This is a genomic window from Hydrogenophaga pseudoflava, from assembly GCF_004353865.1.
Classification (GTDB): Bacteria; Pseudomonadota; Gammaproteobacteria; order Burkholderiales; family Burkholderiaceae_C; genus Hydrogenophaga; species Hydrogenophaga pseudoflava.
The window spans coordinates 1830046-1942702 of record NZ_CP037867.1; the positions used below are offsets into that span (position 1 = coordinate 1830046).

Below are 112657 nucleotides of genomic sequence, written 5' to 3' on the forward strand. Positions count from 1 at the left end.
ACCAGATCGCGCATGCCTTCAATGAGGTCGATGCCCTCGATGTCGACCACCAGGCGCGACGCCTGGTCGACCGTGGTCTTCTGTGCCTTGAGCTCGCCGTCGGACTCGATGGTCACGCGCGTGTAGTCCTGCGCCGGCCAGATGCGCACCGCCACCACACGCCCCGCGTGCGCCAGGTGCGGCGCGCCGATCAGCAGCACCAGCGCGCCGGCCTGCAGCAGGCGGCGGCGGTCGGGGTGGGGCGTCGGTCGGGTCATGTGTTCAGGGCTGCCAGCAGGCGCCGGCCGGTGTCGGTGAAGGCCTGCATCGTCACCTGGCGCGGGCCGTCGGTGAAGTCGGTATCGTCACCGGGCGCTTCCTCCGGCCCGATGGTCAGTGCCGCGTCCACCGCGCCCATGAGGCCGGCGGCGCGCTCGGGCCATTCCACCAGCTTGAGGCCGGGGCTCGCAAACAGTTCCCGAAAACCCGCGTCTTCCCACTCGCGCGGGTCGCCGAAGCGGTAGAAATCGAAGTGCCAGGCCGACAGCGCGCCGTGCGGCCCGGCCTCGGCGCGGTGCGGCTCGACCACGGCGTAGGTTGGGCTCTTGATGCGCCCCTGCACACCCAGCGCCCGCAGCAGGTGGCGCACGAAGGTGGTCTTGCCCGCGCCCAGGTCGCCGGCCAGCGTCAGCGTGGCGTTGGTGATCGCCGGGCTGGCGGCCAGCCGCTGCGCAAAGTGGGCGGTGCCCGTCTCGTCCAGCCAACGCCCGTCCCAGCGCGCGCCGTCGGAGGAGGGCGTTCCTACAATGGGCGGACGATGCGATCCGGATTCGATGCTGCTCAACTGATCACTCAGGTTCAGGCCTGGGGCCGGGAACTGGGATTCTCCCAAATCGGGGTGGCCGGCGTCGACCTCTCAAGCGCCGAACCGGGCCTTTCGGCCTGGTTGTCGGCCGGATTTCACGGTGGCATGGACTACATGGCGCGCCATGGCATGAAGCGCGCGCGGCCGGCCGAGCTGGTGCCCGGCACGGTGAGCGTGATCACCGCGCGCATGGACTACCTGCCACGGTATACGCCCGAAGACTGGACGGAACAGGAGCTGGCCCGCCTGCAGCGGCCCGGAGAAGCCATCGTCTCGGTCTATGCCCGGGGGCGCGATTACCACAAGGTGCTGCGCAGCCGCCTGCAGCAACTGGCCGAGCGCATCGGGGCCGCCGTTGGCCCGCTCGGTCACCGTGTGTTCACCGACTCGGCGCCCGTGCTCGAAGCCGAGCTTGCACGCCGCAGCGGCCAGGGCTGGCGCGGCAAGCACACGCTGATCCTCAGCCGAGAGGGTGGCTCGATGGCTTTTCTCGGCGAGATCTACCTCGACCTCGCCCTGCCACCCACCGCAGCGGTCAGCGACCACTGCGGCTCCTGCAGCGCCTGCATGGCCGTCTGTCCCACGCAGGCCATCGTCGCGCCGTACCGTCTCGACGCTCGGCGTTGCATCTCTTACCTCACCATCGAACACGACGGCCCGATTCCCGAGAGCCTGCGCCCGCTGATCGGCAACCGCATCTACGGCTGCGACGACTGCCAGCTCGTCTGTCCCTGGAACAAGTTCGCGCAGCGCAGCCCGCTGCCCGACTTCGACCCGCGCGAGGGCCTGACCGGCGCGACCCTGGTCGAACTGTTCGGCTGGAGCGAAGAAGAGTTCCTGCGCCGCACCGAAGGCAGCCCGATCCGCCGCATCGGCCACGCGCGCTGGCTGCGGAACATCGCGGTGGCGATGGGCAATGCGCTGCGGCAGGCCGACGAGCCGGTCACCCGCGCTGCGCTGGCCGCGCACACCGCGCACCCCGACCCGGTGGTGCGGGAGGCTGTGGCCTGGGCCTTGTCGGCGTAGGCTGCTCAGCGCTTTCTCCCTCTCTCAAGGAAACAGCCGCATGGCCCACGCCGAAACCGAACTCAAGCTGCTGCTGCCAGGGGCACAGCCCACGGTCATCGAGGAGCGGCTGCGCCGGCTCGGCGCGCTGGCGCGGCGCCGGCAGACCACCCACTGGCTGTGGAACATCTACTTCGACACGCCGGACCAGCAACTGCATCAGCAACGGCACGCGCTGCGCCTGCGCTGCATCTCGGACTCCCCTTGGCGCGCAAACGCCAACGCGGCGACGGTGCGTGGCGAATGGGTGCAGACCTTCAAGTCGGCGGGCATTTCGCGGGGCGGACTGAGCCGCCGCGGCGAGTGGGAGAGCCGCCAGCCCTCCGGCCGGCTCGACGCGGAGGCGCTGCGCGAGACGCCCTGGACCGATCTGGATCCCGACGGCCGCCTGTTCGGCCAGCTGGCCCCGTGCTTCGAGACCCGCTGCCGCCGCACCGTCTGGACCCTGCACCGCTACCAGGGCGCGACCATCGAGGCGGCGCTGGACGTGGGCGAGATCGTCGCCGGTGACCGGTCAGAGCCGCTGCTGGAGCTGGAGCTCGAACTGCTGCAGGGGCCGTCCGACGCCCTGTTCCATCTGGCGCAGCAGGTCGCGTCCGAGGTGGCCGTGCTGCCCTTCGACCAGAGCAAGGCCGAACGCGGCTACCGGCTGGCGCAAGGCCTGCCGCGCGAAGCGTCGCCGGCCCAGGCGGTGCACCTGGCGCCGGGCACCGGGCCGCAGCAGGCGGGTGCGCAGGCGCTGGCGGCCTGCTTCGACCACTTCAACTGCAACCTCGCGTGCACGCTGGTGTCGGACGACCCCGAGGTGGTGCACCAGGCCCGCGTCGGCTGGCGGCGCTGGCGCAGCGCGGTCCGGCTGTTCGCGCCCTGGCTGCCCGGCCGGTCCGATGCCGACGGCCTGCGGCCCCTGCTGGCCGAACTGGGCCGGATGCGCGACCTGGACGTGCTGCGCGTCGACACCCTGGGGCGCTGGTTGCCCGCCTTTGTTGACGAAGATGCTCAGCGCCAGCGCATCGCCGATGTCGCACTCGAACGCATCGACGAGGCGCGCCGGGCGCAGCGCAGGCGGCTGCGGGATGCCCTGGCCGCGCCGGGAACCGGCCAGACCCTCCTGGCACTGGCGCAGGGGCTCTTCCAGTTGGCCACAGCGCAGACCGCAGCGGGTGCATACGACACCCCCTGGGCGCGCAAGCGCATCCGCAAGCTGCGCCGCCGCCTGGACGCTGCACTGAAAGCCAGCCGGCGGGCGCCTGCGGACCTGGAAAAAGACCACCGCGTCCGCATCCAGGCCAAACGGGTGCGCTACGCGGCCGAGATACTGCGCGACCTGCTGCCCGCCCGGCGAACCAAGGGCCTCGCCAAGGCGGCCACCCAAGTCCAGACCCGGCTGGGGGCCGAGCGGGATCTGAGACAGGCCGTGCGGCTGCTGGACGAGCTGGGGACTGAAGCCGAGCTCAGCTCGTTTCTGCGTGGGGTGCTGGCGGCGTCAAAGGGCTGACGGCCTCGTTCAAGGTGCCACCGAAGGAACGGGAGTGTTTGTCAACGTTCGTCGCGTTCAAGCAGTGCCTGACAAAGCGTTCGAGGATACGTGTCTCCGCGCTTGCTGATGCCCGGCAGCTCAGGGAAGGTCTGCTCAACACCCGCCGCAGTGATGGGATGGACTCCCCCGTTTGTTTGCGCGAGAAACGCGCTCTGGTCTTCATTGGCGTGGGGATCAGGTCTTCAACAAACGAAAGGAGTCCGAGATGCATGCTACTACCGTGGCCGTCGACTTGGCCAAATCCGTTTTCCAGATCGCCGTTGCCAACGAGCACTGGCGCATCGTTGAAACTCAGCGCCTGACGCGCTCCCAGTTCGAACGCTGGTTCGCCAACCGTTCCGTGGGCCTGGTCGTCATGGAGGCCTGCGGCTCGGCCCACCACTGGGCGCGCTGGCTCAATGGTCTGGGCATCACCGTCCGCCTGCTGCCCGCCCAGTACGTTCGCGCCTACGTGCGGCGCAACAAGACCGATGCCACCGACGCCGCAGCCCTGCTTGAAGCGGCCCGCGCTGCCGACATCCGCCCCGTTCGCGTGAAGTCGGTCGAGCAACAAGCCTTGCAAGGTCTGCACCGCATCCGATCGCTCTGGATGGGTACGCGCACCTCGCGCATCAACGCCCTGCGCGGCTTCTGCCGCGAGTTCGGCATCACCATCCCACAAGGCGCACGTACCGGCGTCGAGACCATCGGCCGCGTGCTGGCCGATCCGCGCTCTGCCGTGCCCGAGCTGATCCGCCACACCGCCGGCATGCTGCTCGAAGAGATCCGTCTGCTCGAAGTCCGCATCGCCCAGGTCGAGCGCGAACTCGCCAGCGTGGCCCGTCACAGCCCGGCTTGCACGCTGCTGCTGTCGGTGCCTGGCATCGGGTTGCTCACCGCCACCGCCCTGGTGGCCGCCACATCGGGCGATGTGACGCACTTTGCGGACGCACGCCACTTCTCCAGCTGGTTCGGCCTGACGCCGCGCGAATACAGCTCGGGATCGAGCCGGTACCTGGGGCGTATCTCCAAGAAGGGCGACCGTTACCTGCGCATGCTGCTCACGCACGGCGCTCGCAGTGTGCTGCGGGCGGCCAAGGTCGCAGAGGGGGCTGGCAAAGACGTCTGCGGCATCCGCCGCTGGGCGCTGGAGGTGCAGGGCCGCTCTAACCACAACAAAGCCACCTGTGCCCTGGCCAACAAGCTCGCGCGCATCTGCTACGCCACGCTGCGCGACCACGCCCCGTTTGACGAAGCAGCCCGGCTGAACAAAAAACAAAGCCGGCAGAGCTTCGCCCTGCCGGCCTGATCTCGTCTCACCAGATCTCTTCACCCAACCCATCTCACCTTGCGACGGGTTTGATCGACCATCATGGCCAACCGGGTTCCTCCCACACCGCGCTACGCCGATAACTCTTCCGGCAGCTTGCCTGCCGCTTGCAGCGTGTGGCGATGCGGTGACGCAGATTCCATGTCGGCACGGACCGTCAACGAGTCCACTCCAGATGCCGGATATACGACTGCAGGTGCTTTACCCACTGGTCCCCAATCGGTCAGGCTCTTGCTGTTGAGGGGGAGTCCATATACGTGAGTTTATGTCCGTGATTTCAGATGACGGTGGTTTGCGCCTCGCAGGGCTCATTTACAGGTTGGACAGTGCAAACAGCGTGAACGTGTGTTCGACCTTGGCCCGGATGTGCGCCTTGACCTGCCCCAGCTGATCCTTGATCGCGCCCATCGGCGTGCTCTTGTCCAGTACCTTGCGCTTGCCCGGCCGCATGGCCACGTGCCAGTTGACATTGGCCGCCGTGCCCACCACCGTGTGCACCAGTCCCGATTCCGCATCCACACCCATGTGGGCCTTCATTCCGAAGTGCCACTGAGGTGGCGAAACCGAAGAATGGAGCTCTCGTCGGGCAGGTTGTCTTCACCGGCATCGAGTCCCACGAACTCGCGGAACAGCGCCGTGTCGTACAGCGCCTCTTCCATTGCGGGGTCAGAGAGGTTGGACCACTGCGGCAGGAAGTGAATGCGCAACATGGTCTCCACGGCAAACGGCGGGCGTCCGCCTTTGGCGCTGGGTTTGGGCGCGTGCGGCGCGATCAACGACACCAGCCCGGCCCACGGCACCACCAGGTTCATCTCGTCCAGGAACTCTCGCTTGTGCGTCCATCGGCGCCCCTGGCGCGGGGTTTTGCAGGCGATCCCTGGGCAGCCCGAGCACTGAGTGCCTCTCAGATTGTTTCCTGCCTCAGTGTTTATAGCCCCCGACATTTGGAGGAACCCAGGCGAGGGTTTTCTGCAACGCACGCCTTGACCGACTATGAAACAAAAAGTAAACTAAATCTGGTGAATGATGTCCGTACATGCATCGCATGATGCTGCATTTTTCGATCATGCAAATGACTTTTCAAGTCGTTTGCGCATTGTCTAACCATGGGCCATATCTCTGATATTGGGTGTAGGGAGTAGGGAACTTATGAATAAGAAACAAATCCTGTTGCATATTCTTGTATTGACATCTGCCGTTTTTTTTGCTCATGGGGCTTATGCGGGTGGCAAGGATGCGCAACCCCAGGTTGATCGTTCTGTTCAATCCAGACCGCTCAACCAGGGTGGCATCATCATCAAGTACAAAACGGGACAGTTGAGTGGTCAAAAACTGACTCTGCAACATGCAGGTCAAAATGCCGCAGGCTTGGGGTTCGGCAACGCCAGCGCGTCGGCCAACAAGTTTGGCATTACCCTGTACTTTGACAAGCCGTTGGCTACGGGTGCCTATCTGCTGAAGCAGAGTGCTCCGCTTTCCCAAAATAGGCTCAAAGAGTTGATTCAGGAAATCGCCAAAGATCCGGCGGTGGAGTATGTCGAGCCCGATGCCTGGATGCGCCGGCAGTTTGTACCGAATGACCCTGGTTATTCATCTTTCCAATGGCACTATGGAGCCGGGGTTGGAGGGGTCAATCTGCCCGCTGCCTGGGATATCAGCCAGGGGACTGGTGTGCGGGTCGCGGTGCTGGACACCGGCATCACCAGTCATCCCGATCTTGATGCCAACAGGGTCGGTGGCTATGATTTTGTTTCTCAGCCATTGGTGGGAAATGATGGAACGGGGCGCGACAGCGATCCGTCGGATCCTGGTGACTGGGTGACTGTCGATGATTATTTTGGTAATACGTACGGAGGATTTTTCTACGGGTGCTATCCAGAGAATTCCAGCTGGCATGGCTCCCACGTTGCAGGGACCATTGCGGCGGTGACCAACAACTCCACAGGCGGTGCTGGCGTTGCTTTTGGTGCCAAAGTGGTTCCCGTACGTGTGTTGGGTAAATGCGGTGGATATACGTCGGACATCGCTGATGGCATTGTCTGGGCGGCCGGCGGCAGCGTGGCGGGTGTTCCTGTCAACACCCATGCGGCGTCAGTGATCAATATGTCACTGGGTGGCGAGGGTGTCTGTTCCAATACATTCCAGGCGGCAATCAACAGCGCGCGCAGCCGGGGGGCGACGGTCGTGGTGTCAGCGGGCAATGACAGCGTCAGCACCGTGAATGCGCAGCCTGCCAATTGTGATGGTGTCATTGCTGTCTCTGCGACGACTTCCTCGGGGGGCATTGCCAGCTATTCCAATTTTGGTCCTCACGTCGGGTTGGCTGCCCCAGGCAGCGGTGTTTATTCCACGGTCAACAGTGGAACCACTTCACCTGCGGTACCGGCTTATGCTAATTACAACGGCACATCCATGGCGGCGCCTCACGTTGCGGGTGTCGCTGCCCTGCTTCTCGCTCAAAACCCTGCGTTGACGCCCAACCAGGTTGCTGCGCGGCTCAAACTGGGTTCAAAGCCGTTTCCTGCGCCATGCCCGCAGTGCGGTGCAGGTTTGCTCAATGCGTACACCGCTTTGGTGCCGCCTTCATTTTCTGATGGAACTGTTTTTAGATTCTACAATTTAATCACGGGCATTCATTTGTTTACTCGTGATCCTTCTGAGCGTGACTCTATATTGGGTGCTCTTCCGTCTTATCAATATGAGAGGGCTGTGTTTTCAGTAAGGCCTGCTGCCGAGCCTGGATTGATGCCTGTCTATCGATTTAGAAATAGGAACAATGGTGCTTATTTTTACTCTCTCGATCCGGCAGAGGTAAACACGGTCAATAACATTCCATATTTCACGCTTGAAGGAGTTGCTTGGTATGCCAGAAGCCCTTCCGCTCCAGGTGTGGGAACCATTCCATTGCATCGATTCATGTACAAGCCGACTGGCTCGCATTTTTACTCCTACTCTTCTGCTGAAGTGGCCTATATCCAGTCCTCGTTGTCTCATCTCTACCAATACGAAGGCATTGGGTTTTACGTCTGGCCTCTGTGAGGCTCACCTTGTGAACAGGGCAAGCGGCACGGTATCGACCTGTCATGGCTGATACCGCGATCGCAATTCCCGCTTCAACAGTTTCCCGCTCGGATTCTTCGGCAGCGCCTCAGCGAACACCACGCGCTTGGGGCATTTGAAATGCGCCATGTGTTCGCTGCAATGCGCCATCACCTCATCCTCGGTCAATGACTGTCCGGCCTTGACCACGATCACGGCGGTGACCGCTTCCACCCATTTCGGGTCGGGCAGGCCGATCACCGCCACCTCGCTGACGGCGGGCAGGCGGTAGATCATTTCTTCCACCTCGCGGCTGGCGACGTTTTCGCCGCCGGTCTTGATCATGTCCTTCTTGCGGTCGACGACGGTGATGTGGCCCTCGGCGTCGATGGTGGCCAGGTCGCCGCTGTGGAACCAGTCGCCGCTGAAGCTGGCGGCGGTCTTTTCGGGGTCGTTGAAGTAGCCGAGCATCAGGTGCGGCGAGCGGTGCACGATCTCGCCGACTTCGCCCACGGCCACGTCCTGCATGTCGTCGTTCACCACGCGGGTCTCGACGTTGATGACGGCCTTGCCGCACGAGCCCGGTTTGCGCAGCTGGTCTTCGGGTGGCAGCATGGTCGCCAGCGGCGCAATCTCGGTCTGGCCGTAGAGGTTCCACAGGCGAACATTCGGCAGCCGCGCCGCCAGTTCCTTCAAGACTTCCACCGGCATGATCGACGCGCCGTAGTAGCCCTTGGCCAGGTGCCTGAGCTTGTCTGCGTCGAACAGCGGTGAGCGCAGCAGCGCGATCCAGACCGTGGGCGGTGCGAAGAAGCTGGTGATCTGGTGCTGTTCCAGCAGCGCCAGCAGGTGGTCGGGCGTGGGCTTGCCGGTGATGACGTTGCGGCTGCCGATGTAGATGGCGGGGCCGAAGAACACGTCCAGCTGCGCGCAGTGGTACAGGGGCAGGGCGTGCAGCGTGCGGTCGGCTTCGGCCACCTCGGCGTTGATGACGCAGCTGACGTACTGCCAGAGCACCGCGTCGTGCGTGAGCATGGCTCCTTTGGGCATGGACTCGGTGCCGCTGGTGTAGACGATCTGCGCCAGGTCGTGGCTCTGGGTGCCCACGGCCGGCAGCGGGTCGGTGCAGGCGGTCAGCTCGTCGAAGCGGTGCATGCCCGGCGCCGGCTCGGTGGGGTCTTCGCTGGGCAGCCAGATGAACTGCTGCACCTGGGTCTCCAGCGCCGAGGCTTCGCGCGCCAGGCCGGCCAGGCCGCTGTCGGTGGCCAGGGTGCGGGCGCCGGCGTGGCGCAGGATGTAGGCGACTTCTTCCGCCTTGAGCATGAAGTTGATCGGCACCAGCACCGCGCCGCGGCGGGCCAGCGCGAAGCGCAGCGCCGCGAAGCCGTGCGAGTTGCGCGCCAGCACCGCCACCTTGTCGCCTTCGCCCACGCCGATCCGGTGCAGACCTGCCGCCAGCCGCGTGACCAGTGCGTCGAATTCGGCGTAGGTCCAGCTGGTGGCGCCGCAGGTGATCGCGGTCTTGGCCGGCAGGCGCCGGGCGGTGCGGTGCAGCGCGTCGGCGATGGTCTGGCGGCGAATGGCGGGGGCGAGCGGGGGCAGGGGCTTGGCGGACATGGGCGAAATCTCCTGTTGTCTCCAGTTACAGCGGCCCGTTTTATCATCGCCCGAATGTCCGGTCCACCGCTCGTTTCCACTGCCCTCGACCGCTCGCTCGGCGGCTGGGGCCGTCGTGTCCGGGCCTCCTGGGCTTCGTGGTGGCATGTGCTGCTGCTGGGCGCGCAGGTGATGGTGCTGGCCCTGGCGCCGTCGAGCTACGCGCAGGGCGCGCAGCGCAGCGCGGTGCTGCAGCAGATCTACCGCGCCTCGACACCGCTGATGCCCGGCTTCCTCACGCTGTCGGCGCTGCTGAGCCTGGTGCTGATCCGTATCGTGGTCGCGACCGCCTACAGCTATGGGCTGTCGCAGTACGCGCTGGAGGTGCTGGTGCGCACCCTGGTGCTGGAGATCATTCCGTTGTACGCCGCGATGTTCGTGGCGCTGCGCCACACCATGCCCGAGGCCCAGCGCATCCGCAGGCGGCTGTCGCAACAGCACCGCAGCGGCGTGCAGCACGAGCAGCAGACCCTGCTGCGCACCGAGCTGCTGCCGCGCGCGCTGGGGGGCATCTTCTCGGTGCTGCTGCTGGCGGCGGTGAGCTGCGTGATCGCCCTGGTGCTCACCTATTTCAATGTCTACGGCTTCTCGCACTGGGCGCTGCCGGCCTACACACTCGCGGTCGGGCAGGTGTTCAAGCCGGCCGTGGTGCTCATCTTCAGCCTCAAGACCCTGTTCTTCAGCCTGTCGGTGGCCATCGTGCCGCTGGCCGCCAGCGCGCGGCGCGACGAGGCCGGCGGTTTCGGCCGCCTGAGCGACATCTCCGAATTCGCGCGCCTGCTGTCGGTGCTGCTGCTGGTGGAGGTGACCTCGCTGCTGGGCAACTACTACTGATCCATGGACCGTTCAACGATGAACCCTGCCGACCATGTCCCGCCGCCGGAGCCCACGCCGCCTCCGGTGAAGAACCTGGAGTTCAAGGCGGCGCTGCTGCTCGCTTTCCTGCTGTTGCTGGTGGTGGGCTCGGCGCTGTACGTGGCCTACGCGCGCGGCGCCTTTGAGCGCACCCAGCGGCTGGTGCTGGTGGCGCCCGACTCGGAAGGGGTGTCGGTGGGCATGAACCTCACCTTCGCCGGTTTTCCCATCGGCCGCGTGGGGCGCATCGAACTGGCCGAGGACGGCAATGTGCAGATCTTGGTGGACGTGCCGGTGAAGGATGCGAAGTGGCTGCGCAGCTCCAGCATCTTCACCATGGAGAAGGCCCTGGTGGGCGGCACCAAGATCAAGGCCTTCAGCGGCGTGCTGACCGATCCACCGCTGGAAGACGGCGCGGTGCGCCAGGTGCTCAGCGGCGACGCGGCGGCCGAGATCCCGGGCATCGTGGCGTCCATCAAGGAGTTGATTGGCAACCTCAATGCCCTGACCAACGCCGACGCGCCGCTGCCACAGAGCCTGGTGCACCTGCAGGGCACGGCGGCGAAGCTCAACGGGCCGCAGGGGGCGATGGGCGCGCTGTTCGGCAACGAGGCGGATGCGAAGAAGGTGGTCGAGGCCATCGACCGGGCCAACACGCTGCTGGCGCGGGTGGACCAGCTCACCGGCCGGCTCGACAGCCTGGTGGCCAACGCCGACAAGCAGGTGTTCGGCCAGGGTGCCGGCCCCGGCGGCACCGCGCAGGGTGGCCTGGTGCAGGACGCGCGCGGCACGGTGAAGCAGCTCGACGGCCTGCTGGCGGACGCGCGCGTGAGCCTGCAGAAGGTGGACAAGCTGCTGGTGGACGCGCAGGCCATCACCGCCAACACCCGCGAGGCCACCACCGACCTGCACCTGCTGCGCGCCGAGGTCGACGCCAGCCTGCGCAAGGTGGAGTCGCTGATCAACGAGGTCAACCGCCTGTGGCCGCTCAAGCGCGACGCCGAAATCCAGCTCAAATGAACATGACACTTCGAAGCGCCCTCTGGCTCTGCTGTGCCTCGCTCCTGGTGGCCTGCAGCAGCGCGCCGCCGCCGCCCGACTGGCAGATGAACGCCAAAAGCAGCGCCGAGCGCGCGGCCGAGGCCTGGCTCAGCGGCAACACCAAGGTGGAAGAGGTGGAGTTCCTGCGCGCGCGCGGCGAGGTGGCGCGCACCGCGCAACCGGCGCTGCTGGCGCGGCTGGAGCTGACGCGCTGCGCCACCCGCGTGGCGGCGCTGGTGTTCGAGCCCTGCGCGGGTTACGAGGCGCTGGTTGCCGACGCCGCACCCGCCGAGCAGGCCTATGCGCGCTACCTGGCCGGCCAGGCGACGGCCGCCGATGCGGCGCTGCTGCCGCCCGCGCACCGCGGTCTGGTGGGCACCGCGCCGGCCAGCCTGGGCGACATCGAGGACCCGCTGTCGCGCCTGATCGCGGCCGGTGTGCTGCTGCAGCGCGGGGCCGCGTCACCGGCGGTGGTGGCGGACGCGGTGGAAACCGCTTCGCAGCGCGGCTGGCGCCGGCCGGTGCTGGCCTGGCTGGGCGTGCAGCTGCGACAGGCCCAGACCGCGGGCGCTGCGGACGAGGCGGCGCGCATCCAGCGGCGCATCCAGCTGCTGGCGCCCTGAACGCCTGTCAGCGCCGCGGTCTCACCACTCCGCGAAGCTGCCGTCCTTGTGGCGCCAGACCGGGTTGCGCCAGCGGTGGCCCTCGGCCGCGCGTTCGCGCACATAGGCCTCGTTGACCTCGATGCCCAGGCCCGGGCCGGTGGGAATCTTCACCATGCCGTCCTCGTAGGCGAACACCTCGCGGTTGTTCACGTAGTCCAGCAGGTCGTTGGCCTGGTTGTAGTGAATGCCCAGGCTCTGCTCCTGGATGAAGGCGTTGTAGCAGCCCGCGTCGATCTGCAGGTTGGCCGCCAGGGCGATGGGGCCGAGCGGGCAGTGCAGTGCCAGCGCGACGTCGTAGGCCTCGGCCATGGCCGCGATCTTGCGCGTTTCGGTGATGCCGCCGGCATGTGAAGGGTCGGGCTGGACGATGTCCACATAGCCTTCGGACAGGATGCGCTTGAAGTCCCAGCGCGAGTACAGCCGCTCGCCCAGCGCGATGGGCATGGTGGCCACATGGGCCAGTTCCTTGAGCGCCTCGTGTTGTTCGCTGAGCACCGGCTCCTCGACGAACATGAGGTTGTAGGGCGCCAGCTCGCGCAGCAGCACCTTGGCCATGGGCTTGTGCACCCGGCCGTGGAAGTCCACGCCGATGCCCACGTTCGGCCCCACGGCCTCGCGCACCGCGGCCACGTTGGCCAGGCAGCGCTCGACCTTGTCGTGGCTGTCGATGAACTGCAGCTCTTCGGTGCCGTTCATCTTGACCGCGGTGAAGCCGCGCGCCACGGCCGCCTGCGCGGCAGCGGCGGTGTCGGCCGGGCGGTCGCCGCCGATCCAGCTGTAGACGCGAATGCGGTCGCGCACCTGGCCGCCCAGCAGGTCCGAGACGCTCACGCCCAGCGCCTTGCCCTTGATGTCCCACAAGGCCTGGTCGATGCCGGCGAGCGCGCTCATGTGGATGCCGCCGCCGCGGTAGAAGCCGGCGCGGTACATCACGGTCCAGTGGTCCTCGATCTGGCGGGGGTCCTTGCCGATGAGGTAATCGGCCAGCTCATCGACCATGGCGAAGACGGTGTGGGCGCGGCCTTCGAGCACCGGCTCGCCCCAGCCGTCGATGCCCTCGTCGGTTTCGATTTTGAGGAAGCACCAGCGCGGCGGGACGATGAAGGTGGTGAGGCGGGTGATTTTCATGAGGGGCGATGAATCAGACGGCGGCGTTGGCCTGCTGCCAGGCGCGGACGAAGGCGGTGGCCCGCTGCGCCACGGTGGCGGCGTCGTCGCCGGCCCGGTAGAGCGCGCTGCCCAGACCGAAGCCGGAGGCGCCGGCCGCGAGGTAGGGTTGGATCGCGTCCGGTGTGATGCCGCCCACCGGCGCGATGGCCACCGGTGGCGTGAGCACCGCACGCCAGGCCTTCAGGCCCGTGGGGCCGAGGGTCTCGGCCGGGAACATCTTGAGCACGTCGGCGCCTGCGGCCAGCGCGGCGAAGGCTTCGGTGGGCGTGGCCACGCCGGGTGCGCAGGCCAGGTCCAGGGCCTTGGCCGCACGAATGACGGCTGGGTCGCTGTGCGGCATCACCACCAGCTGGCCACCGGCCGCGGCGATCTGCGCGCAGGCTTCGGGCTGCAGCACCGTGCCGGCGCCCACCAGGGTGTTGCCCGGCAGGGCCTCGCGCAGGATGCGGATGCTTTGCAGCGGATCGGGCGAGTTCAGCGGCACTTCGATCAGGCGGATGCCGGCGCCGTGCAGGGCCAGGCCGATGTCGCGCGCTTCCTCGGGCCGCAGGCCGCGCAGGATGGCGATCAATCCGTGGGTGGAGAGGGTCTGGCGGAACAGGGAAGAGGGGGTCATGCGGAACGGCGGACAGGGGTGGGGACGGCCAGACCGGCGGCCTGCGCGATGCGCCACAGGCCCAGCGGTGTGACGCCGGAGCGGATTTCGGGTGCCGGATGGCCCTGTGCTTCCAGCGCGGTGGCGTAGCGCACGCACAGCAGCGGCTCGCCGCACAGCACCACCGGGGTGCGGTCCTGCAGCGCGGGTGCCAGCGCCGCCACCTCGTGCCCGATCAGCAGGCCCGAGAGGTAGTCGGGCTGGGCGCGGCCGGTCAGCTGGCCGGTGAGGCCCAGGGTGCGCACGCTGAACACGGTGGACAGCACGCCCAGCGCGCCCAGGGGCGAGCGCGCCACGCGCAGGCCGCGCGCGAAGGCGGGTTCGTCGTGCGGCGCGCCCATCACCATGGTGCGGCCCAGGATGGTGTGCTGCGACAGCGCGGCGTACACCTCGCCGGTCATGAAAGTCTCGAAGCGCACGACGGCGCCGTCCTCGACCCAGGCCCACTTGGTGTGGGTGCCCGGCAGTCCGACCAGCAGGCGCTGCGGCGCGCGGCCCTCGTCGGCCAGGCTCTGGAGCACGCCGGCGATCTGGGTCTCTTCACCGCGCATCACATTGGGTAGTTCGCCGGATTGCAGCAGGCCCGGCACCACGTGCAGGGGTTCGCCGCCCGGGCGTGCGATGACGGTCATGGCCGTGGCCAGTTCGCTGGCGCGGGCCGGCAGGGGTTGGTAGCGCGCCTCGCGCCAGCCCTGGGCGCTGCCCACCATGCCGCAGGCGATCAGCGGCGTGTCTGCGTGGGCCGCCAGCCAGTCGCCGCACAACCCCTGCAGCGCCGCCTCGAAGGCCTCCGCGGGCGTGGCGATGCCGGCACCGGCCGGCAGGTTCATCACACCGTGTTCGCTGCGGCGGGTAGCCAGCACCTGGCCGCCTGGGCCCAGGGCGTAGGCGCGCAGCGAGCTGGTGCCCCAGTCGAGAGCGAACAGCGCAGGAGGGCTGGCCAGGGCGGCGTGCATCTCACCGTCCCCAGCGGAGCACGAGGGGATCAAGGCGGCGCGCGATGTCGATCAGGCCGCGCCGCACCTCGGGGTGCATGGGCGGGAAGGGGTGGCGCCCGGCCTCGCAGGCGATCACGCCGCCTTCCTTCATCAGCGCCTTGGCGGTCAGGATGCCGCCCTGGCGGTTCTCGTGGTTGATCAGCGGCAGCCAGCGCTGGTAGAGCGCGAAGGCCTGGTCCATGTCGCCGCTGCGGTGCGCCTCGATGATGGGGCGGATGCCGTCGGGAAAGGCGCCGCCGGTCATGGCGCCGGTGGCACCCGCGTCCAGGTCGGCCAGCAGGGTGATGGCTTCCTCGCCGTCCCACGGTCCTTCGATGGCGTCGCCGCCCAGGCGGATCAGCTCGCGCAGCTTGCTGGCCGCACCCGGCACCTCGATCTTGAAGTAGGCCAGGTGCTCGATCTGTTCCGCCATGCGCGCGAGGAACGGGGCCGAGAGCACCGTGCCGCTGGCCGGCGCGTCCTGCACCATGATCGGGATGCCGATGGCGTCGGACACGCGGTCGTAGAACTCGAAGATCTGAGCCTCGGGCACGCGGAAGGTGGCACCATGGTAGGGTGGCATGATCATCACCATGGCCGCGCCCATGTCCTGCGCGCGGCGGCTGCGGGCCGCGCAGACGCTGGTGCCGTAGTGGGTGGTGGTCACGATCACCGGCACGCGGCCGGCCACGTGTTCCAGGCAGGTGCGCGTGAGGACTTCGCGTTCGTCGTCCGAGAGGGAAAACTGCTCGGAGAAGTTGGCCAGGATGCACAGGCCGTCGACGCCGGCGTCGATCATGAAATCGAGGCAGCGCTTCTGGCTGTCCAGGTCGAGTTCGCCGGATTCGGTGAAGGTGGTGGGCACCACCGGGAAGATGCCGCGGTAGCGCGGCGCACGGGCGGAAGCGGTCATGGTCTCTCTCAATGCGAATGGCGGGGCACCGCGGAACCGCGGCAGCCGACGAGGAATTCGAAGTCGCAGCCCTGGTCGGCCTGCAGCACGTGGTTGACGTAGAGGCGCTGGTAGCCGCCCTTCATCGCGTGCTCCGGCGGCGTGACCTGGGCCAGGCGGGTGGCCAGTTCTTCGTCGCTGATGTCCAGGTGCAGGCGGCCGGTGGTGCAGTCGAGCTCGATGAAGTCGCCGTCGCGCACGGCGGCCAGCGGGCCGCCGGCCGCGGCCTCGGGCGCCACGTGCAGCACCACGGTGCCGTAGGCGGTGCCGCTCATGCGGGCGTCGGAGATGCGCACCATGTCCTTGATGCCCCGGCGCAGCAGCTTGGGCGGCAGGCCCATGTTGCCCACCTCGGCCATGCCGGGGTAGCCCATGGGGCCGCAGTTCTTGAGCACCATCACGCAGGTCTCGTCGATGTCCAGGTCTTCGTCGACGATGCGCTCCTTGTAGTGCTCCAGGTTCTCGAACACCACCGCGCGGCCGCGGTGTTGCAGCAGGTGGGGCGAGGCGGCCGAGGGCTTGAGCACGGCGCCGCGCGGCGCGAGGTTGCCGCGCAGCACGCAGATGCCACCGTCGGGCACCAGCGGCTTGTCCAGCGGGCGGATGACCTCGTCGTTGTACTGCGGCGCGTCGGCCACGTTCTCCCACAGGCTCTTGCCGTTCACGGTGAGCGCGTCCGGGTGCGGCAGCAGCTTGGCTTCACCCAGCCGACGCAGCACGGCCGGCAGGCCACCGGCGTAATAGAACTCCTCCATCAGGAAGCGGCCCGAGGGCTGCAGGTCGACCACGGTGGGCGTGCCCTTGCCGATGCGGGTCCAGTCGTCCAGCTCCAGCTCCACGCCGATGCGCCCGGCAATCGCCTTGAGGTGGATCACCGCGTTGGTCGAACCGCCGATGGCGGCGTTGGTGCGGATGGCGTTCTCGAACGCCTCGCGCGTGAGGATCTTGGACAGGCGCAGGTCTTCGTGCGCCATCTCGACGATGCGCCGGCCCGACATGTGGGCCAGCACGTAGCGGCGCGCGTCGACCGCCGGGATGGCGGCGTTGTGCGGCAGCGAGGTGCCCAGTGCCTCGGCCATGCAGGCCATGGTGGAGGCCGTTCCCATGGTGTTGCAGGTGCCGGCCGAGCGCGACATGCCGCCTTCGGCCGCGAGGAACTGGTGCATGTTGATCTCGCCGGCCTTGAGCGATTCGTGCAGCTGCCACACGGCCGTGCCCGAGCCGATGTTCTTGCCTTCGAGCTTGCCGTTGAGCATGGGGCCGCCGGTGACCACGATGGCCGGCACGTCGCAGCTGGCCGCGCCCATCAGCAGCGCGGGCGTGGTCTTGTCGCAGCCCACCAGCAGCACCACCGCGTCGATGGGGTTGCCGCGGATCGCTTCCTCCACGTCCATCGACGCCAGGTTGCGCGTGAGCATGGCGGTGGGGCGCAGGTTGGACTCGCCGTTGGAGAACACCGGGAACTCGACCGGGTAGCCGCCGGCTTCCAGCACGCCCTTCTTGACGTGTTCGGCCAGCTTGCGGAAGTGCGCGTTGCAGGGCGTCAGCTCGGACCAGGTGTTGCAGATGCCGATGATGGGGCGGCCGTCGAACGCGTGGTCGGGGATGCCCTGGTTCTTCATCCAGCTGCGGTACATGAAGCCGTTCTTGTCGGCGCTGCCGAACCATTCGGTGGAGCGCAGCTTGCGTGGTTTGTCGGACATGGTGGTGTGCGGTGGGGTGGGGGTTTAGTGGGAGCCTGCGCCGGGGCGGCGCACCATGAGGCGCTGCAGCAGGCAGAACAGGAACAGCAGCAGGCCGACGACGATGCGCGTCCACCAGGAGCTGAGCGTGCCGTCGAAGGTGATGAGGGTCTGGATCAGGCCCAGGGTGAGCACGCCGAACAGCGTGCCGAAGACGTAGCCCACGCCGCCGGTCAGCAGCGTGCCGCCGATGACCACGGCGGCGATCGCGTCCAGCTCCATGCCGACAGCGTGCAGGCCGTAGCCCGACAGCGTGTAGAAGGTGAAGACCACGCCGCCGAGAGCCGCGCACAGGCCCGAGACCGCGTAGACGCCGACCAGGGTGCGCCGCACCGGCAGGCCCATGAGGATGGCCGAGTGTTCGCTGCCGCCGATGGCGTAGACCGTGCGGCCGAAGGTGCTGCTGTGGGCCGCGAACAGGGCCAGCGCCAGGCAGGCAATCGCGATCAGCGCGCCCAGGCTGATCGAGGCGCCCTCGGCCAGTTCCAGCCGCCAGTAGGCGAGGTTCGAATAGGCCTCGTTGCCGATGCTGATCGAGTCGATGCTGATCAGGTAGCACAGGCCGCGCGCCAGGAACATGCCCGCCAGCGTGACGATGAAGGGCTGCAGCCGGAAGCGCTCGATCAGGAAGCCCATGAAGGCGCCGAAAGAGACGCCCATCACCAGCACCACGCCGATGGCGGGCAGCGGTGACCAGCCGTGGTGTTCGATCAGGGTGGCCAGCACCATGGTCGAGAGCGCGACCACCGAACCCACCGAGAGGTCGATGCCGCCACTGAGGATGACGAAGGTCATGCCCACCGCCACGATGAGCAGGAAGGCGTTGTCGATCAGCAGGTTGAGGAACACCTGCGCCGAGAAGAAGCCGGTGTAGCTCAGCGAACCGGCCAGCCCCATCAGCAGGAACAGGCCCACCGTCGCGGCCAGCGGCAGGAAGCGCAGGTCCAGGCGGCCCAGGGTGCTCGGCGTGGCGCTCATGCGGCACCTCCAGGCAGCGAGGGGCGGCGGGCCAGTGCCCACACCTGGGCACGGAACTCGGGCGACTGCAGCAGCATCACCACGAACACCACCGCGGCCTTGACCACCAGGTTGATCTCGGGCGGCACGCCCAGCGAGTAGATCGCGTAGGTGAGGGTCTGGATGATGAGCGCGCCGATCAGCGTGCCCAGCAGGCTGAAGCGGCCACCGGCCAGCGAGGTGCCGCCCAGGGTGACGGCCAGGATGGCGTCCAGCTCCATCAGCTGGCCGGCGTTGTTGCCGTCGGCGCTCTTGACGTTGGAGCTGATCAGCAGGCCGGCCACGCCGGCGCAGAAGCCGCAGAACACATAGGCGGCCAGGGTCAGCTGCCGCGCGCGGATGCCGGCCACGCGCGCCGCCGCCGGGTTGACGCCCACCGCCTGCACGAACACGCCCAGCGGCGTCTTGTAGAGCAGCCCGGCCAGCAAGGCCAGCACGCCAAGCCAGACGTAGAGCGAGAAGGGCAGGCCCAGCAGGTAACCACCCCCGATGAAGAAGTAGGGCTGGTAGTAGATGGTGATGATCTGGCCGTCGGTGATGAGCTGGGCGATGCCGCGGCCCGCCACCATCAGGATCAGCGTGGCGATGATGGGCTGCATGCCGATGCCGGCCACCAGCGCGCCGTTCCACAGCCCGCACAGCATGGCCACGGCCAGCGCGCCGGTGATGGCCACGCCCAGCGGCAGCCGCGTGGTGGCGCCGTCGACCGAGCCGCCGATCATCCAGGCGGCCACGGCGGCCGAGATCGCGACCACGGCGCCGACCGAGATGTCGATGCCGCGCATCGCGATCACCAGGGTCATGCCCAGCGAGACCAGGATCAGCGGCGCCGCGCGGTTGAGGATGTCGATGAGGCTGCCGTAGAGGTGGCCGTCGCGCCACTCGATGTGCAGGAAGCGCTCGTTCGCGACCACGTTGACCAGCAGCAGCAGGGCCAGCGTGACCAGCGGCCAGGTGAGGCGGTGGCCCAGCAGGGCATTTACACGAGAGGGGGTTTCAGACATGTTCGTCGGCAATCAGTTCGTACACGGCGTCTTCGCTGCTGCCCGCAGGCAGCTCGCCGATGGGGCGGCGGTCGCGAAGGACCAGGATGCGCTGCGACACCCGGACCACCTCGCTCATCTCGGACGAGATGAAGACCACCGCCATGCCCTGCGCGGCCAGGCGCAGGATCTGGTCCATGATTTCCTGCTTGGCCGCCACGTCGATGCCGCGTGTGGGCTCGTCCAGGATCAGCAGGCGCGGCGTTGTGGCCAGCCAGCGGGCGATCACCACCTTCTGCTGGTTGCCGCCCGAGAGCTGGCCCACCGGCGTCTCGGCGCCCGGCGTGCGGATGCCCAGCAGCGCGATGTAGCGATCGGCCATCTCGCGCTGCTCGGCCAGTGGCAGCGGGCGGCGCAGGCCGCGCATGGCCTGCAGCGCGATGGCGATGTTCTCGCGCACCGAGAGGTCGGCAAAGATGCCTTCGGTCTTGCGCTCTTCGGGGCACATGGCCAGGCCGCGCGCGATGGCGTCGACCGGGTTGGAAAAGCGCACCACCTCGCCGTCGATGCGCAGCATCCCGGCGTCGGGGCTGTCCAGGCCGAACAGCAGGCGCGCCAGCTCGGTGCGGCCCGCGCCCAGCAGGCCGGCGATGCCCAGCACCTCGCCGGGTCGGATGACCAGGTCGGTCGGCTGGATGCTGCCCGCGCGCGCCAGGCCCTCGGTCTGCAGCAGGGCCGGGGTGTCGCTGGCCGATGCTTCGCTGGCGGCGGCGGGCGCCGTGGCCGGGCCCATCTCGCGGCCCACCATGGCCTCGATCAGGGCCTGAGCCGGCAGTTCGCGGGTTGTCCATTCGCCGATCCAGCGGCCGTTGCGCAGCACGGTGATGCGGTCGGAGATGGCGTAGACCTGGTCCAGGAAGTGGGTGACGAACAGGATGGCCAGGCCTTCCTCGCGCAGGCGCCGCAGCACCTGGAACAGGCCCTTGACCTCGTCGTCGTCCAGGCTGGAGGTGGGTTCGTCCAGGATCAGCACGCGGGCGTCGATGCCCAGGGCGCGCGCAATCGCCACCAGCTGCTGGATGGCCACCGGGTAGTCCGAGAGCCGCCGGGTGACGTCGATGTCCAGGCCCACACGCGCCAGCAGGCGGCGGGCACCTTCGCGCGTGGCGGCCCAGTCGATGCGTCGGCCCTGCCACGCCGGGTGGCGCGGGTAGCGGCCGGCGAAGATGTTCTCGGCCACCGTGAGGTTGGGGCAGAGGTTGACCTCCTGGTAGACCGTGCTGATGCCCTGCTGCTGCGCGTGCAGCGGCGACGCGGGCCAGCCCGTGTCGTCGCCCAGGCGCATCTGGCCGGCCACGGGCGTGACCACGCCGGTCAGCACCTTGATCAGGGTCGACTTGCCGGCGCCGTTCTGGCCCATCAGCGCATGGACCTCGCCGGGGAACAGGCGCAGCTGGGCGTCCTGCAGCACGTGGACGCGCCCGAAGCGCATGCCCACGCCCGAGAGCTGCAGCACCGGAGAAGTGGTGGCGCTGCTCATGACTTGTTCTTGTTGTAGACGTCGACAAACACGGCGGCCAGCAGCACCAGGCCCTTGATGACCTGCTGGTAGTCGATGCCGATGCCCATGATGGACATGCCGTTGTTCATCACGCCCATGATGAAGGCGCCGATCACCGCGCCCATCACCTTGCCCACGCCGCCCGAGGCGGAGGCACCGCCGATGAAGCAGGCCGCGATCACGTCCAGCTCGAAACCCAGGCCGGCCTTGGGTGTGGCGGTGTTCAGGCGCGCGGCGAACACCAGGCCGGCCAGCGCGGCCAGCACGCCCATGGTGACGAAGGTGGCGAACGTCAGCCGCTCGGTCTTGATGCCCGAGAGCTTGGCCGCCTTCTCGTTGCCCCCCAGGGCGTAGATGCGGCGGCCCACGATGGTGCGCGCCGTGAGGAAGTCGAAGGCCACGATCAGCAGCGCCATCACCACCAGCACATTGGGCAGGCCCTTGTACGAGGCCAGCATGTAGCTGAAGAACACCAGCAGACCCGCGAACACGGCCAGCTTGAGCGCGAACAGGCCGAAGGGTTCGGTCTCGATGCCGTGCCGCAGTTGGTTGTTGCGCGCGCGCAGGCTGGACAGGGCCAGCAGCGCGGCGGCGGCCACGCCGATCAGCAGCGAGGTCAGGCGCAGGTTTTCGCCGCTGAACAGGTCCGGGATGAAGCCGGAGCTGAGCATCTGGAACTCCTCGGGGAAGGGTCCGATGGACTGGCCCTGCAGCAGCGCCAGCGCCAGGCCCTTGAACACCAGCATGCCGGCCAGGGTGACGATGAAGGAGGGGATGCGGAAGAAGGCCACGAACCAGCCCTGCGCACCGCCGATCACGCCGCCGACCAGCAGGCACACCAGCGAGGCGGGCACGAAGTGCCACTCGTAGCTGACCATCAGCACGGCGGCCAGCGCGCCGATGAAGCCGCAGACCGAGCCCACCGAGAGGTCGATGTGGCCGGCCACGATGACCAGCAGCATGCCCAGCGCCATGATGACGATGTAGCTGTTCTGCAGCACCAGGTTGGTCAGGTTCAGCGGCTGCATCAGCGTGCCGTCGGTCATGACCTGGAAGAAGGCCATGATCGCGACCAGCGAGATCAGCATGCCGTACTCGCGGAAGTTGTGCTTGAGGAAGTCCAGCACGGGGCGGCTGTCGGACGGCGCCGCAAGGGCTGCGGGGGAGTGTTGTTGTTCCATGGGGTTCAGTGGCTGGTCACGATGGCGCGCATGATCTTTTCCTGCGAGGCCTCGGCGACCGGCATCTCGGCGACGAAGCGGCCTTCGTTCATCACATAGATGCGGTCGGACAGGCCCAGCAGCTCGGGCATTTCGGAAGAGATCACGATCACGCACTTGCCCTCGGCCGCGAGCTGGGCGATGAGGGTGTAGATCTCGTACTTGGCGCCTACGTCGATGCCGCGCGTGGGCTCGTCGAGGATGAGCACCTCGGGTTCGGTGAAGAGCCATTTGCTCAGCACCACCTTCTGCTGGTTGCCGCCGGAGAGGTTGACCGTCTTCTGGCCCACGCCCGAGCAGCGGATGCGCAGCTTCTCGCGGTAGCCCTGGGCCACGCTGTACTCGCGTCCGTCGTCGATGACGCCGGCGCGCGAGACGGCCTCCAGGCGGGCCAGCGAGGTGTTGAACTGGATGTCTTCGGCCAGCACCAGGCCGTTGCCCTTGCGGTCTTCGGTCACGTAGGCCAGGCCGTGCGCGACCGCCTTGCCGACGGTGCTCACGTCGATGGGCTTGCCGTGCAGCCGCACCTCGCCGCTGATGCGCTGGCCCCAGGCGCGGCCGAACACGCTCATGGCGAACTCGGTGCGGCCGGCGCCCATGAGGCCGGCGATGCCGACGATCTCGCCGCGCCGCACCTGCAGGTCCACGCCCTTGATCACTTCACGGTCCGCGTGCTGCGGGTGGTGCACCCGCCAATCGCGCACCTCGAACACCGTCTCGCCGATGTCGGGCGTGCGGCGCGGGTAGCGGTCGGCCATCTCGCGGCCCACCATGCCGCGGATCACGCGGTCTTCGCTGACGGGCGCGCCCTGGCAGTCGATGGTCTCCACCGTGCTGCCATCGCGCAGGATGGTCACCGAGTCGGCCACGCGGGCGATCTCGTTGAGCTTGTGGGAAATCAGGATGCAGGTGATGCCCTGGGCCTTGAGTTCGAGCAGCAGGTCCAGCAGGGCCTGGCTGTCGTTTTCGTTCAGGCTGGCGGTGGGCTCGTCCAGGATCAGCAGCCTGACCTGCTTGGACAGCGCCTTGGCGATCTCCACCAGCTGCTGCTTGCCCACGCCCAGATCGGTGATGCGGGTCGAGGGCGACTCTCTCAGGCCCACCTTGCGCAGCAGCTCCTGCGTCTGGCGGTGCGCGGCCATCCAGTCGATCACGCCACGGTGCGCGATCTCGTTGCCCAGGAACACGTTCTCGGTGATCGACAGCAGCGGCACCAGGGCCAGCTCCTGGTGAATGATGATGATGCCCAGCTGCTCGCTGTCGTGGATGCCTCCGAAGTGGCGCTCCTGGCCGTCGAACAGGATCTGGCCGGTGTAGCTGCCCGAGGGGTAGACGCCCGAGAGCACTTTCATGAGCGTGGACTTGCCGGCGCCGTTTTCGCCCACCAGGGCATGGATTTCGCCGGCGCGCACGCGCAGATTGACATGGTTGAGCGCGACCACGCCGGGGAAGGTCTTGCGGATGGACCGCATTTCCAGAAGGGTTTGCAAGGCGGATTCCTCGGTACACAGGGGGCCGGGAGCCCTGTCGGTCAGGCTCCCGGCAGCAGACCACTCACTTGAGCTGCGATTCCTTGTAGTAGCCGCTGTCCACCAGCACCTTCTTCCAGTTGCTCGCGTCGACCGGCACCGGCTTGAGCAGGTAGCTGGGCACCACCTTCACGCCGTTGTTGTAGGTCTTGGTGTCGTTGATCTCGGGCTGCTTGCCCGTGAGCGTCGCGTCCACCATGTTGGCCGTGACCTTGGCCAGCTCGCGCGTGTCCTTGAAGATGGTCGAGTACTGCTCGCCCTTCAGGATGGACTTGACCGAGGGGATCTCGGCGTCCTGGCCGCTGACGACGGGGCAGGGCTGTTGCGCCGTGCAGTAGCCCACGCCCTTGAGCGAGGACAGGATGCCGATGGACAGGCCGTCGTACGGGCTCAGCACCGCGTGCACCTTGTCCTTGCCGTAGAAGGCCGAGAGCAGGTTGTCCATGCGGGCCTGGGCCACGGCGCCGTCCCAGCGCAGCGTGCCGACCTTGTCCATGCCCATTTGCTTGCTGCGCACCACCAGCTTGCCGCTGTCGATGTAGGGTTTGAGCACGCTCATGGCGCCGTCGTAGAAGAAGAAGGCGTTGTTGTCGTCGGGCGAACCGCCGAACAGCTCGATGTTGAACGGGCCCTTGCCCTGCTTGAGGCCGAGCTTGTCGACGATGGAGGTGGCCTGCTGCACGCCGACCTGGAAGTTGTCGAAGGTGGCGTAGTAGTCGACGTTCTTGCTGCCCTTGATCAGGCGGTCGTAGGCGATGACCTTGACGCCCTTGTCGGCCGCGTTCTGCAGCGCCTTGGACAGCGTGGTGCCGTCGATGGAGGCGATCACCAGCACCTTCACGCCCTTGGTGATCATGTTCTCGATCTGCGCCAGCTGGTTCGGGATGTCGTCCTCGGCGTACTGCAGGTCGGTCTTGTAGCCGCGGTCCTTGAGGACCTTGACCATGTTGTCACCGTCGGCGATCCAGCGCGCGGACGACTTGGTGGGCATGGAGATGCCGATGGTGCCTTTGTCCTGCGCGAAAGCGCCGGTGGTGAAGGCCGCAGCGGCCAGCGCGACGGTGCAAAGCACGTGGCGGCGGTTGGGGGTGTTCAAGTGGGTCTCCTCGGGGGTGGTGCCGCGCGGTGGTCCGCGCGGCGGTCTGGTTGTTGTGGGGGATCAGTACTTGCGCTTGGGGAACTCGGCGGCGGCGGTCTCCATCGGGAAGATGCCTTCTTCGGTCACGATGCGGCGCGGCAGCGTCTTGCCAGCCTTGAGGTCCTTGACGGCCTGCATCAGCTGCGGGCCGAGCAGCGGGCTGCATTCGACGCTGACGTTGAGCTTGCCGGCGATCATGGCTTCGAAGGCGCCCTTCACGGCGTCGATGGAGATGATCACGATGTCCTTGGCAGGTTTCATGCCGGCTTCTTCGATGGCCTGGATCGCGCCAATGGCCATGTCGTCGTTGTGCGCGTAGAGCACGTTGATCTTCTTGCCCTCGGCCTTCAGGAAGGCTTCCATCACTTCCTTGCCCTTGGCGCGGGTGAAGTCGCCGGTCTGGCTGCGGATGATCTTGAACTTCGGATCGGCCTTGATGATTTCCTCGAAGCCCTTCTTGCGGTCGATGGCCGGCGCCGAACCCACGGTGCCCTGCAGCTCGACGATGTTGACCTCGCCCTTCTGGTCCTTCATCTTCTCGACCAGCCAGCGACCGGCCTTGCGGCCTTCTTCCACGAAGTCCGAACCCATGAAGCTCACCCACAGCGACTCGTCCTTTTCGTTGACGGCGCGGTCGGTCAGGATGACCGGGATCTTGGCGGCCTTGGCCTCGCGCAGCACGGCGCCCCAGCCGCTTTCCACCACCGGCGAGAAGGCGATCACGTCGACCTTCTGGGCGATGAAGGAGCGGATGGCCTTGATCTGGTTCTCCTGCTTCTGCTGGGCGTCGGCGAACTTCAGTTCGATGCCGGCTTCCTTGGCCGAGGACTTGATCGACTCGGAGTTGGCGGTGCGCCACTCCGACTCGGCCCCGATCTGGCTGAAGCCCAGCACGATGGGCTTCTGCGCGAAGGCGCCACCCGGCAGCATCAGGGCCACGGGGGCGGCGGCCAGTGCGGTCACCAGGGTGCGGCGTTGCAGTTGTTTCATGTTGTCTGTCTCCTGTCTCTGGTTGGTTGAAGCGAAAGGTCAGGCCAGCATGTAACTGGTCTTGACGGTGGTGTAGAACTCCGCCGCGTAGCGGCCTTGTTCCCGGGATCCGTGGCTGGAGTCCTTGCGTCCGCCGAACGGAACATGGAAATCCACGCCGGCGGTCGGCAGGTTCACCATGGTCATGCCCACCTGCGCGTGGCGACGGAAGTGCATCGCGTGCTTGAGCGAGGTGGTACAGAGGCCGGCACACAGACCGAACGGCGTGTCGTTCGCCAGTTCGAGCGCGTGCCCGTAGTCGTCGGCCCGCAGAACGCAGGCGATGGGACCGAAGATTTCTTCGCGGGCGATGCGGTGCCCGGGTTCGGCCAGCCACAGCGCGGGGCTCATGTAGTGGCCGGGGGTCTCGCGGTCCAGGCGCTCGCCGCCGAAGACGTGCTGGGCGCCTTCGTCCGCGCCAATCGCCATGTAGGACAGGTTCTGCTCCAGCTGGGCGCCGTCGACCACCGGGCCCATCTCGGTGCCGCGGGTCAGCGCGTGGCCCACCTTCAGCGCGGTCAGGCGCTGGGTCAGCCGGGCCACGAAGGCGTCGTGCACCGGGGCTTCGACGATCAGGCGGCTGGACGCGGTGCAGCGCTGGCCGGTGGAGAAGTACGAACCCTGCAGCGCGCAGTCCACCGCCTGGTCCAGATCGGCGTCGGCCAGCACGATCAGCGGGTTCTTGCCGCCCATCTCCAGCTGCACCTTGGCCTGGCGCGCGGCGGTGGCCGTGAGGATGCGGCGCCCGGTGGACACCGAACCGGTGAAGCTGACCGCGTTCACCCGCGGGTGCTCCACCAGGGTCTGGCCGACCTCGCGGCCGCTGCCCATGATGAGGTTGAAGGTGCCGGCGGGCAGGCCGCAGCGGCTGAGGATTTCGGCCAGCGCCCAGCCACAGGTGGGCACCAGTTCGGCCGGCTTGAACACCACGGTGTTGCCATAGGCCAGGGCCGGCGCGATCTTCCAGGCGGGAATCGCGAAAGGGAAGTTCCAGGGCGCGATCACCGCGACCACACCGACCGGCTCGCGGGTGATGTCGACCTGCACCCCGGGGCGCACCGAGGCCAGGGTCTCGCCGCCGATGCGCAGCGCCTCGCCGGCGAAGAACTTGAAGATGTTGCCGGCCCGCGCCACCTCGGCGATGGCCTCGGGCAGGGTCTTGCCTTCTTCGCGCGCCAGCAGCTCGCCCAACTCCTCCTTGCGCGCCAGCAGTTCGCTGCCGGCCAGGTCCAGTGCGTCGGCGCGGCGCTGCGGGGTGCTCAGGCTCCACTGCGGCAGGGCGTCGGCCGCGGCGGCGATCGCCAGTTCGGTCTGGTTGCGGTCGGCGCGGGCGAACTCGGCCACCACCTCCCGCGTGTCCGAGGGGTTGACGCTGATGCCGGTGGTGGCACCGCTGACCCAGCGGCCATTGATCAGGTGCCGCGGCTGGTGCCGGATCTCGCCGAGTTTCATGTGCTTGCTGATGCCCAGTGGTGACGTTGGCCGGCAGTCTAGAAGCGTTTTTAATATCAATCCAATCGTTTTTCAGACAAAATTGATATCTTTCTTGGCATTCTCGAAAACCCCCGATGAGCAACTACAACCACTGGTTCATCCGTGCCCGGCTCAAGACCCGCCAGCTGCTGCTGCTGGTGGCCCTGGCCGAGGAGGGCAACATCCACCGCGCGGCCCAGGTGCTGAGCATGACCCAGCCGGCCGCGTCCAAGCTGCTCAAGGACCTGGAGGAGGTGCTGGGCGTGCCGCTGTTCGAGCGCCTGCCCCGGGGCATGAGCCCCACCTGGTGCGGCGAGACCATGATCCGCCACGCGCGCATGGCGCTGGCCAGCCTGAACCAGGCGCACGATGAGCTGTTGGCGCTCAAGAGCGGTCATTTCGGCCAGGTGGGCATCGGCGCCATCACCTCGCCCGGCCTGAGCCTGCTGCCGCCGGCGGTGGCCCTGGTCAAGCAGGAGCACCCCAATCTGCGGATTTCGCTGGAGATCGAGACCAGCCCGGTGCTGCTGGACCGGCTGGAACAGGGCAAGCTGGACATCGTGGTGGGGCGCCTGTTCGCCGAACACGACAAGGGCAACCTGGCCTACGAGCCGCTGACCGGGGAGCTGGTGTCCGCCGTGACGCGCCCGGGGCATCCGCTGATGGGGGTGAGCAACCTGGGCCTGCGCGACGTGCACGGCGCGGGCTGGATCGTGCCGCCGGCCGGCAGCGTGCTGCGCCACCGCTTCGACCTGATGTTCCAGCAGGAGGGCCTGAGCCCGCCGATCAACACCATCGAGACCTCGGCCCTGCTGTTCATGACGCGCATGCTGCAGCAGAGCGACATGGTGGGCGTGGTGGCGAGCGAGGTGGCGAACTACTACGCCTCGCACGGGCTGCTGAGCGTGCTGCCCATGGACATGCCCTGCCACATGGACGCCTTCGGCCTCATCACCCGCACCGACCGCCTGCTCTCGCCCGGCGCCAAGGTGATGATGAAGGCGCTCAAGCAGACCTGTCTGACGCAGTATGGCATCAGGCTGTCCGCCTGATGCACCCCCTGCGCCGCTTCGCGTCTTCCCCCTCTCTCGCCTTCGGCGGGAGGGGGACGGCACCAGAGGCCCGGCGGAGCCGGTTCCTCGGTGCCCCTGGAAGGGGGCATCGCTTCAGGTCCAGCCGCCGTCCACGACAAACTCCTGCGCGGTGCACATCGCCGAATCGTCGGCCGCCAGGAACAGCACCATGCTGGCCACGTGGTCCGGCCGCAGCTGGTCGGGCAGGCACTGGTTGCGCGCAATCTCCTGTTCGCCCGCGGCGTCCAGCCACAGCCGCACCTGCCGCTCGGTCATCACCCAGCCCGGGGTGATGGTGTTGACGCGGATGTGGTCCTTGCCCAGCGAGGCGGCCAGCCCGCGGGTGAGCCCGTTCACCGACGACTTGGCGATGGCGTAGCAGGGGTAGTCCGGGTTCTTGGTCTGCCAGCCGATGGAGCCGAAGTTGATCACCGAGCCGCCGCCCAGGCGGCGCATGCCGGGCACCACCGACTGCACCGCGAACAGGGCGGGGCGCTGGTTGATGGCCATGCGCTCGTCGAAGTAGGCGGGGGTGAGGTCTTCCAGGCGGTGGCGGTCGTCGCTGGCCACGTTGTTGACCAGCACGCCGAAGTCGCCCAGGGCGGCCGCCGCGTCCGCGATGGCGGCCTGCAGCGCGGCGATGTCCTTGACGTCGACCGCGCGCCACCAGGGGCGGGCGTGCCCCTCGTCGGCCAGTTGCTGCGAGAGTGCTTCGGCGGCGGACGCCGCCACATCGACGAAGGCGACCTGGGCGCCCTGGCGGGCCAGGGCCGCCACGACCGCGGCACCGATGCCGGTGGCGCCACCGGTGACGAACACCCGGCGGCCCTGCAGGCTGGGGTAGCGGGCGGCCTGCGGGTTGGCCGCGGGGACGTCGGGGTTGTTGGTGAGTGACATATATAAACAGATATCTGAAAAATCAAAATTGCAATCAAACAGATATCAATCTGAACGCATAATGCGCCCAACGTCAAGCCCCGCCCTCTGGAGACACCATGCCGCGCCTGCCTTCCGTACCCGCCCACCGCGAGCCCTTTCAGGTGACCGACGAGGTGCGCTGCCTCTGGCCGGCGTCGGCGGTGCTGGGCGAGGGCGGGCTCTGGTCGGTGAGCCGGCGGTGCCTGTTCTGGGTCGACATCCTCTCGCGCCACATCCACCGGCTCGACCCCGCCACCGGCGCGCAGCAGAGCTGGACCTTTGACGAGGAGGTGTCCGCACTGGCCGAGCGCCGCACCGGCGAGGGCCTGGCGATCGCGCTGCGCCGGGGGCCGGCGTTCTGGAACCCCGACCAGCCGGGCGTGCCGCCGCGCTACCTGTGCCAGCCCGAACCCGAACGCAGCGGCAACCGCTTCAACGACGCCCGCTGCGACGCCGCAGGGCGCTGGTGGATGGGCAGCATGGACTTCGGCTGCGCGCTGCCCACCGGCTCGCTCTACCGCGTCGGGGCCGACGGCGCCTGGGCGCGCATGGACGAAGGCTTCGCCGTCACCAATGGCCCGACCTGGATCGCCCAGGGCCGGACCATGCTGTTCAACGACACCGTCAACGGCCAGGTGCTGGCCTACGACAGCGATCCCGACACCGGCGAGATCGGCGGGCGCCGCCTCTGGCTGCAGTTCGCGCCCGAGGACGGCGTGCCCGACGGCATGACCACCGATGCGCTGGGGCGGGTGTGGATCTGCCACTGGGGCGGCGGCTGCGTCACCTGCCACGACCCCGACACCGCGCAGGAGCTGGCGCGGGTGCACCTGCCGGTGAGCCAGGTGACCTCATGCACCTTCGGCGGGCCGGACCTCTCGACCCTGTTCATCACCTCCGCGCGCTTCAGCCTGGACGAGGCGGCGCTGGCCCGCGAGCCGCTGGCCGGCGGCCTGTTCGCCGTGCGGCCGGGTGTGGCGGGCCTGCCCGCATCGCCCTTCGCGGGCTGATCTTCAACGCACCCACCACAGGAGCAGACCATGGGCGAACAGAGTTTTGGCGGTGTGCACTGGATCGAGCAGCACGCGCAGCGGCTGGCGGTGATGCCCGGTGCCGGCGGCGGTGTCGTGGCCTGGCAGTGGGTGCGCGGTGGCGAGCCGGTCGACCTCTGGCGGGCGTGGGACGGCCGCACCCCGCGCATGCAGGCGCTGGCCAGCTACCCGCTGCTGCCCTGGTCCAACCGCATCAGCGGCGGCGGCTTCGAGCACGCCGGGCGCTTCCATGCGCTGGCGCCCAACACGCCCGACGACCCGTACCCGATCCATGGCGACGGCTGGCTGCAGCCCTGGCAGCTGACCCGTTCCAGCGAGGACGGCGTGCAGATGCAACTGCGCAGCGCCGGCTTTGGCGGCAGCCCGTACCACTACGAGGCCAGCCAGTCCTTCACCCTGGTCGACGGGGGCATGGTGCAGTCGCTGAGCGTGACCAACCGGGGCGAACATCCGCTGCCCTTCGGCCTGGCCCAGCACCCCTGGTTCACGCGCACACCCGCGTGCCGCCTGAGCGCCCGCGTGGGCGGCGTGTGGCTGGCCCGTCCCGACAAGATTCCCACCGGCTACACCGCCGACTTCCCCGAAGGCTGGAACCTGGGCCAGGGCGCGCGGGTGGACCGGCTTGTGATCGACAACGGGTTCGGTGGCTGGGACGGCGCCGCGCTGATCGAATGGCCCGAGCGCGACCTGGCGCTGCGCATGCACAGCACGCTGACGCTGCCCGACGGCTCGCAGGCGCGCCCGGACTGCCTGCTCTACGCGCCGGCCGAACCGCCGGTGTTCTGCTTCGAGCCGATCAGCCACCCCATCGACGCCGCGCATTTGCCCGGCCAGCCCGGCTGGACCGAGGTCGCGCCGGGCCGGTCCATGGCGCTGGTGGTGGAGTGGCGCTTCAGCAGCTCACCGGCAGACTGGTCCGCAGCGACTGCGTGATCGCCTGGCCGATGCGCGTGGCCTCGGTCGCGTCATTCAGCGTCAGCGGCGCCGGGCGCTCGCCGCGGCAGGCCGCCACGAAGGCCTCCATCTCCAGCCGGAAGGCGTCGCCGAAGCGCGCGAAGAAATCCGGCAGGGCGCGGTGGCCCACGCCGTTTGCATCGCGGTACTGCACGCGGCTCAGGTGCGCGCCCATGCCCACCTGCAGCGTGCCGGCTGTGCCGATCACCTCGGTGGTGGAGATGAAGCGCAGCGTGCGCGGCAAGGGCACGAACACGCGCTATGTCTGCGACATCCTGCCGCACGACGACCCGACCGCGGCGCACCTGCTGGTGGTGGAGGTGATGACGCCGGCCAGCCATTCGAGCAGCTACCCGCCGCACAAGCACGACCAGGAAACGCCGCCCACCGAAACCCAGCTGGAAGAGACCTACTACCACCGTCTCAACCCGCCGCAGGGCTTTGCCTTCCAGCGCGTCTACACCGACGACCGCAGCCTGGACGAGGCCTGTGCGGTCGAAGACCACGACGTGGTGATGGTGCCGCGCGGTTACCACCCGGTGGTGGCGCCCCACGGCTACGACCTGTACTACCTCAACGTGATGGCGGGGCCGAACCGCTTCTGGGTGTTCAAGAACGACCCCCAACATGAGTGGATGTTGAAATAGGGATCACCCCCCTGCGCCGCTGACGCGGCTTCCCCCCTCTCTGGCGCGCCTTCGGCGCTTGGATGGGGGACCACGCCAGTGGCCCGGCAAAGCCGGTTCCACGGCGTGCGCTGGAAGGACTGCCCCTCTCTCCGGCGTGCGTGTCTGCACGCCAAGGGCATCGCGGAACCGGCTTCGCCGGGCCGCAGATGCCGTCCCCCCTCCAAGCGCCGAAGGCGCGCCAGAGAGGGGGGAAGCCGCGTCAGCGGCGCAGGGGGGAGACGCTGGTTCTCAGGGGGGTGTTACCCAAGTTCGTGACGATCTGCGGCGGCGTAAAGGTCTTGCGCGAACGCCGGGTCGCTCTGGGCCACGTCGTCGGCCATGGCGCGCAGCTGCTCGGCTTCTTCGAAGCGGGTCAGGGGGCGGGCCGTCTTGGCCGTGCGCGAGTCGAACCAGCCGGCGAACATTTCGCGGACGGTGCTCAGAAAGTGGGCGGAATGGGAAAAGGTTGCAGTGCTCATGACACGCTCCTGATGACAACGGCGGATTTGCTGCACTGCAGTATAGGGTAAACCCTAGGTTTTGTGTCGTGATGTATGTCCGGTGTTTTGGGGAGCGCTCTCCAGATCGCCGAACCCGTCCGCCAGCGCCTCGCGCAGGAAGTTCACCAGCGCCGACACCGCCAGCGGCACGTGGGCCGAATATGGGCGGATCGCGTAGAGCCGGTCGGCGAACGAGCCCACCGGCGTCCAGCCGGGCAGCACCTCCACCAGCTTGCCGGCTTTCAGGGCCGCCTGCGCGCTGAAGTCCGGCAGCAGCGCGATGCCCAGCCCGTCCAGGGCCGCGTCGCGCAGCGCCTCGCTGTTGTTGGCGGCCAGCGAGCCGCGCACCTGGACCGTCACGCGCTCGCCCAGGCGAGCATCGCGCGGCTCCAGCGTCCAGGCCGGGTTGTCCTGCGAGCGCGGGTAGTGCAGGCAGTTGTGTTCCACCAGATCGGCCGGGTGTTTCGGCGTGCCCTGGCGCCGCAGGTAGGCGCGGTTGGCCACCAGCACCGAGTGCGTGGCGCACAGCGTCCAGGCCACGTGCGTGTCCGGCGGGTGGGCGGTGTGGCGGATCGCGAGGTCGAAGCCCTCGGTGGCCAGCGAGGACAGCCGGTCCGACAGGTTCAGCTCGATGCGCACCTCCGGGTGCTGGCGCAAGAACTCGGCCAGCCGCGGCACCAGCTGCTGCCGCGCCAGCGCCACCGGCGCGGTCAGCCGGATCAGGCCGCGCGGCGCACCGGCCAGATCGCGCACCTGGGCCACGCTCTGCGCGATCTGGTCGAAAGCCGGGCGGGCCTGGTCGGCCAGCCGCTGGCCGGCCTCGGTCAGGCGCACGCTGCGCGTGGTGCGCTGCACCAGGGCCACGCCGGCCAACCGCTCCAGCTCGGCGATGCGCTGGCTCATGGCCGCCTTGCTCACACCCAGCCGCGCGGCAGCGGCCGTGTAGCTGCCCTGCTGGTCCAGCACAGTGAGCCAGTGCACGTGGCCCCACAGCTCATGGATCTTCTGTTCGTTCATGGCCCGATTGTTCATTAATGTGAACAATCAATTCAAGGTTTCGGTCTTGTATCGACAGGGGGTGCTTCCTAGACTGCGGGCATTCATCCACCGGAGACACATTCATGAACGCACGCCACCCCGCCGTCACCGACATTCCGCACTACGTGGCCGGCGCCCGCTTCGCCGGCAGCGCCACGCGCAGCCAGACCGTGACCAACCCCGCCACCGGCGCCGTCACCGGCCAGGTGCCCCTGGCCAATGCCGCGGACGTGGACGCCGCGGTGGCCGCCGCGCAGGCCGCGTTCCCCGCCTGGTCCGACACGCCGCCCATCCGCCGAGCCCGCGTGATGTTCAAGTTTCTGGAGCTGGTCAACCAGCACAAGGACGAACTGGCCCACGCCATCACCGCCGAACACGGCAAGGTCTTCACCGACGCGCAGGGCGAAGTGGCCCGCGGCATCGACATCATCGAATTCGCCTGCGGCATCCCCCAGCTGCTCAAGGGCGACTTCACCGACCAGGTCTCCACCGGCATGGACAACTGGACCATCCGCCAGCCCCTGGGCGTGGTGGCCGGCATCACGCCGTTCAACTTCCCGGTCATGGTGCCCATGTGGATGTTCCCGGTCGCGATTGCCGCCGGCAACACCTTCGTGCTCAAGCCCAGCCCGACCGACCCGACCCCGTCGCTGATGATCGCCGACCTGCTCAAGCAGGCCGGTCTGCCGGACGGCGTGTTCAACGTCGTGCACGGTGACAAGGAAGCCGTGGACGCGCTGCTGGTGCACCCGGACGTGAAGGCGATTTCCTTCGTCGGCTCCACCCCCATCGCCAACTACATCTACGAAACCGGCGCCCACCATGGCAAGCGCGTGCAGGCCCTGGGCGGCGCCAAGAACCACATGGTGGTGATGCCCGACGCCGACCTCGACCAGGCGGTGGACGCCCTGGTTGGCGCGGCCTACGGCTCGGCCGGCGAGCGCTGCATGGCCATCAGCGTGGCGGTGCTGGTGGGCGACGTGGCCGAGAAGATCATGCCCAAGCTGATCGAGCGCACGAAGACGCTGAAGGTGCTCAACGGCACCAACCTGGCCGCCGAGATGGGCCCCATCGTCACCGCCGCCGCGCATACCCGCATCAGCGGCTACATCGACGCCGGCCAGGCCGAAGGCGCGCAGCTGCTGGTCGATGGCCGCGGCTTCGATGCGAAGCAGGCCGGTGAGGGCTGCGAGGGCGGCTTCTGGATGGGCGGCACGCTGTTCGACCACGTGACGACCGACATGAAGATCTACAAGGAAGAGATCTTTGGCCCGGTGCTCAGCTGCGTGCGCGTGGCCGACTTCGGCGAAGCCGTGAAGCTCATCAACGACCACGAGTTCGGCAACGGCACCAGCTGCTTCACCCGCGACGGCAACGTGGCGCGCGAGTTCGCCCGCCGCATCCAGGTGGGCATGGTCGGCATCAACGTGCCGATCCCGGTGCCCATGGCCTGGCAAGGTTTCGGCGGCTGGAAGAAGAGCCTGTTCGGCGACATGCACGCCTATGGCGAAGAGGGCGTGCGCTTCTACACCAAGCAGAAGTCAATCATGCAGCGCTGGCCGGAATCGATTGGCAAGGGCGCCGAGTTCGTGATGCCGACGGCCAAGTAATCTTTTTTGACTGTCTGGATGGCCTCGTTGCGCTTTGGCGTGGCGAGGCTTTTTTCTTTGGCTGCTTCTGCGGCGGGTCTGAGTTGGGGCGGAGGGCTGCGCTCATGTCCCCCGGACCGGGCTTTGCCCGGTCCTCCTCCTTTACTTCGCTTCGCCCTCCACCCCAGCTCAGACCTGGATTTGCGTCGGTGCACCCATCGGGGATCGCGTGCTTGTCGAGTCTTCTCGGGATGGCGGGGTCAGGGTCTCGTTTCGACCCGGAGGCGTCATTCGCAACAGGGCGAAAGGCTGGCGGCCCTTTCATCGTCTGTAGCCGGCAGGTCCCGTGGCACAAGTTGGCGATACGCCGCTAGACTGCCTCGCGATGGCGACCGTGGAGTGCCGGAGTTGCCGATTCTGTTATACCTGTTCATGCATACAGATTTGTGCTGTACTGAATTGATTTCAAAGAACTTTTGGAGGTGTCATGCGACTTTGTTTAACGACTGCGTCCAATGTTATCCGCCGTTTTGCGGGATATATCTAAGTTATGTCTCAGTATTGGCCCTGCAGAAGTATTCAGCCTCAGCTGTACAAAACGGAAACGGCAGAATGAAAAGTTATCTCACGCTGTGTGTCATTTTGGCAGGCTGTGCCTTCGGTATAGGATGGCAAGGCTACCGTTTAGAGCGGGCTAGGGAACTGCATTGGGTCTCTAAGCGTAACGAACGTGAGTACGACAGGAGAGGCATCGCATTAGCCGCCTGCGGTCTTTTGTTAGCATTGGGGTTCCGTGTGATCGAATGGTTATCCGGTCCTCTCGATATCACGAATATTCAATCTTATATGGCCATCACTGTTTTCGTTCTTGCTCTTCTCTTTGGTACGTTTCTTTCAAAAGGAACCTACGTAGATAATCTTGATAGACCTTATGGTTGGCGCAATACTGCGTCTTCCCCAAGGCCATGAGACTTAACATGGCAGTCGACACCGACGTCCTATTGGCTGTTTTCTCCAGCCTACGATCCGCGGGTCACTTTTTTGCGTTAGGCGCGTATGGAACTAATCGCAATCGTCAAAGAGGCATGGGGCTGGACTGGCCTAGAGCCTAGCCAAATCGTAGGAGATAACGATTTTGGCAACCTTATGGTCAAAGATCAGAACGAACGCTACTGGCGCATTTGCCCAGAAGATCTCTACTGCAAGATTGTTGCACGGTCGAGAGAGGAGCTTGATCGACTTTCCCAAGACCAAGAGTTCCTACGGGACTGGCATATGAGCGATTTGGTTCAACAAGCCCGTCAGAGCCTCGGCCCACTCCGTCCTGGCTTCAAGTACTGCCTCAAAATTCCGGGCGTACTTGGCGGAGAGTATGGCGGTGACAACCTCGCTACCATCTCACTGAGCGGGCTCATCTCCGCATCAGGCGACATTGCTCAACAAATTGAGGATCTGCCAGATGGCGCACAAGTCAAACTTAGCATCGTCGGCTAGCGCGCCTAACAATTCATATATGGACTCCCCCTCAACAGCAAGAGCCTGACCGATTGGGGACCTTGGGGTAGAGCATCTGCAGTCGTATATCCGGCATCTGGAGTGGGATCGTGTCTGTCCCGTGCCGACATGGAATCTGCGCCACCGCGTCGCCACACGCTGCAAGCGGCAGGCAAGCTGCCGGAAGAGTTATCGGCGTAGTGCGGTGTGGGAGGAACCCGGTTGGCCATGATGGTCGATCAAACCCGTCGCAAGGTGAGATGGGGGGTGAAGAGAGCAGCTCAGACGAGATCAGGCCGGCAGGGCGAAGCTCTGCCGGCTTTGTTTTTTGTTCAGCCGGGCGGCTTCGTCAAACGGCGCGTGGTCGCGCAGCGTGGCGTAGCAGATGCGCGCGAGCTTGTTGGCCAGGGCGCAGGTGGCCTTGTTGTGGTTGCTGCGGTCCTGCACCTCCAGCGCCCAGCGGCGGATGCCGCAAACGTCCTTGCCCGCCCCCTCGGCCACCTTGGCCGCGCGCAGCACACTGCGCGCGCCGTGCGTGAGCAGCATGCGCAGGTAGCGGTCGCCCTTCTTGGAGATGCGGCCCAGGTACCGGCTCGACCCCGAGCTGTATTCGCGCGGCGTCAGGCCGAACCAGCTGGAGAAGTGGCGCGCGTCCTGGAAGTGGGTGACGTCGCCCGACGTGGCGGCCACCAGGGCGGTGGCGGTGAGCAGCCCGATGCCGGGGACTGAGAGCAGCAGCGTGCAGGCAGGGCTGTGGCGGGCGACGCTGGCGAGCTCGCGCTCGACCTGGGCGATGCGCGCTTCGAGCAGGCGGATCTCTTCGAGCAGCATGCCGGCGGTGTGGCGGATCAGGTCGGGCACGGCCGAGCGCGGATCGGCCAGCACGCGGCCGATCATCTCGACCCCGGTGCGGGCACCCTGCGGGATGGTGATGCCGAACTCGCGACAGAAGCCGCGCAAGGCGTTGATGCGCGAGGTGCGCGTGCCCATCCAGAGCGAGCGGATGCGGTGCAGGCCCTGCAGGGCTTGTTGTTCAACAGACTTCACGCGCACGGGGCGGATGTCGGCAGCGCGTGCGGCTTCGAGCAACGCGGCAGCGTCGGTGGCGTCGGTCTTGTTGCGCCGGACGTAGGCGCGCACGTACTGTGCGGGCAGCAGGCGAACGGAGATGCCCAGACCATTGAGCCAGCGTGCCCAATGGTGGGCCGAGCCGCAGGCTTCCATGATGACCAGGGATACAGATCGGTTGGCAAACCAGCGCTCGAACTGGGTGCGCGTCAGGCGCTGGGTTTCAACGATGCGCCATTGATCATCGGCAACAGCGATCTGGAAAACGGATTTGGCCAAGTCGACGGCCACGGTAGTAGCATGCATCTCGGACTCCTTTCGTTTGTTGAAGACCTGATCCCCACGCCAATGAAGACCAGTGCGCGTTTCTCGCGCAAACAAACGGGGGAGTCCATCCCATCATTCAAGCCGACGCCGCTTCGCGGCGCGGCTTAATTCAAGCGTTAGGTGCCCATATGGACGTGTTGGAGTTTTGGGATCGAAACGGAGTGGAGACTTTGGTCGTCGATGCAGCCAAGGTCAGTACTCTGCTGCCGTTTGTTAACCCTGAAATTCCGTGGGTTTGGATCTTCGGGCACGGTCCTTCTCAAGTTTGGGATTGGTGGGAGTCATCGCTTCCGGTCAAAAAGTGCGGAAAGAGCATTGCGGCGGAATTTCGCCGCGTTCGCTATGACATGCAGTTGCCAACTCAGCGATTTCTTGAGGTTGCTGCTGAATTCGAAGAGCTTGGACTAGACCTAGTTCAAAGCTCTAAGAAAATGCCTAACTCCCTAGATCTGTCGCGTATCCCACAGGAGCAACAGAGCAAGGTGCTCCGCAGCAATGGAGCCTTCCTAAGGATCTACCTTCCACATGCCGTGGAGACGGCACATGTGCAGTGCTATGAAAAGGGATATCTTTCTCGGGTGTTAGCACCTAACAAATCGGCCCAGAACGGACGGCCTACAGCCTCCGCTGGCCTTAATCGTTAGGCCTCGCATGAAGCATCTTCTGGCTGCAATGCTCTGTGTCTTCTGGCTGGCTGTCGCTTATCTTCCGTTGGCGCTTGATCGAGAGGTAACCAATTTCATGGTCGAGCGCAACTGCATGCCCGGTTCGGACTGCTTGGCTATGGCCATGCCACTCATCATTCAAGTTGGTCTCGTCGGCTGGGCTGCACGCGTTCTGCTTTGGCCTCTCGCCGCGTGGAATCTTGGGGGCCGCTGGCTCTGGTCGCGCATCCGCAAATCAAGCCAAATGCCTGGGAGCGCAGCTTGAGCCGCGCGACGAGGCCTAACAGGTTCGTCAACACGGACGCCTGCGGGCGTCCGCCGGCTTCGCCGGCCCTTTCCGCAGTCGCCGGTTACGGCCAACGTTGAGCGTCCGCTCCTGGCCGAAACAGGTCAATCTGAAAAGTGAATGACCGCCGCCACGCGCGCCAACCCCCGGACCGGCGCACCGGGGTGCTCTGCAGAGCGAAGTAAAGGAGGAGACGGCCGCAGGCCGTCGGGGGACATGAGCGGCGCAGGGCGCCCCGGTGCACCGGTCCAGCGAGCGAGGCGCCGCGCGGCGGCGCACGGGGCCCTGCCCAACGGGACAGGGGTCGACTGCGGGCTGTCTGGTGGACGGGAGGCAGTGCCGAAGAACCTTAAGGTTCGGGCAGCTTCGACAGCTCCAGGCAGATCTCCTCTTTCAGGCGCAGCAGGTGGGGGGCGAGGGTCTTGATCCAGCGTTCGGGCGGTTCCTGCGTGGACATGCTGACGTTGACGACGCAGAGACCTTCCGAGGACGGGAACGCGGTGGCCAGCGCCAGAACCTCGGGCTGCCAGCTGGCCCAGCAATAGCCTTTGGACTTCATGCTCTCCATCGACGCCCCGATGGCCTTTTTGACCTCCGGCCAGTGCCGGCCATTGCGTTTTTTGAAGATGGGCTCCAGCAGCCGGTAGCGGCCCGCGGGCGCCGCCGCCAGGTACGCCCGGCCCAGCGAGGTGAGTTCCATGGGCACGCGCTGGCCGGACACGACGTTGCGCAGGGCCACGCGGCGGTTGTAGCGGATCGATTCCAGATAGACCATCTCGTCCCGGTCGGGGTAGGCCAGGCCGACGTTGATGCGCTCGCGCTCGGCCAGCGCGCGCATGCGGGGCGCGGCGATGGCCAGCACCTGCGAGCCCGATCGCATCGCATGCCCCAGGCTGAGCACCAGCGGCGCGAGCCGGTAGGCGCGGCGGGCGCGGTCCTGCTGCAGCAGGCCGGCCGCGACCAGGGTCTGGGTCAGGCGGCTCACCGTGGAGTTGGACAGGCCGGTGCGCTCCGCGATCTCGCTGTTGCCCAGCAGGTCCGACCCCGGCCGGAAGGCGCGCAGGATGTCGGCGCCGCGCAGCAGGGAGCGGTTCGCGGCCGATCGTCCAGGGTGTTCTTCGAGCGGATTCATGGCGCGCCTTTCGAGGGTTTGCCCAGGTGTCTGGGCAGCATTTCACTCGTTCACAAGGTCATTCTAAATTCCACTGATTGGAATTGAGAGGGTCTCAAAGAGGCCATGCACCCATAAGCTCAGGACTCGCCCAACCGGTCGATGCGGCGCCGAACCAGAGGCAGCTCCCGACCCCTTTCCACCCAGGAGACACCCATGAAACTCTTTTCCATTTCCCTGCGCAGCTTGGCCAGTGGCCTGTGCCTGAGTCTGGCGGCCTTCGCCGGTGCGGCCCATGCCGAGTACCCGGCGGACAAGCCGGTGCGCATCGTCGTGCCGTTCGCCCCTGGCGGTGGCACCGACCTGATTGCCCGCACCCTGGGCCTGGGCATGTCGCAGGCGCTGGGCCAGACGGTGATCGTCGAAAACAAGCCCGGTGCCGGCACGGTGATCGGCACCGACCTGGTCGCCAAGAGCGTGCCGGACGGCTACACCCTGGTGATCGCCACCATGGCGCACGCGGTGAACCCCAGCCTGCTCTCCAAGCTGCCCTACAACAACGACACCGCGTTCGCGCCGGTGAGCCTGGTCGGCCGCGGGCCGAACGTGCTGGTGGTGCGCACGGAAAGCCCGTACAAGTCGGTGAAGGACGTGCTGGACGCGGTGAAGTCCGGCAAGAAGCTGACCTACGCCTCCCAGGGCAACGGCACCTCGGCCCATCTGGCCGGTGAAATGTTTGTCAACCTCACCAAGGCCGACCTGCTGCACATCCCCTACCGCGGGGCGGGCCCGGCCATGAACGACCTGCTCGGAGGCCAGGTGGACCTGTTCTTCGGCACCGCCGCCGCGGTGTCCAGCATGGTGGAGCAGGGCAAGCTGCGTGCCCTGGCGGTGACCACGCCCGAGCCGTCGCCCGCGTTCAAGGGTGTGCCCACCGTGGCCGCCACGGTGCCGGGCTACTCGGTGGAGAGCTGGTACGGCTTCTTTGTGCCCGCCGGCACGCCGGCCCCCGTGATCGCCAAGCTCAATGCCGCCATCAAGAAGGCCGCGCAAAGCCCCGAGTTCGTGAAGAAGGTGGAGCACGAAGGCCTGGTCGTCAACGCGTCCGATCCCGCGGAGTTCGACCGCTATGTGAAGACCGAAGAGGCGCGCTGGAGAAAGATCGTCAAGGAAAACAACATCAAGGCCGACTGAACCCGGATGCCCGACATGGACTACACACTGATCGAACTGACCGTGAGCGAAGGCGTTGCCACGCTCACCCTCAACCGCCCCGACAAGCGCAATGCCATGAGCGACGACATGCGCTCGGAATTCATCCACGCCCTGGAGTCGGTGACCGCCGACAAGGCGATCCGCGCCCTGGTGCTCACCGGCGCCGGCAAGGGCTTCTGCGCCGGGGGGGACATCAGCGGCATGCAAAAGCGCATGAACGCCCCGGCCGGCGAGGTGGGGTTCAACGGCTGGCACCGCCAGCAGCGCGTGCACCACACGCAGGCCCTGCTGCACACCTGCCCCAAGCCGGTGATTGCGGCCGTGAACGGCGCGGCCTCGGGCCTGGGGGCCGACACCGCGCTGGCCTGCGACTTCATCATCGCCAGCGAGTGGGCGAGCTTCGCCTGGTCCTATGTGCTGCGCGGCATCATCCCGGACGGCGGCGGCATGTACTTCCTGCCGCGCCGTGTGGGCCTGGCCAGGGCCAAGGAACTCATCTTCACCGGCCGGCGGGTCTTGGTGGACGAGGCGCTGGCGCTGGGCATCGTGGACCGCAAGACCGGCGCCGACACCCTGCTGGCCGACGCGCAGGCCTGGGCCGCCGAGCTGAGCCAGGCCTCCGGCACGGCCATCGCGCTGACCAAGACCATCCTCAACCAGAGCTTCGAGCTGAGCTCGCACGACGTGTTCGCCCAGGGCAGCCAGGCGCAGGGCATCTGCTACACCAGCAGCGAGCACCGCGCCTCGGTGGAAGCGTTTCTGGCCAAGACCGCCGGCAAGGAGTGAACACCATGGATGCGCCCGTTTTCGCTCCCACGAACGCCATTGATCGCCTGCTCCAGCCGCGCAGCGTTGCCATCATCGGCGCCTCGGCCGACCCGACCAAAACCGCCGGCCGCCCGGTGGCCTACCTGCAGAAACACGGCTTTGCCGGCCGCATCCTGCCGGTGAACCCCAAGGCCGACCGCATTGGCGACCTGCCGTGTTACCCCGACATCGCTTCGTTGCCGGAGACGCCCGATGTCGCCATCGTGCTGCTCGGTGCCGAACGTGCCCACCTCGCGGTGAAAGAGCTCTCGGCGCGCGGTTGCGCGGCCGCCATCGTGCTGGCCAGCGGCTACACCGAGACAGGTGAAGACGGCGCGCGCCGCCAGAAGCAGCTGGTGGAGGCGGCCGGGTCCATGCGCATCCTGGGCCCCAACACCATCGGGCTGGTGAACCTGACCGACAACATCGTGCTCTCGGCCACCGGTGCGCTGGAGATGGACGAGTTCCCTGTGGGCGGCATCGGTGTGGTGTCGCAAAGCGGCGGCATCCTGGGCTCGCTGCTGTCGCGGGCCGCGGCGCGCGGCATCGGTTTGTCCAAGCTGATCTCCACCAGCAACGAGGTGGACCTGGAGCTGGCCGATTTCATCGACCACCTGGCCGACGATCCGGCCACGCAGGTGATCGCGCTGTACGTCGAGACCGTGCGCGACCCCGCCAAGTTCCGGGCCGCCTGCCTCAAGGCGGCGAGCAAAGGCAAGCCGGTGGTGGCCTTCAAGATCGGCCGCTCGGAAGCGGGTGCCCAGGCCGCCGTGTCGCACACCGGTGCCATGGCCGGCGCCGACCGCATGTACGACGCGCTGTTCAAGCAGGTGGGCGTGATCCGTGCGCAGACCTTCAACGACCTGCTGGACATCCCCGTGGCCCTGGCGACCGGCCGCCACATGCGCGGCCAGCGCGTGGCCATTCTCACCAGCACCGGCGGCGCCGGCACGCTGGTGTCCGACGACCTGGGCGTGGCTGGCTTCGAGACACCCGCGCCCGACGCAGCCACGGCCGAGGCGCTGCGCGCCCTGCAGACCGGCAGCGAAGCCGTGCTGGACCGCAACCCGATCGACGTGACCCTGGCCGGCCTGCGGCCCGACCTGCTGCGCGGTGCCATCCGCGCCCTGCTGGCCAGCCCGAGCTACGACGCGCTGGTGATCATCGTCGGCTCGTCCAGCCTGGCCATGCCCGAGCTGATGGCCAACGCCATCCGCGACTGCCTGCCCGATTCGGACAAGCCGGTGATGGCCTATGTGAGCCCGCACGCGCCCGACGTGGGGGCCCTGCTCACGCGCCACGGCGTGCCCGCCTTCGCGGCGGCCGAGAGCTGCACCGCGGCGCTGGCCGCCATGTTCAGGGTCGGCGGCTTTGTGGCGCCCGTCGAAGAGAACGACACGGTGGGTGTCGTCGACACGGGCGATCTGCCTTCGGGCTCGCTGGACGAGGCCCAGGCCAAGCAGCTGTTCGCGCGTTTCAACGTGCCCTGTGCGGCCGAGCGCATCGTCACCACGCCGGCCGAGGCCGAGGTCGCGGCGCGCGAGCTGGGCGGCCGCGTGGTGCTGAAGATCCTCTCGTCGCAGATCACGCACAAGAGCGATGTGGGTGGCGTGGCCATCGGCCTCACACCCGAGACCGTGGGCGAGCGCCTGGTCACCATGACCGCCGATGTGCAGGCCAAGGCCGGTGTGCGCCCGGACCGCTTCCTGGTGCAGGAGATGGTGGGCGGCGGCACCGAGCTGATCCTGGGCATGCACCGCGACGCGCTGGGCACGGCGGTGCTGCTGGGCATGGGTGGTGTGACGGCCGAGCTGTTCAAGGACACCACCATGCGCCTGCTGGCGCAGGATGGCCAGGGCCTCAAGGCACTGAGCCGCGCCGAGGCACTGTCCATGGCGAAGGATCTCAAGACCTGGCCGCTGCTCGACGGCTTCCGGGGCCGGCCCAAGGCCGACGTGGAGGCGCTGGTGGACGCCATCGTGGCGTTCTCCCGCATGGCGGCCCAACTGGGCGACCGCCTGGTGGAGGCCGAGATCAACCCCGTGTTCGTGCGTGCTCAGGGTCAGGGCGTGAGCGCCGCCGACGGTGTGGTCGTGCTGGCCTGAGGACGCTTTCATGACGCCACGCGTGCACCTGGAACGGGACGGCGAGATCGCTGTCATCGTGATTGACAACCCACCCATCAACGCCGGCTCGGCTGCCGTGCGGCAGGGGCTGATGGCCGCCATCGAGACCCTGCGCAACGACGACACGCTGGAAGGCGCGGTGCTCATCGGCGCCGGCAGCACCTTCATCGCGGGTTCCGACCTGCGCGAGTTCGGTCAGCCGCTGACCGAGCCGCAGCTGCCGGCTGTGATTGCGGCCATCGAGACCTGTGGCAAGCCGGTGGTCGCCGCGTTGCATGGCGCTGCGCTGGGCGGCGGCTTCGAGCTGGCGCTCGGTTGCGACGCGCGTGGCCGCACCGGGCACGGTGGTCGGTCTGCCCGAGGTGACGCTGGGCATCATCCCCGGTGCGGGCGGCACGCAGCGGTTGCCGCGCATTGTCGGCATTCCACGTGCGATCCGCATGATCTGCTCGGGCGAGCGGGTGCCCGCTGCGGCCGCGCTGGAGGCTGGTCTGGTGGACCAGATCGCCAGCAGTGATTTGCGCGCAACCGCGGTCGCGCACGCCCGGCAGCTCAGGGGAGAGAAGCGGCTGATGCGCGAACGCGATGTGCCGTCCACCCAGAGCGCGGAGGTGGGGGAAGCCACGACCGCTGCGCTCAAGGCCGGCAAGCGCCGGCCTGCGGTGCTGGCGGCCATCGACGCCATCACGGCGACGGCCCATGTCGGTTTTGATGACGGCCTGGCCGACGAACGCGCGGTGTTCCAGCGCTTGCGCGTCTCGCGCGAGGCGTTCGCGTTGCGGCACCAGTTCTTTGCCGAACGCGACAGCGCCAAGCATCCGTCCCTGGACGGCGCCGTGCCACGCGCCGTGGAACTCGTGGCGGTGATCGGCGCGGGCACCATGGGTTCGGGCATCGCCATCTCGGCCTTGGACGCGGGCTACCGCGTGCTGCTGCTGGAACAGGACGCCGCGGCGCTGGAGCGGGGGGCTGCGCGCATCCACGCGCACTACGCTGGCCGGGTGCAGATGGGCAAGCTGAATGCGAGTGGCGCCGCCGTGCTGGAGGCGCGGCTGCAGACCAGCCTGGACTGGGCCGAACTGGCCAGTGCCGATCTGGTCATCGAAGCCGTGTTCGAAGACCTCGGGGTGAAGCAGCAGGTGTTCCGGCGCATCGACGCGGTGGCGCGACCGGGCGCGGTGCTGGCGTCCAATACCTCGTACCTCGATCTGGACGCCATCGCCGCGGCCACGTCAAGGCCTCAGGACGTGATCGGCCTGCACTTCTTCAGTCCGGCCCACGTCATGAAGCTGATGGAAGTGGTGCGCGGCCAGGCGTCAGCGCCCGACGCGCTGGTCACGGGCCTGGCGCTGGGCAAGCGGCTGAAGAAGCGGCCGGTGCTGACCGGCAACGCCTTTGGCTTCATCGGCAACCGCCTGTACGCGGCCTACCGGCGCCAGTGCGAGTTCATGGTGGAAGAGGGCGCCTGGCCCGAGCAGGTCGACGCTGCGCTGCAGGCCTTCGGCTTTGCCATGGGGCCGTTCGCGGTGGCCGATCTGTCGGGGCTGGACATCGCCTGGCGCATGCGCCAGGCCGCCACGCGCGACCCGCGTGCACGCTATGTGCACATCCCCGACCGCCTGTGCGAAGCCGGTCGCCTGGGCCGCAAGACCGGTGCGGGCTACTACCGCTACCCCGAAGGCGGCAAGGGCCCGCAGGTGGACGAAGCGGTGCATCAACTCATCGCGCAGGCCCGCGCGGACAAGGGTCTGCAGCCCCGCGAGCTCGGCGACGACGAGATCGTGCGCCGCGCGCTGCTGGCCATCGTCAACGAGGCCGCGTTGCTGCTGGCCGAGGGGGTGGCCGAGCGCGCCACCGACGTGGATGTGGTGCTGGTCAACGGCTATGGGTTCCCGCGCTGGGAGGGTGGCCCGGTGTTCTGGGCGCACGAGCGCGGTGTCGATGCGCTGCAGGACGACCTGCGGTGGCTGGCCGGGCTCAGCGGACCAGGCTTTGTGGCCGGCGACCTGCGCCACCTGCTCACCACGGAGAACTGAACATGCACGCCGTTGAAACCTTCGCACGCTTTGCCACTGGCTTTGCCCGCACACCGTTGCCCGCCGAGGTGGCGCACCACGCCCAGCGCGCGGTGATCGACTGGTACGCCTCGATCTACCCGGGGCTGGACACGCCGGCGGTGCAGGTGCTGATGAAGACCCTGGCCGACGACCTGGACCGGGGCGCGGCGCAACTGGTGCAGGGACGAAGTGCCACGACGCGCGCGGCGGCCCTGATCCAGGGCACGGCCGCGCACGCCGCCGAGGTGGACGACAGCTTCCGCGATGCCATGTACCACCCCGGCGCGGCCACCATCGCTGCCGCGCTGGCGGTGGCGCAATCCAAAGGGGCGAGCGGCCCTGATTTCCTGCGCGCCGTGGTGCTGGGCTATGAAGTCTCCACCCGCATTGGCGTGGTGATGGGACGCCCGCACTACCGGTACTGGCACAACACCGGCACCATGGGCAGCTTTGGCGCCGCAGCGGCGGCGGCGAGCCTGCTGCAGCTGGACGAGGCCGCTTTCGCTCACGCGCTGGCCATTGCCGCCACCATGACCGCGGGTCTGCAGCAGGCCTTCCGCGGGGAAGCTATGGCCAAACCGTTGCACGCGGGGCGAGCGGCCGAGGCCGGCGTGCTGGCCGCGCAGCTGGCCGCGGGCGGCATGCGCAGCTCGCTCGACGTGCTCGAAGGTGAGTCGGGCCTGGGTCAGGCCATGAGCGAAGGGCCGGACTGGTCCGCCGTGGGCGCCACGCTGGGTCAGGACTTCCACATCACCCGCCTGACCTTCAAGAACCACATCGGTTGCGGTCACACCTTCGCCGCCATCGACGGCGCGCTGGAACTGCAGCGCCAGCACGGCTTCCGCCACGCGGACATCGAGCGCGTGGCGCTCGGCGTCTACCAGCCCACGCTGGACATCGCCCCCCACGTGGATCCGCAGAACGCCGATCAGGCGCGCTTCAGCCTGCACTACATGGTGGCCAGCGCGCTGGTGCATGGCAGCGTGCGCCTCTCAGCCTTCGAGCCGGAGCGGCTGAACGACCCGGCCACGCGCGCGCTGATGCAGCGCATCCACAAAGCGCTGGACCTCGCCGTGGACGCCGCCTTCCCGGGCCGGCGCGGTGCGCACGTGACCATCACCCTGCGCGATGGCCGCCAGCTCACGTTGCTGCAGCCCGACCGCAAGGGCGACCCGGAACTGCCGCTGTCCGACGCCGACCTCGAAGGCAAGCTGATGGAGCTGGCCACGCCGGTGATCGGCGAGGCGCAAGCCCGCGCGCTGCTCGCGCGCATCTGGCAACTGCACCAGAGCGCCCAACTTCCCTGAACGGAGACAACATGACCCACGCCTTCATCTGCGACGCCGTGCGCACCCCCTTCGGCCGCTACGGCGGTGCCCTCTCCAGTGTGCGCGCCGACGACCTGGGCGCGGTCCCGCTGCGGGCCCTGATGGAGCGCCATGCGCACCTGGACTGGGAAGCGGTGGCCGACGTGGTCTACGGCTGCGCCAACCAGGCCGGTGAAGACAACCGCAACGTGGCGCGCATGAGCGCGCTGCTGGCCGGCCTGCCGATGGCGCTGCCCGGTTCCACGGTCAACCGCCTCTGCGGCTCGGGCCTGGACGCGCTGGGCACGGCGGCGCGGGCGATTAAGAGTGGCGAGGTGGAGCTGATGATCGCCGGTGGCGTGGAGAGCATGAGCCGCGCGCCGTTCGTGATGCCGAAAGCGACCAGCGCTTTTTCGCGCGCCAACAGCGTCGAGGACACCACCATCGGCTGGCGCTTCGTCAACAAGCTGATGAAGGCGCAGTACGGCGTGGACAGCATGCCCGAGACGGCCGAGAACGTGGCGGCCGAGTTCCACATCTCGCGCGCCGACCAGGACCGCATGGCCCTGGCCTCGCAGACCAAGGCCCTGGCCGCGCAGCAGACGGGCGTGTTCGACGCCGAGATCGTGCCGGTCCATGTGCCGCAGAAGAAGGGCGAGGTCCTGGTGGTGAACCGCGACGAGCACCCACGCGCCACCACGCTGGAGGCGCTGACCAAGCTCAAAGGGGTGGTGCGCCCCGACGGCAGCGTGACCGCCGGCAACGCCTCGGGTGTGAACGACGGCGCCGCCGCGCTGCTGCTGGCCAGCGAAGCCGCCGCTGCGCGACATGGCCTCGCGCCGCGCGCCCGCGTGGTCGGCATGGCCACCGCCGGCGTGCCGCCGCGCATCATGGGCATGGGCCCCGCGCCGGCCACGCGCAAGGTGCTGGCGCTCACCGGGCTCTCGCTGGCGCAGATGGACGTGATCGAACTCAACGAGGCGTTCGCCGCCCAGGGCCTGGCCGTGCTGCGCGACCTGGGGCTGGCCGACGACGACGCGCGCGTCAATCCCAACGGCGGCGCCATCGCCCTGGGCCACCCGCTGGGTGCCAGCGGCGCCCGCCTGGCCACCACCGCCGTCAACCAGCTGCACCGCAGCGGTGGCCGCTACGCGCTGTGCACCATGTGCATCGGGGTGGGGCAGGGCATTGCGGTGGTGCTGGAGCGGGTGTGACCTGACCCGTTTTGTTTCGTGGGCTAGCGTGGAACCAGGAAGGTGGATGGCTCGTCCACTTCTGCCTGGCCTGCCCGTTCGGGCGAAGCCACCACGAAGCGGATGGGCACCACCTCGCCGGCGTGTTGCGCCGCCTCGACGCTGGGCATGCGGACGGTGGCCGTGATGGTGGTGGCCTGTGCCGGCCCCAGCTCTGCGGTGACGGGTTGGTGAAGGCTCACCAGATGAGGCGGCTCCACGGCCACCACCACCGTGCGGGTGTGGTCCGACGCGTTCATCAGCTGCAGCGTGTAGACGTTCTCCACCGCCCCCTGTTCCACCTGGCGCGCCATGACCGTGCGGTCGCGGATGACGTTCATGCGCACGTCCGGTCGGTTGGCGAATGCCGCCACGGTGGCCGCGATGACCAGGGCCAGAAGACCGCCATAGACCCAGACCCGGGTGCGCCACACGCGCCGCAGGAAGGGGCGCTGGCTGCTGGCGGCACCACCCAGTTCGTGCAGGGAGGCCATGCGGATCAGGCCCTTGGGGGCGTGCACCTTGCCCATCACGTCGTCGCAGGCGTCGATGCACAGGCCGCAGCCGATGCATGCGGCCTGCAGGCCGTTGCGGATGTCGATGCCCGTGGGGCAGACCTGCACACACAGGGTGCAGTCGATGCAGTGACCCTGGTTCACAGTTCGGTCGTCGTCTTCGAGACGGCCGCGCCGGGGTTCACCCCGCCGATGGTCGTAGGCCACGTTGAGGGTGCGCTCGTCCATCAGCGAGCCCTGGAAGCGTCCGTAGGGGCACATGTGCAGGCAGACCTTCTCGCGCACCAGGCCGGCGTTGAGGTAGGTGAACAGGCCGTAGAACAGGACCCAGAAACTGGTCCAGGGCCCCACGGACAGTGACAGGATGTCGGCCGCCAGCGGCCGGATGGCGGTGAAATAACCCACGAAGGTGAAGCCCGTCCACAGGCCAAACGCCGCCCAGGCCAGGTGCTTGCCGCCCCGGCGCAGCAGCTTCTCCGGGCCCCAGCCCGCCTGGTCCAGGCGCTTGCGGTTCTGCGGGCTGCCTTCAAACCGGTGTTCGATCCACATGAAGAGGGACGTGTAGACGGTCTGGGGACAGGCGAAGCCACACCAGACCCGCCCGACCACCGCGGTGGCAAAGAACAGCAGCAGGGCGCTGATGACCAGCAGGGCCGCGAGGTAGATGAGGTCCTGAGGAAAGAGCACGGCACCGAACAGGTAGAAGCGCTTGGCTTCGAGGTCGAACAGCACGGCCTGCCGCGCGTTCCAGGTCAGCCATGGCACGCCGTAAAAGAAAGCCTGCGTCAGCCACACGAAGGTCCAGCGCCAGCGGTTGAAGAGGCCCTGGGTGGAGCGGGCGTGGATCTTGTCAACGGGTGTCCAGGCTTCAACGGGCTGGATCGGGATGACTTTGGGCATGGGGTGCCTCGTGGGTGTTTACGGGTGTGGAAGGTGGTGCAAGCCGGCGCGCAGCATCTGATGGGTCTGGACCAGCGATGACCACAGCGGCTGGTCGCCCAGCCATTCGTCGGCGCGCAGAAAAGTCTGTTGGAACTGCACGTCGCCGCAGGCGGCCGACGACCACAGGTCCGGGTTCTCGCCAGGGTGCACGGTGAGTCCGTTCTCCTCGGAGCGGACGAGCAGCATGCCTTCGATCTGGCCTGCGGTCTGCACTGGCAGCAACAACGAGAAACCATCCCATTGCAGGTTGGGCACCCCGCGCAGCAGCCCATGAAACTGCCAGCCCAGTCCCAGGGTCCTGGCCTCCAGAGGGGGCGACTCCAGCGCCGAAGCGCCGGCTGTCGCACCGACGAGCAGGTCGGGCAGGTGAAGTTCCCTCAGGCCGATGTTGTCGGTCCTGACCAGGGCCTCGACCACCAGGCGCTGGGACAGGAATACCAGCCGGTCCGCGTGGTGCAGGCCCTGCAGCCAGTGGCGGGCGCCCGGGTCGCGGAACAGGTCTTCCAGTTGGCCGCCCTGTCCACCCAGGTGGCTGGGCACGCCCATGCCGAGGCATCCGCTGGCGGCCATGTCGGCCAGTCGCGCCTGGGCACAAGGCAGGGCAGCGCGCGGCTGAACGCGGAGGAGGGCGGTGTGTGCAGACATGCGTCCATGGTGCCGCCGGGGGCTCTGATGCGCAGGATTCAGATGGATTGAAAACCGACCGTATCAGCTGTGCGCTGCTCCCCATGGATATGCCTGCTTCTGATACGACCCTTCTTCAGGAAAAGGGCGGACACTGCGGCAGATGAGCCGCGTGCCTTCGACCGCCCTACCATCGAGCCTTCCCCTGGAGGTCCTCGAAGACATGTCGTCCGGCACCTTGACGCGTTACCAGCAACTCGCCGATGAACTGGCGGGCAGCATCCGTGCGGGGGTGCTGCGCCCGGGCGACCGCCTGCCCTCGGTGCGCGAGCTGCGCCGCCAGCGGGGCATCAGTCCTTCCACCATCTTCCAGGCCTATGCACAGCTGGAATCCGATGGGCTGGTCGAGGCGCGGTTGCGGTCCGGCTACTTCGTGCGCGCACGGCGACCGCTCACCGGCCAGCCGCCGGAGGCGGCTCAACCCAGCGGGCGGATCACCCCGGTGGCCATCAGCGAGCTGGTGTTCGAACTGCTGGGTTCCACGCGCGATGTGGACGTGGTGCCGCTGGGCTCGGCCTTCCCGGCGCCCGAGCTGTTTCCGTTCGAGGCGCTGGCGCGGGGCGGGGCGCGGGCCATGAGGCGCCTGCGGCCGGCGCAGATCTCGGGCGCGCTGACCGCGGGCGATGAGACCCTGCGGGCCCAGGTGGGGCGGCGCTACGCGCTCAACGGCGTGTCTCTTCAGACCGACGAGCTCATCGTGACCAACGGCGCCATGGAAGCGCTCAACCTGTGCCTGCAGGCGGTGACGCAGCCGGGCGATGTGGTGGTGGTCGAGTCGCCCACCTTCTATGCGGCGCTGCAGGCGCTGGAGCGCCTGCACCTGAAGGCGGTGGAGGTCGAGACCGACCCGGTCGAGGGTGTGCGGCTGGACGCGCTCGAAACCCTGCTCCAGCGCCAGAAAGTGGCCGCGTGCTGGTTCATGCCCACCTTCCAGAACCCGCTGGGTGCGCTGATGTCCAACGCCAAAAAGCAGGCCCTGGTGCAGCTGCTGGCGCGCCACGGGGTGCCGCTCATCGAGGACGACGTGTACGCCGAGCTGCACTTCGGTGCGCGCCGGCCCCTGCCCGCCAAGGCCTTCGACCAGGAGGGTCTGGTGCTGCACTGCTCGTCGTTCTCCAAATCGCTGGCGCCGGGTTACCGGGTCGGCTGGGCCGCCGCCGGGCGCTACGCCAGGCACGTCGAACGCCTGAAGATGATGACCTCGCTGGCCTCGCCCATACCGTCGCAACTGGCCGTGGCCGAATACCTGGTGCAGGGCGGTTTCGAGCGCCACCTGCGCCATCTGCGCGAAGCCCTCAAAACCCAGCACACGGCGGCCCGGGCGCTGATCGAGCGCTTCTTTCCGAAGGGCACCCGCATGACCGAGCCGCAGGGGGGCTACTTCGTGTGGCTGGAACTGCCGCCGGGCGTGGACGCCCTGGCCCTGCACCACCAGGCCATGGCGCAGTCCATCAGCACGGCGCCCGGGGTGCTGTTCTCGGCCGACCGGCGCTTCACGCGGCACCTGCGCCTGAACGTCGGGCACCCGGTCGGCCCGCCGGTCAGGGCCGCCCTGAAGCGGCTGGGCAGCATGGCCAGAGAGCAGATCGCTGCGGCCGGCGGTTGACGGGGGCTGTCAGGGGAAGTGAAGTCGCCTCGGAGATCGTGGAAATCCCTGATCCGGGCGGACTTTCATTTCCATTCCGTGGAATTGAAGTGATGTGCTGAAGGGCCTGGGCGCCTAGAGTCTTCCCAGCTTCCCCGGTTCGTCTGTGGCCGACCCGGTGGGGCTTGACAGACATCGCTTTGCACAACACCGGAGACATTCATGCAACCATCCTTCACCCAGGGTCTCAAGGCCTTTGCCAAGGCCGCGACGGCCTTCACCACCGCCCTGGTCGTGGGCCTGTCCAGCGCCCACGCCTTCCCCGACAAACCCATCAGGCTGGTGGTGCCGTTCGCCCCCGCCGGTGGCACCGACCTGATCGCCCGCACGCTGGCGGTGGAGATGGCCAAGGAGCTGGGGCAACCCGTGGTGGTGGACAACAAGCCGGGCGCCAGCACTGTCATCGGCACCGACCTGGTGGCCAAGAGTGCGCCCGATGGCTACACGCTGGTGGTCTCGTCGATCGCCCACGCGGTCAACCCCAGCCTGATGACGAAGATGCCCTACTCGACCGAGAAGGACTTTGCGCCCGTGTCCATGATCGTGCGCTCGCCCAACGTGCTGGTGGTCCGCGCCGACAGCCCGTTCAAGTCGCTCAAGGACATCATCGCCGCCGCGAAAGCCGATCCGGACAAGCTGACCTACGCGTCGCCTGGCAACGGCACCTCGTCTCACCTGGCCGGTGCGCTGTTCGCGGACATGGCCAAGGTCCAGATCAAGCACGTGGCCTACAAGGGTTCGGGCCCCGCGCTCACCGATCTGCTGGGCGGTCAGACCGACATGATCTTCGCCACCTCCGGCTCGGTGGGCGGCTTCATCGACAGCGGCAAGCTGCGGGCACTGGCCATCACCTCGGCCGAGCGCTCCAGCGCCTATCCCGGTGTGCCGACCGTGTCCGAGGCCGGTGTGCCCGGTTACGCCACCGAAGGCTGGTACGGCTTCTACGCGCCGGCTGGTACGCCCGCGGCCGTGATCGACAAGCTCAACGCCGCCATGCGCAAGGCCGCCAGCAGCGAGATCTTCAGGTCCAAGGTGGTGAGCGAGGGCATGGTCGTGCAGACCGGCACGCCGGCCGAGTTCGACGCCTTCGTGCGCGCCGAAATCCTGCGCTGGTCCAGGATCGTCAAGGCCGATGTGCTCGCCAAGTGAGGCACCGGCCATGAAGCCTGTTCTGCACGGTGTCCGGGTGCTGGACCTGACCCATGTGCTGGCCGGTCCGTTCGCAGGCTACCAGCTGGCGGTGATGGGCGCCGAGGTCATCAAGATCGAGTCGCCCGAAGAGCCCGACCAGGCCCGATACCAGGGCTCGGACGCCGCACTCAACGACGCCGGCATGGGCACGGCCTTTCTGTCGCAGGCGTCGAACAAGAAGTCCCTGGCGCTCAACCTCAAGACCGAAGCGGGGCGCCAGGTGCTGCGGCAATTGGTGCAGACCGCCGATGTGCTGATCGAGAACTACCGCCCCGGCGCCTTCGACGCGCTGGGTCTGGGCTATGCGGACCTGTCGGCCCTCAACCCGCGGCTGGTCTACTGCTCCATCTCGGCCTTCGGCAGCACCGGCCCCAAGCGCGAGCTGACCGCCTACGACGGTGTGGTGCAGGCCTACGCCGGCATGATGGCCATGACCGGCGAGCCGGGCACGGCGCCCGTGAAATGCGGCGCCCCCGTGGTGGACTACGCCACGGGCACCACCGCGGCCATGGCCATCCTCGCGGCACTGCTGCAGCGCGGCCAGGACGACGGCCTGGGCCAGTTCGTCGAGGTGGCGATGTCGGACGTGGCCATGATCCTCGCCAGCTCGCACCTGACCGGCTACCTCTGGAACGGCGCGCACCCGGAGCAGAAGGGCAACCGCTACCCGTTTGCCACCATCGGCTGCTACCAGGCCAGCGACGCACCGCTGATGGTCTCGGCCTCCAACCTGCGGCAGCAGCGGCGGCTGTGGGAAGCGCTGGGCCGCGCCGATCTGGTCAAGCACAACAACCGGGACCGGATCAAGGGCTATGCCGAAGAGGCCGAGGCCCTGACCCGGCTCATCGCCACCGGATCGGTGAGCCACTGGGAGACGCTGCTGCGGGAACACCGCGTGCCGGTCTCCCGGGTGCAGCGCATGGAGGCCATGCTGGCGGACGAACACCTGCAAGGCCGCCAAGTGCTGCACCGGTTCGCGGGCGACGCCGGTGCGCTGGCGGGGCTGACCGTGCCGGTGTCCGGCTTTCAGCTCTCGCGCAGCCCGGTGCAGGTCACCTCACCGCCACAAGCCGTGGGCGCGCAGAACCTCGAGCTGCTCACGGCCCTGGGTTACCCGCCCGCCGACATCGACGCCCTGCGCGCCCAGGGCGTGATCGCATGAGCGGGCGGCCCCCACAACCCGAATGCCGAAACCCCCAATGAACCCACTCTCACAATCCGCTTCTTTTCGGCGCCGACACCTGATCCTGGCCGTCGGCCTGGCCTGCGCATCCATGCCCGCGATGGCACAAACGACCTCCAATTTCCCCGCCAAGCCGGTGCGCCTGGTGGTGCCGTTTCCCGCCGGCGGCGGCACCGACAACATGGCCCGGGCCCTGGCCGACAGCCTGTCGAAGATGTGGGGGCAGACGGTCGTCGTGGACAACAAGGCCGGCGCCGGCACCGTGGTGGGCAACGACTTCGTGTCCAAGAGCGCGCCCGACGGCCTGACCTTGCTGCTCAACACCAGCGCCGTGGCCATCGTGCCGGGTCTGAACCCCAGGCTGCCGTATCCCGCCGAAACCGGACTGAGCGCGGTGGCCACGCTCGGTCATGCACCCAACGTGGCGGTGGTGCGGCCCGACAGCCCGATCCGCTCGGCCTCCGACTTTCTGGCGCAGGTGCGCGCCCGGCCCGGGCGCTTCACCTACGGTTCGGCCGGCAATGGAACCTCCACCCACCTTGCCGCCGAGCTGCTCAAGACCACGGCCAAGGTGTTCATGGTCCATGTGCCCTACCGCGGCGCCACCCCGGCCATGACCGACCTCATGGGCGGGCAGATCGACCTGGCCTTCGGCACCTTGCCCAGCGTCGCGCCCTACCTGGCCAACGGCAAGCTGCGCGCGCTCGCCGTCACCAGCGCCACGCGTTCGGCCCTGCTGCCCGATGTGCCCACCTTCGCCGAATCGGGGCTCACCGGGTACGCCGCGCCGGTCTGGTACGGCATCTTCGTGGCCGGTGGCACACCGGCGCCCCTGGTGCAGCAGCTGTACCAGTCGATCCAGCGCGCCGCCGACAGCGAAGAGTTCCGCAGGCGCGTCCGGGCCGAAGGGCTGACGCTCACGCTGGACCCGCCGGCCGCGGCCGACGCCCTCTACCGTGCCGACATCGCCAAGTGGAAGAAGGTGATCCAGGCCCAGTCCATCAAGGCGGACTGAGCATGGAGGGACGTGGTCCTGGGCGGGCCGCCGCCTGCGCGCAGATCGCGGCGCTGGAATCGGCCTGCGAGCGCATTGCGCAGCCGGTGCTTGGGCACCAGGTGGTCTGGCGCCGGGTGGGGAGCGGCCCGCCCCTGGTGCTGCTGCACGGCGGCCACGGCAGCTGGCTGCACTGGGCACGGGTGATCCCTGAGCTCTCGCACCGCTTCAGCCTCTGGATGCCCGACATGCCGGGCTACGGCGAATCGACCTTGACGCCCACGCATGGGCTCGATGAGCTCGTTGCGCAGTTGCGCCAGGGGCTGGATGCTTTGCTGGGTGCGCGCACCCCGATCCTGCTGGGCGGGTTTTCTTTCGGAGGCCTGGTCAGCGCCCAGCTGGCCGCACAGCGTGACCATGTGCAGCGCCTGGTGCTGATCGGTCCGGCCGGACACGGCGGTCCCCGCCGGCAGACCGTGACACCCTTGCCCTGGCGGAACCTGGACCCCGATGCCGACCCCTTGGGCTGGGCGAGCCGTATGCGGCACAACCTGCTCGCGCAGATGCTGCACAGCGAGGCCGCCGTGGACGCGCTGGCGATGGAGATCCAGTGGCGCGGTTGCCTGAACACCCGGTTTCGCAGCAAGCCGTTTTCCCGCTCGGCCGCGCTGGCGCCGGCGCTGGACCGCTACCCGTTGGAAGTCCTGACCATCTGGGGCGAGCACGATGTCACCGCTGTGCCCCGCGACATGGCCGATGGCATGGCACCGCAGGGCGTCCCGCGCAGGCAGCGGGTGGTGGACGGCGCGGGGCACTGGCTCATGCACGAACGTCCCGCCGCCACCGCCCTGCTGATGCGACAGGGCCTGGCTGGGGCATGAGGCCTGCACGCCGCGCGGCTCAGGCGGCGGCAGCCTCCGCATGGCGCCGCCTGGACAGCGTCCGCATGCCCACCGGCACCACCAGCATCAGTACGGCCGCGGTCCACAGGCCGATGGTGATGGGGCTGCCGACCAGGATGCCCGCGTCGCCGTTGCTGATGGACAGGGCGCGGCGCAGGTTCTGTTCCATCATGTCGCCCAGCACGAAGCCCAGGATCAGCGGGGCCATGGGCACGCCCTGCTTGCGCAGCCCGTAGGCGGCAAAGCCGAGCGCGGTCATCAGCACCAGGTCGAAGGTGGTGGCGTGCACGGCGTACACGCCCACGCTGCTGACGGCCACGATGCCGGGCACCAGCAGCCAGTTGGGCACGCTCAGCACCTTGGTGAACACGCCCACCAGCGGGATGTTGAGCACCAGCAGGATGACGTTGGCCAGGAACAGCGAGGCGATCAGGCCCCAGACCAGGTCGGGCTGCTGGGTGAACAGCGCCGGGCCGGGCGTGATGTTGTAGAGCGAGAGCGCGCCCACCATCACCGCCGTGGTGCCCGAGCCGGGCACGCCCAGCGTGAGCATGGGCACGAAGGAGCCGGTGGCGGCCGAGTTGTTGGCCGCTTCGGGCGCGGCCACGCCGCGGATGTCGCCCTTGCCGAACGTGCCTTCCTTGTCGGTCAGGCGCTTTTCCATGGAGTAGGTCATGGCGCTGGCGATGGTTGCGCCGGCCCCCGGCAGCACGCCGACCACGAAGCCCACCACGCTGGAGCGCACGGTGCCCCACCAGGTGTGGGCCAGCTCTTTCAGGTTGAACAGCATGCGGCCGGTCTGCGTGACCAGGCCGGTGCTGCTGTGGTGCTCCTGCAGCATCAGCAGCAGCTCGCTGATGGAGAACACGCCGATGACCACCACCACGAACTGGATGCCGTCGGAGAGGTGGATGTCGCCGCCGGTGAAGCGGTAGACGCCCGAGTTCGAATCCAGTCCGACGCAGGACATGGACAGGCCGATGATGGCGGCCAGCCCGGCTTTCACCGGTGCGTCGCCCATCAGGCCGGCGATGCAGGCGAAGGCGAAGCACATGAGCGCGAAGTACTCGGCCGGCCCGAAGGACAGCGCCCAACTGGCCAGCAGCGGCGCGAACATCACGATGCCGAGGGTGGCGATGAACGAACCGACGAACGAACTCCAGGCCGAGATGGACAGCGCCACGCCGCCCAGGCCCTTGCGCGCCATCGGGTAGCCGTCGAGCGCGGTCATGATGGCGCCCGCATCGCCCGGCACGTTGAGCAGGATGGACGAGATGCGCCCGCCGTATTCGCAGCCGATGTAGACCGCGGCCAGCAGGATCAGCGAGGTCTCGGCCGGCAGCTTCATGGCAAAGGCCAGCGGCATCAGGATGGCCACGCCGTTGATGGGACCCAGGCCGGGCAGCAGGCCGACGATGGTGCCGATGAAGCAGCCGACCGCGGCGATCAGCAGGTTGGTGGGGCTGAGCGCGACGCCGAAGCCCGCCACCAGGTGTTGCAGGATCTCCATGTCAGTTGCCTCCGAGCAGGGTGGCCAGCGGGCCGGCGGGCAGCACCACGCCCAGCAGCTTGTCGAACAACAGGTAAAGCACCAGCCCCAGCGCAGCACCGCCGGTGAGCGACTGTTTCCAGCTGCCGCCGAAGGACATGCCCACGGGCACGGCCATCAGCGCCGTGGCCAGCGGAAAGCCCAGCCACTGGAACAGCAGTGCATAGGCGAGCACGGCGGCCGCGCACAGCGCGGTCGGGCCCCAGGGCACGCCGCGGAAGGCCTCGGCGCCGGCGCTGGGCCGCAGCACCAGCCACAGGCCCGAGAGGCCCAGACCACAGGCCAGCAGCAGCGGAAAGGCGCGCGGGCCGACGGGTTCGTAAGAGATGGCGGCGGCGTAGTCTTGCGCGGCCCAGGCCATGGCGGCGGACGCGAGAACACACACCGCGCCGAGGACGCGGTCACTCATGGCGGTGCTCCGGGCTTACTTGGCCGGGACGACGTTCAGGCCGAACTCTTCGGCCAGCTTGCGGTAGCCGGCCACCTGCTTCTTGACGTAGGCGTCCAGCGGCGCGCCGGTCAGGGCCATGGGGAACAGGCCGCGCTCGTTGCGCAGCTTGTCGTAGGCGGGCGTGGCCATCAGCTTGTTGAAGGTGTCGGCCCAGACCTTGTAGTCGGCGTCGCTGACCTTGGGGCCGACGTAGAAGCCGCGCACGATGGGCCAGTCCACGTCGTAGCCCTGTTCGGTGGCGGTCGGGATGTTGGCCATGTCGCCGGGCAGACGCTTGTCGTTCATCACCGCCAGGATGCGGACCTTGGCGCCGGCCTTGATCTGCTGCATCGCTTCGGCCGCGTCGCCGGTGAAGACGTGGATGTGGCCGCCCTGCAGCGCGGTCAGCGCTTCGCCGCCGCCTTCAAAGGCCACGTAGCGCATGGTCTTGGGGTTCACGCCGCCGGCGCGCGCGGTCAGCGCGGCCTTCATCCAGTCCTGGCTGCCCACGGTGCCGCCCGCGCCCAGCACCACCTTGGTCGGGTCGGCCTTCATGGCGGCCATCACGTCCTTCAGGGTCTTGTAAGGCGAGTTCTCGGCCACCACCACTGCGCCGTAGTCGGTACCGATGGCGGCGAGCCAGCGCACGTCGTTCTCGGTGTAGCGGCCGAACTTGCCCTGCGCCAGGTTCAGCAGCGAGCCGCCGGAGAAGGCGACGATGGCGTTGGCCGCGTCGGGCTTCTGCGCGATGACGGTGTTGTAGGCCACGGCGCCGATGCCGCCGGGCATGTAGGTCACACGCATCGGGTCGGTGATGAACTTGCCTTCCTGCAGCGCGCTCTGCACCAGCTTGCAGGTCAGGTCGAAGCCGCCGCCCGGCTTGGCCGGGGCGATGCACTCGGTCTTGTCGAGCGGGTTGGCGAAGGCGGTGAGGGCGGAGGCAGCAAGGGCGGTGGCTGCGAGCTTGAAGGCGAAGATCATGAAGGTGTCTCCTCGATGGGGTGGAAGCCACGCAGCACAGGCGCTGCGGTGAGGGCACTGTAGAAACCGGGCACTTTCAGCGCGCTTTCAGAAAACCGGCCCAAAACACCGGGTTAACCCGAGGTGGTTTCGGACGCCCGCGCGGCGGGCAGCGTGATCGTGACGGTCAGCCCGCGGCCCTCGGGCCCGGTGCTCACCGCCATCTGCCCGCCGTGCCGCTGCGACACGGTGCGCACGATGGCCAGGCCCAGTCCGGAGCCGGGCAGGGCGCCGCCTCGGCCGCGGAAGAAGCGTTCGCCAGCGCGGGCCAGTTCGTCGGCCGGCAGGCCCGGACCGTTGTCCACCACCGCCAGCTGCACCGAGCCGTCTGTTTCTGCGCGCACCACCAGCGTCACGTGGCTGCCCGCGCCGCCGTGGCGGATGGCGTTGTGCAGCAGGTTGGCCAGGGCCTCGCGCAGCAGGTCGGGCTCGCCGCTGAGCGGCAGCGGGCCGTCGGGTGCGTCCAGGCCCAGGTCCACGCCTTGTTCGCGCGCCAGGCCCCACCACTGGCGCACCAGGGCCTCGGCCAGCGCCACGGCGTCGAAGGGCTGGCGCTGCGGCGGTGCGCTGTCGGCGCGCGCCAGCGAGAGCATCTGGTTGGTCTGGCGGATGGTTTCGTCCAGTTGTTCGCGGATGGTCTCCAGCACCTGGCGCTGCGCGGCCGGGTCGGCCTCGCGCTGGGCGTAGGCCACCTGGGTGGCCAGCGTGGTCAGCGGCGTGCGCAGCTGGTGCGAGGCGTCGTCGATGAAGCGGCGGCGTGCCTCGGTCTGCTCGCGGTGGCGCTCGATGTGGTGGTTGATGGCCTGCACCAGCGGCCGCACCTCGGCCGGTGCGCCGGTGTCGTCCATCGGCGTCAGGTCCTGCGGGTCGCGCGCGTCCACCTCCTGGCGCAGCCGGTCCAGCGGCCGCATGGCCCAGGCGATGGCCAGCGCCAGCAGGCCGGTGGCGGCCAGCATCAGCAGCACGTCGCGCGCCAGCGACTGCAGCACCAGCGCACGGCGAAAGTCATTGCGCGCTTCCAGCGTTTCGGCCACCTGGATCACCACGCGCTGCGGCCCCGCGTGCCCGGCCAGTGGCGGGCTCAGCTCACGCGCGTAGCTGCCCACGCGCACCGCATGGCCCAGGTAGTCGCCCTCGTGGAACTGCGGCTGGCCGGTCTTCAGCGGCCGGGGCGGTGCGGGCAGGCCGGCGCTGCCGATCTCCACCAGGCCGTCCTCGGTGGCCACGCGGTAGAACACCTGGCCCTGCGCGGTCAGCTCGAAGAATTCGAGCATGCGGTAGGGCAGCTCCACACCGATGCCGCCGCTGGCGGTGGAGATGCTCGAATCGATGGACTTGACCGCGCCCAGCAGCGAGCGGTCGTAGGCCGCGTCGGCCGCGTCGCTGGCGGTGCGCCAGCCCAGCCAGAGCTCGCCCGCGATCACCGCGCCCAGGCCCGGCAGCAGCAGCACGAGCAGAAAGCGGCGCACGCTGGCGCGGGCCCAGCCGAGGGCGGTCACGGCGTGCTTTCGAGCTGGTAGCCCAGCCCGCGCAGGGTGGCGATGCGCACCTTTGATGCCTCCAGCCGCTTGCGCAGGCGGTGGATCAGCACCTCGATGGCCTCGGGGGCCACGTCCTGCTCGTCGGAGAACACGCGCTCCAGCAACTCGCGCTTGGACAGCGGCTCCCCTGGGTGCTGGATGAGGGCGCGCAGCACCGCGTGTTCACGCGGCGTGAGGATCAGCACCTCGTGCTGCAGGCGGAACTGCTTGGCCACGCTGTCGTAGCTCAGCGGCCCGCAGGCAAATCGCGGGTGCTCCTGACCGCGCGAGCGGCGGATGAGGGCGACCAGCCGCGCTTCGAGTTCGGCCACGTCGAAGGGTTTGGCCAGGAAGTCGTCGGCCCCGCCGTGCAGGCAGCTCACGCGCTCCATCAGCGAATCGCGCGCGGTGAGGATGAGCACCGGCAGGCGCTCGTCGGCCTCGCGCAGGTCCGACAGCACGTCGTGCCCGCCCAGGCCGGGCAGGCCCAGATCGAGGATGAGCGCGTCGTACTTGGTGGCCTTCAGGCTGCGGCGCACCAGGCGGCCGTCGTTCACCCAGTCGACCTGGAAGTCGTTCTGGCCCAGGGCCTTGACCAGCCAGGTGCCCAGTTCGGTTTCGTCTTCGGCAAGCAGGATGCGCATGGCGCGAGTCTCTCCGCGGATCAGGCGTAGAGCAAGGCGCCGGCCGCGCGCACCGCGGCGGCGCGGTTCTCGCCCAGGGCCTGCACCACGGGGTGCCAAACGCTGCCGTAGGGCGGCAGGGCGTCGGGTGGGAAGGCCGTGTGCGGCCAGTCCGAACCCCAGACCAGGCGCTCGCCCAGGGTCTGCGCCACACGGCGTATGTGGGCGTGCAGCGTGTCATACGGGGCGCCGGCCTGCAGCCGGTACCAGCCCGAGAGTTTGACCCAGGCGCCCTGGCCGGCCAGACGCTGCAGCGCGTTCCAGGCCGGGTCGTCGCGGCCGATGCCCACGTGCAGGCCGGCCAGGTGGTCGAGCACGGCGGCGAGGCCACTGCCCTCGTGTAAATCGGCGATGGTGGCGAGCTGGTCATGCCGCGCGTACCACTGCACATGCCAGCCGCGCGCCGCCAGCCGCGGCGCGAGCGCGCGAAAGGCCTCGGGTCCGTTGCCCACGGGCGAGACCAGGTTGAAGCGCACGCCGCGCACTCCCAGACGGTGCATGTTGTCGAGCTCGGCGTCGGTCACCGCTGTGTCCACCACGACCACGCCGCGGTGGCGGCCAGGCCGGCGCGCAAGCGAGCGCAGGATCAGCGTGTTGTCGGTGCCGTAGACGCTGGGCTGTACCAGCACGAGGTGCCCTATGCCCAGCGGGGCTGCGGCCTGTTCGATCTCCGGCATGTCGCGCAGCACCGGCCGGTAGTGGCCGGCCTGCGCCGGGTGCGCGGGGTCGAACACGTGCACATGGCAGTCCCAGCCGGAGGGGATGGCGTTGTTGCTTGCGCTCATCCGGTGGTGATGTTGCGGTCCCTGATCACCTTGGCCCACAGCGCCTGCTGGGCCGCAATGAACTGACCGGCGCTCTGCTGGCTGGCGTCGGCGAACACGTCGCCGCCCAGCTGGCGGATGCGGCCCAGCACCTCGGCGTCGTCCAGCGCCTTGCGGATGCCGGCCACCAGCGTGGCCTTGGCGTCGGCCGGCAGACCGGCGGGCGCCAGGATGGGGTTCCACTCCAGCACCTCGTAGCCGCTGACGCCGGCCTCGGCCATGGTCGGCACATCGGGCAGCGACCGCGCGCGGAGCCGGCTGGTGACGGCCAGCGGGCGCAGCTTGCCGGCCTTGATGTGGCCGAGCGACGAGGCCACGTTGGCGAAGAACAGCGGCACCTGGCCGCCCATCACGTCGTTCATGGCCGGGCCACCGCCGCGGTAGGCCACGTGGGTCAGGTCCACGCCCGCGCGCTGCTCGAACAGGGCACCGGCCAGGTGCTGGGCCGAACCGTTGCCGGAGGATGCGTAGTTCAGCGGTTTGGCCTTGGCCAGGCGGATCACGTCCTTCACGTCTTTCGCCTCGAAGCTCGGCGTGCACACCAGCACGTTGGGGAAGGTGGCCAGCACGGCCAGCGGCGTGAAGGCGGTGGCCGTGTCATAGGGAAGCCTGGGAAACAGCGAGGGGTTCACCGCGAAGGACGAGGCGTCGAGCAGCAGCACGCTGCCGTCGGCCGCGGCGCGGGCCACGTGACTCGCCGCCAGCTGGCCGCTGGCACCGGCCTTGTTCTCCACCACCACGGTCTGGCCCAGCGCGGCCTCCAGCTTGGGTGCAATGGTGCGGGCCATGAGGTCGGCACCGCCGCCGGGAGGGTAGGACACGACCAGCGTGATCGGCTTGCCGCCGGCGATCCTGCCTTGGGCCTGGGCGCCGATCCAGGGCGCGGCCAGAGCAGCGCCGGCCGAGGCGATGAGGTGGCGGCGCGAGGGCATCCAGCCTTGAGCGGGCGGGTTCGGGTGGACCATGGTGTCTCCTTCAGGTGATGTTGACGGTGTAGTGGAAGGCGTGCGCGTCGCCGCGCGTGATGCGCAGCTCCACACAGCGGCCCGAGAGGTCGTAGGCCGAGCGCTGCACCTGCGCGCAGGGGTGGCCGGCGGGCAGGCCCAGGTGGCGGGCCTGCGCAGCACTGAGCTGGCCGAAGCCGATGTCGTCCAGCGCGCGGTGGATGTGCACCTGCAGCTTGCGCGCGAACATGGGATAGAGCAGGTCGTCCCAGGACGCCAGGTCGTCGTCGGCCAGCGGCGCGAACAGGTCCAGCGGCAGCCAGAGTTCCTCGAACAGGCGCGGCTGCTCGGCCATCAGGCGCAGGCGGTGCACGCGCAGCACCGGCTCGCCGGCGCCGATGCCCAGCGCGCGCGAGACGGCCGCCGGGGCGCTGACCCGGCTGCGCTGCAGGATGCGGGAGACGGGCACCTCGCCGGTGCCGCTGTCGAAACGGAAGAAGCGCAGCATGGACGCCCCGGCCAGCCCCTGGCGGACGAAGGTGCCGCGGCCGTGGATGCGCTCGATGAAGCCCTGTTCCACCAGCAGTTCCAGCGCGCGGCGCATGGTGCCCAGGGCCACGCCGTGTTCTTTGGCCAGCTGGCTTTCGGCGGGCAGGGCGGAGCCGGGCGACCACTCGCCCGCCACCACGCGGGCCCGCAGCGCCTGTGCCAGCGTGGCGTAGCGGCTGACGCCGGGTTCCGGGGATGTCACCAGTCGGAGGGAAGAGTTCATGGGTATGAACTCTAGTCCTCTATAGGACTTGGCGATAAAGGGAAAACCCTGATCAGGGTGGTGTGCGGGTGCCCGGGCCGTTGCCCGGCCACCCGCGGGGGACGGTCAGCGGATCACGGCGAGCTTCTCGCGCTGGCCTGCCTTGAAGGTGTAGAGGGTGAGTGCGGCGTTCTGGCGGTCGCCCTTGTCGTCGAACACCACCTTGCCGGACGCGCCCTGGTACTGGATGGCCTTGAGCGCGGGTAGGTACTGCTTCGGGTCGGCCGAACCGGCGGCCTGCATGGCGCTGGCCAGCAGCTTCACGCCGTCGTAGGCGTAGCCGGCGTAGGCCTGCACGTCCACACCGTACTTGGCCTTGAAGTCGGCGCGGAACTTGTCGTTGGCTGCGACTTCATCCCCGTCCACGCCACCGGCCTCCACGCAGTACACCTGACCGTCGCCCAGGGCCTCGGCCGAGAGGGTGATCATCTCGGCGGTGCACAGGCCGTCGCCGCCCACCAGCTTGGAGGTGTAGCCCAGCGTCTTCATCTGGCGCAGCATCGGGCCGCCCACGGCGTCCATGCCACCGAAGAAGATGACGTCCGGCTTCTTGTCCTTGAGCGAGGTGAGGATGGCGTTGAAGTCGGTGGCCTTGTCGTTGGTGTATTCGCGGCCCACCACCTCGGCGCCGGCGGCCTTGGCGGCCTTCTCGAACTCGTCGGCCAGGCCCTGGCCATAGGCGGTGCGGTCATCGATGACGGCCACGGTCCTGGCTTTCAGGCCCTGCACCGTGTAGCGACCCATGGCACCGCCTTGCTGGGTGTCGTCGGCCACCAGACGGAACGCACCGGGGAAGCCCTGGCGGGTGAACTTGGGGTTGGTGGACGAGGGGGTGATCTGCGGAATGCCGGCCTCGTGATAGATGAGCGAGGCCGGCAGCGTGGCGCCGGAGGTCAGGTGACCGACCACGCCGTTGACGTTGGTGTCGACCAGCTTCTGCGCGGCCGCGGTGGCCTGCTTGGGATCGGCGGCGTCGTCTTCGGCCAGCAGCTCGAAGCGGGCGGTCTGGTTGCCGATCTTCACGCCCGCGGCGTTGAGTTCTTCGATGGCCAGGCGGGCGCCATTTTCGTTGTCCTTGCCCAGATGGGCCACCGCGCCACTGGTGGCGCCCACGTGGCCGATCCGGACCACCAGCTCGCCCGCAGCGGGTGCGGTGGCTTCAGCGGCTGGGGCAGCGGCCTCTTCTTTCTTGCCACAGGCGGCCAGCGCAACAGCGGCGGCCAACACGGCCAGTTTCAGTTCGGTGTTCATGGACAGGACTTCCTTTGGATGGGCAACAAAAAAGCACACATATGGTGTGTATGCATATTATTTTATCAGCCTTCGGGTTTTCACTGATTGGCGAGGTGTGTTTTTGCGGAACGCGTGGCACCACGTGGCGGCCAGTCGAAGGCCACAGAAGGTCTGGGGCGCTGGCGGATGTGAGGCAGGACATCGGCCGTGGGCCGATCTTGGTGATGGTGTGGTGGAGACGAGGAGGATCGAACTCCCGACCTTCGCATTGCGAACGCGACGCTCTCCCAGCTGAGCTACGTCCCCACGAATTGATAAAAATTTTATCAAACCGGGACGGCTTCAGCGCGTCTTGCTGGCGGAAGTCGGTGCCCGCTCCATCGTCAGCTCCACGCGCCGGTTGTGCACCCGGTCGACCGGGTTGTCGCGCGAGCCCAGAGGCCGTGTGTCGGCGAAGCCGCTGGCCTGGACGCGTTGCGGCGCCACGCCCCGTTCGATCAGGTAGCGCGCCACAGCGGCGGCGCGTCCTGTGGACAGCTCCCAGTTGGAGGGGAAGCGCTCGGTCTGGATCGGGACACTGTCGGTGTGGCCTTCGACCACCAGGCGGAGGTTCGGATCGCTGTTGAGCAGGGGAATCAGCCGGTCCAGCACGGGCTGGCCTTCTGCGGCCAGGTGGGCCGCGCCCGACTCGAACAGGATCTCGCTGCTGATGCGGAAGCGCACCGCGTCGTCCGTCATGATGATCTCCACGTCCGCACCCAGCTGGTCCAGCGGCAGGCCGTTGAGCGTCTTGGGCAGGGGAGGGGCGGCTGGCACGGCCAGTGGCTCGGGCGAGGTCGGCGGCACCGCGGGCGGCACGATGCTGCCGCTGGGGTAGGGTGCGCCGGGCACCGGTCCGCTGGCCTGTGTGGGCGCACTGTCTGCCTTGACCTGCTGGCCGTCCTTGCCTTTGCCCGGGCCCGCGAAGGCGAGCAGCACCACCATCAGCACCAGGATCAGCGTGATCACGTCCAGGTAGGTGATGAGCCAGCCCTCTTCTTCCACCTCCACGCGTGAATCGACGTGCCAGCGCCGGTAGCGGCCGACCGCGGTCGACACGCGGAGCTGCCGTGCAGGGGACGGGCCTGTCTGTGAAACGACGGCCATGGCTCAGCGGGTGGCCGGGCGGGCGGGGCGCCGGCGGTCATCGATTTCGTCGTCGTACTGGGCGACAAAGGCCTTGAGCGTCTCGCGCATCAGCGAGGGGCTGCGGCCCACACACATCATCGAGATCCCTTCGAGCACCATGTTCATCAGCACCAGGCGCTGCTCGGTGCGGCGCTCCAGCTTCACGGCGATGGGCTTGAACACGAGGTTGGCCAGCAGTACGCCGTAGAAGGTGGTGACCAGGGCGATGGCCAGCTGGGAGCCGATGGCGCCCATGTCGCCGCTGCCGACCAGGTCCATCAGGTTGATCAGGCCCAGCAGCGTGCCCAGCATGCCGAAGGCCGGCGCGTAGCTGGCCATGACGCGGAACAGCTGCGCCTCCGCCGCCTCGCGCTGGCGCATGTGGGCGATGCGCCACTGCAGCAGGTCGATGATCTCTTCCTCGGGCGTGCGGTCGATCACCAGCTGCACGCCGGTGCGCAGGAAGGGGTTGGTCACGTGGGTCAGCGCCTTCTCCACCGCCTGCAGGTCGCCCTGCACCCAGAGCTTGGACAGGCCCACCAGCTCCTCGATGTCCTGTTTGGTGTTGAGCTTCTCCTCGCGCATCACCTGCGAGACCAGGTGGAACACGCGCAGCACCTCGCGCAGCGGGTAGCTCAGGAAGGTGGCCGCCAGCGTGCCGCCGAGCACGATGGCGAGGCTCGGAGCGTCGATGAAGTTGCCCGGCTTGTCGGAGCCGAACAGCAGGATGACGGCCATCAGCGCCACGCTGGCCACCATGCCGATCAGGGTGGACGGGTTCACGCCAGGGGCTCCTTGGGATTGCGGTGCATACCCTGGAGATTCTCGGCAGGCCAGCGCCTGCGGACCGGGAGATAAGGGGGGGATTTCCCCTCCTGATTCAGTTCATCCCGTTGCGGCTGGCCAGCTCCATGAACAGGGCCGAGTGGTCCAGATCGGCCAGGCCGTGCTCGGCGGCCTGGGCGAACAGCTGCTCGAACAGGCCGGTGATCGGTGCATCGAACCCGACTTCGCTGGCGGTGGTGAGCGCATTGCGCATGTCCTTGAGCTGCACGGCAATGGCGGCTCGTTTGGCGAAGTCGCGCTCGACCATGCGCTGGCCGTGCACCTGCAGGATGCGGCTGTCGGCAAAGCCGCCGCTGATGGCCTGCTTCACCTTGCCCATGTCGGCACCGCCCTTCTCGCACAGCAGCAGAGCCTCGGCCACGGCACCGATGGTGATCCCGACGATCATCTGGTTCGCCAGCTTGGCCAGTTGTCCCGAGCCGTGCGGGCCCACATGGGTGGCGCGGCCGAGCGAGGCAAAGACGGGCAGGGCGCGCTCGAAATCGGCCGGCTTGCCGCCCGCCATGATGGCCAGCGTGCCAGCCTCGGCACCCACCGTGCCGCCCGAGACCGGGGCGTCCAGGTGGTGAATGCCCAACGCGGCCAGGCGCGCGGCGTGGTCGCGTGCCTGGCGCGGCTGGATGGACGACATGTCGATCACCAGGCTGCCGGGGCGCAGGCCATCGGTCGTGCCCAGGCCGAACAGCACGTCTTCGACCACGTGGCCGTCTTCGAGCAGGCAGACCACAAGGTCGGCCTGGGCCACGGCGTCGGCCGGGCGGTCGAACACCTGGGCGCCGAAAGGCAGCAGGCGCTCGGCCTTGGCGCGCGAGCGGTTCCAGGCGCTGACGCGGTGGCCGGCCTCGCACAGGCGGCGGGCCATGGGAAAGCCCATCATGCCGATGCCCAGCACGGCAATGGACAGGGGCGCGGTGGCGGATGCGGAGGTCATGAGTCCGGGGGAATAAAAAAAAGCGGTTTCCGGGAGTGTCCCGGAAACCGCTTGAAGTGGTTCAACGAACCACGGAGTTGTCGGGGCTGGGCGCGCTGGCAGCGGGGGCTGCCTGGGCACCCAGGTACAGGCTGGCCTGAAGGCTGTGCTCGCGCATCAGGGCTTCGGCATGCTCCGCATCGCCCTGCGCCACGGCCTGTGCGATGGCGGTGTGTTCGTCCCAGACCGGGTCGCGCAGGCCATCGTGCTGCAGGGCCTCGCCCATGGCGCGGCGGATGTGGTGCCAATGCAGCAGGGCACTCTGTTCGATCAGCGGGTTGGCCGAGGCCTGGTAGAGCGCGCGGTGAAAGGCCAGATCGGCGTCGATCATGGCCTTGATGTCGCCGGCTTCCACGGCCTGGCGGCCTTGCTCGATCAGCGCCGGGTCGAGGTGTGCACGGCGCTCGGCCGCCAGGCGGGCGGCCAGGGTGTCCAGCGCGCCGCGCACCTCATACACCTGCGCGATCCAGGCCGGGTCCAGCGGCGTCACCTGCAGGCCGCGGCAGCGGCCGGCGTTGCCTGCCAGCGGCGCGTCCTGCACGAAACCGTCGCGCTTGAGCAGGCGCAGCGCCTGCATCACCGGCTGGCGCGACACCGCCAGGCGCTCGGCCAGCTCTTCCTGCGTGATCCGTTGCCCGGGCGCCAGCGCGCCCGCGCTGATGGCATCCAGCAGGGCGCGGTAGACCTGGTCGACCAGGTCGGGCGCGGTTTCGAGTTGCAGGAGCTGGGCAGTCATGGTGTGTATTCTGTACTCTGTATACAGAATACGTCAATCCGGTCGCCAGCAGGCTGTCAATGGCCTGACGCTTCCCACGTGACACAATTTCCAGCCATGAACACGCCCCTCCCACCCGACCCGGCCTGGCTCGATGCCCAGTACAACAACCGCGCCCTGGTACCCGACCATGCGCAGTACTTCGAGCGCTGGGCGCGTGATTCGAAGGCAGCGCGCGAACATCTGGTCTGCCTGCCCGACCTGGCCTACGGGCACGGACCGGGTGAGACGCTGGACCTGTTCCCCGCTCAGCGCCGCGACAGCGACCCGCTGGCGCCGGTGCTGGTGTTCATTCACGGCGGCTACTGGCGCAGCCTGGACAAGTCGGACCACAGCTTCCTGGCGCCGGCCTTCGTGAAGCAGGGCGCCTGCGTGGTGATTCCGAACTACGCGCTGTGCCCGGCGGTCACGATTCCTGACATCACGATGCAGATGGTGCAGGCCCTGGCCTGGACCTACCGCCACATCGCGGTGCACGGCGGCGACCCGCGGCGCATCTCCATCGTCGGCCACTCGGCGGGCGGGCACCTGGCGGCGATGCTGCTGGCCTGCGAATGGTCGCGCTTTGCGCCCGATCTGCCCGAGGACCTGGTCTACAACGCGCTGTCCATCTCCGGCGTGTTCGACCTGGAGCCGCTGCGCCACACGCCCTTCCTCAAGGACTCGCTGCGCCTGACGCCCGAACAGGTGCGCATGGCGAGCCCGGCCTGGCTGCCCAAGGCGCAGCCCGACACCGAGGAGGAGCGGGGGGTGCTGCTGAGCGTGGCCGGCGGCGACGAGAGCGCCGAGTTCCAGCGCCAGGCCCGCCTGATCCGCGAGACCTGGGGCGAGGCCGTGGTGCCGATCTGCGAGCTGTTGCCAGGCCTGAACCACTTCAGCGTGCTGGACGCTCTGGTGCAGCCGCGCCACCGGCTGAACCACCTGGCGCGCCAGCTGCTGGACCTCACATGAACAGGTGCTCGCCGGCGTTCTCGCCGCCGAGGATCACGTAGTTCACTTTCTTCAGATCGGTCAGCTGCGTGCCGCCGGCGTAGCTGATCGAGCTCTGCACGTCTTCCTGCATCTCGCGCAGCGTGTCGGCCAGCTTGCCCTTGATGGGCTCGAGGATGCGCTTGCCCTCGACGTGCTTGTACTCGCCCTTGTTGAAGTCGCTGGCCGAGCCGTAGTACTCCTTGTAGAGCTTGCCGTCGACCTCGACCGTCTGGCCCGGTGACTCCTCGTGGCCGGCGAACAGCGAGCCGATCATCACCATGGTGGCGCCAAAGCGCACACTCTTGGCGATGTCACCGTGGTGGCGGATGCCGCCGTCCGCGATGATCGGTTTGGTCGCCACGCGGGCACACCACTTCAGCGCGCTCAGTTGCCAGCCACCGGTCCCAAAGCCGGTCTTGAGCTTGGTGATGCAGACCTTGCCCGGGCCGACGCCCACTTTGGTCGCGTCCGCGCCCCAGTTCTCCAGGTCGATCACGGCTTCGGGCGTGGCCACGTTGCCGGCGATCACGAAGGCCTGGGGCAGCTTCTGCTTGATGTGCTCGATCATCTTGCGCACGCTTTCGGCGTGGCCGTGCGCGATGTCGATGGTGATGTAGTCGGCGCCCACGCCGTCGGCGGCCAGGCGGTCGATCACGTCGTAGTCCGGTGCCTTCACGCCCGAGCTGATGGAGACGAACAGGCCCTTCTCGCGCATGCGCTTCGCATAGGCCACGTTGTCCAGGTCGAAGCGGTGCATCACGTAGAAGTAGCCGTTGGCGGCCAGCCACTCGCTGATGGACTCGTCCAGCACCGTCTTCATGTTGGCGGGCACCACCGGCAGCTTGAAGCGCCGGCCGCCGAACTCGATGGAGGGGTCGCATTCGCTGCGGCTTTCCACGCGGCATTTGCGCGGCAGCAGCAGGATGTTGTCGTAGTCGAAGATTTCCATGTGGGCCTTTCAGTCACCCCTTGGTGGGGTGGGTTGGTGAAAAGGCGCTTGGAACTGGCCGGTGCCTTGTTTCCGGAGCCGGAAAAAAGAAACCGGGCGCAATTGCTTGGGCCCGGTGATTGATTCTAGGCCGATGCCGCCGGTCGCGGGGGGATGGTTGGGAATATGGGGGCTATACGAAGGGCTGTATGGCGGGCCGCTTCCTACAATCCCCGGATGCTGTTTGAAGATCCCACCCCGCTGGTCGCGGGACTGAACCCCGAGCAGGCTGCGGCCGTCACCCTGCCGCCCGAACACGCGCTCATCCTGGCCGGTGCCGGATCGGGCAAGACCCGGGTGCTGACCACCCGCATCGCCTGGCTGCTGCAGAGCGGTCAGGCGGGGCCGGGCGGCATCATGGCCGTGACCTTCACCAACAAGGCGGCCAAGGAAATGATGACCCGCCTGACCGCCATGCTGCCGGTGAACGTGCGAGGCATGTGGATCGGGACCTTCCACGGCCTGTGCAACCGGTTCCTGCGCGCGCATCACCAGGCGGCGGGCCTGCCGCAGACCTTCCAGATCCTGGACACGCAGGACCAGCTTTCGGCCATCAAGCGACTGTGCAAGCAGCACAACGTGGACGACGAACGCTTTCCGCCGAAACAGCTGCAGTGGTTCATCAGCGGCTGCAAGGAAGACGGCATGCGCCCGCGCGACGTGGTGGTGCGCGACGACGAGACTCGGCGCAAGGTCGAGATCTACCAGCTCTACGAAGAGCAGTGCCAGCGCGAGGGTGTGGTCGACTTCGGCGAGCTGATGCTGCGCTCGTATGAAGTGCTGCGCGACAACGACCCGATCCGCGTGCACTACCAGCGGCGTTTCAAGCACATCCTGATCGACGAGTTCCAGGACACCAACCGGCTTCAGTACGCCTGGATCAAGATGTTCTCCTCACCGCACACCGAGGGCCTGCCGCCCTCGGGCAACGCGGTGTTCGCCGTGGGCGACGACGACCAGAGCATCTACGCCTTCCGCGGCGCGCGCGTGGGCAACATGGCCGATTTCGTGCGCGAGTTCCAGGTGAAGCACCAGATCAAGCTGGAACAGAACTACCGCAGCGCCAGCAACATCCTCAATACCGCCAACGAGCTGATCAGCCACAACAGCCGCCGCCTGGGCAAAAACCTGCGCACCGACGCAGGCGCCGGTGAGCCAGTGCGCGTCTACGAATCGGTGAGCGATTTCGCCGAAGCGCAGTGGATGGTGGATGAAATGAAGCAGCTCGAACGCGAGGGCACACCGCGCAGCGAAATGGCCGTGCTCTACCGCAGCAACGCGCAGAGCCGCGTGGTCGAGACGGCGCTCTTCAACGCCGCCATTCCCTACCGCGTCTATGGCGGGCTGCGCTTCTTCGAGCGCGCCGAGATCAAGCACGCGCTGGCCTACCTGCGCCTGCTGGAGAACCCGCACGACGACACCAGCTTCCTGCGCGTGGTGAACTTCCCGCCGCGCGGCATCGGCGCACGCAGCGTGGAGCAGCTGCAGGACGTGGCGCGCAGCAGCGGCTGTTCGCTGCACGACGCGGTGAGCGGCGTGACCGGCCGTGCCGGCACCGCCATCGCCAACTTCGTCGCTCTGCTGGACGTGATGCGCGAGAAGACGGAGGCCATGACCCTCAAGGAGATCATCGAGCTGGTGCTCGACAAGAGCGGCCTGATCGAACACTTCCGCAACGAGCGCGAGGGCGAGGACCGGGTGGAGAACCTGGAGGAACTGGTCAACGCTGCCGAAAGCTTCGTGATGCAGGAAGGCTTTGGCCGCGACGCGGTGGCTTTGCCGGTGGACGAGCACGGGTCTTCGTTGTCCCAAAGCCCGGTGAGCCAGGGCCTGGACCCGGATGCGCCGGTGCTGAACGAATCGCTGGCCCCCGATGCGGAAACCGGCGAGACGCTCAGCCCGCTGGCCGCCTTCCTCACCCACGCTGCGCTGGAGTCCGGCGACAACCAGGCCCAGGCCGGGCAGGACGCGGTGCAGCTGATGACGGTGCACGCCGCCAAGGGCCTGGAGTTCGACTGCGTGTTCATCACGGGCCTGGAAGAGGGCCTGTTCCCGCACGAGAACTCGATGAGCGACCGCGACGGGCTGGAGGAAGAGCGCCGCCTGATGTACGTGGCCATCACGCGTGCGCGCAAGCGCCTGTACCTGAGCCATTCGCAGACGCGCATGCTGCACGGCCAGACGCGCTACAACATGAAGAGCCGCTTCTTTGACGAGCTGCCCGAGGCCTGCCTGAAGTGGCTCACGCCGCCACAACCGGCCTGGGCCGCCGCGGCGCCGTCGGTGGGCGGGTGGCAGGGCGGGCGCCGGGGTCTGTACGCCACCGGCGGATCACCGGCCGCGAACCCGGCCTGGTCGCCGGGTTTCCTGTCCACCGGCAGCGGCACGCCGCCGCCCAAGGCCAGCGAACCCGACCGCGGTGTGGACATCCGCACCGGCCAGAAGGTGTTCCACAACAAGTTCGGTGAAGGCAAGGTGCTGGCGCTCGAAGGCGCCGGCGCCGATGCCCGGGCGCAGGTGAACTTCAGCCGCCACGGTGTCAAGTGGCTGGCGCTGTCGGTGGCCAAGCTCACCCCGGTCGACGAATGAAAAAAGCCACCGGCGTGTGACCGCCGGTGGCATCAAAACGTTGCGCAGACTCTGATTGCGGATTCGGAAGTTCCCCCTGCGCAACTTTCCCCGGAAACGGTGCTTAGAAGTCGTGACGCAGGCCCAGGGCGAACAGGCGGGTGTCGGCCGTCTTGCTGCCGGCGCCGTCCTTCACGTTGTGCGAGCGGAAGCCGCCGTACACCTTGGTGCGCTTGGACAGGGCGTAGGTGGCGCCGACGCCGAAGCCCGAGGACTTGGCGGCGGTGGAACCACCGATTTCAGTCTTGCTGGTGGCGAAGCCGAACGACAGGTTGACGTTGCCCATCGGCACGTTCAGGCCCACGGTCAGTTCGTTGTCGTCGCCCTTTTCGTCGTTGCCGCGGCGGGTGTTGTAGCCACCCGAGAGGCTCACGGCGCCCAGGTCGTAGGCGGCGGCGATCAGCATGTAGTCGTTGTCCTTGCCCTTTTCCTGCTGCAGGCCCAGGGCCACGTCCAGCGGGCCGGCCTTGTAGCCGATCTTGGCGCCCAGCATGTTGGCGTCCACCGTGGCGTCTTCGTCGAGTGCGTACTCGATGCCGCCGTACACGCCGCCCAGCTTGGGCAGGGCGTAGGTGATCTTGTTGTTGAAGCGGCTGCTGTAGTCACCACCCGAGCCCCAGACGCCGTTGGAGGCGGGGGTGAAGGCGGAATCGAACACGTTGGAGCTCATCGCCAGGCCACGCACTTCGTCGTAGATGGTGGAGCTGCGGCCCAGCTTGACTTCACCGAAGCCACCTTCCAGTGCCACGGTCGACTCGCCCTTCCACATCGGGTCCTGCGAGGTGCCGTCGTCGGCGTTCAGGCGGTGTTCCAGCTTGAACTTGGCCTTGAGGCCGCCGCCGAGGTCTTCGGAGCCGCGGAAGCCCAGACGCGAGGTCGTCAGACCGCCGTCACCGCCGTTGAACAGTTTGGTCCGGCTGCCCTTGTCGAGTTCCTTGAGGCTGCCGACCGACAGGTCGACGCGGCCGTACACGGTGACGGAGGATTGGGCCATGGCGGCGCCGGAAGCGGCCAGCACGGCCAGAGCGATCAGGCTCTTCTTCATGATGTTTCCTTGTTGGATTCGTTGGAACGTGTGGGGCGGATGCCCACCTGATGCAAAAGACATTCAGGTGGCGCCATTGCAACCGGCGGGTATAAAAACTTCGTGACAGTGTGTCGTTGTTGCTACAAAACACGCAGCAGACAACGCTGTCACAGGGCTTTCATCAAGGCTTGCCCGCGTTGAGCAGGCGGGTCCAGCCGGCGCCGTCGTTGTCGTTCACGACCCAGAGATCGCCCTTGAAGACCACCATGCCCTCGGCTTTTTCGTGCAGCCAGTGGAAGTCCTGGCGCAGGTCCTTCACCAAGGTCTTTTTCAGCACCGCGCCCTCGACCACATCGGCCGCGTCGACGCTGTAGACCCGCTTGACCTCGGCGTTGATGGCGCGGCCTTCGCCACCGCCCTTGTCGCGTTCGAGCAGCAGCAGGCGGTCGTCCTGACCGCCGGGGCCGCCTTCCATGAGCTGGATTTCCGACAGCCCCATCCAGTAGGTCTTGGCGTCCTTGCTGTGCTGCTCCAGCGGGTAGAACGCGCTGGTCCAAGCCATGGTGGGCAGGTGCAGCTTGAGGATGGCCGCTTGCGGTTTGCCAAGGTCGTAGCCACGCTGGATGGCCATGTACAGCGTCTGCCCGTCGGCGCTGGCGGCCACGCCCTCGTAGCCGGTGCTGGTCTTCGCATTCGCGAACTTCGCCTGCACGCTGGCGGGCAGCTTGATGCGCTGCTGCACCGCGCCGGCCGCGTTCACCTTGATCAGCTCGTTGCCGTCGACGGTGGCGCCTTCGGAGGCGATCCAGAAGCCATCGGCCACGCGGGCGATGCCTTCGGGGTCCACCTTCAGCTGCTGGCCCTGCTCGGTCAGCGGTACCACCTGGTCGATCACCACGCGGCCCCGCGCGGCCTCGGCCATGTTCAGGCGCCAGATGCGCGACTGTCCGAACGCGTTGTCCGGCACGGTGTAGAGGTGGCTGCCGTCGGTGGTGAGGCCCGAGAGCGCGCCCCAGGGCATGGAGCCATCGCGCGCGACGATCTGCGGTTCGCCCGCTGGCGCGCCCTGGGCGTGGAAGCGGTAGAGGTTGATCGAGCCGTCGCCTTCGTTGGCCGTCACAGCGAGCTGCTGGCCGTCGGCGCGGCGCGTGATGGTGGTGATGCCCTCGGGCGACATGCCGGTGGGCAGCAGCTGCACGAAGCGCGGCTGCTGCGGGTCGCTGACCTCGTGCACCTCCAGGAAGGCGCCGCGCTCCGAGCCCACCAGCAGGTACGGCCGGCCGCCGAAGCGGGCGCTGGTGATGCCCTCGATCTCCACACCCTTGGCGGCCGAGCGGCTGTCAGGGTAGTGGCCGTGCAGCACCGCCTGCTGTTCGGTGCGCTCGCCGGTTTCGTACACCACGGCGCCGCGGGTGTTCATGAGCGTGAAGCCGCGGCCACCGGGCAGGCTGCCGTCCGCGCCCTTCTTGCCGTCGCCCTCGTTGGCCAGGGCGAACACGTCGTTGGACACCCAGGTGACGGCGTCGGGTTCGCGCCGGCCGCTGAAGCTGTCCTTGAAGCCGATCTCCTTGTCGCGCTGCAGGTCGGCGTTGCCCTGGCGTTCCACCGTGCCGGCGGAGAGCACGCGCAGCAGACGGGCCTGGCGCGGGTGGCGCAGGTCGAGCAGGGCCACGGCGTTGTTCTCCTGCAGCGTCACGGCGGCGGTGCGGCCGTCCGGCGAGATGGACACGAACTCCGGCTGTGGGTCCTGCGGGTAGATCGCGCCGGGCAGGGTCTTCAGCGCTTCCACCAGCTCGATGGACTGCAGGCCGCTGCTGGCACCACCGTACAGGTCCTGCAGACCCACCACGTCGATGCGGCCGGGGCGTTTCCCGTCAAGGGTCGCGTCGCCCTTGGCGTCGGTCTCTTCGTCCTCGATGGCGACGATGGCGCGCAGGGTCTTGCCGCTGCCGGCCAGGGCCAGCGAGTCGGGGCCGACGCCCACGGTGATGTCTTTCACATGCCGGACCGCTTGCGGGTCGCGCACGTCGTAGATGCGCAGGAAGCCGCGGCGCGTGTTGGCCACGTCGTCGTCCATGCGCATGGCCACCACGGCGTAGCGACCGTCGGGGCTGACCGCCACCGAGGTGGGCTCACCCACGCCGCCCAGGCGCACGTCCACGCGCGGCAGGTGGGCCGGGCGGGCCGGGTCGCGGATGTCCACCAGGCCCAGGGCACCGGCGTCGGCGCTGGTGTAGAGCAGGGTCCGGCCGTCGGGTGTGGCGGTGATGATCTCGGCCACGCCGTCCACCGGCAGGTGGTGGACCATGGCGAAGCGGCCCGTGGGCGGGACGGCGAGGGCGGGTGTGGTGGTGGCGAATGCGGCGACGAAGGTGAGCGCGGATGCAAAGGCCGGCGCGGTCAGGCGGAACAAGGACATGGTGGCGATGGAAGGGATGGACACAAAGCGCCGCAGCCTATGCGCCTCGTGTGTCATGGCCGTGACGACCGCCGCTCCACCCAGTCGCGCACCTGTTCGATCACCCACCCTGGGTCGTCCAGCGGCAGGTCGTGCCCCGCGCCGGGGTGCCGCGCCAGCGGGCTGCCCCAGGCCCGCGCGAGCGCTTCCGAGCAACTGGTGCTGACCAGCCGGTCTCCTCGGCTGGTCAGCACCAGCACTGGCCGCTGCGGCGCCTGGGCGGGGGCCCGGAAGCGGGCCGCCGCCAGCAGCTGCCGCAGCGCATTGGCCGCCTGCACCGGGCGCTGCCGCCGCGCAGCGACCCAGGAGGCCAGCACCGCGTCGTCCACATCGGGGCGCGCGCTGGTCATGCGCCAGATCAGCCGCTCGGCGGTGTCCGGCGACGGGCGTCCCGCCACCAGCCGCAGCAGGGTGGGCAGGTTGTGCGGCTGCAACCGGTGGTGCAGCGGGCTGAAGGGCCGCATGCTGGTGTTGACCAGCACCGCCGACGCGATGTCCTGGGGCGCGCTGTGCAGCCACTCTGTGGCCACCATCCCACCCAGCGACAGGGCCAGCAGGTGCACCGGGCCGGTGAGGCCCAGGCTGTGCAGTTGCGCCCGGGCGTCGGCCACCATGGCGGCCACCGTGCCCGGGCTGCGCTCGTGGCAGCGCAGGCCGTTGCCGGCCAGATCGATCAGGTGCACGCGGGCGCCGGGCAGGGCCGATGCGAAGCGCACCGGGAAGTCGCCCCAGTGCGCCGATTCGCGGGTCAGGCCGCGCAGGAACACCCAGTTGCTCATGGTGGCCATCCTTTCAGAACCAGTCGGCCAGCGCCTGCGCATGGCCGTCGGCGCGCTCGTGCGGAGCGGGGGTCCACTGCGCATGGCTGCCGGCGGCGCGCGCCAGGAAGTCCAGCAGCGCCAGATGCCGTCGCAGCACGCGCTGCTGCCGGTGGTCGATGAGCGGGTTGAAGATGCCCTTGCGCGAGAACAGCTGGCGCGGGTTCTTCTTGACCCACAGCCACGAGCCCATCTCCAGCGTCAGCGGCAGGAAGGTGCGCGCCGGGTCGGTGCAGGCCTGCAGGTAGAGGTGGTCCCAGAGGTCGCCGTGGGTCAGGTACTGGGCGCTCTGCGGTTCGATGATGTAGGGATGGTGGTGGTGCGCCTGCTCGAAGATGGTCCTGAGCGCCCGCACCTCGGCCAGGTGGGGGATGGGCTTGCGCGTGTGGGCGAAGGGGAACCACAGCCGGTCGCTGATGCCGAAGCCCGAATGGCAGTCCAGCGCCAGCGAGAACGGGCGCGTCAGCAGCTCGGCCTGCACCACCTCGCACAGCGCGGCGCTCTCGGTCTCCAGCGGGTCGCCCAGGCGGCCGCGGTACCAGGGCAGGCCGGCGCTCAGCCGCTGGCCGCCCATCAGCCAGGGCACCTTCTCGTGCGCCTCCACCGGGGCGTTGCGCATCAGATCCACACCGCGCGGGTTGGCTCGGGTCGCGGCCCACATGCCGCCGGGGTTCACGACGGGCATGAACACCAGCCGCACCTCCTCCAGCAGGCGGTGCAGCGAACGGTCCCAGCCCAGCCGGGTGACGATGTTCTGCAGGAAGGCGATCACCACTTCCGCGCCGATGCGCTCCAGCCCGTGCACGCCGCCGAAGTAACCGACGCCCGGGCAGCACGGATCGGGGTTGCCCAGGGTGATGGCCCAGACCGGAAAGCGGGGTCCGCCGGGAATGGCGACATGGCGCACCGGCCGCGCCTGCAGGTGCTGGCCGCCCAGCTCGATCAGCCGTTCGAGCGTCTGCAACTCGGGCAGCGGGTGGGCGGTGCTCATGGGGGTTGACACAGGGTTGTCACAGACCGGCCCTACCGTGGGGGCCCGACCTGTGCAATGAAGAGAACATGACCGCCAGCTTCAGCGATCCTTCCCGCCGCTCCGCGCGGCCGACCCTGTTGTGCCGCTGCGTGCAGGCGGGGGTGTTGGCATGTGGTCTGGCGGGTGGGCTGGTGGAGTTCCTGGCCCTGCAGCGCTGGCGGGCCCAGGTCCGGCAGCGCGGGTCGCCACCGCCCTGGTGGCGCTAGCTCCGGGTGGTTCAATCCGCCTTGGCCGGGGCCTCCACGGCGGCCGGGGCGGCTGCGGCCTTCTCCATGTCGCCGAGCTGCACCGACAGGTCCAGCAGGCGCACCTTGCTCATGTAGTAGCGGTCCAAGCGCCATTCCTTGAGCAGGTCCAGCGCGAGTTCGAAGTTGTTGAAGTTCAGCTTGTAGAGGTCGTTGACAGGGTATTGCGCGTCCGATTCGAGCGCGACGACCAGGGCCGACAGGATGCGCGCTTCACTGGACTCGGGCGCGTTTTCGATCAGCTTGCGGGCTTTCTTCAGGGCTTTCACAGGAGGCCTTTCTTCGAATGTTGGTGGTTCGGTGCGGACGTGGTGTCCGCCAACCGTTTGACCGAGCTTACCGGTCGGGCCACGGCTTTTGATGACGGTTTTGTGAAAGAAAGCTGACGTCAGCTTGAGGACCCGTGCTCTTCGCGGACCAGCAGCGGCTGCCCCATGCGGATGGTCTGGCCGGTGGCCAGTCCCGGCGCCAGCGTGTGCCCCGGGGGCGCAAACACCAGGATGGTGGAGCCGTGCTCGAACCAGCCCAGTTCTTGGCCTTTGACGCAGGCCGCGTTGCAGGGCAGTTCGTTGGGGCCGCGGTAGCGCAGGTTCAGCGGCACCTCCAGCGCATGCAGGCGCATGCTCGCCACCAGAATCGCCGCCACCGGCACCAGCAGCAGGCGCGCGCCATCGGTCTGGCGCAGGTGCAGCACCGCGCGCTCGTTGCGGCAGAACAGGCGCTCCACGCGCTGCAGCGCGATCGGGTTCACGTTCCAGGTGTCCCCGCTGATGTAGGTGACGTGTTCGAGCCGCGCGTCGCAGGGTGCGTGGAAGCGGTGGTACATGCTGGACGTGAGCCGCAGGGTCACATAGCTGCCGCCCTGCAGTTCGCGACACAGCGCGGCGGTGTGGGCCGAGTCGCCCAGCAGCTCGGCCAGCTTGTACGGAAAGCCCTTGGCCTGGAAGACCTGGGGTTCGCCGTTCACCGTCTCGATGCGGCCGCAGGCGCCGACGATGCCGTCGCTGGGGCTGGTCACGATCTCCGGGCGCGGGTCCACCGGTCGCGCACCCGGCCGCAGTTCGCGGACGAAGCAGTCGTGCAGGCTGGCGAAGCGCTGCTCTTTCGCTTCGCTCAGGTCCAGGTCGCTGAACATCTTCCAGACCGCCAGCGAGACATCGCGCACCCAGGGGTGGCGGATGCGGCTCCACCAGCCCATGGCGTGGGTGAGGGCGATGCGGGGCACGCGGTTGGTCAGCAGGAAGTTGAGGTCTTCGTGCTGCGCGATGCGGCGCAGGGTGGCAACGGGATTCATGGAGATGACACGCGCTTGAAATAGAAACAGGGCCGACATCCCCTCTGGAGCCCGAACCCATGTCCTTGTTGGAAATTGCCCTGCCGGCGGGCGCGCTCGCCCTCGCAGCGCCGATGATCAAACGCCGGATCGACCTCTCGCGCGCCAAGCACCGTTCCCTGGCCGGGCACTCGCGCATGGCCAAGCGGCTGGCGCGCTGGCTGCCGGGCTACGCCTACGACGAGACCGAGTTCTTCGCCTGCGACGGTGCAGCGCCGGAGGTGGTGGCCCGGCGTCGCGCGGCCTTCGAGGCGCTCGCCGCCGGACTGGCCGAACGACACCCGAAGACGCTGGCGATGACGGCACAGGCCCGCGAAGGCCTGGCCGACCTTCAGTTCACCGGCCGCTACCGCGTGCCCTTCCAGTTCAGCCCCATCGTGAGCGAGCGGCTCAAGGTCGGCGCCTTCGTGCAGGCGGCCGACGGCGTGACGCTGACCGATCTGGACGGCTTCCGCTTCCACGACCTCACCGGCTCCTACGGCGTCAACGTGTTCGGCGTGGACTTCTACAAGGCCTGCATGGCCGAAGGCGCGGCCCGCGTGCAGGACCTCGGGCTGGTGCTCGGCGCCTACCACCCCTGCGTGGCCGGCAACGTCCAGCGCCTGCGCGAGATCTCGGGCATGGACGAGGTCTCGTTCCACATGTCCGGCACCGAGGCGGTGATGCAGGCGGTGCGGCTGGCGCGCTTCCACACCCGCAAGCGCCACCTGGTGCGCTTTCCCGGCGCCTACCACGGCTGGTGGGAGGATGTGCAGCCCGGCCCCGGCAACCCGCTGCCGCCGCGCGAGACCTACACCCTGGCCGACATGAGCGAACGCAGCCTTCAGGTGCTGCGCACCCGCCGCGACATCGCCTGCGTGCTGGTCAACCCGCTGCAGGCGCTGCACCCCAACCGCGTGCCGCCGGCCGATTCGGCCCTGGTGGACAGCGGCCGGCAGGCGCACTTCGACCGCGCCGCCTACACCGCCTGGCTGCAGCGCCTGCGCGAGGTCTGCACCGAGCGCGGCATCGTGCTGATCTTCGACGAGGTGTTTCTCGGCTTCCGGCTCGCACCGGGCGGCGCGCAGGAGTACTTCGGCGTGAAGGCCGACATGGTCACCTACGGCAAGACGCTCGCCGGTGGCTACCCGGTGGGCGTGGTTTGCGGGCGCCACGGGCTGATGCAGCGCTTCCGCGCCGACCGGCCGGCCGACCTCTGCCTGGCGCGCGGCACCTTCAACGCGCACCCGTGGGTGATGGGCGGCATGTCGGTGTTCCTGGAGCGTCTGCAGACGCCCGAGGTGCAGGCGGTGTACGAAGGGCAGGACGAGCGCTGGAACGCACGGGCCCGGCGCTTCAACGAGACCATGGAACGCGAGGGCCTGCCCATGCGCGCGACCAACCTGCACAGCATCTGGACCATCAACTACACCGAGCCCTCGCGCTACAACTGGATGCTGCAGTACCTGCTGCGCTGGCACGGTGTGGCGCTGAGCTGGGTGGGCACGGGCCGGCTGATCTTCAGCCTGAACGTCAGCGACACGGACTTCGACGCCGTGCTGGAAAAGTTCGTGCGCGCCGGGCGCGACATGCGCGAGCAGGGCTGGTGGGCACCGGTGGCGGGGCAGAGCAACCGGGGCATCCGCCGCGGCATCCTGCGCGAGGTGATCGCCACCGCCCTGGGGCGCCGACCGGGCGCATGACGAGGAGGACCGCACGCCCTTGAACGGCGTCAGGCGCGGCTGTGCGCGGGGTCGTACAGCTCGCCGCGCAGCAGCTGCAGCGGGGCCCGGTGGTAGAGCTTGATGTCGTGGAACGGGTCGGTGAGGATCTTGGTCATCCACACCAGGCCGGTCTGCACGTCGCGGAGGAAGAACAGGTGCACGGTGCGGAACAGCAGCCCGGCCACGCCGAGCGCCAGCCAGGCGGCACCGACGTCGCGCACGTAGCCCGTCCAGTCGGTGTGCGGCTCGATCAGGCCCATCAGGTCGGGGCTGGCCAGCAGCGCCAGCGGCACCGCGGCCCAGATGGCGATCAGCACCACCTTGCGGCGCAGGTTGTAGCCCACCTTGATCTCCTCCTTGTATTCGTTGGTGACCTGGTTCACATGGTCGTAGCCCAGGGGTTCGAAGAAGAAGTGGCCGGACTGCCGCGTCGTCATCGACACCAGCCAGCCGATCAGCGCCGAGACCACCGGATCGATGAACAGCCACCCGTAGGCCACCACGAAGCTGACCGCGCTGATGAAGTGCAGCGTCTGGTTGATGCGGTTGTGGTGGTAGTAGCGGTGGTCGTCCCAGCGCTGAGTCTTCAGGGCGTCGAAAAACGCGGTCATGCGGGCTCCTGCAAGGGTTTGGGGTGCGCGCATCGTGTCGCGATTGCGTGAAATCGCGGTGACAACACCGGGGCTTCACGGTTCGGTCTTGCCTCGGTCACATCGGCGGGCGCGCTGTCACAAATCTGTTGCGCCCCATGCGGACCATTGGCGCATGAAGACACTCGACGCCCAAGACATCCTGCTGCAGGACTTCCCTGCAGCGCACCCCTCGCTGCGCCTGGCGGTGGTCACGGAAACCTGGCCACCAGAAGTCAACGGTGTGGCCCTGACGCTGTCGCGGCTGGTGCAGGGCCTGTGCGAACGCAACCACCAGGTGCAGCTGGTGCGGCCCCGGCAGACCACGGGCGATCGCGGCGCGCGGGACATCGGGTTCGAAGAAAAGCTGATGCGCGGCATGCCGATCCCGCGCTATCCCCAGCTCAAGCTCGGGCTGCCGGGCCGCAAGGCGCTGATGGCGTCGTGGTCGCTTCAGCGCCCCGACCTGATCCACATCGCCACCGAAGGGCCGCTGGGCTGGTCGGCGCTGAAGGCGGCGCGCCAGCTGCGCATCCCGGTCACCTCCGACTTCCGCACCAACTTCCACAGCTACAGCCAGCACTACGGCCTGGGCTGGCTGCGGCGGCCAATTGCGGCCTACCTGCGCAAGTTCCACAACCAGACCCTGTGCACCATGGTGCCCACCCGCGCCCTGTGCGCCGAGCTGCTGTCACAAGGTTTCGAGCGTTTGCAGGTGGTGGCGCGCGGCGTCGACACCCGGCTGTTCGACCCCGGCCTTCACGACAACACGCTGCGGGCGCACTGGGGCGCTGGCCCCGGCGACCTGGTGCTGCTGGTGGTCGGGCGGCTGGCGCCCGAGAAGAACCTCGACCTGGTGCTGGAGGCCTTCGAGGCCATGCAGGCGGTGCACGAGGGTGTGCGCCTGGTGTTCGTGGGCGACGGGCCGATGCGCGATGCGCTGGAGCGGCGCTGCCCGCAGGCGCGGTTCATGGGCTCGCAGACCCAGGCCGAGCTGGCGCGCAGCTACGCCTCGGCCGACCTGCTGCTGTTTCCCAGCCTCACCGAGACCTTTGGCAACGTGACCCTGGAGGCCCTGGCCAGCGGGCTGCCGGTGCTGGCCTGTGCCTGCGCCGCCGCGGCCGAATGGGTGCAGACCGACCACAACGGCTGGACGGTGCCGGCTGGCGACCCGCAGGCTTTTGTGCAGATGGCGGTGGCGCTGGCGCGGGAGCCGGGACGGGTGGCCCGGGCCGCCGGGCAGGCCCGCGCCTCGGTGGAGCCGCTGGACTGGCCGCAGATCACCTTGCAGGTGGAAGCGCTGTTCCTGCGGGCGATGGAGTTGCACCGCAACGGCCGTCGGGGCCTGGAGGCCGCTCAGTGGGGCGCGAAGTCGTCCGTCGCCGCCGCGCCGGCGGGCTCGCTGTCGTCGAAGCTGTCGCGAAACGTGAACCAGATCGATGTGAAGAACATCGAGGCCATGAAGAGCACCGCCGGGTAGACGATCAGGCCCGCGGCCTCCGCGCCACCGAGCAGGGCGCTGAGCAGGCTGAGGGACACGCTGAAGGCCACGAACAGCCCGGTCCAACCCAGCAGGAACACCAGCAGCGCGCCCTTGTTGGCCCAGCAGGCCATCAGGCTGAAGAACAGGCTCTTGACCGGTGGCACGCCGTGCCAGAAGAGCAGGGCGGGCGCGTGCCAGAACAGCATCTGCAGCGGCATCATGGCAACCAGCCCGAACCAGAGGGCAGGGCTGGTGACCATGCTGCGCATGGCCTCTTCGGCGGTCATGGTGGCGGCGCCCTCGGGGTTGCCTTCCAGCAGGCCCACCAGCAGCAGGATCACCAGCAGCCCCAGGCCATACAGACCGCCCAGGGTGAGCATGCCCCGGGTTTTGGCGGGGCCGCCACGGAAGGCGGTGACCAGCTGCTTGGGCATCGGGAACCGCCCGGCCTCGGCCTCGCGCGAGGCCGACATCAGGCCCAGGTTGACCGCCGGGGTCAGCAGGGTGGCCAGGGCGGTGCCAAGAAACGGCACCAGGGCCAGCACCGATACCACCGCCATGAACATGAAGAACAGGCCCGACATGGCCAGGGGTTGCCGCAGAAAGGTCTTTACGCCCAGCCGGACCCATTGCAGGCCGGTGGATGCGGGCACGGTGCGCAGCTTCATGGCACGGCCCTCAGGCGGGCACGCCGCCGGCGTCGCGCAGCGAGTCCGCCAGGTCGCGGGCCTGGCGCACGCGCTCGCGCAGCACACGCTCGAAATGGCCCGGGTCGTGCGGCTTGAGCATGGCCGCCTCGCGCGGCAGGTGCCAGTCCCACAGGCGCGAGAGCCAGAAGCGCAGCGCGCCGGCGCGCAGCATGGCGGGCAGCAGCTGGCGCTCGGCCGCCGTCAGCGGTCGCACCGACTGGTAGGACGCCAGCATGGCGTGCGCGCGGCGCTCGTCGTGCAGGCCGTCGGCCGCCTCGTCGCCGTGGAAGATGCACCAGTCGTTGAGGGTGACGGCCAGGTCGAACAGCCAGCTGTCGTTGCCGGCAAAGTAGAAGTCGAAGAAGCCGCAGAGGCGGTCGCCGTCGAACATCACGTTGTCGCGGAACAGGTCGGCGTGCACCGGGCCATGGGGCAGCGCCTTGAAGGCGGGCTGCGCGGCCACGTGGTTCTGGTAGGCCAGTTCGCTGCGGATCAGGGTGGCCTGGTCGTCGCTCAGGTGCGGCAGCACCACCGGCACGGTTTCGTTCCACCAGGCCAGGCCGCGCAGGTTGGGCTGTTGCATGGCGAAGTCCTGGCCGGCCAGGTGCATGCGCGCGAGCATGGCGCCCACGGCCTCGCAGTGCACCACCGAGGGTCGCAGTTCGCTGTGCCCGGCCAGCTTGTTGACCACGGCCGCGGGCTTGCCCTGCAGCCGGTGCAGGATCTCGCCCCTGGTGTTGGCGGCGGGCTCGGGCACCGGGATGCCCTTTTGCGCCAGGTGCTTCATCAGCCGCAGGTAGTACGGCAGCTGTTCGAAGCCCAGGCGCTCGAACACCGTGAGCACGTGCTCGGTCTCGGCGCCGTCCAGCACAGTGGTGGCGAAGTAGTTGGTGTTTTCAATGCCCCCCTGGATGCCGCGCAAGGCGGTGAGCTCACCCAGTTGGAGTTCGCGCAGCAGCGCAGCGGCTTCGTCCTGCGGGACTTCGGTGTAAACGGCCATGGAAACGGGAAAGGATCAGAAGCTCAGAAGGCGCCAGCGGCTGCGGCCGCTGCTGCCGCCCTGGCCTTCGGAGGGAAGCTCCGCGCCGTTCTGGGGGGCAATTTCATAGGCCGGGGCGCCGTTCTTGGGCTGCACGTCGATGCTGCGGGTCTGGCCGCCGATGCGCACCTCGTCGATGCGGGAGCCAGCGTCTTCGTGCGTGATGCGTTCGATCACCTTGGCCTCGCCCGCCGGCAGCCGGGGCTGTTCGACCGGGGTGGGCGCCGGGGTGCCGGTCTGTGCCAGCACGGGCAGGGACGCGGCAATGGCGAGGGCCAGCGGGAGGGATCGGAGCAGGGTTGGGGCGCGCATGCCGCATTGTAGGCATGGAGCGCCTGCGCCGCACCCTGGCATCCCCGACAATCGCCCCCATGTCCGAACAATCCACACCGCGCCTGCTGCTGGTCGACGGCTCCAGCTACCTCTACCGCGCCTTCTTCGCTGGCGGCGACGCCATGAGCACCACCCTGCCCGACGGCACGGTGCAGAAGACGGGCGCCATCCGCATCATGATCAACATGATGCAGAAGCTGCTCAAGGACCACCCGTCCACCTGGGCCGCCTGCGTGTTCGACGCCTCGGGCCCGACCTTCCGCGACGCGCTCTACCCCGAGTACAAGCAGCACCGCAGCCCCATGCCCGACGACCTGCGCAGCCAGATCGCACCGATCCACGAGGTGGTGCGCCTCTCGGGTTGGCCGGTGCTGGACGTTCCGGGCGTCGAGGCCGACGACGTGATCGGCACCCTGGCGGTCGCGGCGGCCAGCCAGGGCATCGAGGTGCTGATCAGCAGCGGCGACAAGGACCTGGCGCAGCTGGTGAACGAACACATCACCATCATCGACACCATGAGCGGCAAGGTGCGCGACCTGGCCGGGGTGGAGGCGGAGTTTGGAGTGCCCGCGCGCCTGATGCTGGACTACCAGATGCTGGTGGGCGACTCCATCGACAACGTGCCCGGGGTGAACAAGGTCGGCCCCAAGACGGCCGTGAAGCTGCTGCAGGAGTACGGCTCCATCGACAACCTGATCGCGCAGGCGGACCAAGTGAAAGGCGCCGTGGGCGAGAACCTCCGCCAGGCGCTGGACTGGCTGCCCACCGGCCGCCAGCTGCTGACCATCAAAACCGACTGCGACCTCAACGGCTGGGTGCCCGGCCTGCCGGCGCTGGATGCGGTGCGCATGGGCGAACCGCAGAAGGAGCCGCTGCGCGCGTTCTACGAGACCTATGGCTTCAAGGGCCTGGCCAAGGCGCTGGGGGGCGGCGAGGCGGCTGTGCCCGCGGCTGCGTCCGCCCCTGTGCCCGGCTCCACCAACGACCTGTTCAGCGATCCGGCGTCCGACATTCCGAGGGCGTCGAACCTCGCCTACGACACCATCCTCACCTGGGAGGCCTTCGACGCCTGGCTGAACAAGCTGGAGGCCGCCGAGCTGACCGCCATCGACACCGAGACCACCTCGCTGGATGAAATGGTCGCGCAGATCGTGGGCATCAGCTTCAGCGTGACGCCGGGCGAAGCCGCCTACATCCCGCTCAAGCACGAAGGGCCGGACGCGCCCGGACAGCTGCCGTTCGACGAGGTGCTGGCCCGGCTCAAGCCCTGGCTGGAAAACCCGGCCAGGCAAAAGCTCGGCCAGCACATCAAGTACGACCGCCACGTCTTCGCCAACCACGGCATCGAGGTGCAGGGCTACGCGCACGACACCATGCTGCAGAGCTACGTGCTCGAAGTGCACAAGCCGCACGGTCTGTCGAGCTTGGCCGAGCGCCACCTGGGCCGCGGCGGCATCAGCTACGAAGACCTGTGTGGCAAAGGCGCGCACCAGATCCCGTTTGCCCAGGTGGACGTGGCGAAAGCCGCCGAATACTCGTGCGAGGACAGCGACCAGACCCTGGACGTGCACCGAGTGCTGTGGCCGCAGATCGAAGCCGACGCGAAGCTGAAGTTCATCTACGAGCTGGAGATCGCCAGCAGCGAAACGCTCTACCGCATCGAACGCAACGGCGTGCTGATCGACGCGCCCACGCTGGCCAAACAGAGCCATGAGCTGGGCCAGCGCATCTTCGCGCTGGAGCAGGAGGCGTATGAAATCGCGGGCCAGCCCTTCAACCTCAGCAGCCCCAAGCAGCTGGGCGAGATCTTCTTCGACAAGCTGGGCCTGCCGGTCATCAAGAAGACCGCCACCGGCGCGCGCAGCACCGACGAGGAGGTGCTGGAGAAGCTGGCCGAGGACTACCCGCTGCCGGCCAAGATCCTGGAACACCGCAGCCTCATCAAGCTCAAGGGCACCTACACCGACAAGCTGGCCCAGCTGGCGCTGCCGCGCACCGGCCGCGTGCACACCCACTACGCGCAGGCCGTGGCGGTGACCGGGCGCCTGTCCAGCAACGACCCCAACCTGCAGAACATTCCCATCCGCACCGCCGAAGGCCGCAAGGTGCGCGAGGCCTTCGTGGCCGCGCCGGACCATGTGATCGCCAGCGCCGACTACTCGCAGATCGAGCTGCGCATCATGGCCCACCTGAGCGACGATGCGGCTCTGCTGCGCGCCTTCCACGAGGGGCACGACGTGCACCGCGCCACCGCGGCCGAGGTGTTCGGCATCAAGCCCGAGGAGGTCAGCAGCGAGCAGCGCCGCTACGCCAAGACCATCAACTTCGGCCTGATCTACGGCATGGGCACCTTCGGCCTGGCCAAGTCGCTGGGCATCGAGAACGCCGCCGCCAAGACCTACATCGACCGCTACTTCGCGCGCTTCGCCGGCGTCAAGCAGTACATGGACGACACCCGCGCGCTCGCCAAGGAGCAGGGCTACGTGGAAACCGCGTTCGGCCGCAAGCTGGTGCTGCCCGACATCAAGAACGCCAAGGGCGCCAAGCTGGCCGCGCTGGAGCGCCAGGCCATCAACGCGCCCATGCAGGGCACGGCCGCCGACCTGATCAAGCTGGCCATGGTGGCGGTTCAGAAGGCGCTGGACGACCAGGGCAAGGGCACGAAAATGATCATGCAGGTGCACGACGAACTGGTGTTCGAGGTGCCCGAGGCCGAGGTGGACTGGCTGCGCACCGAGATCCCGCGCCTGATGGCGGGCGTGGCGCAGCTCAAGGTGCCGCTGCTGGCCGAGGTGGGCGTGGGGCCGAACTGGGAACAGGCGCACTGAGCGCCCGCTGCCTCAGCCCTCCGGCAGCACCACCTTGGTGTACGGGTGGTCGACGCCTTCTGCCCACCAGTTCGCCCACAGCCGGTCCGCGCCGCCCGGCGCGTCGGCCTGCAGGGTCATGAAATTGCGGCAGCCGATCAGCCGGCGCCGGGCGGTCGGGAATTCCACCATCTGGCCGGTGAGCCCCGGCTCCAGGGTCTCGGTTTGCTTGCAGGCCTCTTCGAGGAAGTAGCGCGCCACGCCGACCGGCGGCGGGTGGGTCACGCCGCTGCTGGTGAGCTGGGTCAGGCTGCGCGCCTCGGGCAAGAGGTCGCTGCGGTCCGACTCGATCACGCCGATGGCGGCCACGTGCACATCGCCCGAGAGCACGGTCACCCGCAGGCCGCGCGCGCTGGCGTCCAGCAGGCGGCGCACCAGGCGCAGGCGCTCGGCCTGGTGGGGGTGGCTGGTCCAGTGGTCGCGCAGGTCGTCCTCCAGTTCCTCGATGGCCGGCAGGGCGCCGAGCATCGTCTCCAGCTGCTCGAAGCTGGGGTGCATCACCGGAATGCTGCTCATCACCAGCAGGTGCCGCAGGTCGCCGGCGGCCAGCTGGGCGTCGAGCCAGGCGTAGACGGCGCTCCAGCTGGCCGGGCTCATCACCTGGTCGGCGAGCACGGTCCTGCGTCCGGCGGCGTCGGTGGTTTCGCTGCGCGGCCGGCGCTCGCTGCGCAGGTCGAGCACCAGCAGGCCGGTGCTGCCGAAGCGGTAGGCGCTGTTGTGCGCGGTCTGGGCGTTCAGGGTGGCGGGCGGCGGTGCGCCCAGCATCTGGCGCTGGAACAGTTCGAACGCAGAGCGGGCGACCTCGAACAGGCCCTGGAACACGGGGCTGCCGTGCAACTCGCACGGGTGTGAGCCCCAGCCGTCGATGATGTCGTGGTCGTCCCACATCATCACGCTGGGCACCGAGGCCAGCAGCGCGGCGGTCTCGGGCTGGTTCCAGCGTTCCAGGTAGAACCCGGCGAAACGGGTCTGCAGCGCGGCGCGCAGGCTGTCGCTCAAGGGCATGTGGGTGCGGGTGAACCACTCGACCTCGGTCCATGCCCGCAGCTCGGGCACGGTGGCCCAGATGTCGTCGCTGTAGATCTGGTCGCCGCCCATGAGCAGCAGCTCCAGCGGCCCGACCGGAATGCCGTCGACGCGCTCCTGCTGTTCGTGCAGGCGGCCCATGCGGGCCCAGAGGGCGTTGGCGTCTTTCATGGTTTTGCGGGTGCGCGCGTCGGAAAAGCCGTTGCATGAGACGTAGGCCATGCTTGGCGTGGCGCCCAGGGCCGGCACCTGGAAGCTGTGGCTGCGGCCGGCCAGCCGGTAGCCGATGCGCTGTGGCATCGCCGTCTGGCGCACCGCGATGTCGAAGCGCCAGGCGGTGGCGTCCAGGCCGGGCACCGGTCCGCTGGCGCCGTTGACCAGCTCGGCCGGCACATTCAGGCGCAGCGCCGGCTGCGGATCGGTGGCGTCGCAGACGATCATCAGGCTCAAACCCCAGACGCCACCCTGGCATCCGAGAAACTGCAGAATGGGTCCGGTCAGGGTCATGGCGCTGTCCTCCGATGCGCGCCATTGTGTGCCCGACCCGTGCGCGCCGCATCCCCTTTTCAACCACCCACAAGGAGACACCGATGCTCAACACCGACCTGATCACCGACAGCCAGGCCCTGCTCGACGCGAGGGCTTCGCACGGCCATGCCACCCGCCGCACCGCACTCAAGGCCGCCCTGGGAGTGGGCTACGCCGCCTCGGTGCTGCCGGTGATGGCACAGACGGCGATCAAGACGTCCACCGACGGGCTGACCGCGGGCGAGGTGATGATCGAGGTCAACGGCTTCAAGATGCCCGCCTACCGCGCCGCGCCGGCCGGCAAGACCGGGCTGCCGGTGGTGCTGGTGCTGTCCGAGATCTTTGGCGTGCACGAGTACATCGCCGACACCGCGCGCCGTTTCGCCAAGGCCGGGTACCTGGCCATCGCGCCCGAGCTGTTCGTGCGCCAGGGCGACGCCCAGAGCTATGGCGAGATGGCCAAGCTGATCGCCGAGGTGATCGCCAAGGTGCCGGACGCGCAGGTGATGGCCGATCTGGACGCCACGGTGAAGTGGGCCGCGGCCAACGGTGGCGACGCGAAGAAGCTGGGCGTGACCGGTTTCTGCTGGGGCGGGCGCCAGGTCTGGCTGTATGCCGCGCACAACCCGGCGGTGAAGGCCGGTGTGGCCTGGTACGGCCGGCTGGTCGGTCAGACCAGCGACCTCAATCCGAAGCACCCGGTGGATGTGGCGGCCGGCCTGCACGGTCCGGTGCTGGGGCTCTACGGCGCGGCCGACACCGGCATTCCGCTTGACACGGTTGATAAGATGAAAGCCGCTTTGGCCGCCGGCAATGCGGCGGCCAAGGCGTCGAGCTTTGTGGTGTACCCGGACGCGCCGCACGCCTTCCACGCCGACTACCGGCCGAGCTTCCGCAAGGAGCCGGCCGAGGACGGCTGGAAGCGGGCGCTGGCCTGGTTCCAGCAGCACGGCGTCGCCTGACGCTGCCCTGCAGACCCCACCCCCGGGCCGCCTGTGCGGCCCTTTCTTTTGGTTGACGACATTTCATGACCCTGATTGCGATCCTGTTGGGCACCGTGGCGGCGGGGGTGGGCAGCGTGTGGCTGGCTGCGGCGCTGGGCATGGGGGTGCTGGCGCGGTTCACGCAGCACATGCTGAGCCTGGCCGCGGGTGCGCTGCTGGCCACCGCCTTCATGCACCTGCTGCCCGAGGCGTTCGAGAGCCAGGCGGGCGCGCACGAGCTGTTTTCCCTGCTGCTGGGTGGTCTGGTGTTCTTCTTCCTGCTGGACAAGGCCGAACTGTGGCATCACGGCCATGAACACCATCACGGCGGTGGGCACCATGGACACGGGCATGCGCACGCCCACGGTCATGACCATGCGCACGGTCACAACCACGACCACGGGCACGGCGCTCGTTCCGGCGGCTGGACGGTGCTGGCCGGCGACAGCGTGCATGCGTTTGGCGACGGCATCCTGATCGCTTCGGCGTTTGTGGCCGACCTGCGGCTGGGCGTGGTGACCGCGCTGGCGGTGCTCGCACACGAGGTGCCGCACCACATGGGCGATCTGGTCGTCCTGCAGCAGACCTCGGGCACGCGCCGCGCGGCGCTGGTCAAGGTGTCGCTGGCGGGCACGGTGACAGCGCTGGGCGGCCTGGTGGGCTACGCGCTGCTGGGACAGCTCGAAGACTGGCTGCCGTACTTCCTGGTCGCGGCCTCCAGCAGCTTCGTCTATGTGGCACTGGCCGACCTGATTCCCCAGTTGCAGAAGCGGCTGGGCCTGCGCGCGACGGTCGCCCAGATCGCCTGGCTGCTGGCGGGCATCGCCTTGGTGACCCTGGTCAGCGGCATGGCGCACGGCCACTGAGCCGCAGACAGCGGCTTCAGCTGGTCGCCTCGCTGCCGAAACAGAACTCGAAACGGGCGCCCTGGCCCACGGCGCCTTCGCCCCAGATGTGGCCACCGTGGCGCTCCAGGATGCGCCGCACCGTGGCCAGCCCGATGCCGGAGCCCTCGAACTCGCTGGCGGTGTGCAGACGGTTGAAGGCCTTGAACAGACGCTCGGCACGCGCCATGTCGAAGCCCGCACCGTTGTCGCGGATGCAGAACACCGGCGCACCCGGGGCCGTCTGCTCGGCGCGGGTGAAGCTGATGCGGGCGTTGGTGGTCTGGCGGGTGTATTTCCAGGCGTTGCCCAGCAGGTTCTCCAGCACGATCTGCGCCATGCGCGGGTCGCAGTCGGCATACAGCCCTTCTTCGATCGCCACCTCGACCTCGCGCGTCGGATCGCGGTGGCGCTCCTGGCGGATCACGTCGTGCGCGAGCTCGCTGAGGTTGGTGTTCATGCGCTGCAGGGTGCCCTGGCTCACGCGCGCCAGTGCCAGCAGATCGGTGATGAGGCTGTTCATGCGATGGACCGAAGCCTCGATGCGCTCGAACAGGTCGATGTCCTCCGCGGTCATGCGCCCGGCCATCTGCTCGCGCAGCAGGTGGCTGAAGCCGTCGATGGAGCGCAGCGGCGACTTGAGGTCGTGCGAGACGGAGTAGGCGAAAGAGTCCAGCTCGCGGTTGAGGTACTGCAGCTGGGCGGTGCGCGCCGCCACACGGTGCTCCAGCGTGTCGTGCAGCTTGTGGATTTCACGGTCGCGGCGCAGCCGCTGCAGCTCGGCGTTGCAGCGGCTGGCGAAGATGGTCAGCAGGGCGTCCAGCTGGGCGTTCGGTGGCGGCCGCTGGCGCCAGACGGCGATGAGCAGGCCCACCACCGAGCCGTCCCCATCGCGCAGCGGCAGGCCCAGCACGGACTGGAGCGGGGCTTCCGAAAACGGCGGCACCAGGTTCAGGTGGGCAGGGCGAGGGCTCTCGAAGCGCAGCAGTGCGGGTTGCAGCAGGGCCTGTTCGCAGAGCGTCTTGTGCAGCGGGTGGGTGCTGTTGGGGAGCAACCGGCCGTCCCACACCAGGGCCAGGGTGTTCATCTGTTTCAGAGGATCCACCTCGCCCACCACGACGCCGTCGGCGCCGATGGCGTCGGCCAGGTGCTCGACCAGCGAGCGGAAGAAGGCCTCGCCCGTGTCGCCAGAGACGCCCTCGGCCACGTTCAGCAGCATGGCTTCGCGCCGCTTCTCTTCGTCCACATTCAGGGTGAAGGAGAGGGCGCAAGGCTCGTTGTCGATCTCGATGATCTCCGCCCACACCCTCACGGGAACGATGGCACCCGCCTTGGTCCGCATCCGGGTCTCGTATCCCTGCAGCCGGCCGTCGCGCCGAAGGGTGGCCACATAGTGGTTGCGGTCGGTCTCGGAAACCCAGACGCCCACCTCCATCGACGTCTTGCCTTCGAATTCCGCCTGTGTCCATCCCAGCACCCGCTCGTTGGCGGGGTTGACCTCGACGAAGCGGCCGTCGCTCAGGCGGGTGATGGTCATGCCCAGCGGGCTGAAGTTGAACGCCTTCGAGAAGCGCTCGCGCGAGATCTCCAGTTCGCGGCGCGAGGCCACATCGGCCGACAGGTCGAACACCACCGCGATCAGCAGCCGTTCGGTGGCGCTCTGCGTGACCTCGGCATGCACCATGGCCGGGAACGCACACCCGTCCTTGCGCTGGGCCAGTCCCCGGAGGCCGCCAACCCGCCCCTGGGTGTCGATGAGCCGGCGGAACTCGGTCTGTTCCTCGTCGCGGGCCCACACCCTGGGTGGAGGATGACCCACCAGCTCCTCGTTCGTGTATCCGAACAGCGACTGGAAGGCCTGGTTGGCGTCGAGCACGTCCTGCGTGTCCAGCGACTGCACCAGGCAGGCGGCCGGCGTGCTGCGGAACAGGGCCTGGAAGCGATCCTGGCTCTGGCGCAGCAGGCGCTCGACCTCGCGGCTGTGCTCCAGTGCCAGGTTCTGGCTGCGGTACGCGTCCAGCATGCGCCGCCGGCCCAGGTTGACCGTGATCATCAGGCTGATGAGGATGGTGGTCTGCACAATCCACACGGTCCAGCCGGTGCGCGTCTCCGGCGTCGGCATCAGCTGCAGGTTCTCGGCGATGTTGAGCACCCCGAGGATGGTGATGCCCAGCACGCCGCTGATCAGCATGTTCCTGCGTGAGAGAAAGACTCCTGCAGCGACCACCGCCGCGATCATGACCAGCGCGGCCATGCTGCGCACCGTGCCATGGGCCACGATGGCGGCACCCGATGTGAAGATCAGCGTGTACACCAGCAGTGGCGCCACCAGTGGGCGCAGGCGCGTGGCGTACAGGCCCAGCAGCAGGTAGTCGGTGAGCGAGAAAGCGAGGGCCACCCAGGTCAGCGCCACCAGCCCGTCCCTCAGATGCACGCCGAACGCCACCAGCGGACCGGCGATACCGATGCACAGCAGCAATGCCAGCAGGGATCGATCCTGGTAGCGCTGCAGATTGAGCGGCTGGCCGGTCACCTCGGCGGCGGGGAGGGGGGCTGGTGCGTTCATCGAGGCGCCCTGGCGGGAGTCAGGGAGAAGCGGAACTCGGCGCCTTCTCCGGGCCTTCCGATGCCCTGGACCTGGCCGCCGTGCCGGTCCACGATGCGGCGCACCGTGGCCAGTCCGATGCCCGTGCCTTCAAACTCGCTCGGTCCGTGCAGGCGCTGGAATGGCTTGAACAGCTTGTCGGCATAGGCCATATTGAAGCCTACGCCGTTGTCCCGCACGAAAAAGCTCGCGCGGCCCGGGCCACCGTCCTTGCAGCGCCCCATCTCGATCAGCGGCTGTGGCTGGTCCCGGGTGTACTTGATGGCGTTGCCCAGCAGGTTCTCCAGCGCGATGCGCGCCAGCCGGGCGTCGCAGACGCTGACCAGGCCCGGCTCGATGCGCCACGCGAGAGGTCGGCCCGGTTGCCTGGCCTGTTCCGCGCGCATCACCTGTTCGGCGATCTCGCTCAGGTTGGTCGGGCTCAGCACCATCTTGCCCTGGCTGACGCGGGCCAGTGCCAGCATGTCGGCGATCAGGGTGCTCATGCGGTGGGTCGACGCCAGCACGCGCTGCAGCAGCTGCTCCTCATCGGCGGTCAGCCGTCCCTGCAACTGTTCGCTCAGCAGGCTCGTGAAGCCGTCGATCGCACGCAATGGCGACTTCAGGTCGTGCGACACCGAGTAGGCGAACGAGTCGAGCTCCGCGTTGAGCTTCTGCAACTCGGCGGTGCGCGACTGCACCCGTTGCTCCAGCGTCGCGTTGAGCTGCTGGATTTCGCGCTCGCGCCGCAGCCGCATCAGTTCGGCCGTGGCCCGGCTCGCAAAGATCGACATCAGCGCGCGCATCTCGGCGGTGAGTGTGATGGGCTGGCGCCACATGGCCGAGAGCAAGCCAATGGCGGTGCCGTCCTGGTCGCGCAGGCTCTGGCCGATGTAGGCGCTGGCCTGCATCCCGGTCTTCGACGACAGCGATGGGTAGGTGTGGGCGAGGCCTTGCTCGTGGACGCACAGGTCGCTGCGCGAAAGGGCCTCGCCGCAGGGGGTGCCCTCGGGGGCATAGACGATGTTGGGCACCAGGGCGCCGTCCATGGACATCGCCAGTGTCTGCACCTCCTGGTCGGGCATCAGCTCGCTGACCATCACCACGTCGGCCTTCAGGGCGGGGGCTGCGTGGCGGGCCAGCGCGGTGAAAAAGGCCGCGCCCGTTTCGCCCGTCATGCCCTGCGCCACGCTCAGCAGCAAGGCCTCGCGCCGCTTCTCTTCCGACACGTTCACTGTGGACGACAGAATGCACTCTTCGCCCTCGATGTCGATCAGCACCGCCCACAGCCTCACGTCGACCGGCTTGCCGTCCCTGCCGCGCATCTGGCTCTCGTAGGCCAGCACCCGCCCGTCGTGCTTGAGTTTGTCGACGTAGGCCTGCCGGTGGGCTGGTGTGAGCCAGGCGCCGGTTTCCAGCGTGGTCTTGCCGCGCAGGGCGTTCACACCGATGCTGTCGGAGATGAGTCCTGCCCGGTTCACCTCCAGGATACGGCCGTCGGACAGGCGCGTGATCGCGAGGTTCATCGGACTGAAGTTGAAGGCCTTGGCAAAGCGCTCTTCCGAACGCCGCAGGCGTTCGATGGTGGCGTTCTGCTCGGTGATGTCGGTGACCGTGGTGATGATCAGCCGGTCCTGCGGATCGTCCCCCATCTCGCTGCTGATCAGCGCCTCGAAGCGGCTGCCGTCGGCCCGCAGTCCCTGGACATGGACCTGGTCTGCGCGGCGCAGGGCGAACAGTTGTTCCAGGTAGAGGGCGCGCTGCTCCGGTTCGGCCCAGAGCATGGCGTCGGTGCAGCCGAGCACGTCCTCGCGGGTGTGTCCATAGCAGCGCTCGAAGGCCGGGTTGACGTCCAGGATCAGGCCGCTGCGGGCCGACTGCGCAATCATCGGGCTGGGGCTGTTGCGGAAGATCCGGGTGAACCGCTCCAGGCTCTGGTCCCGTTCCTGCTCGCTGCGGATGCGCCGCTCCAGCTCGCGGCGCTGAAGATCCAGCGCCTGCTGGGCCCGGCTGCGGCTGTGGTAGACCATGATCGCCACCACGACCATGGTCATGGACTGGGTCAGCCACACCGTGAACCCAACCTTGAAGTTGGCCGGTTTGAACCAGCCACTCCACTCCATCCAGGTGAGGACGCCCAGGACCACCACGCTCAGGGTCACGGTGACGAACAGCGCGCGCCGGGGCAGGAAGATGCCGGCACCGGCCACCACTGCCACGAACAGGAAGCCCGCGGCGGTGCGCACCGAGCCGAAAGCCACGATGGCGATCACCGTCGAGATCAGGACCGCGGTCACCAGCAGCGGTGCTACGAGTCGCTGGAATCCCTTGCTCAGCAACAGCAGGACCGTCCAGGCCGACAGCGCGATCAGCGCGGGCGCGATCACCTCCGACAGGTTGGATGTGCTCAGATACACCAGGGGTGCCTGGACGGTGGCAGCAATGGCCACCAGCAGACCGATGGCCCGCAGTGGACTGGAAGAGGGTTCGGAGGACGGGCTGGACACGCGGGACAGGGCTTCAGGCATCGGTTGGCGTATGGGCGCGTGTCTGACCTATCGTCCCGTCAGCCGGGAACTTGACTCCGGGCACAGGGCAGGCCTGGCGTGTTGCACCATTCGCTCCAGCTGCCTGGAAAGAGGGCTGTGCGTCCGAAGCCGGCGATTTCCATGGCCAGCAGGTTGGGTATGGCGCTCACGCCACTGCCGCAGTGGTGCACCACCGCGGCCGGGTCGCGCGACCCCAGCAGGCGCTCGAATTCGGCCCGCAATTCGGTGGCCGGCTTGAAGCGGCCGTCCGGTCCGATGTTCTCGGTGAACGGCCGGTTGAGCGCCCCCGGGATGTGGCCCGCTACCGGGTCCAGTGGTTCGACCTCGCCGCGGAAGCGGGCCGCGGCGCGTGCGTCGACCAGTGTGAGGTCGGGCTGGCCCAGCCGGCGCGCAATGTCCGGCGCCGCCAGCGTTTCGGCGCGGGCAGGCTGCAGTTCGAAACGGCCGGCGGGGAGCGAAGGCGACGCGCCTTCGATGACCGCACCGCCCGCGGCCTCCCAGGCGGCCATTCCGCCGTCGAGCACCGCCACGGCCTCGTGGCCGCACCACTTGAGCATCCACCAGAGCCGGCCACAGTAGTTCGCGCCCTGCCGGTCCATCGCCACCACCTGCTGGCCCGGGTTCAGACCCAGCGCCTGCAGACGCCTGGCAAACGTTTCGCGGGAGGGCAGGGGATGCCTTCCGCCACTGGCGCGGTCGGGTCCGGTCTTGTCGCTCAGGTGCTCGTCTAGGTCCACATGCACCGCGCCGGGGATGTGGGCGGCTTCGAACTGCTGGCGCCCGGCGGCGGGGTTCATCAGGTCGAAGCTGCAGTCCATCATCAGCGCCGGCTGGCGGTCGTCCAGGAGTTGCCGCAGCTGCGCGGCAGAAATGAGGGTTGTGTACATGTGGCTGATTTTCAAGTACGGAGGGACCGCTGACGATCACACCAAAGTCCTAAAGACCCACCCACCGCATGCAGACGCGCACGGATTCAGTGCTCTTCTGCCGGCGCGTGGGGCACGGCGCGCGCGCGCAGCACGGTGGCCGCGATGCCGCTGACGATGATCAGGCCCATGCCGGCCCAGCCGATCAGGGGCAGCCGGTCGCCGAACACGGTCAGTCCGAAGATGCCGGCGAACACGATGCCCGAATACTGCAGGTTGGCCACGACCATGGTGGCACCGCTGGCGTAGGCACGGGTCATGCACAGCTGGCCGCCCAGCGCCAGCAGCCCGATGGGCAGCAGCCAGAGCGCGGAAGGCCAGCTCCATGGCGTGGCACCGACGAACAGCATGCCGATCAGGCCGGCGACCACAGCCCCGATGGAGAAATAGAACACCGTGCGGCTCTCGGGCTCACCCGCCCGGCTCAGCGCCGACACCTGCAGGTAGGCGAAAGCCGCGAAGATGCCGGACATCAGGCCAACCAGTGCGCCCAGCATCTGGTCGGGAGCCAGGGTGGGGCGCAGCATCATCGCCACGCCGCCGAAGCCCGCCAGCACGGTCAGGAACAGGGGAGCCTGTTGCCGGACCGGCGCATTGCGGCCCTGGGTCAGCAGGGCACCGCCGAGCAGGAAGGTGGCGATCCAGACGCTGCTCATGTAGTTGAGCGTCATCGCCGTCGCCAGCGGGAGGATGGCAATGGCGTAGAACCAGGCGGTCAGCGAGATGGTGCCCACCACGCTGCGCCAGACATGCATCATGGGCACCGTGGTGCGCAGCGAGACGCCGCTGAACCGGGTGAACCCGTAGAGAAACACCACCCCCACCAGACCGCGGTAGGTGACGATCTCGAAGCTGTTGAAGTGCGCGGATGCGAACTTGATGCAGACCCCCATGCTGGCGAAAAACAGGGACGCCAGCAGCATCCAGAGGGCCTGCATGGGGTCTCAGCCTTTCAGCGCATCGCCGAGGCGGCCGCGGTACCACTCGTGGAAGTGCTGCATGCCGTCTTCCATCGGGCTCTGGTAGGGGCCGACCTCGTTGTCGCCGCGCTCGTACAGGGCCTTGCGGCCCGCGTCCATGCGCTCGGCGATCTCGTCGTCCTCGATGCAGGTCTCCATGTAGGCGGCGCGCTGCGCCTCCATGAAACCGGGTTCGAAGGCGGCGATCTCCTCGGGGTAGTAGAACTCCACCATGTTGAGTGTCTTGTCGACCCCCAGCGGGTGCAGGGTCGAGACCGTCAGCACGTGCGGGTACCACTCCACCATGATGTGCGGGTAGTAGGTCAGCCACACCGCGCCCTGTGCGGGCAGCTCGCCGTTGCGGTACTGCATCAGCACCTCGTGCCACTTCTGGTACGTGGCGCTGCCGGACTTGAGCAGGTTCTGGATGCCCACGGTCTGCACCGAGTACTCGGGCTTGAACTCCCACTGCAGGTCGTCGCAGGTGACGAAGTTGCCCAGTCCGGGGTGGAAGGGCACGACGTGGTAGTCCTCCAGATAGACCTCGATGAAGGTCTTCCAGTTGTAGTTGCAGGTGTGCAGTTCGACGTGGCCCAGCACCATGCCCTCGAAGCTCAGCGTGGACGCCGGACCCATGTTCGCCAGATCGGCGGCGATGTCGCGGCCGTTGTCTTCGAACAGCAGGCCGTTCCATTCGCGCAGCGAATAGCGCTTGAGATCGGCGCAGGGGTCGTGCGAGAAATGCGGGGCGCCCAGCAGGTTGCCCAGCTTGCTGTTGGCCGACTGGCCACCGCTGTAGGTCCAGCGGTGCAGGGGGCAGACGATGTGGCCACCGCTGTGACCCTTGGCGTTCTGGTTCAGGTTGCCGCGGCCCTTGAGCATCACGGCCTGTCGGTGGCGGCAGATGTTGGAGACGAGTTCGACGCCGTTGGCGGTGCGAACCAGCGCGCGTCCTTCACCCTCCTGTGGCAGGGCGAAGTAGTCGCCCAGCTCGGGAACCGCGTTCACGTGCCCCACGTAGCGGGGCCCGTGCTGAAAGATCGTTTCAAGTTCCCTGCGGAACAATGCCTCGTCGAAGTAGCTGGAAACCGGCAATTGGCTTGCGGCCTGCTGCAATTGAAGACTCAAATCAGACATGGTGGTCTTGACCTAAAGACTCCCCCTATGAAGGGGCAGGGTGAAGCGCTCGAGCGAGTGAACGATCTGCGCGGGATGGGTGAAGTGCTGCGTCCCTCCGGGCGTGCGAGGCCCGTCAGTTGAACAAAAAAGAGGCGGGATTGTACCCCGCCCCTTCCAGGCCCCTGCGGTGGCTGGAGTTTGAGCGGACCGGGGGATAAAATCGCGCGCTGGCCCTGCCGTCCGCAGGGTGTCCGTCGGGTGTTTGCCACCCGCAATCGACTTCAGCGAATGACCTCTCCGACCCCCACAAAGTCCACCCGATCAAGCCGCTCGGCCGACGCGTCTGCCACCCCGGCCAGCTACGAGGCCGCGCTGGAGGAGCTGGAGCAGCTGGTCGCCCAGCTGGATGCGGGGCAGTTGCCGCTGGACCAGCTGCTGGGTCGCTACCAGCGCGGCGCCGAGCTGCTGGCCTACTGCCGCACCCGGCTGGAGGCGGTGGAGCAGCAGATCAAGGTGCTCGAAAACGGCGAGCCCAAACCCTGGGACGGCCAATGAGCGCGGGCCTGTCGGACAACACCGCGTTCGTGGCCTGGCGGGTGCGCCAGCAGGAGCACGTGGAGCAGGCCCTGTCGAACTGGGTGCTGGCCGATGCGCCGGCGGGTCTGGGGCTGGTCATGCGCTATGCGGTACTGGACGGCGGCAAGCGCCTGCGCCCGCTGCTGGCGCTGGCAGCTTGCGAGGCCGTGCAGGGCGACCCTGCAGTGGCCATGCGGGCGGCCTGTGCGGTGGAGCTCATCCATGCGTATTCCTTGGTCCACGACGACATGCCTTGCATGGACAACGATGTGTTGCGGCGGGGCAAGCCCACAGTGCATGTGAAGTACGGCGAGGCGCAGGCGCTGCTGGCCGGCGACGCCCTGCAGGCCCTGGCGTTCGAGTTGCTGGTGCCCGACGACGGTTCGGTGCCTGCGGCGCTGTCGGCCCGCCTGTGCCGCCAGCTGGCCGTGGCGGCCGGTGCATCCGGCATGGCCGGGGGGCAAGCCGTCGACCTCGCCAGCGTCGGCGTGGCGCTGGACCAGAAGGCCCTGGAGGGCATGCACCGTCTCAAGACCGGTGCGCTGCTGCAGGCCAGCGTCATGATGGGCGCGTCCACCGCCGCTCTAGACGCGGCCGTGCTGCGGCAGTTGTCCACCTACGGCGCCTGCATCGGCCTGGCCTTCCAGGTGGTCGACGACATCCTGGACGTCACCACCGACTCCGCGACGCTGGGCAAGACCGCGGGCAAGGACGCCGCCGCCGACAAGCCCACCTTTGTGTCGCTCATGGGCCTGGAGTCGGCCCAGGCCTACGCCGACGAGGTGCTGGACCAGGCGCACCAGGCGTTGTCCGCCAGTGCCTTGCCCCACACCGACACCCTGCATGCGCTGGCCGACTGGGTTGGCCGCCGCGCGTCCTGAACCCGGAAAGCCGCCCTCAAGCGAAATACCTGCCCCATGAGCAACCTGCTGTCCACCATCGAATCCCCGGCCGACCTGCGGCGCCTGTCCCGCACGCAGCTGCGCCCCCTGGCCGACGAACTGCGCGACCATGTGCTGCAGAGCGTCTCGAAAACCGGCGGGCACCTCAGTTCCAACCTCGGCACGGTGGAGCTCACGGTGGCGCTGCACTATGTCTTCAACACGCCCGAAGACCGGCTGGTCTGGGACGTGGGCCACCAGACCTACCCGCACAAGATCCTGACTGGCCGCCGCGACCGCATGTCCACGCTGCGCCAGTTCGGTGGCATCAGCGGTTTTCCGCGCCGCGACGAGAGCGAGTACGACACCTTTGGCACCGCCCACTCGTCCACCAGCATCTCGGCGGCGCTGGGCATGGCACTGGCCGCCAAGATGAAAGGCGAGAGCCGCCACGCGGTGGCCATCATCGGTGACGGCGCCATGACCGCGGGCATGGCCTTCGAGGCGCTGAACAACGCCGGTGTCGAACACGGCCGCCTGCTGGTGATCCTCAACGACAACGACATGTCGATCTCGCCCCCGGTGGGCGCGCTCAACCGCTACCTGGCCCAGCTCATGAGCGGCCAGTTCTACGCCGCCGCCAAGAACGTCGGCAAGACTGTGCTCAAGGGCGCGCCGCCGCTGTTCGAACTGGCCAAGCGGCTGGAAGAGCACGCCAAAGGCATGGTGGTGCCGGCCACGCTGTTCGAGAAGTTCGGCTTCAACTACGTCGGCCCCATCGACGGGCACGACCTCGACTCGCTCATCCCCACGCTGGAGAACGTGCGCCACCTGCTGGACAACGGTGCGGGGCCGCAGTTCCTCCACGTGGTCACGAAGAAGGGGCAGGGCTACAAGCTGGCCGAGGCGGACCCCGTGGCCTACCACGGCCCCGGCAAGTTCGATCCCGCCGTGGGCCTGGTCAAACCGGCCACGCCCCCCAAACCCACGTTCACGCAGGTGTTCGGACAGTGGTTGTGCGACATGGCTGCCGCCGACCCCAAGCTGGTCGGCATCACCCCAGCCATGCGCGAGGGCTCGGGCATGGTGGAGTTCCACCAGAGGTTCCCGGGCCGTTATTTCGACGTCGGCATCGCCGAACAGCATGCGGTGACCTTTGCCGCCGGGCTGGCTTGCGAAGGCATGAAGCCGGTGGTCGCGATCTACTCCACCTTCCTTCAGCGGGGCTACGACCAGCTGATTCACGATGTGGCGCTGCAGAGGCTGCCCATGGTGTTCGCACTGGACCGCGCGGGCCTGGTGGGTGCCGATGGCGCGACCCACGCCGGTGCCTACGACATCGCCTACCTGCGCTGCATCCCCAACATGTCGATCGCCTGTCCGTCGGACGAGGCGGAAACGCGCCAGTTGCTGTCGACGGCCCACCACCAGGACCACCCGGTGGCGGTGCGCTATCCGCGCGGTGCCGGTGTGGGCGCGGCGGTGCCGGCCAGTCTGGATGGGCTGCCGTTCGGCAAGGGCGAAGTGCGGCGGCGTGGCCATGGCGTGGCCATCCTGGCCTTTGGAACCCTGCTGCATCCGGCGCTGGCGGCCGCCGAGGCGCTCGGTGCCAGCGTCGCCAACATGCGCTGGGCCAAACCGCTTGACATGGACCTGCTGCGCGAGATGGCGCACAGCCACCAGGCGCTCGTCACGGTGGAAGAGGGCTGCGTCATGGGTGGCGCCGGCAGTGCCGTGCTGGAGGCCCTGCAGGCCGAGGGTCTGTCGATGCCCGTGCTGCAGCTCGGGTTGCCCGACGAGTTCATCGAGCACGGTGATCCCGCCAGGCTGCTGGCCAACGTGGGGCTGGATGCCAGCGGCATCGAGTCGTCCATCAGGCAACGTTTTGCCGACGTGCTGGGTGGCTCCGGTGGTCTCAAGGCGGCCGCCTGAACGACCGCGTTGAAGAAATTTCACGGCCTGTTTGAGGCGTTTCGAAAGCCTGCACGGTTTGAGTGCAGCAAGCTTGCAAAAGCCTGAAAGCGTTCACGATCTTGCTCTGATTTCGAGGGAAAACCCCCACGGAAGGGGGGGGGTGCGTTCCTACAATGGCCCGGACTGCAGAAGTCCCCGACCCTTCCGGGCGGGCATGAAATACCAACCACGGAGTCATACAACATGGATCGTCGTTCCATCCTCAAGCACGCCGGCATCGCCGGTGTGCTGGCCGCAGGAGCAGCCCCCGCTGTGCATGCACAGGCCGCCATCCGCTGGCGCCTGGCCTCCAGCTTCCCCAAGGCGCTGGACACCATCTACGGTGCCGCCGAAGTGTTCGCGGAAAAAGTCAATGCGATGTCCGGCGGCAAGTTCGTCGTCTCCGTGCACCCCGCCGGTGAACTGATGCCCGCGTTCGGCATCGTGGACGGTGTGCAGCAAGGCACCGTCGAAGCTGGTCACACCGCCCCCTACTACTACTTCGGCAAGGACGACACCTTCGCCATGGGTACGGCCATTCCTTTCGGCCTGAATAGCCGCCAGCTGACCGCCTGGTACTTCGACGGCAACGGCATGAAGCTGTTCCGCGAGTTCTACGACAAGTACAACATCATCAACTTCCCTGGCGGCAACACCGGGTCCCAGATGGGCGGCTGGTACCGAAAGGAAGTCAAGACCGTGGCCGACATCAAGGGCCTGAAGATGCGCATTGGCGGTTTTGCCGGCAAGGTGCTGACCCGCATGGGTGGTGTGCCGCAGAACATTCCTGGCGGCGAGATCTACCAGGCGCTGGAAAAGGGCACCATCGACGCGACCGAATGGGTCGGTCCGTACGACGATGAGAAGCTGGGCTTCTTCAAGGTTGCCAAGAACTACTACTACCCTGGATGGTGGGAAGGCGGTGCCCAACTCGACTTCTACATCAACAAGGCCGCCTTCAACGCCCTGTCGAAGGAATACCAGGCCATTGTTGAAGCTGCAACGGCCTACGCCCACACCGAGATGCAGGCCCGCTACGACGCCCGCAATCCGCAGGCGATCAAGCGCCTGGTGGCCAACGGCGCCAAGGTGCTGCCGTTCCCCAAGGCCGTCATGGACGAGGCCTTCAAGCAATCGATGGCCCTCTACACCGAGCTGAACGACACCAACCCGGCCTGGAAGAAGATCTACACCGACTACTCGGCCTTCCGCAAGGACGCCAACGTCTGGTTCCGCTTCACCGAAGCCAACTTCGACAACTTCATGCAGCGCCAGAAGCTGTAAGCTTCACGGCCTTCCGCAAAAGAACCCCGTCCCCACGGGGTTTTTTTGCGTGGAAGGTACCCTGACATTTTTCTGAATCCCTCGCGCCTGCACCCTTCAACACAAGGGGACCTTCATGTCATTCCTCCTCACGCTCTCCCGCCTGATCGACGCGCTGACCGAGCGCATCGGCAAGCTCGCCATGTGGTTCATCCTGGCGACCACCATGATCAGTGCCGGCAACGCCATCGTGCGCAAGCTCTTCGACACCAGCTCCAACGCCTTCCTGGAAATCCAGTGGTACCTGTTCGCGGCGGTGTTCATGCTGGGCAGCGGCTACGCCTTCCTGCGCAATGCCCATGTGCGCATCGACTTCATCTCGTCGAAGTTCAGCGCGCGCGGCCGCAACTGGGTGGACGTGATCGGCATCATCGTCTTCGTGTTTCCGCTGTGCTACATGATGGCCACGCTGGGCTGGCCGCTGTTCGTGAACGCCTACGAATCCGGCGAAATGTCGTCCAACGCGGGCGGCCTGATCCGCTGGCCGGTGTATGCACTGATCCCGGCTGGTTTTGCCCTGCTCGCGCTGCAGAGCCTGAGCGAGCTCATCAAGCGCATCGCCTTCCTGACCGGCAACGGTCCGGACGTGCTGGCCCATGAAGGTCCGAGCGAAGAAGAACTCCTGGCCCAGCAACTGCTGGAAGAAGAGCAGCAGCGCCTCAAGGCCGCGCAATAAGAGGCGAGAGAACCATCATGGAATTCATTGCATCCAATTTCGTGCCCATCATGTTCACCGGCTTGCTGGTGTTCCTGCTCATGGGCTTCCCGGTGGCGTTTTCTCTGGCCGCCACTGGCCTCTTCTTCGGTTTCATCGGCATGGAGGTCGGGCTGTTTCCGTCCAACCTGTTCCAGGCCCTGCCGCTGCGGGTGTTCGGCATCATGCAGAACGACACCCTGCTGGCCATTCCGTTCTTCACCTTCATGGGCATCATCCTGGAGCGAAGCCGGATGGCCGAGGACCTGCTGGAGACTGTGGCCCAGGTGTTCGGCCCCGTGCGCGGTGGCCTGGCCGTGGCCGTGATCCTGGTGGGCGCGCTGCTGGCCGCCACCACCGGCGTGGTCGCTGCGGCCGTGATCTCAATGGGCCTGATCTCGCTGCCCATCATGCTGCGCTACGGCTACAACCGGACGATCGCCACCGGCACCATCACCGCATCGGGCACGCTGGCGCAGGCGATTCCGCCGTCGCTGGTGCTGATCGTGCTGGCCGACCAGCTCGGCCGTTCGGTGGGCGACATGTACGCCGGTGGCCTGCTGCCCGGCCTGATGCTGGTGGGCCTGTATCTGGCCTTCATCGCGGCCGTGGCCATCTTCAAGCCCGACTGGGTGCCGGCGCTGCCCCAGGAGGCGCGCATCTACCGCGAACCCAACGGCGCGAGCGGCCACCGTTCATTGCTGGTGCTGCTGGCGATCTGCGGCGTGGCTGGCTACATCTGGGCCCAGAACCACAACGCCATCATCAACCCGATGATCGGGCGCGAAATGGAGGCCGCAGGCGACGAGGTGGTCATCATGTCCATCACCGTGGCCTCGCTGCTGGCTCTGGCCCTGGCCATCGTCAACCGCATCACCCGCATGGGCCTGCTGTCCCGCCTGGCCGAGCAGGTCACCTTCGTGCTGATCCCGCCGCTGGTCCTGATCTTCCTGGTGCTGGGCACCATCTTCCTGGGCATTGCAACGCCCACCGAAGGCGGCGCCATGGGCGCCCTGGGCGCGCTGATCATGGCGGCCTCGCGCAAGCGCCTGAGCCTCGACCTGATGAGGCAGGCCGGCGAGAACACGACCAAGCTGGCCATCTTCGTGCTGTCGATCCTGATCGGCTCCACCGTGTTCAGCTTTACTTTCAACGCAGCCGACGGTCACATCTGGGTCGAGCACCTGTTCGACAAGCTGCCGGGCGGTGCGCTGGGCTTCCTGATCATTGTGAACCTGCTGGTCTTCGTGCTGGGCATGTTCATCGACTTCTTCGAGATCGCCTTCATCGTGGTGCCGATGCTCGCGCCAGTGGCGGCCAAGGTGCTGCCGGAGCTGCTGCCTGAAGGCGCGCCGCCGGAGATGGCTCTGATCTGGTTCGGCATCATCCTTGCTATGAACCTGCAGACCTCGTTCCTCACACCACCCTTCGGCTTCGCTCTGTTCTACCTGCGCTCGGTGGCTGCCCGCAACGACTACACCGACCAGGTGACCAAGCAGCGCATCCCTGCGGTGACCACGGCGCAGATCTACAAGGGCTCCATCGCCTTCATCATCCTGCAGCTGATCATGGTGTCCGTCGTCATTGCCTACCCGAAGCTGGTGATCGGCAATATCGAGGCCGCCGCCAAGGTGGACGACGCCACTGTGACCGACATGCTCAACAACATGCCGGGCCTCGAACAGGAAGAGGAGCAGGACCCGACCCAGGGCATGGAGGGGGCCGAGCAGCCCGCCGAAGGCGATGCGGCCGAACCCGCTGATGAAGAGGAGGTCGATCCTGCCAAGGCGCTGGAAGACGAACTCAAGAGCGAGAAGACGGGGCAGTGAGCCCCTTCTGCGGAACCCGAAACATGCAGATTGATGTCAAGGTGCTGGATCCGCGCATGGCGGGCCAGCTTCCCTCCTACGCGACGGCCGGCAGCGCGGGCCTGGATCTGCGTGCCTGCCTGGACGCGCCGCTGACCCTGGCGCCCAACGCCTGGCAACTGGTGCCGACCGGGCTGGCGATCCACCTCGCCGACCCGGGCTACGCCGCCATGATCCTGCCCCGGTCGGGGCTGGGCCACAAGCACGGCATCGTGCTGGGCAACCTGGTCGGTCTGATCGACAGCGACTACCAGGGCCAGCTGATGGTGAGCGCCTGGAATCGCAGCGATGTGGCCTTCACCATCGAACCCATGGAGCGCATTGCGCAGATGGTCATCGTGCCCGTGGTGCAGGCCCGCTTCAATGTGGTGAGTGATTTCGCCCAGGCCAGCGAACGCGGCGCGGGCGGTTACGGATCGACCGGGCGCGGCTGACCGGCGCAGCCCGCGCGCTGCGTCAGTGCAGGGTGGGAGCCTGAGGCGGTTCGTCGCCGGGACCTGAGGGGTCCACCTGCATCCGGAAAAAGCCGGTGCCCAGCGTGCCCCGGCCGATTTCGCTGACCTCGGCCTCGCGCACGTCGTGCACTTTCAGCCGGATGCGCAGCGCGATGCCCGCCAGCGGGTGGTTGCCGTCCATGACCACGTGGTCCGGGTAGATGTCGCTGACGAAGAACAGACGGTCCTTGGGGGCAGCGGCGCTGCAACCCTCCGGCAGTCCCTCGAAGCCCATGCCTTCTTCCAGGTGCTCGGGAAACAGGTGGCGCGGCTCCAGGAACAGCAGCCGGTCGTCGTAGTCACCGAAGGCGTCGTGCGGCTCCAGCTGCAGTTCCAGCGAATCGCCGGCCTCGTGGCCCTGGAGCGCCTTCTCCAGGCTGGCCAGCAGATCATTGCCACCCACCAGGAACTCGACGGGCTCGTCCAGTGCATCGAGTTCTTCGCCCAGCGTGTCCTTGAGTGTCCAGGTCAGCGCGACCACACATTGTTCGGTGATTTTCATCCGACAATTGTCCCATGACACCACACACCGATTCCATCGCAGGCGCTCCTTCTGTGGACCTGCCGGCGCAGATGCTGGGCGGCATGTCGCCGGCCCGGTTCATGCAGCGCTACTGGCAGAAAAAGCCCTTGCTGATCCGCAATGCCTTCCCCGGTTTCCAGCCCCTGCTCACACGCCCCGAGCTGTTTGCGCTGGCCGCGCAGGAATCGGTCGAGTCCCGCCTGATCGTGCACAAGCCGGCCGGGTGGCAGCTCCGGCACGGTCCCTTTGCCCGCACGGTCTTTCCGCCCCTGAAACAGAAGCGCTGGACCCTGCTGGTGCAGGGGGTGGACCTTCACCTGGACGCGGCGCACGATCTGCTGGGCCGGTTCCGTTTTGTGCCCGACGCGCGCCTGGACGACCTGATGATTTCCTGGGCCAGCGATGGCGGTGGTGTAGGGCCCCATTTCGACAGTTACGACGTATTCCTGCTGCAGGCCAGCGGCCAGCGTCTGTGGCGCATCGGGCGGCAAAAGGACCTGTCGCTGGAGCCTGATGTTCCGCTCAAGATACTGAGCAACTTCGAGCCCGAGCAGGAGCACCTGCTCAACCCCGGAGACATGCTGTACCTGCCGCCGCGCTGGGCACACGACGGCATTGCCGTCGGCGACGACTGCATGACCTACTCGGCGGGATTCCGCGTGCCCCAGCGCGGAGGGCTCGCCGGCGAACTGCTCCAACGCATGGCCGACGAGTTCGAGGACAGCACGCTGTACCGCGACCCCGGGCAGGAGGCCACCGACCACCCGGCCGCGATGCCGGCCTCGCTGGAGGCATTCGCGGCCGATGCCCTGCAGCGCATGCTCGCCGAGCGCACTTCGCTGGCCTGCGCCCTCGGCGAAGTGATGACCGAGCCCAAGCCCCGTGTGTGGTTCGAAGAGCCCGTGGGCCCATGGCAGCCTGGGACGGCGTTGCGCCTGGACCGGCGCACCCGCATGATGTACGACTCAAGGCACCTGTTCATCAACGGAGAGAGTTTTCGGGCCGCTGGAGCCGACGCCCGCCTCATGCGCGTCCTGGCAGATCAACGTCGCCTGGGTGCGGCGCAGGTGCGCCGTGCCAGCGCCGACGCTCAGGCCCTGTTGAAGGACTGGTTCGAGGCCGGCTGGCTCCATGCGGAGTCCACGGCGGGTGGTGAAAAGGACTGAGAGATGACGCAACAGCCGATACCGGACGATCTCCCGGCATTGCCGGAAGGGCGTATTCAGGGGCGCCGCGAGTTTGCGGATCTGGTGCGGCTGGCATTGCAAACCGCCGCCCGCGATGGCTGGACCCAGATTGTGCTCAGTGATCCTGATTTCGCCGACTGGCCTCTGGGCGAGAGGTCCGTCATTGACGCCCTCAATGACTGGGCCTGTCGCGGCAGAAAGATCCAGTTCATGGCCATGGACTTTGACCGGCTGCGCGAGTTGCACCCCAGGCTCGTGCAGTGGCGCACGACCTGGTCGCACATCGTCGAAGCCCACGCATGCCGCGCGGTGGCGGGGGGTGAACTGCCCAGTGCCATCTGGTCACCCGACTGGACCATGGAGCGGCTGGACATCGGCCGTTGTCTGATGGTCGCCAGTCGCCGACCCGAGCGCCGAACGCTGCTCCATGAACGGTTGCAGGCCTGCTGGCAGCAGGGCTGCCCTTCGTTTCCTGCGACGGTCCTCGGTTTGTGACAAGAATCCCAACGGCGTGTGTTTTTGCAACGCCAACTGTCAACAAAAGAAAAAGTTGACAAGGGTAAATACGGATTTGCAGTTCCGGCGTATGATTTCGTTCCAGATCGCAATCGTTAATAGCGGTAAGCGACTGGGTCAACCAAGCCCGGATCATCGATTCGGGTTTTTTTGTGGTTGATTCATTTTTTTGTTTTCATCCACATCCTGAGGAATCACCATGAAAAAGACCGTTCTGCTGGCCAGCCTGCTCGCCGCCATCGCCCTGACCGCTTGTGGCAAGAAGGAAGAAGCTGCTGCTCCCGCTGCAGCCCCCGCCGTTGAAGCTGCCAAGGACGCCGCTGGCGCTGCTGTCGACGCCGCCAAGGATGCTGGCGCTGCTGCTGCCAACGCTGGCGCCGCCGCTGGTGCCGCTGCCGGCGCTGCTGCTGCCGACGCCGCTGGCGCTGCTGCCGATGCCGCCAAGGACGCCGCTGGTGCCGCCGCCGACGCTGCCAAGGCTGGTGCTGACGCCGCCAAGGAAGCTGCCGACAAGGCCGCCGAAGCTGCCAAGGCTGCTGCCAAGCCTGCTCAGTAATTGCCCAGCCGGTTCGGGCCCAGGTCCGAATCGTCCGGCCAAAAGAAATGCCGCCCTCGGGCGGCATTTCTTTTGCCTGCGTGGCCCTTACTTCAGATCAGCGGCCAGCAACTCGACGATGCGCTTTCCATCGGCCGTGGTGTCGGGTTGTCCCTGGGCATTCAGCACGGACACCGTGGTATTGGTGCCGCTGCTGCGCACGGCAATCCGGTATTGCACCGGCTTGGCCTGGGCGGGCGAACTGCTGAAAAGACGGCTGAAAAAGCCGGGCTTGGCCGACTCGGCGGTGGCGTCTGCGGGCACGTAGCGAACGAAATACACGCCCTGGCTGCGATCGCGGTCCTCGACGGTGAAACCGGTGCGGTCCAGCGACAGGCCGACCCTGCGCCAGGCACGATCAAAGTCGTCCTCCAGCTGCACGGCGGGCTGGTTGTTGACGGTGACCACACGGGCCGCAGAAGGCGTCGGTGCCGATGCGGTAACCGCTTTGGCCTGGGCCTCGGTGACG

The 112657-nt window shown here is 67.9% G+C and carries 99 protein-coding genes, 1 tRNA gene and 4 pseudogenes (2 of these 104 running past the window's edge); 46 read left to right on the forward strand and 58 right to left on the reverse strand.

What is annotated here, in order from left to right:
• Together HPF_RS08920 and tsaE are read right to left on the reverse strand one after the other, a co-directional pair.
• Nucleotides 1-257, reverse strand: partial view of an N-acetylmuramoyl-L-alanine amidase gene (locus HPF_RS08920; RefSeq protein WP_133156378.1) — the 5' end (the start) only. Its footprint begins 1138 nt before the window's first position; the window shows 257 of its 1395 coding nt (coding positions 1-257); its start codon is at nucleotides 255-257; its stop codon lies beyond the left edge, outside the window.
• Nucleotides 254-814 carry a tRNA (adenosine(37)-N6)-threonylcarbamoyltransferase complex ATPase subunit type 1 TsaE gene (tsaE, locus tag HPF_RS08925; protein WP_133158062.1) on the reverse strand — a complete coding sequence of 187 codons (561 nt, stop codon included), beginning with the start codon at nucleotides 812-814 and terminating at the stop codon, nucleotides 254-256. Before tsaE ends, HPF_RS08920 begins: the two co-directional genes overlap by 4 nt.
• Between tsaE and queG the strand changes: the two genes are divergently transcribed.
• The 3 genes from queG to HPF_RS08940 all read left to right on the forward strand — a co-directional run bounded on the left by queG (nucleotide 797) and on the right by HPF_RS08940 (nucleotide 4737).
• Nucleotides 797-1870 carry a tRNA epoxyqueuosine(34) reductase QueG gene (queG, locus tag HPF_RS08930; protein ID WP_066150977.1) on the forward strand — a complete coding sequence of 358 codons (1074 nt, stop codon included), beginning with the start codon at nucleotides 797-799 and terminating at the stop codon, nucleotides 1868-1870. The genes tsaE and queG overlap by 18 nt on opposite strands.
• Nucleotides 1871-1910: 40 nt before the next feature.
• A complete protein-coding gene (locus HPF_RS08935) occupies nucleotides 1911-3407 on the forward strand; it encodes a CYTH and CHAD domain-containing protein (RefSeq protein ID WP_133156379.1) in 1497 nt (498 codons plus the stop codon).
• 247 nt (nucleotides 3408-3654) lie between these two features.
• On the forward strand, nucleotides 3655-4737 hold the full coding sequence (locus HPF_RS08940; protein ID WP_133156380.1) for an IS110 family RNA-guided transposase: 1083 nt from the start codon (nucleotides 3655-3657) through the stop codon (nucleotides 4735-4737).
• Nucleotides 4738-5070: 333 nt separating this feature from the next.
• On the opposite strand, the pseudogene HPF_RS08945 reads toward HPF_RS08940, so the two are convergent.
• Nucleotides 5071-5702 (reverse strand): annotated as a pseudogene (locus tag HPF_RS08945) (transposase).
• 205 nt (nucleotides 5703-5907) lie between these two features.
• On the opposite strand from HPF_RS08945, the gene HPF_RS08950 reads away from it, so the two are divergent.
• Complete coding sequence (locus tag HPF_RS08950; RefSeq protein WP_133156381.1) at nucleotides 5908-7797, forward strand: S8 family peptidase; 1890 nt, start codon at nucleotides 5908-5910, stop codon at nucleotides 7795-7797.
• Nucleotides 7798-7839: 42 nt separating this feature from the next.
• On the opposite strand, the gene HPF_RS08955 is transcribed toward HPF_RS08950, so the two are convergent.
• Nucleotides 7840-9414 (reverse strand): acyl-CoA synthetase, encoded by a 1575-nt coding sequence (locus HPF_RS08955; RefSeq protein WP_133156382.1) that lies wholly within the window; start codon nucleotides 9412-9414, stop codon nucleotides 7840-7842.
• Nucleotides 9415-9468: 54 nt separating this feature from the next.
• On the opposite strand from HPF_RS08955, the gene HPF_RS08960 reads away from it, so the two are divergent.
• From HPF_RS08960 to HPF_RS08970, 3 genes are read left to right on the forward strand one after another with little or no spacing between them, the layout of a single operon-like run.
• On the forward strand, nucleotides 9469-10287 hold the full coding sequence (locus HPF_RS08960) for an MlaE family ABC transporter permease (RefSeq protein ID WP_079365976.1): 819 nt from the start codon (nucleotides 9469-9471) through the stop codon (nucleotides 10285-10287).
• Between the two features lie 18 nt (nucleotides 10288-10305).
• Nucleotides 10306-11328: an MlaD family protein gene (locus HPF_RS08965; RefSeq protein WP_066150751.1), complete on the forward strand. Its 1023-nt coding sequence runs from the start codon at nucleotides 10306-10308 to the stop codon at nucleotides 11326-11328.
• 2 nt (nucleotides 11329-11330) lie between these two features.
• Complete coding sequence (locus HPF_RS08970) at nucleotides 11331-11972, forward strand: hypothetical protein (protein WP_133156383.1); 642 nt, start codon at nucleotides 11331-11333, stop codon at nucleotides 11970-11972.
• Between the two features lie 21 nt (nucleotides 11973-11993).
• Here HPF_RS08970 and dgoD read toward each other — a convergent pair whose 3' ends face one another.
• The 13 genes from dgoD to HPF_RS09035 form a co-directional block, all read right to left on the reverse strand.
• Complete coding sequence (dgoD, locus tag HPF_RS08975; protein WP_133156384.1) at nucleotides 11994-13142, reverse strand: galactonate dehydratase; 1149 nt, start codon at nucleotides 13140-13142, stop codon at nucleotides 11994-11996.
• Nucleotides 13143-13155: 13 nt separating this feature from the next.
• Nucleotides 13156-13800 carry a 2-dehydro-3-deoxy-6-phosphogalactonate aldolase gene (locus HPF_RS08980; protein ID WP_133156385.1) on the reverse strand — a complete coding sequence of 215 codons (645 nt, stop codon included), beginning with the start codon at nucleotides 13798-13800 and terminating at the stop codon, nucleotides 13156-13158.
• Entirely contained in the window at nucleotides 13797-14795 is a 999-nt protein-coding gene (locus HPF_RS08985) for a 2-dehydro-3-deoxygalactonokinase (protein WP_133156386.1), read from the reverse strand. Before HPF_RS08985 ends, HPF_RS08980 begins: the two co-directional genes overlap by 4 nt.
• A 1-nt stretch (nucleotide 14796) precedes the next feature.
• Nucleotides 14797-15729 carry a dihydrodipicolinate synthase family protein gene (locus HPF_RS08990; RefSeq protein ID WP_133156387.1) on the reverse strand — a complete coding sequence of 311 codons (933 nt, stop codon included), beginning with the start codon at nucleotides 15727-15729 and terminating at the stop codon, nucleotides 14797-14799.
• 8 nt (nucleotides 15730-15737) lie between these two features.
• Complete coding sequence (locus HPF_RS08995; RefSeq protein WP_133156388.1) at nucleotides 15738-17471, reverse strand: IlvD/Edd family dehydratase; 1734 nt, start codon at nucleotides 17469-17471, stop codon at nucleotides 15738-15740.
• A 24-nt stretch (nucleotides 17472-17495) separates the two neighbouring features.
• A complete protein-coding gene (yjfF, locus tag HPF_RS09000) occupies nucleotides 17496-18488 on the reverse strand; it encodes a galactofuranose ABC transporter, permease protein YjfF (RefSeq protein ID WP_133156389.1) in 993 nt (330 codons plus the stop codon).
• A complete protein-coding gene (locus tag HPF_RS09005; RefSeq protein WP_133156390.1) occupies nucleotides 18485-19531 on the reverse strand; it encodes an ABC transporter permease in 1047 nt (348 codons plus the stop codon). Before HPF_RS09005 ends, yjfF begins: the two co-directional genes overlap by 4 nt.
• On the reverse strand, nucleotides 19524-21050 hold the full coding sequence (locus tag HPF_RS09010; protein WP_133156391.1) for a sugar ABC transporter ATP-binding protein: 1527 nt from the start codon (nucleotides 21048-21050) through the stop codon (nucleotides 19524-19526). Before HPF_RS09010 ends, HPF_RS09005 begins: the two co-directional genes overlap by 8 nt.
• A complete protein-coding gene (gene mmsB, locus HPF_RS09015; protein ID WP_066150778.1) occupies nucleotides 21047-22252 on the reverse strand; it encodes a multiple monosaccharide ABC transporter permease in 1206 nt (401 codons plus the stop codon). The genes HPF_RS09010 and mmsB overlap by 4 nt, the downstream gene beginning before the upstream one ends.
• A 5-nt stretch (nucleotides 22253-22257) precedes the next feature.
• A complete protein-coding gene (mmsA, locus tag HPF_RS09020) occupies nucleotides 22258-23763 on the reverse strand; it encodes a multiple monosaccharide ABC transporter ATP-binding protein (RefSeq protein ID WP_133158063.1) in 1506 nt (501 codons plus the stop codon).
• An 82-nt stretch (nucleotides 23764-23845) separates the two neighbouring features.
• Complete coding sequence (gene chvE / locus HPF_RS09025; protein ID WP_207959392.1) at nucleotides 23846-24892, reverse strand: multiple monosaccharide ABC transporter substrate-binding protein; 1047 nt, start codon at nucleotides 24890-24892, stop codon at nucleotides 23846-23848.
• 87 nt (nucleotides 24893-24979) lie between these two features.
• Entirely contained in the window at nucleotides 24980-25948 is a 969-nt protein-coding gene (locus HPF_RS09030) for an ABC transporter substrate-binding protein (RefSeq protein ID WP_066150787.1), read from the reverse strand.
• Between the two features lie 39 nt (nucleotides 25949-25987).
• A complete protein-coding gene (locus HPF_RS09035) occupies nucleotides 25988-27439 on the reverse strand; it encodes an aldehyde dehydrogenase family protein (RefSeq protein ID WP_133156393.1) in 1452 nt (483 codons plus the stop codon).
• A 116-nt stretch (nucleotides 27440-27555) separates the two neighbouring features.
• Between HPF_RS09035 and HPF_RS09040 the strand changes: the two genes are divergently transcribed.
• Entirely contained in the window at nucleotides 27556-28512 is a 957-nt protein-coding gene (locus HPF_RS09040) for a LysR substrate-binding domain-containing protein (RefSeq protein ID WP_133156394.1), read from the forward strand.
• 114 nt (nucleotides 28513-28626) lie between these two features.
• Here HPF_RS09040 and HPF_RS09045 read toward each other — a convergent pair whose 3' ends face one another.
• On the reverse strand, nucleotides 28627-29430 hold the full coding sequence (locus HPF_RS09045; protein WP_133156395.1) for an SDR family NAD(P)-dependent oxidoreductase: 804 nt from the start codon (nucleotides 29428-29430) through the stop codon (nucleotides 28627-28629).
• A 98-nt stretch (nucleotides 29431-29528) separates the two neighbouring features.
• Here HPF_RS09045 and HPF_RS09050 point away from each other — a divergent pair, with 98 nt between their 5' ends.
• The gene (locus tag HPF_RS09050; protein WP_133156396.1) at nucleotides 29529-30461 is read left to right on the forward strand and encodes an SMP-30/gluconolactonase/LRE family protein; all 933 of its coding nucleotides are present in this window, start codon (nucleotides 29529-29531) and stop codon (nucleotides 30459-30461) included.
• 30 nt (nucleotides 30462-30491) lie between these two features.
• Nucleotides 30492-31436: an aldose 1-epimerase gene (locus HPF_RS09055; RefSeq protein ID WP_133156397.1), complete on the forward strand. Its 945-nt coding sequence runs from the start codon at nucleotides 30492-30494 to the stop codon at nucleotides 31434-31436.
• On the opposite strand, the gene HPF_RS09060 is transcribed toward HPF_RS09055, so the two are convergent.
• Nucleotides 31396-31632 carry a Gfo/Idh/MocA family oxidoreductase gene (locus HPF_RS09060; protein ID WP_243721767.1) on the reverse strand — a complete coding sequence of 79 codons (237 nt, stop codon included), beginning with the start codon at nucleotides 31630-31632 and terminating at the stop codon, nucleotides 31396-31398. The two genes, HPF_RS09055 and HPF_RS09060, sit on opposite strands and share 41 nt — an antisense overlap.
• 46 nt (nucleotides 31633-31678) lie before the next feature.
• Here HPF_RS09060 and iolB point away from each other — a divergent pair.
• Nucleotides 31679-32104, forward strand: a pseudogene (gene iolB / locus HPF_RS09065) (5-deoxy-glucuronate isomerase); the annotation flags it as partial.
• A gap of 281 nt (nucleotides 32105-32385) precedes the next feature.
• Here iolB and HPF_RS09070 read toward each other — a convergent pair.
• On the reverse strand, nucleotides 32386-32604 hold the full coding sequence (locus HPF_RS09070) for a hypothetical protein (protein ID WP_066150828.1): 219 nt from the start codon (nucleotides 32602-32604) through the stop codon (nucleotides 32386-32388).
• A 54-nt stretch (nucleotides 32605-32658) separates the two neighbouring features.
• Nucleotides 32659-33642 (reverse strand): LysR family transcriptional regulator, encoded by a 984-nt coding sequence (locus HPF_RS09075; protein ID WP_079365996.1) that lies wholly within the window; start codon nucleotides 33640-33642, stop codon nucleotides 32659-32661.
• Between the two features lie 104 nt (nucleotides 33643-33746).
• On the opposite strand from HPF_RS09075, the gene HPF_RS09080 reads away from it, so the two are divergent.
• From HPF_RS09080 to HPF_RS09090, 3 genes are all read left to right on the forward strand, one after another.
• Nucleotides 33747-35273: a CoA-acylating methylmalonate-semialdehyde dehydrogenase gene (locus HPF_RS09080; RefSeq protein WP_133156399.1), complete on the forward strand. Its 1527-nt coding sequence runs from the start codon at nucleotides 33747-33749 to the stop codon at nucleotides 35271-35273.
• 591 nt (nucleotides 35274-35864) lie between these two features.
• Nucleotides 35865-36221 (forward strand): hypothetical protein, encoded by a 357-nt coding sequence (locus HPF_RS09085; protein WP_133156400.1) that lies wholly within the window; start codon nucleotides 35865-35867, stop codon nucleotides 36219-36221.
• Between the two features lie 87 nt (nucleotides 36222-36308).
• A complete protein-coding gene (locus HPF_RS09090; protein WP_133156401.1) occupies nucleotides 36309-36746 on the forward strand; it encodes a T6SS immunity protein Tdi1 domain-containing protein in 438 nt (145 codons plus the stop codon).
• 291 nt (nucleotides 36747-37037) lie between these two features.
• On the opposite strand, the gene HPF_RS09095 is transcribed toward HPF_RS09090, so the two are convergent.
• Nucleotides 37038-38120, reverse strand: a complete 1083-nt coding sequence (locus HPF_RS09095; protein ID WP_133156402.1) for an IS110 family RNA-guided transposase — start codon at nucleotides 38118-38120, stop codon at nucleotides 37038-37040.
• A 149-nt stretch (nucleotides 38121-38269) separates the two neighbouring features.
• Here HPF_RS09095 and HPF_RS09100 point away from each other — a divergent pair, with 149 nt between their 5' ends.
• On the forward strand, nucleotides 38270-38785 hold the full coding sequence (locus tag HPF_RS09100; RefSeq protein ID WP_133156403.1) for a hypothetical protein: 516 nt from the start codon (nucleotides 38270-38272) through the stop codon (nucleotides 38783-38785).
• Nucleotides 38786-38792: 7 nt separating this feature from the next.
• Nucleotides 38793-39071: a hypothetical protein gene (locus tag HPF_RS09105; RefSeq protein WP_133156404.1), complete on the forward strand. Its 279-nt coding sequence runs from the start codon at nucleotides 38793-38795 to the stop codon at nucleotides 39069-39071.
• 370 nt (nucleotides 39072-39441) lie between these two features.
• Here HPF_RS09105 and HPF_RS09110 read toward each other — a convergent pair whose 3' ends face one another.
• Nucleotides 39442-40224: an IclR family transcriptional regulator gene (locus HPF_RS09110; RefSeq protein WP_133156405.1), complete on the reverse strand. Its 783-nt coding sequence runs from the start codon at nucleotides 40222-40224 to the stop codon at nucleotides 39442-39444.
• Nucleotides 40225-40419: 195 nt separating this feature from the next.
• Between HPF_RS09110 and HPF_RS09115 the strand changes: the two genes are divergently transcribed.
• The 7 genes and pseudogenes from HPF_RS09115 (at nucleotide 40420) to pcaF (ending at nucleotide 48929) form a co-directional block, all read left to right on the forward strand.
• Nucleotides 40420-41397: a tripartite tricarboxylate transporter substrate binding protein gene (locus HPF_RS09115; protein WP_133156406.1), complete on the forward strand. Its 978-nt coding sequence runs from the start codon at nucleotides 40420-40422 to the stop codon at nucleotides 41395-41397.
• A gap of 15 nt (nucleotides 41398-41412) precedes the next feature.
• Nucleotides 41413-42204, forward strand: coding sequence for an enoyl-CoA hydratase/isomerase family protein (locus HPF_RS09120; protein WP_133156407.1), 792 nt, complete (start codon nucleotides 41413-41415; stop codon nucleotides 42202-42204).
• A gap of 5 nt (nucleotides 42205-42209) precedes the next feature.
• Entirely contained in the window at nucleotides 42210-44330 is a 2121-nt protein-coding gene (locus HPF_RS09125) for an acetate--CoA ligase family protein (protein ID WP_133156408.1), read from the forward strand.
• A 10-nt stretch (nucleotides 44331-44340) separates the two neighbouring features.
• A pseudogene (locus tag HPF_RS24140) lies at nucleotides 44341-44619 on the forward strand (enoyl-CoA hydratase/isomerase family protein); the annotation flags it as partial.
• A gap of 58 nt (nucleotides 44620-44677) precedes the next feature.
• Entirely contained in the window at nucleotides 44678-46387 is a 1710-nt protein-coding gene (locus HPF_RS09130) for an FAD-dependent oxidoreductase (RefSeq protein ID WP_341785654.1), read from the forward strand.
• A 2-nt stretch (nucleotides 46388-46389) separates the two neighbouring features.
• On the forward strand, nucleotides 46390-47715 hold the full coding sequence (locus HPF_RS09135) for an MmgE/PrpD family protein (RefSeq protein WP_133156409.1): 1326 nt from the start codon (nucleotides 46390-46392) through the stop codon (nucleotides 47713-47715).
• An 11-nt stretch (nucleotides 47716-47726) separates the two neighbouring features.
• Nucleotides 47727-48929 (forward strand): 3-oxoadipyl-CoA thiolase, encoded by a 1203-nt coding sequence (gene pcaF, locus HPF_RS09140; RefSeq protein WP_079366005.1) that lies wholly within the window; start codon nucleotides 47727-47729, stop codon nucleotides 48927-48929.
• A 23-nt stretch (nucleotides 48930-48952) separates the two neighbouring features.
• On the opposite strand, the gene ccoG is transcribed toward pcaF, so the two are convergent.
• Nucleotides 48953-50362, reverse strand: coding sequence for a cytochrome c oxidase accessory protein CcoG (gene ccoG, locus HPF_RS09145; protein WP_079366006.1), 1410 nt, complete (start codon nucleotides 50360-50362; stop codon nucleotides 48953-48955).
• Between the two features lie 18 nt (nucleotides 50363-50380).
• Nucleotides 50381-51049: a hypothetical protein gene (locus tag HPF_RS09150; RefSeq protein WP_133156410.1), complete on the reverse strand. Its 669-nt coding sequence runs from the start codon at nucleotides 51047-51049 to the stop codon at nucleotides 50381-50383.
• A 202-nt stretch (nucleotides 51050-51251) separates the two neighbouring features.
• Between HPF_RS09150 and HPF_RS09155 the strand changes: the two genes are divergently transcribed.
• The 5 genes from HPF_RS09155 to HPF_RS09175 all read left to right on the forward strand — a co-directional run bounded on the left by HPF_RS09155 (nucleotide 51252) and on the right by HPF_RS09175 (nucleotide 56982).
• A complete protein-coding gene (locus HPF_RS09155) occupies nucleotides 51252-52694 on the forward strand; it encodes an aminotransferase-like domain-containing protein (protein ID WP_243721768.1) in 1443 nt (480 codons plus the stop codon).
• 201 nt (nucleotides 52695-52895) lie between these two features.
• Nucleotides 52896-53882, forward strand: coding sequence for a tripartite tricarboxylate transporter substrate binding protein (locus tag HPF_RS09160; RefSeq protein ID WP_133156411.1), 987 nt, complete (start codon nucleotides 52896-52898; stop codon nucleotides 53880-53882).
• A gap of 10 nt (nucleotides 53883-53892) precedes the next feature.
• A complete protein-coding gene (locus HPF_RS09165; protein WP_133156412.1) occupies nucleotides 53893-55086 on the forward strand; it encodes a CaiB/BaiF CoA transferase family protein in 1194 nt (397 codons plus the stop codon).
• A 121-nt stretch (nucleotides 55087-55207) separates the two neighbouring features.
• Nucleotides 55208-56122: a tripartite tricarboxylate transporter substrate binding protein gene (locus HPF_RS09170; protein ID WP_243721711.1), complete on the forward strand. Its 915-nt coding sequence runs from the start codon at nucleotides 55208-55210 to the stop codon at nucleotides 56120-56122.
• A 2-nt stretch (nucleotides 56123-56124) separates the two neighbouring features.
• Complete coding sequence (locus HPF_RS09175; protein WP_133156413.1) at nucleotides 56125-56982, forward strand: alpha/beta fold hydrolase; 858 nt, start codon at nucleotides 56125-56127, stop codon at nucleotides 56980-56982.
• Nucleotides 56983-57001: 19 nt separating this feature from the next.
• On the opposite strand, the gene HPF_RS09180 is transcribed toward HPF_RS09175, so the two are convergent.
• From HPF_RS09180 to HPF_RS09245, 14 genes are all read right to left on the reverse strand, one after another.
• Nucleotides 57002-58513: a tripartite tricarboxylate transporter permease gene (locus tag HPF_RS09180; RefSeq protein WP_133156414.1), complete on the reverse strand. Its 1512-nt coding sequence runs from the start codon at nucleotides 58511-58513 to the stop codon at nucleotides 57002-57004.
• Between the two features lies 1 nt (nucleotide 58514).
• Nucleotides 58515-58961 (reverse strand): tripartite tricarboxylate transporter TctB family protein, encoded by a 447-nt coding sequence (locus tag HPF_RS09185; protein ID WP_133156415.1) that lies wholly within the window; start codon nucleotides 58959-58961, stop codon nucleotides 58515-58517.
• Between the two features lie 15 nt (nucleotides 58962-58976).
• Nucleotides 58977-59963, reverse strand: coding sequence for a Bug family tripartite tricarboxylate transporter substrate binding protein (locus HPF_RS09190; protein WP_133156416.1), 987 nt, complete (start codon nucleotides 59961-59963; stop codon nucleotides 58977-58979).
• 113 nt (nucleotides 59964-60076) lie between these two features.
• Complete coding sequence (locus HPF_RS09195; protein WP_133156417.1) at nucleotides 60077-61501, reverse strand: sensor histidine kinase; 1425 nt, start codon at nucleotides 61499-61501, stop codon at nucleotides 60077-60079.
• A complete protein-coding gene (locus HPF_RS09200; protein WP_133156418.1) occupies nucleotides 61498-62166 on the reverse strand; it encodes a response regulator in 669 nt (222 codons plus the stop codon). Before HPF_RS09200 ends, HPF_RS09195 begins: the two co-directional genes overlap by 4 nt.
• Nucleotides 62167-62186: 20 nt before the next feature.
• Nucleotides 62187-62990, reverse strand: coding sequence for an amidohydrolase family protein (locus tag HPF_RS09205; RefSeq protein ID WP_133156419.1), 804 nt, complete (start codon nucleotides 62988-62990; stop codon nucleotides 62187-62189).
• Nucleotides 62987-63994 (reverse strand): tripartite tricarboxylate transporter substrate binding protein, encoded by a 1008-nt coding sequence (locus HPF_RS09210; RefSeq protein WP_133156420.1) that lies wholly within the window; start codon nucleotides 63992-63994, stop codon nucleotides 62987-62989. Before HPF_RS09210 ends, HPF_RS09205 begins: the two co-directional genes overlap by 4 nt.
• Nucleotides 63995-64004: 10 nt before the next feature.
• Nucleotides 64005-64745, reverse strand: a complete 741-nt coding sequence (locus HPF_RS09215; RefSeq protein WP_066159122.1) for a GntR family transcriptional regulator — start codon at nucleotides 64743-64745, stop codon at nucleotides 64005-64007.
• Nucleotides 64746-64850: 105 nt separating this feature from the next.
• The gene (locus HPF_RS09220) at nucleotides 64851-66035 is read right to left on the reverse strand and encodes a branched-chain amino acid ABC transporter substrate-binding protein (protein ID WP_079366020.1); all 1185 of its coding nucleotides are present in this window, start codon (nucleotides 66033-66035) and stop codon (nucleotides 64851-64853) included.
• Between the two features lie 212 nt (nucleotides 66036-66247).
• A tRNA-Ala gene (locus HPF_RS09225) sits at nucleotides 66248-66323 on the reverse strand.
• A gap of 36 nt (nucleotides 66324-66359) precedes the next feature.
• A complete protein-coding gene (locus HPF_RS09230; protein ID WP_207959339.1) occupies nucleotides 66360-67115 on the reverse strand; it encodes an OmpA/MotB family protein in 756 nt (251 codons plus the stop codon).
• 51 nt (nucleotides 67116-67166) lie between these two features.
• The gene (locus HPF_RS09235; protein ID WP_133156422.1) at nucleotides 67167-67967 is read right to left on the reverse strand and encodes a motility protein A; all 801 of its coding nucleotides are present in this window, start codon (nucleotides 67965-67967) and stop codon (nucleotides 67167-67169) included.
• Nucleotides 67968-68064: 97 nt separating this feature from the next.
• A complete protein-coding gene (locus HPF_RS09240; protein ID WP_133156423.1) occupies nucleotides 68065-68961 on the reverse strand; it encodes an NAD(P)-dependent oxidoreductase in 897 nt (298 codons plus the stop codon).
• A 61-nt stretch (nucleotides 68962-69022) separates the two neighbouring features.
• The gene (locus HPF_RS09245) at nucleotides 69023-69736 is read right to left on the reverse strand and encodes a GntR family transcriptional regulator (RefSeq protein ID WP_066159100.1); all 714 of its coding nucleotides are present in this window, start codon (nucleotides 69734-69736) and stop codon (nucleotides 69023-69025) included.
• Between the two features lie 96 nt (nucleotides 69737-69832).
• Here HPF_RS09245 and HPF_RS09250 point away from each other — a divergent pair, with 96 nt between their 5' ends.
• Nucleotides 69833-70726 carry an alpha/beta hydrolase gene (locus tag HPF_RS09250; RefSeq protein WP_133156424.1) on the forward strand — a complete coding sequence of 298 codons (894 nt, stop codon included), beginning with the start codon at nucleotides 69833-69835 and terminating at the stop codon, nucleotides 70724-70726.
• Here HPF_RS09250 and HPF_RS09255 read toward each other — a convergent pair.
• Nucleotides 70719-71696 carry a GMP reductase gene (locus HPF_RS09255; protein ID WP_133156425.1) on the reverse strand — a complete coding sequence of 326 codons (978 nt, stop codon included), beginning with the start codon at nucleotides 71694-71696 and terminating at the stop codon, nucleotides 70719-70721. The genes HPF_RS09250 and HPF_RS09255 overlap by 8 nt on opposite strands.
• A gap of 216 nt (nucleotides 71697-71912) precedes the next feature.
• Here HPF_RS09255 and HPF_RS09260 point away from each other — a divergent pair, with 216 nt between their 5' ends.
• The gene (locus HPF_RS09260) at nucleotides 71913-74324 is read left to right on the forward strand and encodes a UvrD-helicase domain-containing protein (protein WP_133156426.1); all 2412 of its coding nucleotides are present in this window, start codon (nucleotides 71913-71915) and stop codon (nucleotides 74322-74324) included.
• Nucleotides 74325-74427: 103 nt separating this feature from the next.
• Here the strand turns inward: HPF_RS09260 and HPF_RS09265 are convergent, their stop codons facing one another.
• The 4 genes from HPF_RS09265 to HPF_RS09280 all read right to left on the reverse strand — a co-directional run bounded on the left by HPF_RS09265 (nucleotide 74428) and on the right by HPF_RS09280 (nucleotide 79657).
• Entirely contained in the window at nucleotides 74428-75408 is a 981-nt protein-coding gene (locus tag HPF_RS09265) for a porin (protein WP_165961672.1), read from the reverse strand.
• Between the two features lie 163 nt (nucleotides 75409-75571).
• Nucleotides 75572-77809, reverse strand: coding sequence for an esterase-like activity of phytase family protein (locus HPF_RS09270; protein WP_133156428.1), 2238 nt, complete (start codon nucleotides 77807-77809; stop codon nucleotides 75572-75574).
• Between the two features lie 53 nt (nucleotides 77810-77862).
• On the reverse strand, nucleotides 77863-78627 hold the full coding sequence (locus HPF_RS09275; RefSeq protein WP_133156429.1) for an alpha/beta fold hydrolase: 765 nt from the start codon (nucleotides 78625-78627) through the stop codon (nucleotides 77863-77865).
• Between the two features lie 13 nt (nucleotides 78628-78640).
• Entirely contained in the window at nucleotides 78641-79657 is a 1017-nt protein-coding gene (locus HPF_RS09280; protein ID WP_133156430.1) for a M14 family zinc carboxypeptidase, read from the reverse strand.
• 68 nt (nucleotides 79658-79725) lie between these two features.
• Between HPF_RS09280 and HPF_RS09285 the strand changes: the two genes are divergently transcribed.
• Nucleotides 79726-79905: a hypothetical protein gene (locus HPF_RS09285; RefSeq protein ID WP_133156431.1), complete on the forward strand. Its 180-nt coding sequence runs from the start codon at nucleotides 79726-79728 to the stop codon at nucleotides 79903-79905.
• An 11-nt stretch (nucleotides 79906-79916) separates the two neighbouring features.
• Here the strand turns inward: HPF_RS09285 and HPF_RS09290 are convergent, their stop codons facing one another.
• Nucleotides 79917-80213 carry a hypothetical protein gene (locus HPF_RS09290; RefSeq protein WP_133156432.1) on the reverse strand — a complete coding sequence of 99 codons (297 nt, stop codon included), beginning with the start codon at nucleotides 80211-80213 and terminating at the stop codon, nucleotides 79917-79919.
• A 119-nt stretch (nucleotides 80214-80332) separates the two neighbouring features.
• Nucleotides 80333-81238, reverse strand: coding sequence for an archaetidylserine decarboxylase (gene asd, locus HPF_RS09295; protein ID WP_133156433.1), 906 nt, complete (start codon nucleotides 81236-81238; stop codon nucleotides 80333-80335).
• Nucleotides 81239-81297: 59 nt separating this feature from the next.
• On the opposite strand from asd, the gene HPF_RS09300 reads away from it, so the two are divergent.
• Complete coding sequence (locus HPF_RS09300; RefSeq protein WP_133156434.1) at nucleotides 81298-82959, forward strand: aminotransferase class III-fold pyridoxal phosphate-dependent enzyme; 1662 nt, start codon at nucleotides 81298-81300, stop codon at nucleotides 82957-82959.
• A 29-nt stretch (nucleotides 82960-82988) separates the two neighbouring features.
• Here HPF_RS09300 and HPF_RS09305 read toward each other — a convergent pair whose 3' ends face one another.
• On the reverse strand, nucleotides 82989-83591 hold the full coding sequence (locus tag HPF_RS09305; protein ID WP_133156435.1) for a hypothetical protein: 603 nt from the start codon (nucleotides 83589-83591) through the stop codon (nucleotides 82989-82991).
• Nucleotides 83592-83745: 154 nt separating this feature from the next.
• Between HPF_RS09305 and HPF_RS09310 the strand changes: the two genes are divergently transcribed.
• Nucleotides 83746-85089 (forward strand): glycosyltransferase family 4 protein, encoded by a 1344-nt coding sequence (locus tag HPF_RS09310; protein ID WP_133156436.1) that lies wholly within the window; start codon nucleotides 83746-83748, stop codon nucleotides 85087-85089.
• Here the strand turns inward: HPF_RS09310 and HPF_RS24060 are convergent.
• The 3 genes and pseudogenes from HPF_RS24060 to HPF_RS09325 all read right to left on the reverse strand — a co-directional run.
• Nucleotides 85077-85760 (reverse strand): annotated as a pseudogene (locus tag HPF_RS24060) (BPSS1780 family membrane protein); the annotation flags it as partial. The gene HPF_RS09310 and the pseudogene HPF_RS24060 overlap by 13 nt on opposite strands.
• A 10-nt stretch (nucleotides 85761-85770) precedes the next feature.
• The gene (locus HPF_RS09320) at nucleotides 85771-86781 is read right to left on the reverse strand and encodes a homoserine kinase (RefSeq protein ID WP_133156438.1); all 1011 of its coding nucleotides are present in this window, start codon (nucleotides 86779-86781) and stop codon (nucleotides 85771-85773) included.
• A gap of 15 nt (nucleotides 86782-86796) precedes the next feature.
• Nucleotides 86797-87132 carry a hypothetical protein gene (locus HPF_RS09325; protein ID WP_133156439.1) on the reverse strand — a complete coding sequence of 112 codons (336 nt, stop codon included), beginning with the start codon at nucleotides 87130-87132 and terminating at the stop codon, nucleotides 86797-86799.
• 59 nt (nucleotides 87133-87191) lie between these two features.
• Between HPF_RS09325 and polA the strand changes: the two genes are divergently transcribed.
• On the forward strand, nucleotides 87192-89981 hold the full coding sequence (gene polA, locus HPF_RS09330) for a DNA polymerase I (protein ID WP_133156440.1): 2790 nt from the start codon (nucleotides 87192-87194) through the stop codon (nucleotides 89979-89981).
• A gap of 12 nt (nucleotides 89982-89993) precedes the next feature.
• Here the strand turns inward: polA and HPF_RS09335 are convergent, their stop codons facing one another.
• Nucleotides 89994-91553 carry an alkaline phosphatase D family protein gene (locus HPF_RS09335; protein WP_133156441.1) on the reverse strand — a complete coding sequence of 520 codons (1560 nt, stop codon included), beginning with the start codon at nucleotides 91551-91553 and terminating at the stop codon, nucleotides 89994-89996.
• An 83-nt stretch (nucleotides 91554-91636) separates the two neighbouring features.
• Here HPF_RS09335 and HPF_RS09340 point away from each other — a divergent pair, with 83 nt between their 5' ends.
• Nucleotides 91637-92536 carry a dienelactone hydrolase family protein gene (locus tag HPF_RS09340; protein ID WP_133156442.1) on the forward strand — a complete coding sequence of 300 codons (900 nt, stop codon included), beginning with the start codon at nucleotides 91637-91639 and terminating at the stop codon, nucleotides 92534-92536.
• Between the two features lie 65 nt (nucleotides 92537-92601).
• Entirely contained in the window at nucleotides 92602-93423 is an 822-nt protein-coding gene (locus tag HPF_RS09345) for a ZIP family metal transporter (protein WP_133156443.1), read from the forward strand.
• A 16-nt stretch (nucleotides 93424-93439) separates the two neighbouring features.
• Here the strand turns inward: HPF_RS09345 and HPF_RS09350 are convergent, their stop codons facing one another.
• The 5 genes from HPF_RS09350 to HPF_RS09370 form a co-directional block, all read right to left on the reverse strand.
• Nucleotides 93440-96007 (reverse strand): PAS domain-containing sensor histidine kinase, encoded by a 2568-nt coding sequence (locus HPF_RS09350; RefSeq protein WP_133156444.1) that lies wholly within the window; start codon nucleotides 96005-96007, stop codon nucleotides 93440-93442.
• Nucleotides 96004-98553, reverse strand: coding sequence for a PAS domain-containing sensor histidine kinase (locus tag HPF_RS09355; protein ID WP_133156445.1), 2550 nt, complete (start codon nucleotides 98551-98553; stop codon nucleotides 96004-96006). Before HPF_RS09355 ends, HPF_RS09350 begins: the two co-directional genes overlap by 4 nt.
• A 38-nt stretch (nucleotides 98554-98591) precedes the next feature.
• A complete protein-coding gene (locus HPF_RS09360; protein ID WP_133156446.1) occupies nucleotides 98592-99461 on the reverse strand; it encodes a sulfurtransferase in 870 nt (289 codons plus the stop codon).
• An 86-nt stretch (nucleotides 99462-99547) separates the two neighbouring features.
• Nucleotides 99548-100438 (reverse strand): DMT family transporter, encoded by an 891-nt coding sequence (locus HPF_RS09365; protein WP_079366043.1) that lies wholly within the window; start codon nucleotides 100436-100438, stop codon nucleotides 99548-99550.
• 6 nt (nucleotides 100439-100444) lie between these two features.
• On the reverse strand, nucleotides 100445-101596 hold the full coding sequence (locus HPF_RS09370) for an aromatic ring-hydroxylating oxygenase subunit alpha (RefSeq protein ID WP_066159040.1): 1152 nt from the start codon (nucleotides 101594-101596) through the stop codon (nucleotides 100445-100447).
• Between the two features lie 270 nt (nucleotides 101597-101866).
• Here HPF_RS09370 and HPF_RS09375 point away from each other — a divergent pair, with 270 nt between their 5' ends.
• From HPF_RS09375 to dut, 7 genes are all read left to right on the forward strand, one after another.
• Nucleotides 101867-102133 (forward strand): exodeoxyribonuclease VII small subunit, encoded by a 267-nt coding sequence (locus HPF_RS09375; RefSeq protein WP_133156447.1) that lies wholly within the window; start codon nucleotides 101867-101869, stop codon nucleotides 102131-102133.
• Nucleotides 102130-103035, forward strand: a complete 906-nt coding sequence (locus tag HPF_RS09380) for a polyprenyl synthetase family protein (RefSeq protein WP_066159035.1) — start codon at nucleotides 102130-102132, stop codon at nucleotides 103033-103035. Before HPF_RS09375 ends, HPF_RS09380 begins: the two co-directional genes overlap by 4 nt.
• A 36-nt stretch (nucleotides 103036-103071) precedes the next feature.
• On the forward strand, nucleotides 103072-104967 hold the full coding sequence (gene dxs, locus HPF_RS09385) for a 1-deoxy-D-xylulose-5-phosphate synthase (protein WP_133156448.1): 1896 nt from the start codon (nucleotides 103072-103074) through the stop codon (nucleotides 104965-104967).
• Between the two features lie 225 nt (nucleotides 104968-105192).
• Nucleotides 105193-106272 (forward strand): TRAP transporter substrate-binding protein, encoded by a 1080-nt coding sequence (locus tag HPF_RS09390; protein WP_066159030.1) that lies wholly within the window; start codon nucleotides 105193-105195, stop codon nucleotides 106270-106272.
• A gap of 115 nt (nucleotides 106273-106387) precedes the next feature.
• Nucleotides 106388-106987: a TRAP transporter small permease subunit gene (locus HPF_RS09395; RefSeq protein ID WP_066159027.1), complete on the forward strand. Its 600-nt coding sequence runs from the start codon at nucleotides 106388-106390 to the stop codon at nucleotides 106985-106987.
• A gap of 17 nt (nucleotides 106988-107004) precedes the next feature.
• Nucleotides 107005-108834, forward strand: a complete 1830-nt coding sequence (locus HPF_RS09400; protein ID WP_066159025.1) for a TRAP transporter large permease — start codon at nucleotides 107005-107007, stop codon at nucleotides 108832-108834.
• A 23-nt stretch (nucleotides 108835-108857) separates the two neighbouring features.
• A complete protein-coding gene (dut, locus tag HPF_RS09405) occupies nucleotides 108858-109307 on the forward strand; it encodes a dUTP diphosphatase (protein WP_066159022.1) in 450 nt (149 codons plus the stop codon).
• A gap of 22 nt (nucleotides 109308-109329) precedes the next feature.
• On the opposite strand, the gene HPF_RS09410 is transcribed toward dut, so the two are convergent.
• Nucleotides 109330-109869 carry an FKBP-type peptidyl-prolyl cis-trans isomerase gene (locus tag HPF_RS09410; protein ID WP_066159019.1) on the reverse strand — a complete coding sequence of 180 codons (540 nt, stop codon included), beginning with the start codon at nucleotides 109867-109869 and terminating at the stop codon, nucleotides 109330-109332.
• Between the two features lie 14 nt (nucleotides 109870-109883).
• Between HPF_RS09410 and HPF_RS09415 the strand changes: the two genes are divergently transcribed.
• From HPF_RS09415 to HPF_RS09425, 3 genes are all read left to right on the forward strand, one after another.
• Entirely contained in the window at nucleotides 109884-111056 is a 1173-nt protein-coding gene (locus HPF_RS09415; RefSeq protein WP_133156449.1) for a JmjC domain-containing protein, read from the forward strand.
• A 3-nt stretch (nucleotides 111057-111059) separates the two neighbouring features.
• The gene (locus HPF_RS09420) at nucleotides 111060-111572 is read left to right on the forward strand and encodes a hypothetical protein (protein ID WP_127804035.1); all 513 of its coding nucleotides are present in this window, start codon (nucleotides 111060-111062) and stop codon (nucleotides 111570-111572) included.
• A gap of 220 nt (nucleotides 111573-111792) precedes the next feature.
• Nucleotides 111793-112149: a hypothetical protein gene (locus HPF_RS09425; RefSeq protein ID WP_066159009.1), complete on the forward strand. Its 357-nt coding sequence runs from the start codon at nucleotides 111793-111795 to the stop codon at nucleotides 112147-112149.
• Between the two features lie 87 nt (nucleotides 112150-112236).
• Here the strand turns inward: HPF_RS09425 and bamC are convergent, their stop codons facing one another.
• Nucleotides 112237-112657 carry the final stretch of an outer membrane protein assembly factor BamC gene (gene bamC, locus HPF_RS09430; protein WP_127804037.1) on the reverse strand. It continues 710 nt past the right edge of the window, so 421 of the gene's 1131 nt are visible here — the last part of the coding sequence; the start codon falls outside the window, past its right edge; its stop codon occupies nucleotides 112237-112239.

Coding starts and splice junctions, on each gene's coding strand:
- queG (WP_066150977.1), top strand. CDS start 797: ATGCGATCCGGATTCGATGCTGCTCAACTGATCACTCAGGTTCAGGCC.
- HPF_RS08935 (WP_133156379.1), top strand. CDS start 1,911: ATGGCCCACGCCGAAACCGAACTCAAGCTGCTGCTGCCAGGGGCACAG.
- HPF_RS08940 (WP_133156380.1), top strand. CDS start 3,655: ATGCATGCTACTACCGTGGCCGTCGACTTGGCCAAATCCGTTTTCCAG.
- HPF_RS08950 (WP_133156381.1), top strand. CDS start 5,908: ATGAATAAGAAACAAATCCTGTTGCATATTCTTGTATTGACATCTGCC.
- HPF_RS08955 (WP_133156382.1), bottom strand. CDS start 9,414: ATGTCCGCCAAGCCCCTGCCCCCGCTCGCCCCCGCCATTCGCCGCCAG.
- HPF_RS08960 (WP_079365976.1), top strand. CDS start 9,469: ATGTCCGGTCCACCGCTCGTTTCCACTGCCCTCGACCGCTCGCTCGGC.
- HPF_RS08965 (WP_066150751.1), top strand. CDS start 10,306: ATGAACCCTGCCGACCATGTCCCGCCGCCGGAGCCCACGCCGCCTCCG.
- HPF_RS08970 (WP_133156383.1), top strand. CDS start 11,331: ATGACACTTCGAAGCGCCCTCTGGCTCTGCTGTGCCTCGCTCCTGGTG.
- dgoD (WP_133156384.1), bottom strand. CDS start 13,142: ATGAAAATCACCCGCCTCACCACCTTCATCGTCCCGCCGCGCTGGTGC.
- HPF_RS08980 (WP_133156385.1), bottom strand. CDS start 13,800: ATGACCCCCTCTTCCCTGTTCCGCCAGACCCTCTCCACCCACGGATTG.
- HPF_RS08985 (WP_133156386.1), bottom strand. CDS start 14,795: ATGCACGCCGCCCTGGCCAGCCCTCCTGCGCTGTTCGCTCTCGACTGG.
- HPF_RS08990 (WP_133156387.1), bottom strand. CDS start 15,729: ATGACCGCTTCCGCCCGTGCGCCGCGCTACCGCGGCATCTTCCCGGTG.
- HPF_RS08995 (WP_133156388.1), bottom strand. CDS start 17,471: ATGTCCGACAAACCACGCAAGCTGCGCTCCACCGAATGGTTCGGCAGC.
- yjfF (WP_133156389.1), bottom strand. CDS start 18,488: ATGAGCGCCACGCCGAGCACCCTGGGCCGCCTGGACCTGCGCTTCCTG.
- HPF_RS09005 (WP_133156390.1), bottom strand. CDS start 19,531: ATGTCTGAAACCCCCTCTCGTGTAAATGCCCTGCTGGGCCACCGCCTC.
- HPF_RS09010 (WP_133156391.1), bottom strand. CDS start 21,050: ATGAGCAGCGCCACCACTTCTCCGGTGCTGCAGCTCTCGGGCGTGGGC.
- mmsB (WP_066150778.1), bottom strand. CDS start 22,252: ATGGAACAACAACACTCCCCCGCAGCCCTTGCGGCGCCGTCCGACAGC.
- mmsA (WP_133158063.1), bottom strand. CDS start 23,763: ATGCGGTCCATCCGCAAGACCTTCCCCGGCGTGGTCGCGCTCAACCAT.
- HPF_RS09030 (WP_066150787.1), bottom strand. CDS start 25,948: ATGAAACAACTGCAACGCCGCACCCTGGTGACCGCACTGGCCGCCGCC.
- HPF_RS09035 (WP_133156393.1), bottom strand. CDS start 27,439: ATGAAACTCGGCGAGATCCGGCACCAGCCGCGGCACCTGATCAATGGC.
- HPF_RS09040 (WP_133156394.1), top strand. CDS start 27,556: ATGAGCAACTACAACCACTGGTTCATCCGTGCCCGGCTCAAGACCCGC.
- HPF_RS09045 (WP_133156395.1), bottom strand. CDS start 29,430: ATGTCACTCACCAACAACCCCGACGTCCCCGCGGCCAACCCGCAGGCC.
- HPF_RS09050 (WP_133156396.1), top strand. CDS start 29,529: ATGCCGCGCCTGCCTTCCGTACCCGCCCACCGCGAGCCCTTTCAGGTG.
- HPF_RS09055 (WP_133156397.1), top strand. CDS start 30,492: ATGGGCGAACAGAGTTTTGGCGGTGTGCACTGGATCGAGCAGCACGCG.
- HPF_RS09060 (WP_243721767.1), bottom strand. CDS start 31,632: ATGGGCGCGCACCTGAGCCGCGTGCAGTACCGCGATGCAAACGGCGTG.
- HPF_RS09070 (WP_066150828.1), bottom strand. CDS start 32,604: ATGAGCACTGCAACCTTTTCCCATTCCGCCCACTTTCTGAGCACCGTC.
- HPF_RS09075 (WP_079365996.1), bottom strand. CDS start 33,642: ATGAACGAACAGAAGATCCATGAGCTGTGGGGCCACGTGCACTGGCTC.
- HPF_RS09080 (WP_133156399.1), top strand. CDS start 33,747: ATGAACGCACGCCACCCCGCCGTCACCGACATTCCGCACTACGTGGCC.
- HPF_RS09085 (WP_133156400.1), top strand. CDS start 35,865: ATGAAAAGTTATCTCACGCTGTGTGTCATTTTGGCAGGCTGTGCCTTC.
- HPF_RS09090 (WP_133156401.1), top strand. CDS start 36,309: ATGGAACTAATCGCAATCGTCAAAGAGGCATGGGGCTGGACTGGCCTA.
- HPF_RS09095 (WP_133156402.1), bottom strand. CDS start 38,120: ATGCATGCTACTACCGTGGCCGTCGACTTGGCCAAATCCGTTTTCCAG.
- HPF_RS09100 (WP_133156403.1), top strand. CDS start 38,270: ATGGACGTGTTGGAGTTTTGGGATCGAAACGGAGTGGAGACTTTGGTC.
- HPF_RS09105 (WP_133156404.1), top strand. CDS start 38,793: ATGAAGCATCTTCTGGCTGCAATGCTCTGTGTCTTCTGGCTGGCTGTC.
- HPF_RS09110 (WP_133156405.1), bottom strand. CDS start 40,224: ATGAATCCGCTCGAAGAACACCCTGGACGATCGGCCGCGAACCGCTCC.
- HPF_RS09115 (WP_133156406.1), top strand. CDS start 40,420: ATGAAACTCTTTTCCATTTCCCTGCGCAGCTTGGCCAGTGGCCTGTGC.
- HPF_RS09120 (WP_133156407.1), top strand. CDS start 41,413: ATGGACTACACACTGATCGAACTGACCGTGAGCGAAGGCGTTGCCACG.
- HPF_RS09125 (WP_133156408.1), top strand. CDS start 42,210: ATGGATGCGCCCGTTTTCGCTCCCACGAACGCCATTGATCGCCTGCTC.
- HPF_RS09135 (WP_133156409.1), top strand. CDS start 46,390: ATGCACGCCGTTGAAACCTTCGCACGCTTTGCCACTGGCTTTGCCCGC.
- pcaF (WP_079366005.1), top strand. CDS start 47,727: ATGACCCACGCCTTCATCTGCGACGCCGTGCGCACCCCCTTCGGCCGC.
- ccoG (WP_079366006.1), bottom strand. CDS start 50,362: ATGCCCAAAGTCATCCCGATCCAGCCCGTTGAAGCCTGGACACCCGTT.
- HPF_RS09150 (WP_133156410.1), bottom strand. CDS start 51,049: ATGTCTGCACACACCGCCCTCCTCCGCGTTCAGCCGCGCGCTGCCCTG.
- HPF_RS09155 (WP_243721768.1), top strand. CDS start 51,252: ATGTCGTCCGGCACCTTGACGCGTTACCAGCAACTCGCCGATGAACTG.
- HPF_RS09160 (WP_133156411.1), top strand. CDS start 52,896: ATGCAACCATCCTTCACCCAGGGTCTCAAGGCCTTTGCCAAGGCCGCG.
- HPF_RS09165 (WP_133156412.1), top strand. CDS start 53,893: ATGAAGCCTGTTCTGCACGGTGTCCGGGTGCTGGACCTGACCCATGTG.
- HPF_RS09170 (WP_243721711.1), top strand. CDS start 55,208: ATGGCACAAACGACCTCCAATTTCCCCGCCAAGCCGGTGCGCCTGGTG.
- HPF_RS09175 (WP_133156413.1), top strand. CDS start 56,125: ATGGAGGGACGTGGTCCTGGGCGGGCCGCCGCCTGCGCGCAGATCGCG.
- HPF_RS09180 (WP_133156414.1), bottom strand. CDS start 58,513: ATGGAGATCCTGCAACACCTGGTGGCGGGCTTCGGCGTCGCGCTCAGC.
- HPF_RS09185 (WP_133156415.1), bottom strand. CDS start 58,961: ATGAGTGACCGCGTCCTCGGCGCGGTGTGTGTTCTCGCGTCCGCCGCC.
- HPF_RS09190 (WP_133156416.1), bottom strand. CDS start 59,963: ATGATCTTCGCCTTCAAGCTCGCAGCCACCGCCCTTGCTGCCTCCGCC.
- HPF_RS09200 (WP_133156418.1), bottom strand. CDS start 62,166: ATGCGCATCCTGCTTGCCGAAGACGAAACCGAACTGGGCACCTGGCTG.
- HPF_RS09205 (WP_133156419.1), bottom strand. CDS start 62,990: ATGAGCGCAAGCAACAACGCCATCCCCTCCGGCTGGGACTGCCATGTG.
- HPF_RS09210 (WP_133156420.1), bottom strand. CDS start 63,994: ATGGTCCACCCGAACCCGCCCGCTCAAGGCTGGATGCCCTCGCGCCGC.
- HPF_RS09215 (WP_066159122.1), bottom strand. CDS start 64,745: ATGAACTCTTCCCTCCGACTGGTGACATCCCCGGAACCCGGCGTCAGC.
- HPF_RS09220 (WP_079366020.1), bottom strand. CDS start 66,035: ATGAACACCGAACTGAAACTGGCCGTGTTGGCCGCCGCTGTTGCGCTG.
- HPF_RS09240 (WP_133156423.1), bottom strand. CDS start 68,961: ATGACCTCCGCATCCGCCACCGCGCCCCTGTCCATTGCCGTGCTGGGC.
- HPF_RS09245 (WP_066159100.1), bottom strand. CDS start 69,736: ATGACTGCCCAGCTCCTGCAACTCGAAACCGCGCCCGACCTGGTCGAC.
- HPF_RS09250 (WP_133156424.1), top strand. CDS start 69,833: ATGAACACGCCCCTCCCACCCGACCCGGCCTGGCTCGATGCCCAGTAC.
- HPF_RS09255 (WP_133156425.1), bottom strand. CDS start 71,696: ATGGAAATCTTCGACTACGACAACATCCTGCTGCTGCCGCGCAAATGC.
- HPF_RS09260 (WP_133156426.1), top strand. CDS start 71,913: ATGCTGTTTGAAGATCCCACCCCGCTGGTCGCGGGACTGAACCCCGAG.
- HPF_RS09265 (WP_165961672.1), bottom strand. CDS start 75,408: ATGAAGAAGAGCCTGATCGCTCTGGCCGTGCTGGCCGCTTCCGGCGCC.
- HPF_RS09270 (WP_133156428.1), bottom strand. CDS start 77,809: ATGTCCTTGTTCCGCCTGACCGCGCCGGCCTTTGCATCCGCGCTCACC.
- HPF_RS09275 (WP_133156429.1), bottom strand. CDS start 78,627: ATGAGCAACTGGGTGTTCCTGCGCGGCCTGACCCGCGAATCGGCGCAC.
- HPF_RS09280 (WP_133156430.1), bottom strand. CDS start 79,657: ATGAGCACCGCCCACCCGCTGCCCGAGTTGCAGACGCTCGAACGGCTG.
- HPF_RS09285 (WP_133156431.1), top strand. CDS start 79,726: ATGACCGCCAGCTTCAGCGATCCTTCCCGCCGCTCCGCGCGGCCGACC.
- asd (WP_133156433.1), bottom strand. CDS start 81,238: ATGAATCCCGTTGCCACCCTGCGCCGCATCGCGCAGCACGAAGACCTC.
- HPF_RS09300 (WP_133156434.1), top strand. CDS start 81,298: ATGTCCTTGTTGGAAATTGCCCTGCCGGCGGGCGCGCTCGCCCTCGCA.
- HPF_RS09305 (WP_133156435.1), bottom strand. CDS start 83,591: ATGACCGCGTTTTTCGACGCCCTGAAGACTCAGCGCTGGGACGACCAC.
- HPF_RS09310 (WP_133156436.1), top strand. CDS start 83,746: ATGAAGACACTCGACGCCCAAGACATCCTGCTGCAGGACTTCCCTGCA.
- HPF_RS09320 (WP_133156438.1), bottom strand. CDS start 86,781: ATGGCCGTTTACACCGAAGTCCCGCAGGACGAAGCCGCTGCGCTGCTG.
- HPF_RS09325 (WP_133156439.1), bottom strand. CDS start 87,132: ATGCGCGCCCCAACCCTGCTCCGATCCCTCCCGCTGGCCCTCGCCATT.
- polA (WP_133156440.1), top strand. CDS start 87,192: ATGTCCGAACAATCCACACCGCGCCTGCTGCTGGTCGACGGCTCCAGC.
- HPF_RS09335 (WP_133156441.1), bottom strand. CDS start 91,553: ATGACCCTGACCGGACCCATTCTGCAGTTTCTCGGATGCCAGGGTGGC.
- HPF_RS09340 (WP_133156442.1), top strand. CDS start 91,637: ATGCTCAACACCGACCTGATCACCGACAGCCAGGCCCTGCTCGACGCG.
- HPF_RS09345 (WP_133156443.1), top strand. CDS start 92,602: ATGACCCTGATTGCGATCCTGTTGGGCACCGTGGCGGCGGGGGTGGGC.
- HPF_RS09350 (WP_133156444.1), bottom strand. CDS start 96,007: ATGAACGCACCAGCCCCCCTCCCCGCCGCCGAGGTGACCGGCCAGCCG.
- HPF_RS09355 (WP_133156445.1), bottom strand. CDS start 98,553: ATGCCTGAAGCCCTGTCCCGCGTGTCCAGCCCGTCCTCCGAACCCTCT.
- HPF_RS09360 (WP_133156446.1), bottom strand. CDS start 99,461: ATGTACACAACCCTCATTTCTGCCGCGCAGCTGCGGCAACTCCTGGAC.
- HPF_RS09365 (WP_079366043.1), bottom strand. CDS start 100,438: ATGCAGGCCCTCTGGATGCTGCTGGCGTCCCTGTTTTTCGCCAGCATG.
- HPF_RS09370 (WP_066159040.1), bottom strand. CDS start 101,596: ATGTCTGATTTGAGTCTTCAATTGCAGCAGGCCGCAAGCCAATTGCCG.
- HPF_RS09375 (WP_133156447.1), top strand. CDS start 101,867: ATGACCTCTCCGACCCCCACAAAGTCCACCCGATCAAGCCGCTCGGCC.
- HPF_RS09380 (WP_066159035.1), top strand. CDS start 102,130: ATGAGCGCGGGCCTGTCGGACAACACCGCGTTCGTGGCCTGGCGGGTG.
- dxs (WP_133156448.1), top strand. CDS start 103,072: ATGAGCAACCTGCTGTCCACCATCGAATCCCCGGCCGACCTGCGGCGC.
- HPF_RS09390 (WP_066159030.1), top strand. CDS start 105,193: ATGGATCGTCGTTCCATCCTCAAGCACGCCGGCATCGCCGGTGTGCTG.
- HPF_RS09395 (WP_066159027.1), top strand. CDS start 106,388: ATGTCATTCCTCCTCACGCTCTCCCGCCTGATCGACGCGCTGACCGAG.
- HPF_RS09400 (WP_066159025.1), top strand. CDS start 107,005: ATGGAATTCATTGCATCCAATTTCGTGCCCATCATGTTCACCGGCTTG.
- dut (WP_066159022.1), top strand. CDS start 108,858: ATGCAGATTGATGTCAAGGTGCTGGATCCGCGCATGGCGGGCCAGCTT.
- HPF_RS09410 (WP_066159019.1), bottom strand. CDS start 109,869: ATGAAAATCACCGAACAATGTGTGGTCGCGCTGACCTGGACACTCAAG.
- HPF_RS09415 (WP_133156449.1), top strand. CDS start 109,884: ATGACACCACACACCGATTCCATCGCAGGCGCTCCTTCTGTGGACCTG.
- HPF_RS09420 (WP_127804035.1), top strand. CDS start 111,060: ATGACGCAACAGCCGATACCGGACGATCTCCCGGCATTGCCGGAAGGG.
- HPF_RS09425 (WP_066159009.1), top strand. CDS start 111,793: ATGAAAAAGACCGTTCTGCTGGCCAGCCTGCTCGCCGCCATCGCCCTG.